This window comes from Pseudomonas syringae group sp. 247E2, assembly GCF_032587795.1.
Taxonomy (GTDB): domain Bacteria; phylum Pseudomonadota; class Gammaproteobacteria; order Pseudomonadales; family Pseudomonadaceae; genus Aquipseudomonas; species Aquipseudomonas amygdali.
Window position 1 is genome coordinate 458,142 of sequence record NZ_JAWHPK010000015.1, and the last position, 84,409, is coordinate 542,550.

The 84,409-nt window shown below is 58.6% G+C and carries 80 protein-coding genes, 3 tRNA genes and 1 pseudogene (1 of these 84 running past the window's edge); 58 read left to right on the top strand and 26 right to left on the bottom strand.

Features of this window, described 5'->3' with window-relative positions; genetic code table 11:
- The 5 genes from RYC18_RS17320 to RYC18_RS17340 all read left to right on the top strand — a co-directional run.
- Window positions 1-109: the 3' end of a DUF4329 domain-containing protein gene (locus tag RYC18_RS17320; RefSeq protein WP_005782785.1), read on the top strand. It extends 1,301 nt beyond the left edge of the window; only the last 109 of its 1,410 coding nucleotides appear in the window; the start codon falls outside the window, past its left edge; it ends in the stop codon at window positions 107-109.
- A gap of 206 nt (window positions 110-315) precedes the next feature.
- Entirely contained in the window at window positions 316-1,089 is a 774-nt protein-coding gene (locus tag RYC18_RS17325) for an FKBP-type peptidyl-prolyl cis-trans isomerase (protein WP_002552635.1), read from the top strand.
- A 365-nt stretch (window positions 1,090-1,454) separates the two neighbouring features.
- A complete protein-coding gene (locus RYC18_RS17330; protein WP_002552636.1) occupies window positions 1,455-1,907 on the top strand; it encodes a YkvA family protein in 453 nt (150 codons plus the stop codon).
- A 100-nt stretch (window positions 1,908-2,007) separates the two neighbouring features.
- Entirely contained in the window at window positions 2,008-2,349 is a 342-nt protein-coding gene (locus RYC18_RS17335) for a helix-turn-helix domain-containing protein (RefSeq protein WP_005782783.1), read from the top strand.
- Entirely contained in the window at window positions 2,346-2,717 is a 372-nt protein-coding gene (locus RYC18_RS17340) for a hypothetical protein (RefSeq protein WP_002552638.1), read from the top strand. Before RYC18_RS17335 ends, RYC18_RS17340 begins: the two co-directional genes overlap by 4 nt.
- A gap of 136 nt (window positions 2,718-2,853) precedes the next feature.
- Here RYC18_RS17340 and RYC18_RS17345 read toward each other — a convergent pair whose 3' ends face one another.
- Window positions 2,854-4,626 carry a bifunctional diguanylate cyclase/phosphodiesterase gene (locus RYC18_RS17345; protein ID WP_029240863.1) on the bottom strand — a complete coding sequence of 591 codons (1,773 nt, stop codon included), beginning with the start codon at window positions 4,624-4,626 and terminating at the stop codon, window positions 2,854-2,856.
- Between the two features lie 117 nt (window positions 4,627-4,743).
- Window positions 4,744-6,825 (bottom strand): carboxy terminal-processing peptidase, encoded by a 2,082-nt coding sequence (locus tag RYC18_RS17350; protein ID WP_004657761.1) that lies wholly within the window; start codon window positions 6,823-6,825, stop codon window positions 4,744-4,746.
- A gap of 138 nt (window positions 6,826-6,963) precedes the next feature.
- Here RYC18_RS17350 and RYC18_RS17355 point away from each other — a divergent pair, with 138 nt between their 5' ends.
- A complete protein-coding gene (locus RYC18_RS17355; protein WP_316886527.1) occupies window positions 6,964-7,926 on the top strand; it encodes an NAD(P)H-quinone oxidoreductase in 963 nt (320 codons plus the stop codon).
- A 19-nt stretch (window positions 7,927-7,945) separates the two neighbouring features.
- Here the strand turns inward: RYC18_RS17355 and RYC18_RS17360 are convergent, their stop codons facing one another.
- From RYC18_RS17360 to RYC18_RS17385, 6 genes are all read right to left on the bottom strand, one after another.
- Window positions 7,946-8,599, bottom strand: a complete 654-nt coding sequence (locus RYC18_RS17360) for an HAD family hydrolase (RefSeq protein ID WP_002552642.1) — start codon at window positions 8,597-8,599, stop codon at window positions 7,946-7,948.
- Window positions 8,600-8,709: 110 nt separating this feature from the next.
- Complete coding sequence (locus RYC18_RS17365; protein WP_002552643.1) at window positions 8,710-9,699, bottom strand: ABC transporter ATP-binding protein; 990 nt, start codon at window positions 9,697-9,699, stop codon at window positions 8,710-8,712.
- 1 nt (window position 9,700) lies between these two features.
- On the bottom strand, window positions 9,701-10,498 hold the full coding sequence (locus RYC18_RS17370) for an ABC transporter permease (RefSeq protein WP_002552644.1): 798 nt from the start codon (window positions 10,496-10,498) through the stop codon (window positions 9,701-9,703).
- On the bottom strand, window positions 10,485-11,327 hold the full coding sequence (locus RYC18_RS17375; RefSeq protein WP_316886528.1) for an ABC transporter permease subunit: 843 nt from the start codon (window positions 11,325-11,327) through the stop codon (window positions 10,485-10,487). The genes RYC18_RS17370 and RYC18_RS17375 overlap by 14 nt, the downstream gene beginning before the upstream one ends.
- Window positions 11,324-12,130 (bottom strand): alkaline phosphatase family protein, encoded by an 807-nt coding sequence (locus RYC18_RS17380; RefSeq protein ID WP_316886529.1) that lies wholly within the window; start codon window positions 12,128-12,130, stop codon window positions 11,324-11,326. Before RYC18_RS17380 ends, RYC18_RS17375 begins: the two co-directional genes overlap by 4 nt.
- A gap of 78 nt (window positions 12,131-12,208) precedes the next feature.
- Entirely contained in the window at window positions 12,209-13,276 is a 1,068-nt protein-coding gene (locus RYC18_RS17385; protein ID WP_057405466.1) for an ABC transporter substrate-binding protein, read from the bottom strand.
- A 354-nt stretch (window positions 13,277-13,630) separates the two neighbouring features.
- Here RYC18_RS17385 and RYC18_RS17390 point away from each other — a divergent pair, with 354 nt between their 5' ends.
- Both RYC18_RS17390 and RYC18_RS17395 read left to right on the top strand, forming a co-directional pair.
- Window positions 13,631-14,353, top strand: a complete 723-nt coding sequence (locus RYC18_RS17390) for a UTRA domain-containing protein (RefSeq protein ID WP_005732905.1) — start codon at window positions 13,631-13,633, stop codon at window positions 14,351-14,353.
- Window positions 14,354-15,157: 804 nt separating this feature from the next.
- Window positions 15,158-17,860 carry a beta strand repeat-containing protein gene (locus tag RYC18_RS17395; RefSeq protein ID WP_410478377.1) on the top strand — a complete coding sequence of 901 codons (2,703 nt, stop codon included), beginning with the start codon at window positions 15,158-15,160 and terminating at the stop codon, window positions 17,858-17,860.
- 252 nt (window positions 17,861-18,112) lie between these two features.
- Here RYC18_RS17395 and RYC18_RS17400 read toward each other — a convergent pair whose 3' ends face one another.
- The 5 genes from RYC18_RS17400 to minC all read right to left on the bottom strand — a co-directional run bounded on the left by RYC18_RS17400 (window position 18,113) and on the right by minC (window position 22,870).
- Window positions 18,113-19,402, bottom strand: a complete 1,290-nt coding sequence (locus RYC18_RS17400; protein WP_002552650.1) for a M18 family aminopeptidase — start codon at window positions 19,400-19,402, stop codon at window positions 18,113-18,115.
- 702 nt (window positions 19,403-20,104) lie between these two features.
- Window positions 20,105-20,740 (bottom strand): RluA family pseudouridine synthase, encoded by a 636-nt coding sequence (locus RYC18_RS17405; RefSeq protein ID WP_316886531.1) that lies wholly within the window; start codon window positions 20,738-20,740, stop codon window positions 20,105-20,107.
- Between the two features lie 90 nt (window positions 20,741-20,830).
- The gene (gene minE, locus RYC18_RS17410; RefSeq protein WP_002552653.1) at window positions 20,831-21,085 is read right to left on the bottom strand and encodes a cell division topological specificity factor MinE; all 255 of its coding nucleotides are present in this window, start codon (window positions 21,083-21,085) and stop codon (window positions 20,831-20,833) included.
- Complete coding sequence (gene minD / locus RYC18_RS17415) at window positions 21,085-21,897, bottom strand: septum site-determining protein MinD (protein ID WP_002552654.1); 813 nt, start codon at window positions 21,895-21,897, stop codon at window positions 21,085-21,087. The genes minE and minD overlap by 1 nt, the downstream gene beginning before the upstream one ends.
- Before the next feature lie 232 nt (window positions 21,898-22,129).
- Window positions 22,130-22,870: a septum site-determining protein MinC gene (gene minC / locus RYC18_RS17420; RefSeq protein ID WP_005743828.1), complete on the bottom strand. Its 741-nt coding sequence runs from the start codon at window positions 22,868-22,870 to the stop codon at window positions 22,130-22,132.
- 120 nt (window positions 22,871-22,990) lie between these two features.
- On the opposite strand from minC, the gene RYC18_RS17425 reads away from it, so the two are divergent.
- Complete coding sequence (locus RYC18_RS17425; protein ID WP_002552656.1) at window positions 22,991-23,923, top strand: lipid A biosynthesis lauroyl acyltransferase; 933 nt, start codon at window positions 22,991-22,993, stop codon at window positions 23,921-23,923.
- Window positions 23,924-23,955: 32 nt separating this feature from the next.
- The gene (locus tag RYC18_RS17430) at window positions 23,956-25,137 is read left to right on the top strand and encodes a patatin-like phospholipase family protein (RefSeq protein ID WP_316886532.1); all 1,182 of its coding nucleotides are present in this window, start codon (window positions 23,956-23,958) and stop codon (window positions 25,135-25,137) included.
- A 41-nt stretch (window positions 25,138-25,178) separates the two neighbouring features.
- Here the strand turns inward: RYC18_RS17430 and RYC18_RS17435 are convergent, their stop codons facing one another.
- The 5 genes from RYC18_RS17435 to RYC18_RS17455 are packed head-to-tail and all read right to left on the bottom strand — an operon-like array spanning window position 25,179 to window position 28,750.
- A complete protein-coding gene (locus RYC18_RS17435; RefSeq protein ID WP_002552658.1) occupies window positions 25,179-25,415 on the bottom strand; it encodes a Rieske (2Fe-2S) protein in 237 nt (78 codons plus the stop codon).
- On the bottom strand, window positions 25,399-26,256 hold the full coding sequence (locus tag RYC18_RS17440; protein ID WP_005782167.1) for an iron-containing redox enzyme family protein: 858 nt from the start codon (window positions 26,254-26,256) through the stop codon (window positions 25,399-25,401). Before RYC18_RS17440 ends, RYC18_RS17435 begins: the two co-directional genes overlap by 17 nt.
- A complete protein-coding gene (locus RYC18_RS17445) occupies window positions 26,256-27,053 on the bottom strand; it encodes a dihydrodipicolinate synthase family protein (protein WP_316886533.1) in 798 nt (265 codons plus the stop codon). The genes RYC18_RS17440 and RYC18_RS17445 overlap by 1 nt, the downstream gene beginning before the upstream one ends.
- Window positions 27,043-27,561, bottom strand: a complete 519-nt coding sequence (locus RYC18_RS17450) for a DUF6190 family protein (RefSeq protein ID WP_316886534.1) — start codon at window positions 27,559-27,561, stop codon at window positions 27,043-27,045. The genes RYC18_RS17445 and RYC18_RS17450 overlap by 11 nt, the downstream gene beginning before the upstream one ends.
- The gene (locus RYC18_RS17455) at window positions 27,554-28,750 is read right to left on the bottom strand and encodes an aminotransferase class I/II-fold pyridoxal phosphate-dependent enzyme (protein WP_316886535.1); all 1,197 of its coding nucleotides are present in this window, start codon (window positions 28,748-28,750) and stop codon (window positions 27,554-27,556) included. Before RYC18_RS17455 ends, RYC18_RS17450 begins: the two co-directional genes overlap by 8 nt.
- A 218-nt stretch (window positions 28,751-28,968) precedes the next feature.
- Between RYC18_RS17455 and RYC18_RS17460 the strand changes: the two genes are divergently transcribed.
- Window positions 28,969-29,649 carry an acyl-homoserine-lactone synthase gene (locus tag RYC18_RS17460; RefSeq protein WP_316886536.1) on the top strand — a complete coding sequence of 227 codons (681 nt, stop codon included), beginning with the start codon at window positions 28,969-28,971 and terminating at the stop codon, window positions 29,647-29,649.
- Window position 29,650: 1 nt separating this feature from the next.
- Here RYC18_RS17460 and RYC18_RS17465 read toward each other — a convergent pair whose 3' ends face one another.
- A complete protein-coding gene (locus tag RYC18_RS17465; RefSeq protein WP_005782179.1) occupies window positions 29,651-30,394 on the bottom strand; it encodes a helix-turn-helix transcriptional regulator in 744 nt (247 codons plus the stop codon).
- Window positions 30,395-30,683: 289 nt separating this feature from the next.
- Between RYC18_RS17465 and RYC18_RS17470 the strand changes: the two genes are divergently transcribed.
- Complete coding sequence (locus tag RYC18_RS17470) at window positions 30,684-31,787, top strand: transketolase-like TK C-terminal-containing protein (RefSeq protein WP_046832647.1); 1,104 nt, start codon at window positions 30,684-30,686, stop codon at window positions 31,785-31,787.
- A 2-nt stretch (window positions 31,788-31,789) separates the two neighbouring features.
- Here RYC18_RS17470 and RYC18_RS17475 read toward each other — a convergent pair whose 3' ends face one another.
- On the bottom strand, window positions 31,790-32,242 hold the full coding sequence (locus RYC18_RS17475) for a MarR family winged helix-turn-helix transcriptional regulator (protein WP_004657820.1): 453 nt from the start codon (window positions 32,240-32,242) through the stop codon (window positions 31,790-31,792).
- A gap of 144 nt (window positions 32,243-32,386) precedes the next feature.
- Here RYC18_RS17475 and aceE point away from each other — a divergent pair, with 144 nt between their 5' ends.
- On the top strand, window positions 32,387-35,056 hold the full coding sequence (gene aceE / locus RYC18_RS17480; protein WP_117140501.1) for a pyruvate dehydrogenase (acetyl-transferring), homodimeric type: 2,670 nt from the start codon (window positions 32,387-32,389) through the stop codon (window positions 35,054-35,056).
- A 109-nt stretch (window positions 35,057-35,165) separates the two neighbouring features.
- Here aceE and RYC18_RS17485 read toward each other — a convergent pair whose 3' ends face one another.
- The 3 genes from RYC18_RS17485 to RYC18_RS17495 form a co-directional block, all read right to left on the bottom strand.
- Window positions 35,166-36,020 (bottom strand): pirin family protein, encoded by an 855-nt coding sequence (locus RYC18_RS17485; RefSeq protein WP_057412458.1) that lies wholly within the window; start codon window positions 36,018-36,020, stop codon window positions 35,166-35,168.
- A gap of 201 nt (window positions 36,021-36,221) precedes the next feature.
- Window positions 36,222-36,632: a PA2817 family protein gene (locus RYC18_RS17490; protein ID WP_004657828.1), complete on the bottom strand. Its 411-nt coding sequence runs from the start codon at window positions 36,630-36,632 to the stop codon at window positions 36,222-36,224.
- A gap of 77 nt (window positions 36,633-36,709) precedes the next feature.
- Window positions 36,710-39,157: an acyl-CoA dehydrogenase gene (locus RYC18_RS17495; protein WP_011168129.1), complete on the bottom strand. Its 2,448-nt coding sequence runs from the start codon at window positions 39,155-39,157 to the stop codon at window positions 36,710-36,712.
- 162 nt (window positions 39,158-39,319) lie between these two features.
- Here RYC18_RS17495 and RYC18_RS17500 point away from each other — a divergent pair, with 162 nt between their 5' ends.
- The 10 genes from RYC18_RS17500 (at window position 39,320) to murB (ending at window position 48,397) form a co-directional block, all read left to right on the top strand.
- Window positions 39,320-39,943: a glutathione S-transferase gene (locus RYC18_RS17500; RefSeq protein WP_004657835.1), complete on the top strand. Its 624-nt coding sequence runs from the start codon at window positions 39,320-39,322 to the stop codon at window positions 39,941-39,943.
- 183 nt (window positions 39,944-40,126) lie between these two features.
- The gene (locus tag RYC18_RS17505; RefSeq protein ID WP_002552672.1) at window positions 40,127-41,059 is read left to right on the top strand and encodes an ABC transporter ATP-binding protein; all 933 of its coding nucleotides are present in this window, start codon (window positions 40,127-40,129) and stop codon (window positions 41,057-41,059) included.
- A complete protein-coding gene (locus RYC18_RS17510) occupies window positions 41,056-41,844 on the top strand; it encodes an ABC transporter permease (RefSeq protein ID WP_002552673.1) in 789 nt (262 codons plus the stop codon). Before RYC18_RS17505 ends, RYC18_RS17510 begins: the two co-directional genes overlap by 4 nt.
- Window positions 41,845-41,980: 136 nt before the next feature.
- Window positions 41,981-44,197 (top strand): DNA internalization-related competence protein ComEC/Rec2, encoded by a 2,217-nt coding sequence (locus RYC18_RS17515; protein WP_316886537.1) that lies wholly within the window; start codon window positions 41,981-41,983, stop codon window positions 44,195-44,197.
- A gap of 81 nt (window positions 44,198-44,278) precedes the next feature.
- Window positions 44,279-44,956: a MotA/TolQ/ExbB proton channel family protein gene (locus RYC18_RS17520; RefSeq protein WP_002552676.1), complete on the top strand. Its 678-nt coding sequence runs from the start codon at window positions 44,279-44,281 to the stop codon at window positions 44,954-44,956.
- The gene (locus RYC18_RS17525) at window positions 44,953-45,384 is read left to right on the top strand and encodes an ExbD/TolR family protein (protein ID WP_002552677.1); all 432 of its coding nucleotides are present in this window, start codon (window positions 44,953-44,955) and stop codon (window positions 45,382-45,384) included. The genes RYC18_RS17520 and RYC18_RS17525 overlap by 4 nt, the downstream gene beginning before the upstream one ends.
- A complete protein-coding gene (gene lpxK, locus RYC18_RS17530; RefSeq protein ID WP_054996255.1) occupies window positions 45,384-46,379 on the top strand; it encodes a tetraacyldisaccharide 4'-kinase in 996 nt (331 codons plus the stop codon). The genes RYC18_RS17525 and lpxK overlap by 1 nt, the downstream gene beginning before the upstream one ends.
- A gap of 17 nt (window positions 46,380-46,396) precedes the next feature.
- A complete protein-coding gene (locus RYC18_RS17535; RefSeq protein WP_002552679.1) occupies window positions 46,397-46,582 on the top strand; it encodes a Trm112 family protein in 186 nt (61 codons plus the stop codon).
- Window positions 46,579-47,343: a 3-deoxy-manno-octulosonate cytidylyltransferase gene (kdsB, locus tag RYC18_RS17540; protein WP_004657844.1), complete on the top strand. Its 765-nt coding sequence runs from the start codon at window positions 46,579-46,581 to the stop codon at window positions 47,341-47,343. Before RYC18_RS17535 ends, kdsB begins: the two co-directional genes overlap by 4 nt.
- A gap of 34 nt (window positions 47,344-47,377) precedes the next feature.
- The gene (gene murB, locus RYC18_RS17545; RefSeq protein WP_316886538.1) at window positions 47,378-48,397 is read left to right on the top strand and encodes a UDP-N-acetylmuramate dehydrogenase; all 1,020 of its coding nucleotides are present in this window, start codon (window positions 47,378-47,380) and stop codon (window positions 48,395-48,397) included.
- 288 nt (window positions 48,398-48,685) lie between these two features.
- Here murB and rne read toward each other — a convergent pair whose 3' ends face one another.
- Window positions 48,686-52,018, bottom strand: a complete 3,333-nt coding sequence (rne, locus tag RYC18_RS17550) for a ribonuclease E (protein WP_162882956.1) — start codon at window positions 52,016-52,018, stop codon at window positions 48,686-48,688.
- A 726-nt stretch (window positions 52,019-52,744) separates the two neighbouring features.
- On the opposite strand from rne, the gene rluC reads away from it, so the two are divergent.
- From rluC to sppA, 3 genes are read left to right on the top strand one after another with little or no spacing between them, the layout of a single operon-like run.
- Window positions 52,745-53,701, top strand: a complete 957-nt coding sequence (gene rluC, locus RYC18_RS17555) for a 23S rRNA pseudouridine(955/2504/2580) synthase RluC (protein ID WP_019741526.1) — start codon at window positions 52,745-52,747, stop codon at window positions 53,699-53,701.
- Entirely contained in the window at window positions 53,691-54,353 is a 663-nt protein-coding gene (locus RYC18_RS17560) for an HAD-IA family hydrolase (protein WP_016981656.1), read from the top strand. The genes rluC and RYC18_RS17560 overlap by 11 nt, the downstream gene beginning before the upstream one ends.
- A 24-nt stretch (window positions 54,354-54,377) precedes the next feature.
- Window positions 54,378-55,376, top strand: coding sequence for a signal peptide peptidase SppA (gene sppA, locus RYC18_RS17565; RefSeq protein WP_005782203.1), 999 nt, complete (start codon window positions 54,378-54,380; stop codon window positions 55,374-55,376).
- Between the two features lie 55 nt (window positions 55,377-55,431).
- On the opposite strand, the gene RYC18_RS17570 is transcribed toward sppA, so the two are convergent.
- Window positions 55,432-56,010, bottom strand: coding sequence for a Maf family protein (locus RYC18_RS17570; RefSeq protein ID WP_316886539.1), 579 nt, complete (start codon window positions 56,008-56,010; stop codon window positions 55,432-55,434).
- Between the two features lie 106 nt (window positions 56,011-56,116).
- Here RYC18_RS17570 and RYC18_RS17575 point away from each other — a divergent pair, with 106 nt between their 5' ends.
- From RYC18_RS17575 to RYC18_RS17730, 32 genes are all read left to right on the top strand, one after another.
- Window positions 56,117-56,644: a YceD family protein gene (locus RYC18_RS17575; RefSeq protein WP_002552687.1), complete on the top strand. Its 528-nt coding sequence runs from the start codon at window positions 56,117-56,119 to the stop codon at window positions 56,642-56,644.
- A gap of 13 nt (window positions 56,645-56,657) precedes the next feature.
- Complete coding sequence (gene rpmF / locus RYC18_RS17580) at window positions 56,658-56,840, top strand: 50S ribosomal protein L32 (protein WP_002552688.1); 183 nt, start codon at window positions 56,658-56,660, stop codon at window positions 56,838-56,840.
- A gap of 4 nt (window positions 56,841-56,844) precedes the next feature.
- The gene (gene plsX, locus RYC18_RS17585; protein ID WP_316886540.1) at window positions 56,845-57,867 is read left to right on the top strand and encodes a phosphate acyltransferase PlsX; all 1,023 of its coding nucleotides are present in this window, start codon (window positions 56,845-56,847) and stop codon (window positions 57,865-57,867) included.
- Window positions 57,868-57,983: 116 nt separating this feature from the next.
- Window positions 57,984-58,922 (top strand): ACP S-malonyltransferase, encoded by a 939-nt coding sequence (gene fabD, locus RYC18_RS17590; RefSeq protein WP_117140494.1) that lies wholly within the window; start codon window positions 57,984-57,986, stop codon window positions 58,920-58,922.
- Window positions 58,923-58,937: 15 nt separating this feature from the next.
- Entirely contained in the window at window positions 58,938-59,681 is a 744-nt protein-coding gene (gene fabG / locus RYC18_RS17595; protein ID WP_003318510.1) for a 3-oxoacyl-ACP reductase FabG, read from the top strand.
- 191 nt (window positions 59,682-59,872) lie between these two features.
- The gene (gene acpP, locus RYC18_RS17600) at window positions 59,873-60,109 is read left to right on the top strand and encodes an acyl carrier protein (protein ID WP_002552692.1); all 237 of its coding nucleotides are present in this window, start codon (window positions 59,873-59,875) and stop codon (window positions 60,107-60,109) included.
- Between the two features lie 128 nt (window positions 60,110-60,237).
- The gene (fabF, locus tag RYC18_RS17605; protein WP_002552693.1) at window positions 60,238-61,482 is read left to right on the top strand and encodes a beta-ketoacyl-ACP synthase II; all 1,245 of its coding nucleotides are present in this window, start codon (window positions 60,238-60,240) and stop codon (window positions 61,480-61,482) included.
- Window positions 61,482-62,297, top strand: coding sequence for an aminodeoxychorismate lyase (gene pabC / locus RYC18_RS17610; protein ID WP_005743854.1), 816 nt, complete (start codon window positions 61,482-61,484; stop codon window positions 62,295-62,297). The genes fabF and pabC overlap by 1 nt, the downstream gene beginning before the upstream one ends.
- Before the next feature lie 3 nt (window positions 62,298-62,300).
- Window positions 62,301-63,434, top strand: a complete 1,134-nt coding sequence (gene mltG / locus RYC18_RS17615) for an endolytic transglycosylase MltG (protein WP_044321235.1) — start codon at window positions 62,301-62,303, stop codon at window positions 63,432-63,434.
- A 22-nt stretch (window positions 63,435-63,456) separates the two neighbouring features.
- Window positions 63,457-64,089 (top strand): dTMP kinase, encoded by a 633-nt coding sequence (gene tmk / locus RYC18_RS17620; protein ID WP_004667786.1) that lies wholly within the window; start codon window positions 63,457-63,459, stop codon window positions 64,087-64,089.
- Entirely contained in the window at window positions 64,082-65,068 is a 987-nt protein-coding gene (locus tag RYC18_RS17625; RefSeq protein ID WP_117140493.1) for a DNA polymerase III subunit delta', read from the top strand. The genes tmk and RYC18_RS17625 overlap by 8 nt, the downstream gene beginning before the upstream one ends.
- 34 nt (window positions 65,069-65,102) lie before the next feature.
- Window positions 65,103-65,459, top strand: coding sequence for a PilZ domain-containing protein (locus tag RYC18_RS17630; RefSeq protein WP_002552698.1), 357 nt, complete (start codon window positions 65,103-65,105; stop codon window positions 65,457-65,459).
- Between the two features lie 14 nt (window positions 65,460-65,473).
- Complete coding sequence (locus RYC18_RS17635) at window positions 65,474-66,259, top strand: TatD family hydrolase (RefSeq protein ID WP_316886541.1); 786 nt, start codon at window positions 65,474-65,476, stop codon at window positions 66,257-66,259.
- Window positions 66,260-66,617: 358 nt separating this feature from the next.
- Window positions 66,618-67,271: a LysE family translocator gene (locus RYC18_RS17640; protein WP_004664328.1), complete on the top strand. Its 654-nt coding sequence runs from the start codon at window positions 66,618-66,620 to the stop codon at window positions 67,269-67,271.
- 155 nt (window positions 67,272-67,426) lie between these two features.
- Window positions 67,427-68,089 (top strand): TetR/AcrR family transcriptional regulator, encoded by a 663-nt coding sequence (locus RYC18_RS17645; RefSeq protein ID WP_004657874.1) that lies wholly within the window; start codon window positions 67,427-67,429, stop codon window positions 68,087-68,089.
- A gap of 123 nt (window positions 68,090-68,212) precedes the next feature.
- Window positions 68,213-68,815, top strand: coding sequence for a DUF4823 domain-containing protein (locus RYC18_RS17650; RefSeq protein ID WP_002552702.1), 603 nt, complete (start codon window positions 68,213-68,215; stop codon window positions 68,813-68,815).
- A gap of 20 nt (window positions 68,816-68,835) precedes the next feature.
- On the top strand, window positions 68,836-69,396 hold the full coding sequence (locus RYC18_RS17655) for a DUF1285 domain-containing protein (protein ID WP_044318126.1): 561 nt from the start codon (window positions 68,836-68,838) through the stop codon (window positions 69,394-69,396).
- An 85-nt stretch (window positions 69,397-69,481) separates the two neighbouring features.
- Window positions 69,482-70,492, top strand: coding sequence for an aspartate-semialdehyde dehydrogenase (locus RYC18_RS17660; protein ID WP_316886542.1), 1,011 nt, complete (start codon window positions 69,482-69,484; stop codon window positions 70,490-70,492).
- A 109-nt stretch (window positions 70,493-70,601) separates the two neighbouring features.
- A complete protein-coding gene (locus tag RYC18_RS17665) occupies window positions 70,602-73,433 on the top strand; it encodes a FimV/HubP family polar landmark protein (RefSeq protein WP_046832645.1) in 2,832 nt (943 codons plus the stop codon).
- A gap of 161 nt (window positions 73,434-73,594) precedes the next feature.
- Window positions 73,595-74,419 (top strand): tRNA pseudouridine(38-40) synthase TruA, encoded by an 825-nt coding sequence (truA, locus tag RYC18_RS17670; protein ID WP_011168144.1) that lies wholly within the window; start codon window positions 73,595-73,597, stop codon window positions 74,417-74,419.
- 61 nt (window positions 74,420-74,480) lie between these two features.
- Window positions 74,481-75,101 carry a phosphoribosylanthranilate isomerase gene (locus RYC18_RS17675; RefSeq protein ID WP_004664334.1) on the top strand — a complete coding sequence of 207 codons (621 nt, stop codon included), beginning with the start codon at window positions 74,481-74,483 and terminating at the stop codon, window positions 75,099-75,101.
- Window positions 75,102-75,350: 249 nt separating this feature from the next.
- Window positions 75,351-76,271, top strand: a complete 921-nt coding sequence (accD, locus tag RYC18_RS17680) for an acetyl-CoA carboxylase, carboxyltransferase subunit beta (protein ID WP_002552709.1) — start codon at window positions 75,351-75,353, stop codon at window positions 76,269-76,271.
- Window positions 76,268-77,572, top strand: a complete 1,305-nt coding sequence (gene folC / locus RYC18_RS17685) for a bifunctional tetrahydrofolate synthase/dihydrofolate synthase (RefSeq protein WP_117140489.1) — start codon at window positions 76,268-76,270, stop codon at window positions 77,570-77,572. Before accD ends, folC begins: the two co-directional genes overlap by 4 nt.
- Window positions 77,556-78,224 (top strand): SPOR domain-containing protein, encoded by a 669-nt coding sequence (locus RYC18_RS17690; protein ID WP_005743864.1) that lies wholly within the window; start codon window positions 77,556-77,558, stop codon window positions 78,222-78,224. The genes folC and RYC18_RS17690 overlap by 17 nt, the downstream gene beginning before the upstream one ends.
- A gap of 118 nt (window positions 78,225-78,342) precedes the next feature.
- Window positions 78,343-78,930, top strand: coding sequence for a CvpA family protein (locus RYC18_RS17695; protein ID WP_002552712.1), 588 nt, complete (start codon window positions 78,343-78,345; stop codon window positions 78,928-78,930).
- A 12-nt stretch (window positions 78,931-78,942) separates the two neighbouring features.
- Window positions 78,943-80,451 (top strand): amidophosphoribosyltransferase, encoded by a 1,509-nt coding sequence (purF, locus tag RYC18_RS17700; RefSeq protein ID WP_004657889.1) that lies wholly within the window; start codon window positions 78,943-78,945, stop codon window positions 80,449-80,451.
- A gap of 21 nt (window positions 80,452-80,472) precedes the next feature.
- Window positions 80,473-81,684, top strand: coding sequence for an O-succinylhomoserine sulfhydrylase (locus RYC18_RS17705; protein ID WP_005743867.1), 1,212 nt, complete (start codon window positions 80,473-80,475; stop codon window positions 81,682-81,684).
- 50 nt (window positions 81,685-81,734) lie between these two features.
- Entirely contained in the window at window positions 81,735-82,499 is a 765-nt protein-coding gene (locus RYC18_RS17710; RefSeq protein WP_161798104.1) for an SDR family oxidoreductase, read from the top strand.
- Between the two features lie 149 nt (window positions 82,500-82,648).
- Window positions 82,649-82,724: transfer RNA gene (locus RYC18_RS17715), tRNA-Val, on the top strand.
- Between the two features lie 66 nt (window positions 82,725-82,790).
- A tRNA-Asp gene (locus tag RYC18_RS17720) sits at window positions 82,791-82,867 on the top strand.
- A 115-nt stretch (window positions 82,868-82,982) separates the two neighbouring features.
- Window positions 82,983-83,059 (top strand) — tRNA-Asp (locus RYC18_RS17725).
- Between the two features lie 233 nt (window positions 83,060-83,292).
- Window positions 83,293-84,111, top strand: coding sequence for a DUF2242 domain-containing protein (locus RYC18_RS17730; protein ID WP_005730413.1), 819 nt, complete (start codon window positions 83,293-83,295; stop codon window positions 84,109-84,111).
- A gap of 158 nt (window positions 84,112-84,269) precedes the next feature.
- Here the strand turns inward: RYC18_RS17730 and RYC18_RS17735 are convergent.
- Window positions 84,270-84,409: pseudogene (locus tag RYC18_RS17735) on the bottom strand (threonine dehydratase); the annotation flags it as partial.

An 84,409-nucleotide genomic window follows, 5' to 3' on the forward strand; every position in this document is an offset into this window, starting at 1 on the left:
GATCAATGTGCAGGACTTTGTTCGCGCAGTGGCACGAGCCGGGCACCTGCGTGTGCTGCAGACCAGTAAGCGCTGGCCTCATGCCGGGGTGGTCAGCCCCGTGTCATGAGCCCTTCACTGCAAACCCGCGTGTTTCCCATGCGAATCACAAACTGAACTGCAACTGAACAATCCAGTGCCGCGCCGGGAAAACCTTTGGATACCTGAACTTATCGGCGTTTTCTCCCTCTCATGCCGGTAGCCATTGATCGCGGCGGCCTGATAAGCTCGCGGCTTTACTCGTTTGCCCTTTTGGCGCATGAACAAGGAATTAGCATGAAACAGCATCGGTTGGCAGCGGCGATTGCCCTGGTCGGTCTGGTACTCGCAGGTTGTGACAAGCAAGCCAGCACCGTAGAGCTGAAAACTCCGGCACAAAAAGCGTCTTATGGCATCGGTCTGAACATGGGCAAAAGCCTGGCTCAGGAAGGTATGGATGATCTGGATTCCAAGGCTGTGGCCCTGGGTATCGAAGACGCAGTCGGCAAGAAAGATCAGAAACTCAAAGACGAAGAGCTGGTTGAAGCCTTCTCGGCCCTGCAGAAGCGCTCCGAGGAGCGTCTGGCCAAGATGAGCGAAGAGGCTTCGGCCGCTGGCAAGAAATTCCTCGAAGAGAACGGCAAAAAGGATGGCGTGGTCACCACTGCTTCCGGCTTGCAGTATCAAATCATCAAGAAAGCGGATGGCGCTCAGCCTAAGCCTACCGATGTTGTGACTGTTCACTACGAAGGCAAACTGATTGACGGCAAGGTCTTCGACAGTTCCGTTGAACGCGGCAGCCCGATTGACCTGCCTGTAGGCGGCGTTATCCCGGGTTGGGTCGAAGGTCTGCAACTGATGCACGTAGGCGAGAAGATCAAACTCTTCATCCCTAGTGATCTGGCGTACGGCGCGCAGAGCCCGAGCCCTGCGATCCCGGCAAATTCGGTACTGGTCTTTGACCTTGAGTTGCTTGGCATCAAAGACCCGGCAGCTGCTCCGACAGCTGGTGCTGATGCTGACGAAGAAGAAGAGGCAGCTCCTGCCGCTTCGGCTCCGGCCAAGAAGTAACGCACTACCTGGCTACAGAAAACGCCCTGTCTCGACAGGGCGTTTTTGTGTCCGGCTTATTTCCCGAACGCTTGGACATTCGGGCAGTCCCACTATCATGGAAGCGCGCAGTAGCATTGTCCGATAGTCCGGCAAGGTAACGGCACTCGCTTGAGCGAGGGGGCGGTTTCACACCTTTGTAGCTTTTTTGTGAGTAAAAAACGCCCGATTTGACTGTGGTCCCCCGATAACGGGGAGTTCAGGCATGAAAAAAGCCACTGTTCACAAGGTTATCCACAATTATTGTGGATAACCTTGTGGTACCGGCCAGGCAGGTTCGCCGGATCTGCTTTTATCGAAAGACATTTTGCTGAACGGGAGTGGGTATGAAAGCACCGTGGAATTTTATTCGTTATCTGCCCGGAGCCCGGCGTCTGCTGGCAGCGGGGCGACTGCCAGGGTTGTTGTTTGCTGTCGCACGCAAGGGCAACAGTGAAGGTAATCGTCTGGGCAAGCTCAAGGACGATCTGCGTTTGCTCCAGGCCTTGTGTCTGGCTTACTGGCGTGGTGAGTACCGAAGCATCAGTCCTAAAGCTATTTTGTCCATTGTCGCGGGCCTGATGTATTTCCTCAGCCCGCTGGACGCTATTCCTGACTGGATTCCAGGCCTGGGGATGTTCGATGACATCGCAGTGCTGGCCTGGGTCACCAAGCACTTGAGCGACGAACTGGATGCTTTTCGTGCGTGGCGCGAGCAGCAACCCCCCGAGAAACTCATCGTGGTCGAGCAGCTGCCCAAGACTCAGGCGCTGCTGGAGAAAGAGCGGGGTAAGGTGTAAGTCTCACTGATTGAACACAAGCCATAGCGTTCCGCTGTTAAGATGCCAGCCTATGAATCAAGCCTGATCAGTGTGCGGTCGTGTAGTACAAGGTGACTCTATGGATCTTCAAGTGATATCCCGTGACGGTGAGCCGGAATATGCAGTGCTGCCCTGGGCTCAGTACCAGGCACTGCTGAAGGCTGCCGGGTTGGTCGGCAAGCCGCGCCAGGAACCGGTTGCATCGACTTCCGGCATCGCTGCCGGTGAGCTTCCAGGGTTCGATGAGTTGCGGGCACTGCGCGAGGCCAAAGGTCTTGAAGTGGCCAGCCTGGCGCGTTCGGTCGGCATCAGTCCGTCTTATCTGGAGTTGATCGAGAATGGTACTCGTCAGCCGGATGCTGCAATAAAGCGCAGCCTGGCATGGGAGCTTGGAGTGCCGGGCTGGCGAGGCGAGTCGTGAGCGTGCGCATCAGCCGTCAGCATTGGGACGGCCTGCTCAATGAGCTCGATCAGGCGCGCCGCCAGCGTCATCTGCTGACCTATCGCGCGTTGGTCGAGCGTTTGCAATTGCCCAGTCCGGCCATGCAGACCCTGACCGCAGCCCTGGAGCATCTGGCCGCCATGGACGCCCGCGCGGAACAGCCTTTGCGCAGCTCGCTGGTTATCAGCCAGGGCGCAAGCCGCTTGCCGCGCCCAGGTTTTTTTGAATGCGCAGAGCGTCTCGGACGCTTCTCTGGCCCGTCAGATGGCGTCGCCGCCGCTTCGTGGCATGCCGCCGAAGTGGTTCGGGTGTTTGAATACAGCTACCCGGAAGTGGAGGTGCAGTAGCGATTCGGCCCCCGAATCTTCAGTGGCTGTATCGACCCCTTCGTGAGTAATGCGGATCGCCGCCCGTTCACTCCCACAACAGCGAACCTGAGGGAGCGAGCTTGCTCGCGAAGTCGCACGTTCAGCTCATTTACCCTCACGCTTGTACCAATAAATCCAGCCGCGTCGAATCGATCACATGAATGCTCGCGCCAGCAACGTCCTTGGCGAAATGTTTGGCTTGTGAGGCCAGGTCGGCCAGCTGGCTGGCATCGACCAGCGTGCAGCTTTCTTCGTGCAGATGCACTACGCCAATCGACAGCGATAACAACGGGAATTCCTGACGCTGCCCCAGTCGGTTGAGGGCGACGAAGCAACCGGCTTCCAGATGCTCCGCGCGGTAGAAACGTCGGCATTGATTCTGGAAATCATCCAGCAGGGTTTTCAGGCGGCGCTCCCAATCCTCAATGCCCAGCACCATCAGAAAATCATCCCCGCCGATGTGTCCGACAAAGTCTCTGCTTGGGTCGATACGGTCGTTCAGACACTGCGCGAGACACAGCAGCACTTCATCGCCACGGGCGTAGCCGTAGATGTCGTTGAAAGGCTTGAAGCTGTCAATGTCCACATAGCAGATCACCGATTCGCGGCCCTGTTGCAGCAGACGCATCAGGCATTGCTGGATCGGAACATTGCCGGGCAGCAGGGTCAGCGGGTTAGCGTAACGTGCCTGCTGGATTTTCATCTCGGTAATCAGCTTCAGAACATCGATGACCCGTCCCAGGCCCAGATAGGTACCGTTGGAGATGATGATGAAATCCTCTTCGATGCGCTGCCGGGCTCGGCTGGTCAACAGTCGGCTGACCTGTTGCAGTGACTGGCTGACTTCCACGGCCAGAAAGTCATCACTCATCAGGCGGCTGATTGGCTTGCGGGCAAACAGTTCGGTACCAAAGGGCTTGAGCAGTGCCTCGGACAATGAATGCCTATGGACGATGCCGCAGGGCCTGGCTTCGTCGTCCAGCACGGCCAGCGAATTGAGATTGGCCTGCCTGCGAAACGCTTCCAGCACCTCAGCTGTGGGCGTGGACTGGCTGACTGATGGTTGCGGGTTGAGCAGGGCAGAAAGGTCTGCCGCGTCTTCGTTCAACGGCGCGCTGGTGGTCTCTGCCTTGGGCAGCATGGCGCGGGTGTCGCGTGGCGGGCGCTCTTGCGGACGGGCAAGAAGATAGCCCTGAACCAGATCCACGCCCATGTCCTTCAGCGCCGCCAGCTCTTCGGGCAATTCGATGCCTTCGGCAATCACGGTCGCTCTGGAAGCCTTGGCCATTTGCAGCATGGAGCCAACGAACTCGCGCTTCACCGCATCCTGGTGAATTCCGTCGATGAAGTGCCGATCGATTTTCACGTAGTCCGGGCGCAGCTCCGACCAGAGTCGCAAGCTCGAATAACCGGCACCCAGATCATCCAGCGCGATGGAGAAGCCCATGTCGCGGTAGTGGTGCAGCGCGTTGTACAGCAGGTCGAAATCATCGGTGGGCATCTGCTCGGTCAGTTCGATGACTACATCCTTGGGCGCGATTTGATAACGGCGCAGCATTTCCAGGGTGCGGCCCGGTGGATGAGACGTTTCGAGCAGCGATTCGGGAGAGACGTTGAGAAACAGCTTGCCCGGCAACTTCTGCTGGCTGAAACGCCGGCAGGCGCTGTCACGGCAACTCAGTTCCAGCTCACTCAGGCGGCCTGCCTGTCGAGCGATGGAAAACAGGTTCAGGGGCGAATGCAACGCGCTGTTGGACGGTCCGCGGGTCAAGGCTTCATAACCCAGAATGCGACGTTCCGATAGCGACACGATGGGCTGGAACAAGCTGTGCAAATCACCACGAGCCAGAATCGAACTCAGTGTGCTCAACTGCTCGGTTAGGGTCATGGTCGTCTCGAAGAGAATAAAAAAGGGCTGAGCGCTTGCGCGTTCAGCCCCGTATTTCACGACAGCTTCATGACTGTTTGATGACGTTGACGCTAAATGGCCATCAATGAGTCTGTCTTATTTTTTCGCCACAGCGGCGCTTAGCCCCAGATAGTCGATCAGAATACGCCCGGTCTCTGCCAGGTAGGCATCGTCCTCGGGTTTGGTTTTCTCGTCTTCCACCGGCAGCGCGTCTTCGTCTTCCTTCTTCAACTCTTTGAGCGGCTCTTCACCCTTGGCCTTGCGGCGGGTGTTTTCCAGCGCGAGCTGCTTGCTTTCGATGGACGCATGCTCGGCACGACGGTCGGCTTCATTGAGGCTGACCGTTTTTTCGTTCATCAGCTTCTTGGCCAGCGCCAGACGGTCTTCAATGAACACGAACTCGGCGTCTTTCGCCGAACGTGCTTCATGACGCGCCTGCAACTGCGCCAGGAACGGCTTGAACGGGTCGATTGCCGGCTTGATCGCCGGTTTGATGCTGTCCCATGGCATGGCCTCGGGCAGCGCGCTCTCGCCGATTTCCTTGGTATCGATCAGCGACGGGTAAGTGATGTCCGGCACTACACCCTGATGCTGGGTGCTCTGACCGGAAACCCGATAGAACTTGGCCAGAGTCAGCTTCAGTTCGCCATGATTGAGCGGCTGAATGGTCTGCACGGTGCCCTTGCCGAAGGTCTGGCCACCAATCACCAGCGCACGGTGATAATCCTGCATCGCGCCAGCGAAAATCTCAGATGCCGAAGCGGACAGGCGGTTGACCAGCAAGGCCATAGGGCCTTTGTAGAACGCGCCTTTGGCTTCGTCTTCCAGCACATCGACCTTGCCGTCGGCGTTACGCACCAGCACGGTCGGGCCCTTGTCGATGAACAGACTGGTCAGCTCGGTCGCTTCCTGCAACGAACCGCCACCATTGTTACGCAGATCCAGTACCACGCCATCGACTTTCTCGGCCTGCAGCTCGGTAAGCAGTTTCTTCACGTCACGGGTGGTGCTCTTGTATTCCGGATCGCCAGCACGGTAGGCCTTGAAGTCCAGATAGAACGCAGGGATGTCGATGACCCCGAGTTTGTAGTCCTTGCCATCCTGTTTGAGGTGCAGGATCGACTTCTTGGCCGCCTGCTCTTCAAGTTTCACCGCTTCACGGGTGATGGCGACAATCTTGCTGGTCTGGTCATTCGGCGCATTGCTGGCCGGGATGATCTCCAGACGGACCACGGAACCTTTCGGACCGCGGATCAGCTTGACGACTTCATCCAGACGCCAGCCGATCACATCGACCATTTCCTTGTCGCCCTGGGCAACGGCCACGATCTTGTCGGCTGGCGCGACCTGCTTGGTTTTGGCCGCAGGGCCTGCCGGGACCAGACGCACGATTTTCACGTTGTCGTTATCGCTCTGCAACACGGCGCCGATGCCTTCCAGCGACAGGCTCATGTTGATGTCGAAGTTTTCCGCGCTGTCAGGCGACAGGTAGTTGGTGTGCGGGTCATAAGACATGGCGAAAGTGTTGATGTAGGCCTGGAAGATATCTTCGGCGCGAGTCTGGTTCAGACGGGCCTGCTGATTCTTGTAACGCTTGGTCAGGGTTTCCTGGATCTTCGCCGGGTCCTTGCCTGCGATCTTCAGGCGCAGGACTTCATCTTTTATGCGCTTGCGCCATAGCTCGTCCAGCTCGGCCGTGTCCTTGGGCCATGCGGCGTCCTTGCGGTCCACCAGCAGGGTTTCCTTGGTATTGAAATCAAGCTTGTCGACGCCCTTGCTCAATTCAGCCAGCGCGAAGTCCAGACGCGCCTTGATGCGGTCCAGGTAGCGCTTGTAGATAGTGAAACCCGGATTCAGGTCACCACTTTTGAGGAAGTCGTCGAACTGGAACTGCCATTTGTCGAATTCGGCAATGTCGCTGGCCATGAAATAGCTGCGCGAGGGGTCCAGTTGCTTGATGTAGCTCTGGTAAATAATCGCTGAACGCTTGTCGTCCAGGGGCGGCTTGCTGTAGTGATGTCGTTTGAGCAGCTCAACCACGTTGAGGCTGGCAATCACTTCGTCGCGGTCCGGCTGAAGATTATCCCAGCTGTTGGCGGCAAAGGTACTGGCTGACATCGGCAAAACGCTAAGGCCGACAAACAGTGCGAGGGCAGTGCTGGGGAATAATTGCTTCATGCTGATTCGACGCGAGGACAATTGATAACGCATATTAGGCCGTCTTTGAGGTCGCCGGTTCCTTCGGACCCGGCCGCATAATGCAAAAGCCCGGGCAAAACAGCCACGGGCTCAGTCTGGACTCACTATGGAGGCACCGTGAAGGCATTGCAAGGCGTTGAAGGACATGTGGAATGGGTCGAGGAGCCGAGTCCGGCCCTTGATGTGGGGCAGGTACGTATCAAAGTGGCTGCGGCAGGTTTGAATCGAGCCGATCTGTTACAGCGCGAGGGCAAGTATCCGCCGCCGCCCGGCGTCACTCAGACACTGGGTCTGGAGTGCTCGGGGGTGATCGCCGAAGTGGGTCCGGGCACGTCCTGGGTGGTCGGAGACCGCGTCTGCGCGCTGTTGGCGGGCGGGGCGATGGCTGAAGAAGTGGTGGTCGACGGGCGACACGTATTACCGGTCCCGGAAGGGCTGTCGCTGCATGAGGCCGCCGCCATCCCTGAGGTGTATGCCACCGCGTGGCTCAATCTGTTTCAGCTGGCAGGCCTCAAGCCGGGTGAAAAGGTGTTGTTGCACGCAGGCGCAAGTGGGGTTGGTTCAGCCGGTATTCAGCTTTGCAAAGCGTTCGGCAACCCGGTCTGGGTCAGTGTCGGTTCGACCGAGCGTCTGGCCTATTGCGTCGAACTGGGAGCACAGGGGGGCGTAGTGCGTAGCGAAAGTCTTGAAGGCCTGAACGATTTTGCACCGTTCAACGTCATTCTCGACCCGGTGGGCGCAAGCTACGCCGAACTTAACGTCAAACTGCTGGCTCTGGACGGTCGCTGGGTGCTGATCGGTATCATGAGCGGGCGCGCGGCGCAGGTGGATCTGGCGCACGTGCTGGGCAAACGTATCCAGTTGATGGGTTCGACCTTGCGCAGTCGCGATGACACATTCAAGGCCGACCTGCTCAGCGACCTGGGCCAGCACGTCTGGCCGCTGTTCACTGAAGGCCGCCTCAAGCCGCAACTGGCGAAATCCTTTGCGATCAAGGATGCCGACGCTGCGTTCGAAGAGCTGGCGACCAACACGGTATCCGGCAAGATCGTGCTGGTCATCGACGAAAGCCTGGTCTGACCCGTCGGTGCCTCTGGACTCAGCTCCAGTCGTGCACCGGCCAGCCTGCTTTCTGCGCGTGTTCCAGTAACACGGCATCGGGGTTGACCACATTGGGGTGGTCAACCTTGAGCAGCAGCGGCAGGTCATTGCGTGAATCCGAGTAGAAGCTCGCCCCCTCAAGGTTTTCCCCTTCGGCGTCCAGCCACTCCATCAGGCGCGTGATCTTGCCTTCCCGATAGGTCAGCACGCCGACCGTGGCACCGCTGTACACGCCATGTTGCACGTCCAGTTCGATACCCAGCACTTCGTCGATCCCGAGGCGTTCTGCGATGGGTTTTACCAAGTGCACACCTGACGCCGAGATCACCAGAATCCGGTCGCCTTTGGCGCGATGCTGAGCAATACATTTGCAGGCGTCGCTGTAGATGATCGGCTCGATGACGTCCTCAACCCACGGGCCGACCAGATGATCGATTTCTTCAGGCGTACGGCCAGCCATGGGTTCAAGGCTGAACGCCATGTAGTCTTCCATTGCCAGCTCGCCTGCGCTGTAGGCGGCCATCAGTTCGTCGTTGCGCTGCATGAACGAGGTTGAGTCGACCCAGCCCAGGCGACCCATCTGCTCGCTCCAGAGCGTGGCACAGTCGCCGCCGATCAGGGTCTCGTCCAGGTCGAAAATTGCCAGGGGCATGTGCGTTTCTCCTAAAAGTCTGTTGAATCAGCTGTCAGCTTCACGCTTGGCGTCTTGATCGGCAAGCGTGTGGCGTTATCCGTGCAGAACAAAATCAGTTCAGGGCACGGTTAGTTCAGAGCACAGAGCGCCGACGGTTCGATGTTCAGTGTTACACGCCTTCCATCCGGGTGCAGGTCGTCGGCGCTGCGGTTCAGTACGTCGACCACCAGTTCCACGCCGCGGGCCTGTATCCGGTAGCGGATGACGTTGCCGAGCAGACTGTGACTGCGTACTTCGCCTTCCAGTTCGCCGGTCAGGCTCAATTGGATCGATTCAGGGCGAATCGCAATGCGGCTGGTGATCGGGCGTTGCATCAGACGTGTGGCGTCTTCGGCTTCCAGCAGGTTGTAGTTGCCGATGAAACCCGCAGCGAACACGTCAACCGGAGCGGTGTAAAGGGTTTCTGCGTCACCACTCTGCACGATCCGGCCTTCGTTCATCAGGAAGATGCGGTCGGACATGGTCAGCGCCTCCTCCTGATCGTGGGTCACGAAGATCGTGGTAAGGCCCAGCTCGCGCTGAATGGCGCGGATCTGCTCACGCAGGTTTTTGCGAATTCGCGCATCCAGTGCCGACAGCGGCTCATCAAGCAACAGCAGGCGTGGGCGAGTGACCAGCGAGCGCGCCAGAGCCACGCGCTGGCATTGCCCGCCGGATAACTGATGCGGATAACGCGTGGCAAAGTCGTGCAGCTCGACCATGCGCAGAATATCGGCAACGCGCTTTTCGCTGTCGGCCGCACTGACTTTCTGAATCCGCAGGCCAAACGCGACGTTTTGCTCGACGGTCATGTTGGGAAACAGCGCGTAGCTCTGGAACACCATGCCGATGTTGCGTTTTTGTGGTGTGAGCGGCACCAGGTCAGTGCCATCAAGCAGGATGCGCCCGCTATTGACTGGCGTAAGCCCGGCAATGCAGCGCAATAACGTGGACTTGCCACAGCCGGACGGGCCGAGCAAGGTGACAAACTCGCCTTTCGTGATACTGCAGTTGATGTCGCTGAACACTGACGTGCTGGCATAGCTTTTCTGCAGGTTTTCAATGCTGACAAAACTCATTTCAGTCTTTGTCCTTGTTCAGTCGATTGGCGGCCCAGGTCAGCACCAGCACGAAGAGGAAATAGGAAATCACCAGCGCGCTGTTGAAGTGACCGCTGCTGTTGCGCATGTTGTTCAGGTAGACCTGCAGGGTTTCATAGCGAGTGCCGACCAGCAGGTTGGCGAACACGAATTCGCCAAACAGGAACGAGAATGACAGCAGCAGCGCGATCATCAGGCCCTTGCGCAGGTTAGGCAGCACGACCATGAACGCTGCTTGCCAGGTACTGGCTCCAAGCAATTGGGCGGCGTCCATCAGGTCCGTCAGGTTGATGGCCTGCAGGTTATTGGTGATGGCGCGGTACATGAAAGGCAGGGCAACAGTGAAATAGCAGCCGATCAGAATCCACGGCGTGCCGACCATGGCCATGGGGCCTGAGCCATAGAGTTGCAGCAAGCCCACCGACGAGACCACGGGCGGCACGGCGAACGGCAGCAGGATCAGGATGTTCATCAGCCCGTCGAGGCGCGGGAAGTAGTAATGCACGACAAACAGCAGCGGCAGAATCAGCACCACCGAGAGTATCAACGCGCCGACGCATACCAGTAGTGACTGGCCGAACGCCGCCAGAAAACGCGGATCGCTCCACAGCGCCACGTACCACTTGAACGTCAGGCCACTGGGCAGAATGGTCGCCGACCAACTGGTGGAAATCGAGTACAGAAAGGTCCCGGCCAGCGGTAATAACAGGATCAGGAACAGCAGGTAAACCACGGTTTTGTGGTAAATGCCCGCAGGCCGTCGTTCAGCGCGCGACATGGTAGCTCCTCTTCAACAGCCATTGATGGACGACTGTGACCAGAGTCATTAGCCCGACCAGAATCATCGCCAGAGCGCTGGCCATGTTCGGGTCCAGGGTGATATCGCCTGCCACCATCGCGGCAATGCGGATCGGGAGCACGTTGAAATTGCCGGTGGTCAGGGCGTACACCGTGGCATACGCGCCCAGCGCGTTGGCCAGGAGAATCACGAACGTACCGAGCAGCGCAGGGGTCAGGACCGGCAGGCCGATATAGCGCCAGAATTGATAACTGCTGGCACCCAATAGCGCCGCCGACTCGTTCCAGTCCTCGCGCACCGCGTCAAATGCCGGGTAGAGCAGCAGCACGCCAAGCGGGATCTGGAAGTAGGTGTAGAGGATGATCAACCCGGTCTTGGAGTACAGGTTGAAGTCATCAATGATCCCGGTTTGCTTGAGGATCAGGGTCAATGCGCCGTTGAAACCCAGCAGAATGATGAACGCGAACGCCAATGGAACGCCGGCAAAGTTGCTGGTCATGTTGGCGAACGAATTGACGAAATCCCGCAGCCGTGAGTCTACCTTGCGCAGCGAATAGGCACCCAGCACGGCGATGATTATGCCGAACAGGCTCGACCAGAAGCTGATCTCCAGGCTGTACTGGATCGCCTGCCGATAGAACTTCGAGCTGAACGCTTTGGTGAAATTTTCCCAGCCCCAACCGGCGTCGCTTTGCAGGCTGTGGATCGCCACCCAGAGCAGCGGCGCAATCTGAAACACAATGAAGAACACGGCAAAGGGCACCAGGCACAACAGCCCCAGCCACTTGCCTCGGGAAAATCGGGTCAATTGAGAATCTCCCGGCAGACCGGTTTGTCGTGATGTACGCCGAGCAGCTCGCAGATGGTGCCGCACAGATCAATCTGGCGCGGTGCAGCGTCGACATTCAGGCTGAACGCATCACCCAGCACGAACAGCGGCACTTCGCGTTCTTCCGGCAGCAGGCCGTTGTGCGAGCGGTCGTTGTTCATGCCGTGGTCGGCGGTCACCAGCACTTGATAGCCTGCGTCCAGCCAGCGTTGCAGGTAGTCAGCCAGAATGATGTCGGCATTGCGTGCGGTGTTGCGGTATTGCGCAGTGTCGAGGCCGTGCTTGTGCCCGGCGTCGTCGATGTTCATGGGGTGAATCAGCAGAAAGTTCGGTGCATGTTTAAGGCGCAGGCTTTCCGCGTCGGCGAACAGGTGCGAGTCCGGGTAGTGATCGGCCCAGTAGAACAGCCCGTGCTGAATGGGTAGTTCCGTTGCCTCGGTATGACGATCGCGTGCCGTGTCGAACGGCGTGCGGTTATACAGCTCGCTGAACCAGTGATAGGCCGCCGCTGCAGTGGTCAGGCCGGCGTCACGAGCGTAGTGAAAGACGCTGCGCTGGTTAGACAGGCGTGAAACGTTGTTATGCACGATGCCGCTGTCGATAGGCGCGACCCCGGTCAATATGCATTCGTACAGGGGGCGGGAGAGGGCGGGTAGCTCGCATTCCAGCTTGTAGAGCGCGGCGCGGCCAGCATCATGCCAGGCTTGAAGATGGCCCATTGCGTGGCGGGCCACGTCGTAGTTGAGGCCATCGAGCACGATCAGGATGACGTTGTGTTTCATGGGCGACTCGCTTTAAAAGAACGGGCGAGTCTGGCTCGCCCGATGTACACGACTTCATCCCTGAGCCGCAGGAGAGAATCAGTTCATCTCGATGATGACCTGCTCGTTCCACTTCTGAGGCAGCGCTTTGGAGGTTTTTTCCCAGGCATCTGCGTCCTTGATCGGCTTGGCATTGAGGTATTGCTCATGCGGCAGCAACTGGGCTTTCACGTCGTCTGGCAGCTTGATGTGTTCAACGCGAATCGGACGCGCATTGCCTTTGGCCAAGTTGATCTGACCGGCATCGCTGAAGGTGTATTCACGCGCCAGTTTGGCGGCGTTCGGGTGCTTGGCGTATTTGTTGATGATGGTGGTGTAGCCGGAAACCACCGAGCCGTCCGACGGGATCAGCACCACGTAGTCATCCGGTTTGGCCATCTTGGCTTTGTAGTTGAGACCGTTGAAGTCCCAGACCACGCCGACTTCGATTTCGCCTTTTTCGATGGTTTGAATGGTCGGGTTGGCCAGTGACAGGCGTTTCTGCTTGGCCAGGTCGGTGAACAGTGCCAGGCCTGGCTCGATGTTGCTTTCGTCGCCTTTCATGGCAATGGCTGCGGCCAGTACGCCATTGGTTGCTTGCGCAGCAGTGCTCACATCGCCAATGGAAACCTTGTATTTGCCGGTTTTCAGGTCGGCCCAGCTTTTCGGTATTTCAGAGCCGTGCAACAGGTTCTTGTTGACGATAAAGGCGATGGTGCCGGTGTAGGCCAGCGCCCAATGGCCGTCCTTGTCCTTGGCCCATTCCGGAATCTGCTCCCAAGTGGTTGGCTTGTAAGGCTGGGTCACGCCTTTGGCAACGGCTATAGGACCGAACGCGGCACCCACGTCGCCGATGTCACCGCTGGCGTTGTCTTTCTCCGCATCGAATTTGGCGATCTCCTGGGCCGAACTCATGTCGGTGTCCATGTGCTTGAGGCCGTATTTGGTTTCCAGGTCTTTCCAGATGCCACCCCAGTTAGCCCAGTCATCCGGCATGCCGAGACTATTGACCGCACCTTCAGCCTTGGCCGCAGCCTCCAGCGTTTTAAGGTCTGTGTCCGCAGCCATGACCAGCGAACTCATTGCCATGGCTGAACCGAGGAGTGATGCCAACAAAAGATGTTTCATTCGGAGCTCCTAGTGCACTTCTTGCAAGAAGTGTTCGTTTCGGATTGTTTGGTCTAGATCAGCAATACCTGAGCCAAGTTAGGCTTTTTGCATGACATTTTCGTGTCGTGTTCAGTGCCAGAAGCTGTTTTTAACGTGGTTCGGCAGTGCCTGGCGCTAAGCGTAGACCATGGGATCGTGCTTGCTTTTCAACGGCTAAAGGCCTTTTTTCGGAGCAGTTGGCATGGATCGTGTTTCGTCATGTCACAGAATGGTCATGTGCCCGGCCTAGGCTTGAAGCAATGGAGTTAATGGCGTCGGTTGCACTGAGGTGTGCCCCGCAATAGAGCTGGTCTAGTCCAGACGGATACCGGAATGCGCGAAGATGTGCCACGGGCGGTAACAACGATTTGCAGTGCTCTGCAGGAGCAGATCGAACATGGCTTGTTGCCGCATGGCAGCAAGCTGCCTGCGGAACGCAAGCTTAGCGAGGTGTTTGCTACCACCCGTATCACGTTGCGTGAGGCCCTCGTGCAACTGGAGGCGCAAGGGCTTATTTACCGTGAAGAGCGTCGCGGCTGGTTCATTTCCCCGCCACGACTGGCGTATGACTTGATTCGGCGCAGCCATTTTCACGCAATGGTCTGCGCGCAGGGAAGAGTGGCTCACACTCAGCTGCTGTCGGCACGTCTGCAACCGGCTTCGGCGATGATCTGCGAAATGCTCGAACTGCCTGCGCTGTCGAGCGTGATCCAGATCTGCCGCGCCCGGCGTATCGATCAGCGGCTGGTGCTCTATGTTGAGCATTACCTGAGGCCGGAATTATTCCCCGGCATCCTCGATCACGACCTGAACGAGTCACTCACCGAGCTTTATGCCCGCTGTTATGACCTGCATTACGGACAAGTACGTTTTGATATGGTCCCCACGGCACTGCATGCCGACGCTGCAGCCGCCTTGAAGGTTTCCCTGGGCAGCCCCGGCCTGCGTATTGCAAGAATAAACTATGACCAGCGTGATCGACTGATTGATTGCGATCTTGAATACTGGCGTCATGATGCTATTCATGTGCGCGCCAATGTGCGTGGCAAGTTGTAGTTGAGTGCGGCTCTTCAAAAACTCCGGGCATGCGGCAAGTTTCAGTAAATTAATATCGGTGTATTCAGCGCTTTGTTAGTTGCGGGTGCCAGCCAGTAAGACGTGACCTTCCTCTTCATTGAAAACCTTGGCTGTGCGGGCCGCTCAGGTCGAGTGCGTGCGCGCAGACGTCCGGCTTATTTAAAAATTTAATGAGAAAATAACTTTAAGCTGCAAAGGGGTGAGCGTAACTTAAAAAGTTTTGAGGTGAAAAAGTTAAGGTTTTTTTATTCCGGTTGTCGAAAATAAATAGTAAAAATCCGTATTGATTAATATTTATTAGTTGGGTGTGATACGTTTTTAGAGCGTCATTGCGCGTGGTCGGTAAGTGGATTGCCTGGCGCAGTTTCGCGTGTGGGATGTGAAGGTTGATATCGTAGCTGGCCGTTAACGTGTGAATTGATGAGTGCGGCTACTTTCATTTAAAGGATCTATGAGGGCGCTGTAATGAATCTTGAAAAAGCGTTGGTATTACGGACATGTGCAAATAACATGGCCGATCACTGCGGTTTGGTGTGGCCTGTCTCAGGGACCGTTGAGTGCAGGCACTGGCAACCGACAAAAGCACATGAAAATGGACTGGCAGGTTTATTGTGGGGTGTTGGAACCAGCGCCTTTTTGAGTGTTCATGCCGATGCGCGATGGGTTGTCTGTGAAGTGGCCGTTGCCGACCTCATTGCGTTGTCCGAGAGCGGAATGGTGAAATTCCAGCGGGCGCAAGTCGTTCATGTCGGTGACAAAAGCAGTGCTGCACATTACCTCTTGATGCACCGGGCCAGTTACTCATCGACAAGTCCCCCTGCGGCTGTCGAGGTTCGTCCGGCCAGTGGCGAGCTTGTTGTCAGTCATGAAGTATTTGACGTGGCATCAGTGAGTGCCGCTGTCGGCGCGGAGGGCAATCTTCCCGCCGTCACCACGCAGACGCTGCAGACAGCGACCTACGGCAGCACGTTGATTGGTGACAGCCACAGCCAGCTTGTCGCGGGTTACGGCAGCACCGAAACGGCGGGAAGCCATAGTGATCTGACCGCTGGGTACGGCAGCACCGGCACGGCAGGCTCCGACAGCTCGCTGACTGCAGGTTATGGCAGTACGCAAACTTCCGGGAGTGACAGCTCGCTCAGGGCTGGTTATGGCAGTACCCAGACTGCACAGGAAGGCAGCAACCTGACCGCCGGATACGGCAGCACCGGTACCGCAGGCGCGGATAGCTCATTGATCGCCGGATATGGCAGCACCCAGACATCAGGAAGTGACAGCGCACTGACGGCAGGCTACGGCAGTACGCAGACTGCACAGGAAGGCAGCAACCTGACCGCCGGATACGGTAGCACCGGCACAGCAGGCTCTGACAGTTCTCTGATTGCCGGTTACGGCAGTACGCAAACGTCAGGAGGGGACAGCGCCCTGACGGCGGGCTACGGTAGTACGCAAACCGCACAGGAAGGCAGCAACCTGACCGCCGGATACGGCAGTACCGGTACCGCAGGTTCCGACAGCTCGTTGATTGCGGGGTATGGCAGTACGCAAACCTCGGGCAGCGGCAGTTCGCTCACTGCAGGTTACGGCAGCACCCAGACTGCCCGTGAAGGCAGCACCCTGACGGCCGGATATGGAAGTACCGGGACAGCCGGTGCCGACAGCTCGCTGATTGCCGGTTACGGCAGCACGCAAACAGCCGGCGCTGACAGTAACCTGACCGCAGGCTATGGAAGCACGGGCACCGCGGGTCATGAGAGCTTCATCATTGCGGGCTATGGAAGTACGCAGACAGCAGGCCGCAAAAGTATTCTGACCGCTGGCTACGGAAGCACTCAGACTGCCAGGGACGGTAGCGACCTGATCGCGGGCTATGGCAGTACTGGAACAGCAGGTTCGGGCAGTTCGCTGATCGCAGGGTATGGCAGCACCCAGACCGCGAGTTACAGAAGCATGCTGACCGCCGGTTATGGGAGTACTCAGACGGCCAGAGAGTACAGTGACCTGGTCGCAGGTTATGGCAGCACTTCAACGGCAGGCTCAAACAGTTCGCTTATCGCCGGATATGGAAGCACCCAAACGGCGAGCTTCAAAAGCATATTGACTGCCGGTTATGGGAGTACCCAGACGGCACAGGAACGCAGTGACCTGGTCACAGGTTACGGAAGCACGTCGACTGCGGGTTACGCAAGCTCCCTGATTGCTGGCTATGGCAGTACGCAGACGGCAGGCTACGAGAGCACGTTGACCGCCGGTTATGGCAGTACGCAAACCGCACAGGACAGCAGCTCGCTGACCACCGGCTACGGAAGTACTTCCACTGCGGGCTATGGAAGTTCGCTGATTGCGGGTTACGGCAGTACGCAGACGGCAGGTTACGAGAGCACATTGACTGCGGGTTATGGCAGTACGCAAACGGCGCAGGAACGCAGTGACCTGGTTACAGGCTACGGAAGCACTTCCACCGCAGGTTATGCAAGTTCGCTGATCGCGGGTTACGGCAGCACGCAGACGGCAGGTTACGAGAGCACGTTGACAGCCGGTTATGGCAGTACGCAAACCGCGCAGGAAAAAAGCTCGCTCACCACCGGCTACGGAAGTACCTCCACCGCCGGCTATGAGAGTTCGCTGATCGCGGGTTACGGCAGTACGCAGACGGCAGGCTATAAAAGTACGCTCACGGCAGGTTATGGCAGTACCCAGACTGCCGAGCATGGAAGTTCATTGACGGCGGGGTATGGCAGTACGGCAACGGCCGGGCAGGACAGCTCATTGATCGCCGGTTATGGCAGTTCCCTGACCAGCGGAATCCGAAGTTTTCTGACGGCAGGCTATGGCAGTACGTTGATCGCCGGACTTCGCAGTGTGTTGATTGCCGGTTATGGCAGCAGTCTCACATCGGGCATTCGCAGCACATTGACTGCGGGCTACGGCAGTAACCAGATTGCAAGTTATGGCAGCTCGTTGATTGCGGGCCATGAAAGTATTCAGGTGGCCGGACACAAAAGCATGCTTATCGCCGGCAAGGGCAGTTCGCAGACCGCAGGTTTTCGCAGCACGCTGATAGCCGGTGCAGGCAGCGTACAGCTGGCAGGTGACCGCAGCAGACTTATCGCCGGTGCAGACAGTAATCAGACGGCGGGGGACCGCAGTAAACTACTGGCCGGTAACAACAGTTACCTCACCGCTGGAGACAGAAGCAAGTTGACCGGCGGGCATGACTGCACGTTGATGGCGGGAGACCAAAGCAGACTGACCGCTGGAAAGAACAGTGTGTTGACAGCAGGCGCTCGCAGCAAACTTATTGGCAGTGAAGGTTCCACGTTATCGGCAGGAGAAGACTCCACGCTTGTTTTCAGGCTCTGGGACGGTAAGCGGTACAGACAACTGGTGGCCAGGACGGGAGAAAACGGCGTTGAAGCCGACATTCCGTATTACGTGAACGACGATGACGATATCGTCAATAAAACCGACGAGGACGATACCTGAGTCACGTAACCGGGTTATTCGTACTGAATCATCGACAGGGTACGTCGGTGCGGTTCGGGACATGATGTCCCTTTATAAACGAATCAACGGTGTACGGCACAAAGGTGCCAGGGGTAAAACCGATAAAACCTGCGTTGTTTTTTATGTGTAAGCCGCGAAACTTTATTTTTTCAATCAGGGTATTCGGCCGGGCGTCAGAACTGTTACGCGGGAGCAGCACGCCGCCCCCACGAGAATCAATCATTGCAGGCGTTATGGCAGCTCGTGGCTGGCATAGAACGCGCTCAATACCTTGACCAGATGCGCCAGATCATGACTGCCAGCCAGTTCGCGAATCGAATGCATGGCGAACGTCGGCAGGCCGATGTCTACCGTGCGGATCCCCAAATGGCTGGCGGTGATTGGCCCGATAGTCGAGCCGCAGGCCATGTCGCTGCGCACCACGAAACTCTGCACCGGTACTTCTTCAGCCATGCACAGATGGCGGAAGAAACCGGCCGTTTCACTGTTGGTGGCGTAACGCTGGTTGCTGTTGACCTTGATCACCGGCCCGGCGTTGAGCTTGGGACCATGATTGGCGTCATGTTTTTCGGCGTAGTTGGGGTGTATGCCGTGGGCGTTGTCGGCCGATATCAACAGCGATTTCTGAATGGTCCGCACGTAGTCTTCGCTGCTCGGCAGCAGGCGCTGGACGATCTGCTCAAGCATTGCGCCGTCTGCGCCACAGGTCGACGACGAACCGACTTCTTCATGATCGGTGCATACCAGTAGAGCGGTTTCGTCACTTTCGCTGTTCAGCAGCGCTTGCATCCCGGCATAACACGACAGCAGGTTGTCCAGACGTGCGCCTGCCAGGAAGTCCCCATTAAGGCCGACAACGGCGGCACTCTGTGTGTCATAGAAACTCAGCTCGTAATCGAGCACCACGTCTGCATTCAGCCCGTGTTCGCGGGCCAGTTGATCAGTCAGAAGCGCACGGAAGTCCGCGCGTTCGTCGCCAGCCACTTGCGCGAGGATTGGCGGCAGTTCGTTTTGCGCATTGATCGCCCAACCTTCATTGGCAGTGCGGTTCAAGTGAATGGCCAGATTGGGAATCACGGCAATCGGCAGCTTGAAGTCGATTAACTGACTTTCAACCTTGCCATCGCGGCGGAAGGTGACGCGACCTGCCAGCGACAGATCACGGTCAAACCACGGTGCCAGCAGCGCGCCGCCGTAGACTTCGACGCCCAGTTGCCAGAAGCCCTGGCGTTGCAGTTCCGGTTGCGGTTTGACCCGCAGGCACGGGCTGTCCGTGTGTGCGCCAACCATGCGAATCCCGCCGGTGAGTGGCGACTGACGGCCCATGCGGAAGGCGACGATAGAGGAGTCATTACGGGTGACGAAGTAACGACCTCCAGTTTCTATTGCCCAGGTATCACGTTCATCCAGCCGCTGAAAACCCGCAGCTTCGAAGTGTTGCACGAGGGTGGCGGTGGCGTGGAACGGGGTGGGAGAAGCCTTCAGAAAATCGATGAGACCGTTGTTCAACTCTGCGCGCATAAATAGCTCCAGACAGCAATGGCACGAGTTTACCCCATTGGCTCAGTCGTTGCCGCTGCCACAGAAACGCTTTTCGACCGTGAAGGAGCCTGACGAAGTTGAGCCGGAAACCGGAGCCACAAGGGCCTTGCTCACTTCGGTCCCTCAAAGTGAGTCGCCGAGGGGGGAAAAGGTAACTTGAGCCGAACGCCAATCCACCTGAAGTCGCAGAACCGCTGTGTGACGCGGAGCGTCACGAACTGCATGCCTGCGCGGAGCGCAGGCACGATAGTCTAAGCTGACGCACAGCGCCGAGAGTAAAAGCGCTTTTCAACCGCGGTGGCACTGACGACGCAGAGTGCGACGTTAGTGACGGCTGAGTCCTGGCGCTGATCCGGGGGTAGCCTGGCAGGACGCCAGGCTAGCCGCACCGGGCCATGGATGGCCCGTTGCGGCGACCCCCGGATCAGTGACAGGGCGAAGGAACCCGACGAAGTCGGGCCGGAAACAGGAGCGGGGGGCTTTGGTTACTTTGGCCCCATCAAAGTAACTCGCCAAGGGGCGAAAAGGTGACTTGAGTCGACCCTAAATCCACCTGAAGTCGCAGAACCGCTGTGTGACGCGGAGCGTCACCAACGGCATTACCACGCGGAGCGTGGGAACGATAGTCAGAGCAGCTGTATGACGCGGAGCATCTGCACGATAGCCAGCGTGTCATTCAGATCAGAAAGGCGCGGGGCACTCGAAGGTCAACCGCTCGCCGGTGCCCGGATGGGTAAAGCTCAACATGCTGGCATGCAGGCACAGGCGCGGGTACGCCGCCAGCGCTTCGGGATGGGCATACAGACCGTCGCCCAACAGCGGATGACCGATCGACAGCATGTGCACCCGCAGTTGGTGCGAGCGGCCGGTAATAGGGGTAAGTTCGACCCGGCAGTAGGTGTCGTGACGTTCGACGACTTTCCAGAATGTCAGCGCGTGTTTGCCACCCTCGTGATCCACCACATGCCGGGGCTTGGTAGGCGGGTCGTAGCGTAGCGGCAGGTCGATACTGCCGCTGTCCAGCGACGGCTGGCCCCAGCACAGTGCGATGTAGGCTTTTTCGGTTTCGCGATCATGAAACTGACGCGACAGCTCGCGGTGCGTGTCGGCATCGCGGGCCAGCAGGATGATGCCCGACGTTTCCCAGTCCAGACGATGGACGATGCGGGCTTCGGGGAAGCCGTTTTCCTGCAGGCGGGTAATCAGGCAATCCTTGTTGTCATCGGCGCGGCCGGGGACGGAAAGCAGCAGGGTAGGCTTATCGATTACCAGAACGGCTGCGTCCTGATAAATGATGCGGATGTTCGACAACGGCATGCAACGGCCTCGAAACGCTAGAAACGCCAACGGCGGTAAGGGCGCAGCTTCCTGAGAAGTGCGCCGATACCGCCGCAAGCGACTGCCTGATCAGCGATCTGGCAGGGTGATATTGAGTTCCAGAATCGAGCAGCTGCCTTGGCTTTCCAACGCAACCTGAACTTGATCGGACTCGATATTGACGTATTTACGGATCACTTCCACCAGCTCTTTCTGCAGTGCAGGAAGGTAGTCCGGAGTACTGCGCTGGCCGCGTTCGTGCGCAACGATGATCTGCAGACGCTCTTTCGCTACCGAGGCCGTGCTTTCTTTTTTGCGGTCACGAAAGAAGTCAAAAATATTCATTAATTACCCCCGAACAGACGTTCAAAGAATCCTTTCTTCTGCACATCCAGGAAGCGATGTTCCCGGTCTTTGCCCAGCAGGCGGTCAACGGCATCGCTGTAGGCCTGGCCAGCATCGCTCTGGTCATCGAGGATGACCGGCACGCCCTGGTTGGAGGCTTTCAGGACAGCCTGGGATTCGGGGATCACGCCGAGCAGGGTAACAGCAAGGATTTCCTTGACGTCTTCCACACCGAGCATTTCGCCCTTGCTGACACGCTCAGGGTTGTAGCGAGTCAGCAGCAGGTGTTCCTTGATCGGGTCTTCGCCGCGTTCGGCACGACGTGATTTGCTGGCCAGCAGGCCCAGCATACGGTCGGAGTCACGCACAGAGGATACTTCGGGGTTGGTCACGACGATCGCTTCATCGGCGAAATACATGGCCAGGTGAGCACCGGTCTCGATACCTGCCGGCGAATCGCAGACGATGTATTCGAACGATTCCTTCAGCTCCATGAGGACTTTTTCAACGCCCTCCTTGGTCAGTGCTTCCTTGTCACGGGTCTGGCTGGCAGCCAGCACGTACAGGCCTTCGATCTTCTTGTCCTTGATCAGCGCCTGTTGCAGGTTGGCTTCGCCATTGACCACGTTGACGAAGTCATACACGACCCGACGCTCGCAACCCATGATCAGGTCGAGGTTACGCAGGCCGACGTCGAAGTCGACGATGACTGTCTTGTGACCACGCAATGCGAGACCGGTACCGATAGCGGCGCTGGTGGTGGTCTTGCCCACACCACCCTTGCCGGATGTAACAACGAGAATCTTGGCCAAGGTGTATCACCCCTAGAGGAAAAGGACATTAAGTCCCTGAAGAGCATCTCCTGGCGCCGCGCCCGTCGAAGCATTGGTGTCAATTCTGGGGTCTGATTCCGGAAAGGTAGCGTTAAGCTATTACTTTCAACTCATATACCCGCTGAAAAGCAGTGCTTGTCAGAACTTCCTGCCGCCTTCACGACGGTTTTGCGACGAATCAGAGATACTTTGAAAATTGCGGCAGTATCCGTTAAAGACGAATGATGTTCAACACATCACCTGACAGGCTGACCTGGACCGGCGAGCCCCATAGAGGGTCCCTGCGCAAGTCCTCGGAAACCTTGTATTGCCCGGCAATCGAAATCAGCTCTGCACTCAACTGCTGACAGAAGATTCGTGCTTTCGTGTCGCCTTTTATTCCCGCCAGTGCCCTGCCGCGCATTGGGCCGTACACATGGATGTTTCCATCGGCCAGAAGTTCCGCACCGGGACTGACCGGCGCAACCACAACCAGATCGCCGCCCTGGGCATAAATCTGCTGACCGCCGCGCACCGGAGCGGTTATCACGCGGGTCGGCTTGATGAGCGGTTCGGGTGGTTTTTCCGGGATCTTTTTCGGCGCTTCGACTTCAACCGGGTCGATTACGCGCTCACGTGCGCCGGACGGCGGCAGCACCGGAAGATCAACGGCAATGGCTGCAGCGATGTCTTCGATGCGGTTGGCACGGATCGCCAGGGTGCGCAGACCGTGCTGGCGACAGATACGCACCAGCCCGGGGAGATCCACCGGGCCTTCGTTCGGCGCGAGTTTGTCCAGAGCCAGGATCAACGGCGTATTGCTGAAGAAGTTGGGGGCTTGTGCCACTTTCGCCGCCAGTTGCCTGTCGAGCGCTTCAAGGTTGGTCCGGGCCAGCTCCATCACAGTGATGGCGAGCATGCTGCCCTTGAGCTGAAATACAGGTTCCGGGTTTTGCGATTCAATCTGGCTCATGGTTGATATACACAACAGCTTGTCGCTAAAAGTGCCGAGACTTATAGCGAGAACGCCCGCGAGCCGCAAGCAGGTAGAACCGTTGTAGAATGCGCGGCCTTTGTTCTGACGGAAGCCCAAATGGATCGCCCACGCTTTAAAGCCAGTTTCCTTCACCCCCGTTTCTGGCCTTTGTGGCTGGGGTTGGGGCTTTTATGGCTGGTTGTCCAGTTGCCGTTTCGCGCCCTGCTGGCCATCGGTCGGGCATTGGGTGCGGTCATGTACCGAGTGGCCACTGATCGAAAAAATATCGCGTCACGCAATCTTGAGCTGTGTTTTCCTCATTTGTCCGCCGCCGAGCGCAAGCGTCTGCTCAAGGAAAACTTCGCCTCCACCGGGATCGCCTTCTTCGAGATGGCCATGAGCTGGTGGTGGTCGAAAAAACGTCTGGCCAGACTTGCTCATATCGAAGGGCTCGAGCACCTGCAGAATGCTCAGGAGAAAGGCGAGGGCGTGATTCTGATGGCGCTGCACTTCACCACGCTGGAGATCGGTGCGGCACTGCTGGGCCAGCAACACACCATCGACGGCATGTACCGCGAACACAAGAGCCCACTGTTCGATTTCGTCCAGCGTCGCGGACGCGAGCGGCACAACCTTGATTCGCTGGCTGTCGAGCGCGATGACGTGCGCGGCATGCTCAAGTTGCTGCGTGCCGGCCGGGCCATCTGGTATGCACCGGATCAGGACTATGGCGCTAAACAGAGCATCTTTGTGCCGCTGTTCGGCATTCAGGCCGCGACCGTGACCGCTACCAGCAAATTTGCGCGTCTGGGCCGTGCTCAAGTGGTGCCGTTCACTCAGCAGCGTCTGGCTGACGGTAGCGGTTACAGGCTGGTGATTCACCCACCGCTGCAGGATTTTCCGGGTGAAAGCGACGAAGCCGATTGCTTGCGTATCAATCAATGGGTAGAAAGTGCTATCACTGAATGCCCGGAACAGTATCTTTGGGCGCATCGGCGCTTCAAGAGTCGACCGGCTGGCGAACCGAAGCTATATAACAAACGTAGATAAAAAGCGTCGTTGACCATCGAGGCCAGTTGTAGATGCCAGATACCGCAGTAGTGACCCAGGCTGTAACCGAAGTCGAGCCCGTGACCGGGCTTATTTTGTCAGGTGGCGGTGCGCGTGCTGCGTATCAGGTTGGCGTACTTGCAGGCATTGCCGACTTGCTGCCGCCCGGTTCTCCCAATCCCTTTCCGGTCATTGTCGGTACGTCAGCCGGGGCAATCAACGCGGTGAAACTGGCCAGCGGCGCGCTGCACTTTCGCATTGCCATTCACCAGTTGACCGAATTCTGGCAGTCGTTCCGCAGCCATCAGGTGCTGCGCAGCGATTGGTCTGGTGTGATTCATCAGGCCAGCCGTTTTTTTGGCCGCAGCCTGATGGGCTTCGGGCGAAATATCCCGGTTGCCTTACTCAACAGCTCGCCTCTGCGTGAACTGCTCAATGAGCGGCTGGACCTGTCCGGGATCGAGGCCGCCATTGATGCCCATCACCTGCGCGCCGTGGCGGTAACAGCTTTTGGCTATGAATCAGGGCAGGCAGTCACGTTCTATCAGGGCCGCGGCACCATCGAGCCCTGGCTGCGTCATCGACGTATCGGCCGTCCGACTCAACTGACCGTGGATCACCTGCTTGCCAGTTCAGCCATTCCCTTGCTGTTCGCCCCCGTAATGCTGGATCAGGAATACTTTGGTGACGGTGCCGTGCGTCAGTCGGCACCGATCAGTCCGGCGCTGCACCTGGGTGCCAATCGTGTTCTGGTCGTAGGCGTGAGTGGCAATCCGCGCGGGCTGAAAACCGAAAGGCCGGCACCGCGTGCGCCAATCGGCATACAGCCAAGTCTGGCGCAGATCAGCGGCCACATGCTCAACAGCACCTTCATCGATAATCTGGAAAGCGATATCGAGTTGCTGGAGCGCTTGAACATGGCCAGCGCGTTGCTGCCTTGCGATCAGATCAAGCAGCCGGGTATGGAGCCGGTGGAAGTGCTGGTGATTTCCCCAAGCCGCCCGCTGGACGAAATCGCTGCCCGGCACCGCCGTGAACTTCCGCCTGCATTGCGCACGTTCCTGCGCGGGCCGGGCGCGACCAAAAGCAGTGGCGCCAGTGTCCTGAGCTATCTGTTGTTCGAATCGGGTTATTGCAGCGAACTGATCGAATTGGGCCGACACGATGCGATTGCCCAAGGTGCGGAATTGAAAAGGTTCCTGCGCCTCACATGACGCCTCCACGGCAGGAGCGAATCCTGCCGTGGGACGCGCTTCTACCTCAGTCGCCGAACCTGCAGGTTGCCACAAGGCGGGCCGCTCAATTGCTCTCCGGTTTCGAGGCTGAACACCGAGAAGTGCAGGGGACAGGTAATGGATCGGCGTTTCTCGTTGACCACTCCATGCTCCAGCCACCCCTCACGATGCGGGCAACTACTCGGTACCAGGTATTGCTCCTGGCCGATATGCACGGTGAACGTGTCGGGACGACGAAACTCAGCAGGCTCGTTCAAGGTTGGCCTCCTTGTTGAAGTGCTTGAGTCGGCGAGCTTTCTCTACGGCCAGGTCGAATGCCAGATTGGTGATCTCGCGCCCCATGCAGATGCCTCGCCAGGCTTTCACCGGGTCCAGATCACCGCTGACGTCCATGGCCTTGAGCAGGCGCTGCCCCTCGATGGCATGGAAAACGTCGATATGAACGTGTTCGGAGTAGTAGGTATGAGCCTGGATCTGCAATCGCTCGCAGAGCTGGGTGTAACACTCGAAAAAGAACGGCACCACGGTCTCGAAGTAGGTAATGACCCCGGCAAACCATGATGGATCATCCGCGCGCATGGCCAGCCAGCAGAACATGTTGGGAAAGGTGAAACCGGCACTGGAGTTGGCCTCCACGTAGAATTGCAGGTCCAGCGGCATGTCCAGTTCGCGCAGCAGGTCCTGATACAGCGTGGTATGCGAGCGCTTGAGGTTTCCCGAGCCAAACTCGTCGATCATCATGCGCAGCATGGGCATTTGCGCGGGCAGGCTGAGCCTGGGCATCAGATGATAGAAAACCTGCGCTTCGGTCAGACCATCCAGCGCAAACTCCTGAACCAGAATCCGAAACTCATCGAGCGTCATGTCGCTGCCGACATAGTGCGCGCTGGGCGGTACTTCGCTGCTCTCCAGTTCGACCAGTTCGGCCAGCATCCTGCGCAGACCAGCAAGATCACCAGGAACATCCGCGGTCATGCTGCGTTCGATGGCGTCGTCGATCCAGCGCTGCTCAAATGTCAGAAGCTCCTGTGGGATAGGCACGAGCTTTTCGATAAGCGCACGATTGGCCAGAAACAGTTGCTTTTGCATGTTTTCCATTAAGCAGCCTCCTCGGTCATAACCCGGTCGCTGTCGATCACGCCACGCGCTTTAAGCTCGCGCTTGACCTGGGCGTACCAGTCGGACGCACTCAGCAGATACCGTTCATTGAGCGTCGCGATTTCCTGACTGAGCGCTGGCTGTTGGCGGTCAGCCGCTTGCCGACAGAGCCGCGGTTCCAGGTTGGCGAGGGACACCACATTGCCGTCGGACTCCAGTTCGCCAGCCAGCTGCATTTCCCAGCCGATAAAGTAGTCGACGCCCTGTTGCCGAATGGCATCCACCTGATCCTGCGAGCGGGACATGGACGGCGAGTCCTTGAGACCAATCACTCTGGGTAACTGCGCGATGGCCTCGAGGGTGGCGAAGGTCTTTTCGTTGCCTGACAGGGCGGCCTCGTTGTACATGAAGATATCCAGATGCGTCGCGTCATGAATGGTCTGGTAATGGTCGATGATCACCTGCTGACTGATACCGGGTGTAAACGGCGAGGTGAACATCACCGCTTGCGCGCCGGCATCCTGAGCCATCAGGGCAAAGTCCAGTACCTCCTGCGTCGAACCGCGCTCAATCCCGGCGATGACCAGCTTGTCGCCTGCGTAGCGTAGGGTCAGCTCCAGCATCTGTAGCCATTGCTGACGCGACAGCCGCCAGCCTTCTCCGGAGGTCAGGCATGGAATGTAGCCGTCGACGTTGGCTGCGAGGCTGCTCAAAAGACGTTCAAGACTGGTTTCGCAGACCTGCGCCTGTTCGTTCAGAGGCGTTACCAGCGGCACCAGAATGGTTTTACCAGACATGTTCAAAGTCCTCGTTGCGGATCACCATGGCACTCGACTGGTCATAGAGACGTTGCAACATCTCCGGGAACGCAGGCTGTCTGACGGGGCTTTCGAACGGCTGCAGGAAAGGCTGCAGGACTTGCAGGCGCAGCAGCTCTGGATCATGGGTATAAAACGGGATTTCCTGCTCCAGTACCTGCGCCGCCAGCAGTTTCTTTTCGACGGGCAGGCCTTTGAGCAGTGTGTCCGTCGCGGCGCGCTGGAGTATGTGTTCGCTACAACCCTGGCGCTGGATGGCCATGTCAGTGTGCAGTACATCCATGAACGGGTAGTACACGTCCTGCAAGGCGCGGCTTTTCTTCCAGATGATGGCGTCGCAAATGCCTATCTGGGCGAAATTCATCTGCACGCTGCTTTCATAGAACCGGGAAAACAAACCCAGGGATTTTTCACGCACGCCGGGATCGGCGTGGTGCATGCCCATGAACACTGTTGCGTCGATCATTGGCAGGTCGAAGTCAGACATGGAAGTTCTCCAGGGCCTTTGCGATGACCTGAACGGCGGCCGCAAATTCTTCCGGTTTGCGTGCCAGCGCCAGACGTATGTAACGCTGGCCTTTTTCGGGCTGGCTCCAGTAGAAATATTTGCCCGGCAGTACGTACACGTCCCATTGCAACAGATAAGCCTGCAACTCATCGGCGTTAATGCCAGTGGGCAGAATCTCGAACCACGCCACGCTGGTGTCGATCATCGGCTCCACATACTGCAAAACCCGGCCTTCAAGACCCGCGCGGGCCATGCGGCGGTTGACGTCCAGCACCGAACGCACTGAGTTGAAGTCATCGTCCTTGCTGTCCTCGATGTAGCGGGTAACCACATTGAGGATGAATGGCGAGACGTTCAAAAGGACGCTGGTGACGATGCTATAGATATCGGCGTTGATGTCCTGGCTGGCCATGAGGGTGGCGCATTTGGTGTCTTGCAGCGGCCAGGTCTTGCCAGTGTCTTCCATGACCAGGTATTGCGTGCCGATATCGTCGAGAATCGCGTAGGCGTCCACGCGTTCCCGACCGGCCGCCTTGAAGAACGAGGCGAAACAGAAATCGAGTATCAGCAGTTTGTTGTAATCGCGGCAGTATCTGGCCACTTCGACGAACGTATCCGGTCCGTCGGCAAACAGGCTGGAACCGGTCGGGTTATTGGGGTCGACCAGAAAGATCGCATCCAGCCCGATGGCCGCTTTCTGCAAGTTTGCGTACACCTCGGTCGATGAGGTGAACAGGCTTTCATCGAGTGCCGACATAGGCACTTCCATGTGTTTCAAGAGATCGTGCAGGTTGTCGAAGCAAGGCTCGATCAACCCGACACTCATGTTCTGTTTGCGCAGGTAGGTCGCGGTGATGTGCATGGCGATGGACGCTGCGTAGACGAGATAGATTTCGTCGTGGCGTTTCAGCGCATGGTGCTGACCATGGAAGGTGAAAAAGGCATGAATGAAGGCCTGCTCACTCTGGTATTGGGTCTGGTTTTGCGCCTGGTACCACAGCTCGGGCAGGCTGGCGACGATAAGGCGCTGGGTATTGCTCTGGTCCTGATGAGTATGCGCATCGGCCAGGTTGAAACGGGTTTTCAGGGCAGAGATTTCGTGTTGGGTAATATCGTCCAGAACTGGAACCGCGTTCAAGGTGTCGATACCGGCATATAGACTGTTCATATCATTATCCCTATGGAGTCATTATTGTTTGGGGGGCAGCCGTCCTGGATATCCAGAGCGCCGAAGCAGATTTCCTTATTTTTGGCTGAAATAACACTGTACCTAAGTGCAAATAACAGAAGGTTATATTTCAAGGTGTTGACCTGTTCTTAGGTACAGTAGATTTACCCTTTGAAATACGCGATGCTTGACACTGGTTGTGCGGAGTGGAGTTTATAATGTCGAGCGGGTTTGAGTTTCAGTTAGCCAGTTACACTACGATGCCCGTTACGTTGCTGGAAACACTGTATTCCATGCGCAAGAAGATTTTTTCAGATCGTCTTGAATGGAAAGTTCGTGTGAGTCACGCATTTGAATTTGATGAATACGACAATGCCGCTACCACTTACCTTGTCGGAAGCTGGAAGGGGGTTCCGCTGGCCGGGCTAAGGCTGATCAACACCTGTGATCCCTACATGCTGGAAGGCCCATTCCGCAGTTTTTTTGACTGCGCTGCGCCCAAAAATGCCGCCATGGCGGAGTCGAGCAGGTTCTTTGTCGACACGGCTCGGGCACGCTCGTTGGGTATTCTGCACGCACCACTGACCGAAATGCTGCTGTTCTCCATGCACAACCATGCTGCGTTGTCCGGTTTGCAATCGATCATCACGGTGGTCAGCAAGGCAATGGCGCGGATCGTGCGCAAGTCCGGATGGGAGCACCATGTGCTGTCGACCGGTGAAGCATCGCCAGGCGAGACAGTGCTGCTGCTGGAGATGCCGGTGACGGCCGACAACCATCAGCGGCTGCTCGGGAATATTGCCCTCAGACAGCCTGTCACGGATGACCTGCTGCGTTGGCCGATAGCGCTTGGCGTATCAGGCTCCGCACCGCAAGCCTGCATGCACAGCGCTGCCTGAATCAGACCATGCCCATGTTGATGGCTTTGTAGACCGCCTGCTTGGCAGTGCGCACTTTGAGCTTGCTGGAGACATTGGACATGTGAAACTTCACAGTGCGTTCCGAGATGGAAAATATTTCAGCGATTTCGCTGTACGACTTGCCCATCGCCACCCATTTCAACACACCTGTTTCGCGGGTGGACAACTTGCACTGGGCGGGCTGCGGAAAGAGTTCATGGGGCGCTCGGGTCTTGATCAAACGGTCATGGAAGCGGATGAGGCTCATCTGGATATCGGCGGCTTTTTCGCGGATTCGCTGATCGAAATCGTTCTGCTGCCGGGCATTGCAAAGACTCAGTGCGGCAAAAAGCCCACTGGCATCGTGCAGGGTGAAAGTGGCCCCCGAGGACAGCTGATATTTGGCTGACCGCTTCAGGAAATCGTCGGTTTCGACGCCCTGAACAGCATTGCGGGCCTCTCTCCAGAAAAATGGCGTAATGCTATGCCAGGCATGTTTGATGATGGGATCAATGAGGTGATAGTTTGAGGCTACATAAGATTTCAGCCAGGAGTCTGGGTAATTGGACAAAATGACGGGTTTGACATTGCGCGTCTTGGGCGTGGAAAAGTAGGCGTAGGTAAAATCGCCAATGTGGTGCAGATCGTTTTCAAAGTCTTCGATCAGTTGACGGAGAGGGGCAGGGGCCCCGTTTATCTTCAACGGTGGGCAGTCAAGTTGGGCTTTCACGGTACGAACCTCCATGTAATACCTTGTTTATTGTTTTGTTCTCGGCCTGGCTGTACTCATTATCCGCATGTGTAATTTAAGTAGTACATGAAAACATGGACTACCTGTGTCTTTTGATTTTGAACACCGGTCAAGGCTGTAAAAAAGTGCGCTCGTCGAAGCATTTGCATACGAGCGCACGCGTGTTTGGGCGTTGGGCCCTGCACTGCGATCACGCACACCGGATGGGATTTTGTTGCGATTGCAATCATATTCTTCGTTCCATTAAGGTGCAAGGACGCTTGTCCGACAGCAAGGAGTAGTGATGAACAGCGCAAATGGCCACCAGTTGGCGCCGCAAACCCGGGTTGCAGCGCTGGCTTGCATGGAAAAGATTCAAGCGGCTGCGGGGCTTGCGCTGCGCGGGTGCTGTTCACCCCTGTTTGCGATGGCCGACATCGTCGAGCGTCTGACCCGAGACCCGTCTACCTCGCGGCGTATATCCGTGGTGCGAGCCAGCAAGCACATGGCCTGCGAACAGGAGGGCGTGCTCGCCAGCGCCTGGCCTTTGCGATTTGCTGCACAGGCCGGCAAGGTCGAATTGCCTCTGATCTACATGATCAGCAGCGAAACCTCGGCCGAACTGAGCGCGCTGGCATCGGAGTCATCCCAACGTGGAATTTTCTGCAACGACATCGAGACGCTGCCATCTCGCTGGCCCAAGGGCGCTCATCCGTGGCTGCCGTTGTGGCTCCTTTCAAACCGCAAGTGTCAGCCTTACGACCCTGCGGATGCCGCGGAGGCGCGGGCGATCACGCTGCACGCCTTGCACAGCCTGTATGTTGAGGGCCGGGCCGGTTTCTATTACATGGCGTTGCATGACGAATCCAATGATCAGGTCAGTGCGTTGAGCGAGACGCAGGCTGCGGCGGCTGTGCAAGGTATGTATCGGGTTGGCGATGCCGTTTCCGGCAATGACGGCCGTCGTGTGCGCCTGCTGGGCGCGGGCCTGGCCCTGCGTTCGGTGCGTCAGGCGGCCAGCCTGCTCAAGGAGCACTGGAATGTCGATTGCGAAATCTGGAGCTGCCCCAGCTATACCCGACTGGCGCGCGATGCCGGCTCGGGCCGACGCTGGAATCGCTTCCATCCCTTGAAGACCCCTCGGTCCTGGCACTTGCGTGATTGCCTCGGCGAAGGGCACGACGCCGTGGTGGCGGTCACCGGTTATCCGCAGGCCGTGGCCGAGCAACTGCGTGAACATGTCCCCGGACGGTTTGTTGCCTTGGGAGCCGATTCCGCTGCGCCGCAAGGTAAGCCTGCAATCAGCCCCGAGTGGATTGTCGTTCAGGCCCTGACCGCGCTTGCGGAGGGCGGGCAACTGAGCTACGAGCCGCTGAAACTCGCCCTGCAACGCTATCGGCTGGTCTGATGTCAGCTTTTACTGCCACTTTGTCGGGCTGCCAGTGCGGCACGCTCCAGCGCATCAGCAAACACGCGGCGCTGTGGGGCGTCGAATTGCGCCAGAAACAGCTCGTCGACCGCCGTTTCGTAGATCTGCCACATCTGTTTGCGCAGTGTCCGGCCCTTGTCGGTGATCGCTGCCACCGCGCCCCGGCCGTCGCTGTCGGATCTGTGACGTTCCACCAGCCCTTCGCTTTCAAGGCGGTCGATGAGGCGGGTCAGGTTGTAGCGTTCGATGGCCATGACATCGGCCAGCTCATGCATGCGGCGCATGCCCTGAGGCCCGCTTTCCACACCCCAGAGCGCGTCATACCAAGCGTATGGGGGCAGCTCGGCCGCCGCCAGACGTCGTTCGATTTCGCGAATAAGACAGCGGTGCGCCCTGACGAATCTGAACCACGTATCCGGTTCGGCTGACGACATGAATCACCTTTGTCTGAAATTCTTGAGGGTTGCAATAGTAACCGAGCACGGGATAAATTCCGGCATGTGATTGCAATTGCAATCAGATTTTTCAAGGCAGACGCCTGTCCGGCGTCCACTGCCGCATCACAGTAGGAGACGACGATGGCACAGCAACCCCGGTTTCTTGACGAGGATCCGCAAGAAACCCGCGAATGGCTCGAATCGATTGAGTCGGTACTCAACAGTGAAGGGCGCCCGCGCGCGCACTACCTGATCGATCAGTTGCTGGACTTCGATGTCGCTCAACACGGCGATTTCTATGGTCGGGTCACGACGCCCTACGTCAACACCATTCCCAGCGACCGTCAGCAGCCTTATCCGGGTGACCTCCAGGTTGAAAAGCGTATCAACGCGTTCATCCGCTGGAACGCCCTGGCGATGGTACTGCGTGCCGGCAAGCATTCCGGTGTGGGCGGCCACATTGCCTCCTATGCGTCTGCCGCCGTGCTCTATGACGTGGGGTTCGATCACTTCTTCCGGGGTCGTACCGAGCAGTTCGCCGGCGATCTGGTCTACATCCAGGGCCATTCTTCGCCGGGCATTTACGGCAGGGCGTACCTGGAAGGTCGCCTGAGCGAAGAGCAACTGGACAACTTCCGTCGTGAAACGGACCGTGATGGCATCTCGTCCTATCCGCACCCGCGCCTGATGCCGGACTTCTGGCAGTTCCCTACTGTTTCAATGGGGCTTGGGCCAATCACGGCGGCGTATCAGGCGCGTTTCATGCGTTACCTGGAAAATCGCGGGCTCAAGGAGCATCAGGGGCGCAAGGTCTGGGCCTTTCTCGGCGATGGCGAAATGGACCAGCCCGAGTCTCAGGCGGCCATTGCGCTGGCCGGGCGCGAAAAGCTCGACAACATCATCTTCGTGGTCAACTGCAACCTGCAGCGTCTCGACGGCCCGGTGCGTGGCAACAGCAAGGTCATTCAGGAATTCGAAAGCCTGTATCGCGCCGCTGGCTGGAACGTAATCAAGGTCATCTGGGGCAGTGGCTGGGATGCTCTGCTGGAGAAGGACAAGAGCGGGCTGCTGCGTCAGCGCATGATGGAGTGCGTGGACGGCGAGTACCAGAACTACAAATCCCAGAACGGCGCCTACGTGCGTGAGCATTTCTTCGGCAAGTACCCGGAGTTGCTGGAGCTGGTCAGCGACATGAGCGACGACGATATCTGGAAGCTCTCGCGGGGCGGGCACGATCCGGAAAAAGTCTACAACGCCTACGCTGCCGCAATGCGTCACAAGGGCGGGCCGACCGTGATTCTGGCCAAGACGGTCAAAGGTTTCGGCATGGGCGAGGCGGGCGAGGGGCAGAACATCAACCACCAGTTGAAGAAACTCGGGGCAGAGGCAATCAAGGCCTTCCGCGACCGTTTCTCTCTGGACATCACCGATGATCAACTGGGCGACATGCCTTATCTGAAACCCGCCGAGGGCAGTACCGAAGCGCTGTACCTCAAGGCCCGCCGGGCTCAGTTGGGCGGTTACATTCCGGCGCGTTTCAGCGACGCGGCCACCTTGCAGGTTCCGCCGCTTTCGGTGCTGGATACCCAGCTGAAAAGCACCGGTGATCGCGGTATATCGACGACCATGGCCTTTGTGCGCATCCTCTCGACGCTGCTCAAGGACCCGAACATCGGCAAGTTGATCGTGCCGATTGTGCCGGACGAGTCGCGAACCTTTGGTATGGAGAACCTGTTCCGCCAGATTGGTATCCATTCCCATGTCGGTCAGTTGTACACGCCACAGGATGCAGGGCAACTGAGCTACTACAAGGAAAGCACCGACGGGCAGATCATGCAGGAAGGGCTGAACGAGTCCGGCGCCATTTCCTCATGGATTGCAGCCAGTACGTCCTACGCCAACCATGGCGTGATGACCGTGCCGTTCTATATCTTCTATTCGATGTTCGGTTTCCAGCGTGTGGGCGATCTGGCCTGGGCGGCGGGTGATGCCCGGGCCAGGGGCTTTCTGCTGGGGGCCACCTCAGGCCGGACCACGCTGATGGGCGAAGGCCTGCAGCATGATGACGGGCACAGCCACGTGATGTCGTCGACGATACCGTGCTGTGTGTCTTACGACCCGACGTTCGCCTTTGAACTGGCGGTGATCATTCAGGACGGCATGCGCCGCATGTTTGCCGAAAATGAGGACATTTATTACTACATCACCTTGCTCAACGAGAACTACCCGCACCCTGATCTGCCTTCGGGCGCCGAAGCCGGCATTATCAAAGGGATGTACCCATTGCAGGCCAGTGCGTCGGTCAACTCCGGCAAACACGTGCAATTGATGGGCTGCGGGTCGATCCTTCTCGAAGTCATTGCGGCCGCCAGATTGCTGGAGGACGACTTTGGTGTGAGCAGTGAAATCTGGAGTGTTACCAGCCTCACCGAGCTGCGCCGTGAAGGCCAGGACGTCGAGCGCTGGAACCTGCTGCACCCTGAGCAGGAGCCGCGCCTGAGCTACGTTGAAAGCTGTCTCGCCGACAGGGAAGGGCCGGTCGTCGTGGCAACGGATTACATGAAGATTTTCGCTGACCAGATCCGTCCATTCGTACCCCTGCGTCGTTTCGTGGCGCTGGGTACGGATGGTTTTGGTCAGTCCGATACCCGTGAATCGCTGCGTCATTTCTTCGAGGTAGACCGTTACTTCGTGGCAGTGGCTGCGCTCAAGGCGCTGGCCGATGACGGCAAGGTCGAGCGTAAAGTCGTTGCTCAGGCCATCGAACGCTACAAGATCGACCCAGGCAAGCAGAACCCTGTGCTGGTCTGAGTCGCGCCCGTCTCTCTGTCACCAAGCCGTGGTCAGGAAACCGTGCACTTCAAGCGAAGTGCACGGTTTTTTGATTACCTGCGTGAGAATATCTGCCGGCTTTAGCCTGTCACGCCGTCAGACGATCTTCCCGGAAATCACGTAACGCCTGGTCAATCTCTTCGCGGGTGTTCATCACGAACGGCCCGTACTGCACGATCGGCTCGCGCAAGGGCTTGCCGGCAATCAACAAGACGCGTGCACCCTTGGTGCTGCTGATCTGCAAATCACCGGTGTCAGACAGGCGCGCAAGATGGCGCTTGCTCACTGGCTGTGCGCTGCCTTCTATTTCGATACTGCCTTCGTAAACGTACAGCAATGCAAGATGCCCGTCGGGCATGCGCGGGCTGATACGACTGCCGGCAGGCATGTCGAAGTCAAAGTACAAGGGCTCGGTATCCGGGCGCTGTACCGCGCCGGCCTGTTGAGCCTGGCCATCGTCGAAATGCCCGGCCAATACCACCACCTGCACACCGGCTTCAGTGGTCAGGCGAGGAACGTTTTCCGGCTGGATGTCCTGATAACTGGCGTCGTTCAGCTTGTTCTTGCCCGGCAGGTTCAGCCATAGCTGAAAACCTCGCATGGTGCCTTCTTCCTGTTCAGGCATTTCGCTGTGAATGATCCCGCGTGCGGCGGTCATCCACTGTACGCCGCCGCCCTGCAGCAGGCCTACATTGCCCATATGGTCTTCGTGACGCATACGGCCTTCAAGCATGTAGGTCACCGTTTCGAAGCCACGGTGCGGATGAGGTGGAAAGCCCGCAATATAGTCATCAGGCACGTCCGACCCGAACTCGTCCAGCATCAGGAATGGATCGAATTGTTCCACGCCCCGTCCGCCGAAAACGCGTGTCAGTTTGACTCCCGCGCCGTCAGAGGCAGGTTGGCCTGCCTGAATCGACAGGACTTTACGAAATTGAGTCATGGAAAGAGAGCACTCCTTATCAGGTGGCCTTTTCAGGCGCAAGGGAGTGTCATGGTATGCCTGTCTATTCGATTAACTGATTCGAATCCCGGAACGGAATGATCGTATTTATCGATGTGTTGCCTGCTGATACGCATTGGCGTGAGTAACAGGCAACCTGCCCGGAACAGACTCCGGGCCAGGCGTTACAACGAGAGGTGATCAGTGTTTGCTGCCCTGTGTCGACATGGCCAGCAGCTGCTTTTCCTGGTTCCAGTCAAATGGTTCATCGTTCTGCTCGGCTTCGTAACGGCGCTCTTCCAGCGCCTGATACAGCTCGATTTCATCATCCGGCATGAAATGCAGGCAGTCACCGGCAAAAAACCACAGCAGGTCGCGAGGCACCAGGTGGGCGATTTGCGGGTAGCGCTGGATGACCTGACACAGGATGTCCTGGCCCAGGTACTGGCTTTCTATCGGGTCCTGTGGCAGTTGCTCGACCAGTTCGTCGAAGCGCTCCATGAACAGCGCGTGGCTTTCTTCCGGAACCTGCTCGGCCTCGCCCAGCGCGACCAGAATGCTGCGCAGGTGTGCCAGCAGGCCAAGTTGGTGATCGAGAGTGGCGTCGGCCATCGGGTAATCCTCAAATGCAAAAACAGGCGCGAGAGTATAAAGCTCTACGCGCCTGCTGTGTGGTGTGACCTTGAACGTCAGCGAATCTTGCCCGCTGCCAGGGTCAGTTCTTCCTTGTCGAAATCATCCACGTCGATCACCTTGCGACGGGCGGCTTCGGCTGTACGCAGTGTCTGTGCCTCTTCTGCCTGCAATACACCGATGCGCAACGCAGCGTCGATGGCATGCTCGCCTGCGGCCGGTTTGATCTGACCACTCTTGAGCGCCGTTTGCAGCTTCTTGTGCAACGGATATGCAGTAGTCAGCAAGTCGATGGCATGTTGCAGCGCGCCGACCGGATCTTCTGCCGATTGCGGGCGATAGCAGCCTGCGAGCAACTCTTCCAGCGTCGGATCGCCCTTGGCGCGGCCCAGCACCTGTGCAACTTCGGCGTCCAGCTTGTCCGAAGGGCCCTTGTGGCGACGACCGAACGGGAACACCACTGCACGCAACAGCCCACCCAGCACACGGTTAGGGAAGTTGCCGAGGATTTCGTCCATGGCACGTTCCGAATGGCCCAGACTTTCTTCCATGGCCCAGCGAAACAGCGGGCTCATGTGATCTGGCGAGCCAAGATCGTGGTAGCGCTTGAGTGCCGCCGAAGCCAGATACATATGACTGAGCACATCCCCCAGACGCGCCGACAGGCGTTCGCGGCGTTTCAACTCGCCGCCCAGCAGCATCATGCTCAAGTCCGCCAACATCGCGAAAGCTGCTGCCTGACGGTTCAACGCGCGGAAGTAGCCTTGGCTCAGGCTGTTGCCCGGTGCTCTTTCAAAATGGCCAAAGCCCAGATTAAGAATCAGGGTGCTGGCGGCGTTGCTCACCGCAAAACCGATGTGCTTGAGCAGGAGCGCGTCAAACTCGAGCAGCGCCTGCTGCTTGTCTTCGCGACCGGCCAAGGCCATTTCCTTGAGCACGAATGGATGGCAGCGAATGGCACCCTGGCCGAAGATCATCAGGTTACGTGAAAGGATATTCGCCCCTTCAACGGTGATGAAAATCGGCGCGCCTTGCCAGTTGCGGCCCAGGTAGTTGTTTGGGCCCATGATGATGCCCTTGCCGCCATGCACATCCATGGCGTGACCGATACATTCGCGGCCACGCTCGGTCAGGTGGTATTTGAGGATCGCGGAGAGCACCGAGGGTTTTTCTCCCAGATCGACCGCATTGGCGGTCAGCATGCGCGCGCTGTCCATCAACCAGGCGTTGCCGCCGATGCGCGCCAGCGCTTCCTGAATACCTTCGAACGCCGACAGCGGCACATTGAATTGCTCGCGTACCTTGGCGTACTGGCCGGTGACCAGGCTGGTGTACTTGGCAGCGCCGGTGCCGACCGCGGGCAGCGAAATCGAACGTCCTACCGACAGGCAGTTCATCAGCATCATCCAGCCTTTGCCGAGCATTGGCTGGCCGCCGATCAGGTAGCTCAGCGGAACAAAGACGTCCTTGCCTGAATTCGGGCCGTTCATGAACGCTGCGCCCAGCGGCAAGTGGCGACGGCCGATTTCAACGCCTGGCGTGTCGGTCGGAATCAATGCCAGGCTGATGCCGAGATCTTCCTCTTCGCCTAGCAGGTGCTCAGGGTCGTAAGCCTTGAAAGCCAGGCCGAGCAGGGTGGCGACCGGGCCAAGGGTGATGTAGCGCTTTTCCCAGGTCAGGCGCAGGCCGATGACTTCCTCGCCTTGCCACTGACCTTTGCAGATGACCCCGGTGTCGGGCATCGCGCCCGCATCGGAACCTGCCAATGGACCCGTCAGCGCGAAGCAGGGGATATCTTCGCCTCGTGCCAGACGTGGCAGATAATGGTTGCGCTGTTCGTCGGTGCCGTAATGCAGTAGCAATTCAGCAGGGCCGAGGGAGTTGGGCACCATCACGGTGGAGGCCAGGTCGCCGCTGCGGGTGGCCAGTTTCATGGCCACCTGAGAGTGGGCGTAGGCCGAGAAGCCCTTGCCACCGAATTCTTTCGGAATGATCAGGGCAAAGAACCCGTGCTCTTTCATGTGCGCCCAGGCTTCAGGCGGCAGATCCATGGCCTGACCGATTTCCCAGTCGCTGACCATCGCGCAGAGTTCTTCGGTCGGCCCGTCGATAAAGGCCTGTTCTTCTTCGGTGAGCTGGACTTTTGGATAGGCCAGCAGCTTGTCCCAGTCCGGGCGACCGCTGAACAGCTCGCCATCCCACCAGACCGTACCGGCGTCAATCGCATCGCGCTCGGTTTCCGACATGGGCGGCAGCACTTTCTGAAACCAGCTGAACATGGGCGCAGTGAAGTGCTTGCGGCGCAGGTCGGGCAGCACAACAGGTACGAACACTGCCAGCCACAGCACCCAGAAAACAGTCAGCAGCCATCCTGGCGCGTGGCTGAAAATGCCCATGGCCAGCAGGTAGACGGCTACCACGCCAAGCGCCGGGAGCGGGGCGGTACGCCGATGGGCCAGCCAGGCAATGCCGACGACCAGCACTACAATCCACAACAACAGCATAGGTATTCCTCCGTGATGACCGCCGCCGTGGCAGCGATCAAGAACTGGTCGCCGGGCAGTGGTGAGGCGACATCGATAGTGACCCCTGGTTGACGAGGAAGTTGCCGCCGCTTCGGGGTAGACTGTGAGCCTTTATTTATCAGCGACTGCGAGGGGAACGCAATGCTCAAGATATGGGGACGGAAGAATTCCAGCAATGTGCGCAAGGCACTCTGGATTGCCGAAGAAGTGGGCGTGCCCTACGAGACGCAGGACGCCGGTGGGGCATTCGGGCTGGTCAATGAAGCAGCTTACCGCGCGAAAAACCCCAATGGCCGGATTCCCATGATTGAAGACGGCGACTTCGTGCTTTGGGAGTCGAACGCGATCGTACGCTATCTGGCCGCCCGCCATGCCCCGGACTCGGACTTATACCCCGCTGACCTTCAGGCTCGCGCCAACGCAGACAAGTGGATGGACTGGACCTCCTCGACCATCGCGGCCCCGTTCAGCCCGGTATTCTGGGGCGTGGTACGCACCCCGCCCGAGAAACAGGACTGGCCGGCCATCGAGCAAGGCATCAAAACCCTGCACAGTCTGCTGCTGGTCGCCGATGAGGCCCTGTCTCGTCAGCCTTACCTGTCCGGCGAAGCTTTTGGCATGGGCGACATTCCCCTGGGGTGCTTCGCTTACGGCTGGTTCGAAATGCCGATTGAACGTCCGCCGCTGCCCCACCTCCAAGCCTGGTATGAACGCCTCAAGACGCGTCCGGCGTATCGCAAGGCCGTCATGAGTCCGCTGACCTGAGCATGCAGTCTGAGCATTTAAAACAGTTGATCGGGCTCATGTTCGGCTCTTGATATTTACTATTAACAGATGTGTCTGTACTTGAATGACCCAGCCGAGCACCATTGCACGCCTGGGTCGTCATGACAGACGTGTGTTCCCGGTCAGCTTCATTCCTTTTTCCTGATGAGTACTCTTTCCGATATGTCTTCCGCTCTGTCCATTCGGCAGCTAACCAAAACCTACGGCAACGGTTTCCAGGCCTTGAGTGGCATTGATCTGGACGTCGCCGAGGGTGATTTCTTCGCTTTGCTTGGCCCTAATGGCGCAGGCAAGTCCACCACCATCGGTATCATCTCGACGCTGGTCAACAAGACCAGCGGAACGGTGAACATCTTCGGTCACGATCTGGATCGCGAGCCCGCTGCGCTCAAGCGTTCCATTGGCGTGGTGCCGCAGGAGTTCAACTTCAACCAATTCGAGAAGACCTTCGACATCGTCGTCACCCAGGCGGGTTACTACGGCATCCCGGCAAAGATCGCCAAGGAGCGCGCCGAGCAGTACCTGACTCAACTGGGCCTGTGGGACAAGCGCGACGTGCCTTCACGGTCGCTGTCAGGCGGCATGAAGCGGCGCTTGATGATCGCCCGTGCGCTGATTCACGAGCCGCGTCTGCTGATCCTCGATGAGCCCACTGCTGGTGTGGACATCGAGTTGCGCCGTTCGATGTGGACGTTCCTGACCGAACTGAATCAAAAAGGCATCACCATCATCCTCACCACGCACTACCTGGAAGAGGCCGAGCAGCTGTGCCGCAACATCGGCATTATCGACCACGGGGTGATCGTGCAGAACACCGGCATGAAGCAATTGCTCAGCACCCTGACTGTCGAAACCTTCGTGCTGGATCTGAAGGCGTCCTGGCAGACCGCGCCGCAGCTGCCCGGTTTCCCTTGTCGTTTGCTCGACAGCCACACCCTGGAAGTTCAGGTCGACAAGAATGTCGGCATCACCGCGCTGTTTAGCCAGCTCGCTTTCCAGAACATCGAAGTCTTGAGCCTGCGCAATAAATCCAATCGCCTTGAGGAGTTGTTTGTGTCCCTGGTGGAAAAAAACCTTGCGAAGGTGGCGCTATGACCGTGCAGAGCGGCGAGTTGCGCCCCAACCTGATTGCCCTGAAGACCATCGTTTACCGCGAGGTCCATCGCTTCATGCGGATCTGGCCGCAGACCCTGCTGCCGCCTGCGATCACCATGGTTCTGTACTTCGTGATCTTCGGTAACCTGATCGGTCGTCAGATCGGCGACATGGGCGGCTTTACCTACATGCAGTACATCGTGCCGGGGCTGATCATGATGTCGGTGATCACCAACTCCTACGGCAACGTGGTATCCAGCTTCTTTGGTGCCAAGTTTCAGCACTCCATCGAAGAACTGATGGTCTCGCCGGTTTCCCCGCACACCATTCTGATCGGTTACACCCTGGGCGGCGTGTTGCGCGGGCTGATGGTGGGTTTCATTGTCACCATGCTGTCGATGTTTTTCACCGACCTGCAAGTGCACCACTTGGGCGTGACCATTCTGGTGGTGGTGTTGACCGCGACGATTTTCTCTCTGCTGGGCTTCATCAACGCAGTGTTTGCACGCAACTTCGATGACATCTCGATCATTCCGACCTTCGTCCTGACCCCGCTGACCTATCTGGGTGGCGTGTTCTACTCGATCAACCTATTGCCGCCGTTCTGGCAGACCGTGTCGCTGGCCAACCCGGTCCTGCATATGGTCAATGCCTTCCGCTACGGCATTCTGGGCGTCTCCGACATCAAGATCAGCATCGCTCTGGCGTTCATGATCGTGGCAACGTTTGTGCTGTACTTCGGCTGCGCACGGTTGCTGGTGAGCGGGCGCGGTATGCGTCAGTAACACATGCTTTGCGACCCGCCAGCCTGGCGGGTCGCCTGTCTGCCGAGACCGGCTGTTCAGGTTTTGCAACACACCATCACTTCCGACATTTCCATATTGCGCTGATCCTTGAAGCTTTCCGCTTCAAGGAATCACCATGCGCACAGGGATGATCGCGCTCGCGTCGGGGCTTGTGGCCTTACGCTTTCTGCCTGCTTTGCCGCCGACCTGGCTGTTGCTGCTGATGCCGATACTGGCGTTCATGCTGCTACCGTTTCGTACCTATCCACTGGCGCTGTTCCTGCTCGGTTTTACCTGGGCGTGTGTTTCTGCGCAGTGGGCGTTGAATGACCGTCTGGTTCATCGTCTGGACGGTCAGACGCTGTGGCTGCAAGGCAAGGTGGTCGGTTTGCCCAGTGTCGCCGAGGGCGTGGTGCGTTTCGAACTGGAGGGGGCAAGGTCGCGCAGGGCGATATTGCCTGCACGCATCCGGGTGGCGTGGTACGGCGGTCCGCAGGTCAACAGCGGTGAGCGCTGGCGCATGGCGGTCAAACTCAAGCGGCCGGCCGGGCTGGTCAATCCTGATGCTTTTGATTACGAAGCCTGGCTGTTGGCGCAGCGCATCGGTGCCACCGGTACGGTGGTGGATGGTCAACTGCTGACACCTGCGCGCGGGGCGTGGCGCGACCTTATTCGTCAGCGCTTGCTGGCGGTCGATGCGCAGGGCAGAGAGGGCGGCTTGGCGGCGCTGGTGCTGGGCGATGGCTCCGGATTGTCGAGCACCGATTGGCAGGTGCTGCAGGACACCGGCACGGTGCATCTGCTGGTGATTTCCGGCCAGCATATCGGTTTGCTGGCCGGGGTGATTTACGCGCTGGTCGCAGGCCTTGCACGCTGGGGGCTGTGGCCACGGGCTTTACCCTGGCTGCCTTGTGCCTGTGCGCTGGCGTTCATCGCTGCGCTGGGTTACGGGCTGCTGGCCGGTTTCGAGGTGCCGGTACGGCGTGCCTGTGTGATGGTCGCGATGGTGCTGCTGTGGCGTTTGCGCTTTCGGCACCTGGGCGTTGTCTGGCCGTTGTTACTGTCATTCAACGCGGTGCTGATTTTCGAGCCGCTGGTGACACTGCAGCCGGGGTTCTGGCTGTCTTTCGCGGCGGTTGGCATTCTGGTGCTGATTTTCAGTGGACGTCTCGGTGCCTGGAATTGGTGGCAAAGCTGGACGCGTGCGCAGTGGCTGATCGCAATTGGCTTGCTGCCTATTCTGCTGGCGCTGAACCTGCCGATCAGCCTCAGCGGTCCGTTTGCCAATTTGCTGGCTGTGCCTTGGGTCAGCTTGATCGTCCTGCCGCCTGCGTTGCTTGGAACACTGCTGCTGCCGGTGCCTGTTGTGGGCGAAGGCTTGCTCTGGCTGGCCGGAGGAGCGCTGGAGTGGCTGTTTATGTTTCTCGGCTGGGTTGCCGCAGTCTTGCCCGCCTGGTTGCCCAGTGCAATGCCGGGCTGGGCGTGGCTGCTTAGTCTGCTCGGGGCCTTCATTTTATTACTGCCCAAAGGCGTGCCGATGCGTCCGCTGGGTTGGCCATTGCTGTTGTTGTGCGTTTTTCCGCCGCTCGACTCAGTGCCTGCAGGCCAGGTAGAAGTATTGCAGCTGGACGTGGGGCAGGGCCTGGCCATTCTCCTGCGCACTCGAAATCACACGCTCTTGTACGACGCAGGTCCACGTTTCGGCGAGTTCGATATCGGTCAGCGTGTGGTCGTGCCCGCCATGCGCAAGGCCGGTGTGCGTCATCTGGACCTGATGTTGATCAGTCACGCCGACTCCGATCATGCCGGGGGCGCAGCGGCGGTTCATCAGGCATTTCCGGTTGACCGTGTACTGGGCGGTGAGCTGGCCAGGCTCGCGCCGCAACTCGACGCGCGGTTGTGTGAGAGCGATGCGCGCTGGGAGTGGGATGGGGTGGTGTTCTCCACCTGGCGCTGGGAGCAGGGCCCTGGTGGCAATCCGGCATCCTGCATGTTGAGTGTCGACGCCGGGGGCGAGCGTCTGCTGCTGACGGGTGATATCGACGTCGACGCGGAACGTGCGGCAATCGCCAGCGGTTTCGACCTTCGTGCCCATTGGTTGCAGTCCCCGCATCACGGCAGCCGGACCTCGTCATCCAAAGTATTTCTTCAGGCCGTCGGAGCGGTTGGCGTGCTGATCTCCCGTGGCCGTAACAACGCCTTCGGCCACCCGCATCCGTTGGTCATGGCGCGTTATCGATGGCTGGGTATGGCCAGTTATGACAGCGCTGAGCTGGGCGCTGTCAGTCTGCGGCTGGGTACGTTCGGCACGCCGCAGGCAGAGCGCGCGCAACGGCGTTTCTGGCGTGACTGAGTGAATGGATATCGATCTCGGCGTTCGGCACTTGGCGACCCTATGATAGAGTGGCGCCAATTTTTCGAGGGAGTGATCACTGTGTGGGAACTGGTCAAATCTGGCGGCTGGATGATGCTGCCGATTATTTTGAGCTCCATCGCCGCTGCCGGCATTATCATCGAGCGTCTGTGGACGCTGCGTGCCAGCCGTATCACGCCGCCGCATCTGCTCGGACAGGTCTGGCAGTGGATTCAGGAAAAGAAGCTCGACGGCGAAAAGCTCAAGCAACTGCGCGCCGACTCGCCTCTGGGTGAAATTCTCGCCGCAGGTCTGGCCAATTCCAGGCACGGTCGCGAGATCATGAAGGAATGCATCGAAGAAGCCGCCGCCCGGGTTATCCATGAACTGGAGCGCTACCTGAGCGCGCTGGGTTCGATTGCCGCCATGGCACCGCTGCTTGGCTTGCTGGGTACGGTGCTGGGCATGATCGATATTTTCGGCTCGTTCAACAGTTCGGGGGCCACGGCCAATGCCGGTGTACTCGCCGGTGGTATCTCCAAGGCGCTGATCTGTACCGCGTCGGGCCTTATCGTGGCTATTCCGGCAATCTTCTTTCATCGCTTTCTGCAAAGTCGCGTCGATGAACTGGTGGTCGGCATGGAGCAGCAGGCCATTCGTCTGGTTGAAGTGGTGCAGGGCGACCGCGATGTCGATCTGATCGACGCCAAAATCGATCTCAAGTCGCTGGCCAGAGCGGGCGGGGGCAAGAAGAAGTGAAATTTCGCCGTCGCAGACCCCGGGAAAACATCGACATCAATCTGGTCTCTCTGATTGATGTGGTGTTCATCCTGCTGCTGTTTTTCATCGTGACGACCACGTTCACCCGTGAAACCCAGTTGCGGGTGGATCTGCCACAGGCGGTCACCGGTACGCCGGAGGTGGACGCCAGCGCTAAGCATCTGGACATCGCCATCAACGCCGACGGGATCTTCTCGCTGAACAACCAACTGTTGCCCAAGAACGATCTGGCAACCCTGATCGAAGCGCTGCAACGCGAGTCGGCGGGCGATACCAGCCTGCCGTTGTCGATCAGTGCCGACGGCAAGACCCCGCACCAATCGGTGATTACGGCCATGGATGCGGCGGGTAAACTGGGTTTCAGCCATTTGCGCATGACCACTGTCGAGGCCACACCGGCTAACTGATGGCATTTACCGACCGTTTGCTTGATGCCTGGTACAAGGGCCACCCTGCGCTGGCGCTTTTGCGTCCGCTCGAAGGCCTTTATCGGCGCGTCGTAGAGGGCAAGCGCGCGCGTTTTCTGGCGGGTGAGGGCACTATCTACCGCGCTCCGGTGCCGGTTATTGTGGTGGGTAATATTACCATCGGCGGCACTGGCAAGACGCCACTGATTCTATGGATGATCGAGCACTGCCGTCGTCGTGGCCTGCGTGTCGGTGTGGTCAGTCGCGGTTATGGTGCCAAGCCTCCCAGCCTGCCGTGGCGCGTCAAAGCCGACCAAAGTGCCAGCGAGGCGGGCGATGAGCCTTTGCTCATCGTCAAACGCAGTGGCGTGCCGCTGATGATCGATCCGGATCGCAGTCGCGCAGTGCAGGCCCTGCTCGCTGCCGAGCCTCTGGATCTGATTCTTTCCGACGATGGCCTGCAACATTATCGTCTGGCCCGCGATCTGGAGCTGGTGCTGATCGATGCCGCCCGCGGGCTGGGCAATCGTCGTTGTCTGCCTGCCGGGCCATTGCGCGAGCCGGTTGAGCGCCTAGGCAGTGTCGACGCTTTGCTTTACAACGGCGCGATGGCTGATCGTGACGATGGCTACGCATTTATGCTCAAACCGTCAGCCCTTATCAATCTGCGCAGTGGCGAACGCCAGCCGGTGGATTATTTCCCGGCCGGGCAGGCGCTGCATGCGGTCGCCGGAATCGGCAATCCTCAACGTTTCTTCAATACCCTCGAAGGATTACACTGGCGGCCGGTGGCTCACGCGTTCGCCGACCATGCGGTCTACAGTGCCCAGGCGCTGACATTCACACCGGCACTGCCCTTGGTCATGACCGAGAAGGATGCGGTGAAATGTCGTGCCTTTGCAGCCGATGACTGGTGGTATCTGGCAGTGGATGCAGTACCGTCCAATGCTTTTGTCGACTGGTTCGATGAGCAACTGCTACGTCTCTCTCCATGATTGCTTCAGGATCTCCTATGGACACCAAACTACTCGATATCCTCGCTTGCCCTGTGTGCAAGGGACCATTGAAGCTCAGCGCCGACAAGACCGAGCTGATCAGCAAAGGGGCAGGCCTTGCCTACCCGGTTCGTGACGGCATCCCGGTGATGCTCGAAAGCGAAGCGCGCACCTTGAGCACCGATGAGCGGCTGGAAAAATGACAGCAGCGTTCACCGTTGTCATTCCTGCGCGTTATGGCTCCAGCCGCTTCCCCGGCAAGCCACTGAAAACCATTGCTGGCAAGCCCATGGTCCAGCTTGTCTGGGAGCAGGCGTGCAAAAGCAGCGCCGAGCGTGTGGTGATTGCCACCGACGATGCGCGCATCGTCGAGGCTTGTCAGGCTTTTGGTGCAGAAGTACTGCTGACCCGCGAGGATCACAATTCCGGCACCGATCGTCTGGCCGAGGTGGCTGCGCAACTGGGGCTGGCTGCTGATGCGATTGTGGTCAATGTGCAAGGCGACGAGCCGATGATCCCGCCTGCGGTGATCGATCAGGTGGCGTCCAACCTGGCGGCTCACCCCGAAGCCGGCATGTCTACGCTGGCCGAGCCTATCGACGATGTGGCCGCGTTGTTCAACCCGAACATCGTCAAGGTCGCAACAGACATCAACGGCCTGGCGCTGACGTTCAGCCGTGCCCCATTGCCTTGGGCGCGTGACGCGCTGGCCGCAAACAGGGACGAGTTGCCCGCTGGCGTGCCTTATCGTCGTCATATCGGTATTTACGCCTATCGTGCGGGCTTTCTTCATGACTTCGTTAGCTGGGGTCCGTGCTGGCTGGAAAACACCGAAAGCCTGGAGCAACTGCGTGCGTTGTGGAATGGCGTGCGAATTCACGTTGCCGACGCGCTTGAAGCGCCACCCGGTGGCGTCGATACGCCTGAAGACCTGGAGCGCGTAAGGCGCTTGCTGGAGGGTTGATGCGCTTCGTCCAGTGGTTCGGGAAGGCGAGAGTATGACCTTGCAGGTGCAGTCCGCGATTTCCCTCAAACCTTTCAACACCTTTGGCGTGGATGTTCAGGCCCGCTTGTTTGCCGAAGCGCATAGCGATGACGATGTTCGCGAGGCGCTGGCGTATTCGGTCGAGCACGATGTACCGCTGCTGGTTATTGGCGGTGGCAGTAACCTGCTGCTCAGCGGTGACGTGCAGTCATTGGTGCTGCGCATGGCCAGTCGCGGCATTCGCATCGTGCATGAGGACTGTCTCGAGTCAATTGTCGAGGCAGAGGCTGGCGAGCCTTGGCATCCGTTCGTGCAGTCCTGTCTGGAGCTGGGGCTGGCGGGGCTGGAAAACCTCAGTCTGATTCCAGGCACAGTTGGGGCGGCACCCATGCAGAACATCGGTGCTTATGGCGTCGAGATCAAGGATGTATTCCATAGCCTGACTGCGCTGGATCGTGAAACGGGTGAATTGCGCGAGTTTTCCCTGGAGGACTGTGCGTTCGGCTACCGCGACAGCGTGTTCAAGCATCAGGTCGCGCGCTGGTTGATCCTGCGGGTACGCTTCAAACTCAGCCGCGTAGCCAATCTGCACCTTGAATATGGTCCGGTTCGTCAGCGTCTCGACGAGTTGGGTATCGATAAACCGACGCCTTTCGATGTCAGTCGGGCTATCTGCGCCATTCGTAGTGAAAAACTGCCTGACCCAGCGGTGCTGGGCAATGCCGGCAGTTTCTTCAAAAACCCGATTATCCCTGCCGAACTGTACGCAACGATCAAACAACAGCACCCAGGCGTCGTCGGCTACCCGCAGGACGATGGCCGGGTGAAGCTGGCGGCCGGATGGCTGATCGAGCAAGCGGGCTGGAAGGGCTATCGTGACGGCGACGCTGGCGTGCATAAGCTCCAGTCGCTGGTACTGGTCAATTACGGGCAGGCCAGTGGCTTGCAGCTATTGAACCTTGCGCGCCGCATCCAAAGCGACATCGTCGAGCGTTTTGGTGTAGAGCTGGAAATGGAGCCGAACCTCTACTGAGGTCTGACTGCCACCCTAATAGTGAAACCGGGCGACGCTTTGCTCGTCCGCGATCTTTGGAAATGTAGGAGCGGACTCGTCCGCGATGGGCTGCGAAGCGGACCCAAAACCGGCCATCTTGTTTGTATCGGGTGCACCGAGGCAGCTGGTTTTGCTGCCGGTTCCCGGCAGTTCGCGGACAAGCGAAGCGTCGCCCGGTCCGCTCCTGCAGTCGATGTATTTCCCTGAGTCACAGACGTAAAAAAGCCCCGCCTGTTTGCACAGGCGGGGCTTTTTCATGGGCCAGAGTTAGACGAGTGGCTTAGGCTCGTTTTCTTTCTCGGCTTCATGTTGCGGTTTGACTGCTGGTTGCTCAGTCGCCGCTTCTTCAGTCTTTTCCTCGATAGCCTGAGAAGGCTGGACCGATTCTGCTTCAGCGGCAACAGGTGCTGCTTCGGCGATGACTGGAGTGCTGGCCGCAGCGGCTTCCTGCTGACGGCGTGCTTCTTCTTCACGCTTGCGACGACGAACTTCACGAGGATCGTTCGGTGCACGGCCGGTGCTGCTGACCGGTGCGACCGGTGTTTCCACGATCACAGGTTGTTGCTCTGCAGGTGCAGGCGCTGCTTCTTCGACGGCCTTGGGCGCGACGTAAGGAGCAGGCTCCTCCTTCACGACAACAGGCTCGGCAGCAGTAGCAGCAGGCGTTGGCAGTTCGGAAGATTCAGTGGCTGGCACTTCTTCATGAGCCGCTGCTTCGACAGGCGCTTGTGGCGCTGGCTCTGGCGTTGGTGTGAACGGCACGACGCGCTCGGCATGCGGCGCTTCGAACAGCTCAGTCTGCGCAGCAATGGCAGGTGCTTCGACCGCAGCAGGCTGAACCTCCACTTCCGGAGCCGGTTTGGCGACTGGCGCATCGTCTGCAACCGGCGCTTCAACAGCAGGCACTTCAACGACCGGTTCTGCTGCTGCCGGAGTTTCTGGAGTGGATGCTTCAATTGCCGGTGCGTCAGCTTCCGGTGCCTTGGCAGTATTGGCTTCGGCAACAGGCGCTTGCTGCGCAGACTCTACGGCTGGAGCGTCTACAGCAGTGCTGTTGGCTCGCTCGGCCTGCTGGTGTGCATCGGCTTCTGCTGTGGCGCTGATCACGCCGCCAGCCGCAGCTGCTGCGGTGAATCCCAGACCAGCCGACAGATCGGTGGCGCTGCTGCCTTGTTCAGCATTTTCTGCCGAGCCGTTTTCTTCGGAACCGTTTTCTTCAGAGCCTTCGATCACGTTGCCATTGGCATCACGTTGACGCTCACGACGGTTGCTGCGACGACGCTGACCGCGGGAGCGGCGGCGAGGGCGGTCGCCTTCGCTACCGTCGTTGCCGTCCTGGTTCTCGTCGTTCACCTGCTCTTCGTTAAGCAGCACTTCCTCTTCGCTCACGGCAGCCGCGGCCTGTTCGGCGCGTGGTTGACGTTCTTCGCGAGGCGCGCGCGGCTGGCGTTCTTCGCGTGGTGCGCGTTCAGGACGTTCTTCACGAGCAAGGTTTACGGCAGGGGCTGCATCCAGAGGCTCGCGCAGTTCGCGGACCGGACGATCTTCGCGTGCTTCACGTGGCTTGCGCTCGCGGGAAGTACGGGCTGGACGCTCTTCACGTGGTGCTGAATCCTCGCGGGCTTCACGCGGTTCGCGAACGGTACGCTCTTCACGAGGTGCACGTTCTTCACGAGGTGCACGCTCCTCACGTGGGGCGCGCTCTTCGCGCGGCGCGCGTTCGGCACGTTCTTCACGGGGGGCGCGTTCTTCACGAGGCTTACGCTCTTCGTCACGACGGTTGTTACGGCCACGGCTCTGTTGGCGACCGTTGCGGCGTTCCTCGTTACGGGCCGGACGCTGTTCGGCAGCAGGTTTTTCAACCACTACCGGAGCGGCAGGCTCTTCCTTGGTCGCGAACAGGCTGACCAGGGATTTCACTAGGCCCTTGAACAGGCTTGGCTCGTGAGCGACCGGTGCAGGCGTTGGGGCAGGCGCAACGGCTTCAACCGGAACCGGCGCATTGGCACGAGCAGGTGCAGTCTTGACGGCTGCTTCCTGGCGAACAAGAGTGCGGGTTGCGGCAGCCAGCGGGGCGATTTCTTCCACTTCGGCTGCAGCCGCGGCGATTTCGTAGCTGGTCTGGCTGTTGTGTGCTTCCGGGCTGTCATCACGCAGACGCTGAACTTCGAAGTGCGGGGTTTCCAGCTGGTCGTTCGGCAGGATGATGATGCGCGCACGGGTGCGCAGTTCGATCTTGGTGATCGAGTTGCGTTTCTCGTTGAGCAGGAACGCAGCGACCGGGATCGGCACCTGAGCGCGCACTTCTGCAGTGCGGTCTTTCAGGGCTTCTTCTTCGATCAGGCGCAGAATGGCCAGAGAAAGCGATTCGACGTCACGGATGATGCCGGTGCCATTGCAACGAGGGCAGACGATGCCGCTGCTTTCGCCCAACGATGGGCGCAGACGCTGGCGGGACATTTCCAGTAGGCCGAAGCGTGAAATGCGACCGATCTGAACGCGGGCGCGGTCGGCTTCCAGGCTTTCGCGGACTTTTTCTTCCACGGCGCGCTGGTTCTTGGCCGGTGTCATGTCGATGAAGTCGATGACGATCAGGCCGCCGATGTCGCGCAGACGCAATTGACGGGCGATTTCCTCAGCCGCTTCAAGGTTGGTCTGCAGGGCGGTTTCTTCGATGTCGCTGCCTTTGGTGGCGCGCGCCGAGTTGATGTCGATGGACACCAGGGCTTCGGTCGGATCGATGACGATGGAGCCGCCGGAAGGCAGTTCGACCACGCGCTGGAAGGCGGTTTCGATCTGGCTTTCGATCTGGAAGCGGTTGAACAGTGGAACGCTGTCTTCGTACAGTTTGATCTTGCTGGCGTACTGCGGCATCACCTGACGGATGAAGGTCAGGGCTTCTTCCTGGGCTTCGACGCTGTCGATCAGGACTTCGCCGATGTCCTGACGCAGGTAGTCACGGATGGCGCGGATAATGACGTTGCTTTCCTGATAGATCAGGAAAGGGGCCGAACGGTCCAGGGACGCTTCCTTGATGGCGGTCCACAGTTGCAGCAGGTAATCGAGGTCCCACTGCATTTCTTCGCTGCTGCGGCCCAGGCCGGCAGTACGAACGATCAGACCCATGTCGGCTGGAGCGATCAGGCCGTTGAGGGCTTCACGCAGTTCGTTGCGCTCTTCGCCTTCGATACGGCGCGAGATGCCGCCGGCGCGAGGGTTGTTCGGCATCAGGACCAGATAACGGCCTGCAAGGCTGATGAAGGTGGTCAGGGCTGCGCCCTTATTGCCACGCTCTTCTTTCTCGACCTGAACGATGACTTCCTGGCCTTCGCTCAGGACGTCCTTGATGTTGACGCGGCCTTCAGGGGCTTTCTTGAAGTACTCTCGGGAGATTTCCTTGAGGGGCAGAAAGCCGTGGCGCTCAGAGCCGAAATCGACAAAGGCAGCCTCAAGGCTGGGTTCGATGCGAGTGATTCGGCCTTTATAGATGTTGGCCTTCTTCTGCTCGCGTGCACCTGACTCGATGTCCAGGTCGTAGAGGCGCTGGCCGTCTACCAGTGCAACACGCAACTCTTCGGGTTGAGTTGCGTTAATCAGCATTCTTTTCATGTAGTACCGTCGGTTTCCGGGCTGCCGGAAGCGGCGTTCGGCACACACGACTTCTCACGGTCGGTGTCAGGGCACGTCAGGAGTGGTTGGACACTCCAGTGTCTAGCGAGGTCCTCGCCCAGAGGGGGCGGAGGGTCGCGACGACGTTTCCTGCTTGCTGTGGTGGCATAAGACACCCTTTTCAGCAAAAGCTTTGTCAGGAGGAGGAATCGACCATCGGTAGCGGACGAGATGAAGCGTCTAGAACAAGCCTTGTGCTACACAGTCCGATGGTTGTGCGTCTCCACCCTACACGTATCCCTGATAATTCGGGTGCTGCCGCGCGCAGAATCCGCAGCGGGTTGGCATTTACCGCGATCTTCGATAGGGAAGGTCGCGCATCATGGCTTGAGGCGTTGTTCCCGAAGCATTCGCTCGTAGCGTCTGAAAGCGACTGCACTTTGTGAACTGGCCATGAACTGTCCGCACCGGCAGCGAGCTGTCTGCTCTGCTGTCAGGCGTGTTTCCGGCCTCATGTCACCTGCGCTCGTTACGTTTTCAGCGTGCTCCGTTGTCACCGAACACTGCGTAGGACGGCCTCCCGTCCTTGTGAATTGCGTTGGTCAGGGCCGGTTGTCAACCGTTGGTCCGCTGTCCGGCCGCTTTTGGCGGCGTTCGCGACTATAGCAGCAATCATTAAGTGCTTCAAATCCATAAAAAATTGTTATCATTTGCGGCATGACGAATATTGCCCCTCCAACCCCCGGCGTCCAGCTGGTTGAGGTTGCCCCGGAACTTGCCGGTCAACGCATCGATAATTTTCTGATCACTTATCTCAAGGGTGTGCCCAAAACCTTGATTTACCGCATTTTGCGCAAAGGCGAAGTGCGTGTGAACAAGGGGCGGATCAAGCCGGAGTATAAGTTGCAGGCAGGCGATATCGTGCGCATTCCTCCTGTGCGCGTGCCTGAGCGCGACGAGCCGGTGCCGGTTGCGCAGGCTCTGCTGCAACGCCTCGAGGCCGCGATTGTCTACGAAGACAAGGCGCTGATCGTGCTCAACAAGCCTGCGGGTATCGCTGTGCATGGCGGCAGCGGCCTGAGTTTCGGGGTAATCGAAGCATTCCGTCAGTTGCGTCCGGATGCCAAGGAGCTTGAGCTTGTGCATCGCCTGGACCGCGATACGTCGGGCCTGCTGATGATTGCCAAGAAACGCAGCATGCTGCGCCACCTGCACGAAGCCTTGCGCGGTGACGGTGTCGACAAGCGCTACATGGCGCTGGTCCGCGGTAACTGGGCAACGGCTCAAAAGCAGGTGCGTGCGCCACTGATGAAAAGCAATCTGCGTTCCGGCGAGCGCATGGTCGAGGTCAATGAAGAGGGCAAGGAGGCCCTGACGATTTTCAAGGTACTGCGTCGTTTCGGTGACTTTGCCACCATGGTCGAAGCCAAGCCGGTGACCGGGCGCACGCACCAGATCCGCGTGCACACGCTGCATGCGGGGCACGCCATTGCAGGCGATACCAAATACGGTGACGAGAATTTCAGTCGCGAGATTCGTGATCTGGGCGGCAAGCGTCTGTTCCTGCACGCCTATATGCTGACAGTACCGATGCCCGATGGCAGCAAACTGAATGTGCAGGCGCCTGTGGACGACATGTGGGCCAAGACAGTGGAGCGTTTGAGTGCGCCGTAATTACGACCTGTTGATTTTCGATTGGGACGGCACGCTGGCCGACTCTGTGGGGCGAATTGTTCTGGCCATGCGTACCGCGGCTATCGAGACTGATCTTGAAGTTCGTGACGATCCGGCGATCAAGGGCATTATCGGTCTGGGTCTGCCCGAGGCGATTCGAACCCTTTATCCGCAGATCAGTGACAATCAGGTGGTCGACTTTCGGCAGCGCTATGCTGACAGCTATATGGCAATGGATAACGTGCCTTCGCCGCTGTTCGAGGGCGTTCTGGAGTCGATGCAAGCGTTTCGCGAGGACGGCTATCGTCTGGCGGTCGCTACCGGCAAGGCGCGCCGTGGGCTGGATCGGGTGCTACAAGCCAATGGCTGGGGCGATTACTTCGATGCCACCCGGGCTGCCGACGAAACCGCCAGCAAGCCGGACCCGCTGATGTTAAACGAGATCATGGCGCATTGTGATGTTGCGCCGCAGCGTTCGTTGATGATCGGCGATGCGTCATTCGATCTGCTGATGGCCCGCAACGCAGGTATGGATTCGGTTGCGGTGGGTTATGGCGCTCAGTCGCTGGAGTCGTTGCGCCAGTTTCAGCCACGATTGGCTATTGAGCATTTTTCCGAGCTGCGCACCTGGTTGAATGGGCGCGGCGTCTAGTTTTAGGGTTGGAGTGATTGGAACATGTCTGACGAATGGAAGGCACCCGTCTCGCAAAGCGCGGACGAGGGCATCAATGGCAAGGAAGAAGCAAAAAGCTGGAAACTTCTGGAAAAGACGCTGCTGGCCAGTGTTCAGGAGCAGCGTCGTGCGCGTCGCTGGGGAATTTTCTTCAAGCTGCTGACGTTCGCGTTTCTGTTTGTCGCAGTGGTCGTTCCGATGCTGGACTTTGAAGGCGGTACATCGCGCCGCTCCAGCCACACAGCGCTGATCGATGTGCAGGGTGTGATTGCCGACAAGGAGTCGGCCAGTGCCGAGAATATCGTCACGGCGCTGCAGAAGGCGTTCGAGGATGAAAAGACCAAGGGCGTTATTCTGCGTATCAACAGTCCGGGCGGCAGTCCTGTGCAGTCGGGCTATGTCTATGACGAAATCCGTCGTCTGCGTGCTGCAAAACCGGATATCAAGGTGTATGCGGTCATTACCGATCTGGGTGCTTCGGGGGCTTATTACATTGCCAGTGCTGCCGACCAGATCTACGCCGACAAGGCCAGTCTGGTGGGGTCGATAGGTGTGACGGCGGCGGGGTTCGGGTTTGTCGGTGCCATGGACAAGCTCGGCGTTGATCGTCGTACCTACACATCGGGCGAGCACAAAGCTTTCCTTGATCCGTTCCAGCCGCAGAAGGCCGATGAGACGCAGTTCTGGCAGGGGGTGCTGGACACAACGCATCGTCAGTTCATCGCCAGCGTCAAGCAGGGTCGTGGCGATCGCCTGAAGGACAAAGATCATCCCGAACTGTTTTCGGGGCTGATCTGGACCGGTGAGCAGGCCGTTGCGCTCGGTCTGGTGGACGGCCTGGGCAGTGCCAGTTATGTCGCGCGGGATGTGATCAAGGAAAAGGATATCGTCGAATATACCGTCGAAGAGTCGCCTTTCGACCGCTTTTCGAAAAAGCTGGGCACCAGTATCGCTGAGCGCATTGCCATGCTGGTCGGCTTCAACGGTCCAAGCCTGCGCTGACGGCTTGATGCAGAAATGAAGAACCCGGCCAATGGTCGGGTTCTTTGTCTGAGCGTCAGGGTACGCTGACCCCTTCCTTTATTAGCATGTCCACAAGGCGTATCAGTGGCAGGCCGATCAGGCTGGTCGCGTCGCTGCCTTCGGTGCTGCGAAACAGGCTAACCCCCAACCCTTCAGCCTTGAAGCTGCCGGCGCAGTCATAAGGTTGCTCTGCATGCAGATAGCGTTCGATGCTGGCTTGATCGAGTTCGCGCATGTGCACGGTAAAGGGTACGCAATCGACCTGATGCTCGCCTTTCGAGCTATTAAGCAGGGCCAGTCCGGTCAGGAAGGTTACGCTGGTGCCACTGGCAGCCGTCAGTTGCTCAAGTGCACGCTCGAAGGTGTGGGGCTTGCCGAGTATCTGTCCGTTCAGGACGGCGACTTGGTCGGAGCCAATGATCAGGTGGGCCGGATATTCGCCCGCCAGCGCCTTGGCTTTCTCTAAGGCAAGGCGCCGAACGAGGTCGTGTGCGGTTTCGTCCGGTCGGTGACTTTCATCAATGTCCGGGGACTTGCAGGTGAATGGCAGGCGCAGGCGAGTGAGCAGTTCGCGCCGGTATGAAGAGCTGGAGGCAAGGAGCAGGGATGGCATGCGGTTCTCCGTAGGCTGAGCGTCGATTCTAAAGAGTGGCCGGAGTGACGAACAGGCCTGAATTTCCTTTGACATGCCAAGGGGGCATCCCTAGAATGCTGCGCCTATGTTGAATGACCCGATTCCATCTCACGTTGACCCGCGCAAATTGTCTGATCGCGGCACTACCCTTCAGGGTGAAGTGCTGCTGGGCGATTTGAAGAGACTCTGCGACCCGCTTGCCGATACTGTCGGTACGGTGCAGGCGAAATTCGTTTTTGAGCGTGACGAACGCCGTTCTGTGGTCATCCACAGTTCGATAGACGTCCCGGTCAAGATGGTTTGCCAGCGTTGTCTTGAGCTGGTGACCCTGCCGATCCACAGCGAATGCAGTTACGCCGTGGTGAAGGAGGGTGCGAATACCCAGTCGTTACCGAAAGGTTATGACGTGCTGGAACTGGGCGAAGATCCTTTGGATCTGCTGGCATTGATCGAGGAGGAGCTATTGCTCGCCTTGCCCATTGTGCCTGCTCATCATCCTGAAGAATGCCAGCAACCGGCGGGTCTCGATGAGCCCGAACCGAGCGTGGACGAGGTAACGCGGTCCAACCCGTTCAGTGTATTGGCGCAGTTAAAGCGTGACCCAAACGTTTAGGAGTTAATCAATTATGGCTGTTCAGCAGAACAAAAAATCCCGCTCTGCCCGTGACATGCGTCGTTCGCACGACGCTCTTGAGGCAAGCACTCTGTCGGTAGAAAAGACCACTGGTGAAATTCACCTGCGTCACCACGTATCGCCAGAAGGCGTATACCGTGGTCGTAAAGTGATCGACAAGGGCGCTGACGAGTAATTTCTTGTCCGCTCCGATCATCGCGATCGACGCAATGGGCGGGGACTTCGGTCCCCGCAACATTGTTCAGGCAAGCCTCGCGTGCCTGACAGCTACGCCCTCGCTTCATCTGGTCCTCGTCGGCCAAGCCTCCCTGATTGAAGAACTCATTGCCCGTCATGGTGCTGTGGATCGCTCGCGCCTGCGTGTCGTAAACGCCAATGAAGCCATTGCAATGGACGAGCGCCCGTCCCAGGCCCTGCGTGGCAAGCCTGACTCGTCCATGCGCGTTGCGCTTGAGCTTGTTGCGAGCGGGCAGGCCCAGGCATGTGTCAGCGCTGGTAATACCGGTGCGCTGATGGCGCTTTCGCGGTTTGTGCTCAAGACCTTGCCCGGTATCGACCGTCCCGCGATGATCGCAGCCATTCCCACCCGGTCTGGCCATTGCCAGTTGCTCGACCTGGGTGCGAACGTCGATTGCAGCGCCGAGGCGCTTTATCAGTTTGCGGTAATGGGGTCTGTTCTTGCCGAGACCCTGGGCGTCGCAAAACCCAGGGTTGCCTTGCTTAACGTGGGCACGGAAGACATCAAGGGCAATCAGCAGGTCAAGCTTGCCGCCGGTCTTCTGCAGGCAGCCCTGGGGCTCAACTACATTGGCTACATCGAAGGCGACGGTTTGTACCGGGGTGAGGCTGACGTTGTGGTGTGTGATGGCTTTGTCGGCAATGTACTGCTCAAGTCGAGCGAAGGTCTGGCGACCATGATTGCCGCCAGAATCGATACACTGTTCAACCGCAATTTGCTAAGCAGGGCTGTCGGAGCATTGGCGTTGCCGTTGCTCAAGCGACTGCAGACTGATCTGGCGCCTGCTCGTAATAATGGCGCGAGCTTGCTCGGGTTGCAGGGGGTTGTGGTGAAAAGCCACGGTTCGGCCAGTGTTTCAGGGTTCCAGAGTGCGATTCAGCGAGCGATCGTTGAATCCCGTGAAAACCTGCCGCAGCGCCTGAAGGGGCGGCTTGAATTGCTTCTCCAGAACGGCGGAGCCTGAAAATGTGACGCATCAGACTGGTCAGTCATCCAACCGATCAGTCATGTAAATTTGAATACCCGCGTTCGGCCTGTCCGGACGCCCATTTTGGCGACAATAATTCAGAGGCTTGTCAAATGTCTGCATCCCTCGCATTCGTCTTTCCGGGTCAAGGATCGCAATCGCTCGGCATGCTCGCCGAGCAAGGCGCGCAACATCCGTTGATTCTCGATACTTTCGAGCAGGCTTCCGAAGCCCTTGGCTATGACCTGTGGGCGTTGACCCAGAGCGGTCCTGTCGAGTTGCTCAATCAGACCGACAAGACCCAGCCTGCCATTCTGACTGCTTCCATAGCCTTGTGGCATGTGTGGCTGGCCGAGGGCGGCGCCGTTCCTGCGTTCGTCGCAGGTCACAGTCTGGGTGAATACAGTGCGCTGGTAGCTGCGCAAAGCCTGAGCCTGGCTGATGCGGTAAAGCTCGTCGAGCGTCGTGGCCAGTTGATGCAGGAAGCGGTGCCGGCCGGTCAAGGCGGCATGGCTGCTATTCTGGGTCTTGATGACGCCGACGTTATCGCTGCCTGTGCCGAAGCAGCGCAGGGCGAAGTTGTCAGTGCGGTGAATTTCAACTCGCCGGGCCAGGTGGTGATCGCCGGTTCCGCCGAGGCCGTCAAGCGCGCCATGGAGCTGTGCAAGGCGCGGGGTGCCAAGCGTGCATTGCCGTTGCCGGTCAGCGTGCCTTCGCACTGCGAACTGATGCGCCCGGCCGCAGAGCGTTTCGCCGAGGCTGTTGAAGCCATTGAATGGCAGGCACCTGAAATAGCATTGGTACAGAACGTCAGCGCCAGCGCGGTCAGTGATCTGGCGACGCTCAAGCGTGACTTGCTGGAACAGTTGTACAAGCCGGTTCGCTGGGTTGAATCCATTCAATGCCTGGCCAACCGTGGTGCTACCCAGCTTGTGGAATGTGGGCCGGGCAAAGTCCTGGCCGGTCTGAACAAGCGTTGCGCCGAAGGCGTGATTACTTACAACCTTGATACCCCGGACGCCTTTGCCGCCGCGCGCGCGGCACTGGCCTGATTAGGAGAAGCCTGTATGAGCCTTCAAGGTAAAGTTGCACTGGTCACCGGTGCGAGTCGCGGTATTGGTCAAGCCATCGCCCTGGAATTGGGGCGCAATGGTGCTGTCGTTGTGGGCACCGCGACCTCTGAGTCCGGCGCCGAGCGTATCAGTGCAACGTTCAAGGAAAACGGCATCGAAGGCTTTGGCCTGATGCTCGATGTCTGCGATGCCGAGTCTGTGAATTCGGTCCTGTCGACCATTCAGGAGCGTGTCGGTGCACCGTTGATTCTGGTCAATAATGCCGGCATCACCCGTGATAATCTGATGATGCGCATGAAAGATGACGAATGGTATGACGTCGTCAACACCAACCTGAACAGCCTTTTCCGTCTTTCCAAGGGTGTTTTGCGCGGCATGACCAAAGCGCGTTGGGGCCGTATTATCAGCATTGGTTCGGTTGTGGGTGCCATGGGCAACGCCGGTCAAGTAAACTATGCTTCCGCGAAGGCCGGGCTGGAAGGTTTCAGCAGGGCTCTGGCCCGTGAAGTGGGCTCGCGGGCAGTAACCGTTAATTCGGTTGCGCCCGGTTTCATCGACACCGATATGACGCGTGAGCTGCCTGAGGCTCAGCGTGAGTCACTGATTACCCAGATACCCCTGGGCCGTCTGGGGCAGGCTGAAGAGATTGCGCATGTAGTCGCTTTTCTTGCCTCCGAAGGCGCAGGGTACGTTACCGGGGCCACAATCCCTGTTAACGGCGGCATGTACATGAGCTAATGTGACCATCTGTTTCAAAAAAATGTCATACGAGCTGTCTAAAATCCGTTATAAAGCTGCAATCTATGCATGGGCAAAGGTACGGTTGGGCATAAGGGGAGAGCGTTAAGCTTGAAATTCGCAAAACCTCTTCTATACACTTACCCACTGGCCAGATGCCTGAACATTTCCACTAGGAGTTAAAACTAGGTATGAGCACCATCGAAGAGCGCGTCAAGAAAATCGTTGCAGAGCAACTTGGCGTCAAATCAGAAGAGGTTGTCAACACTGCTTCTTTCGTTGAAGACCTGGGCGCTGACTCCCTGGACACTGTCGAGCTGGTAATGGCTCTGGAAGAGGAATTCGAGACCGAAATCCCTGACGAAGAAGCGGAAAAGATCACTACCGTTCAAGCAGCAATCGACTACGTCACTAGCCATCAGGCTTAAGATTTGTAATCGCTGACTGCTGTCACGGGAAAACCGCACTGCTTTAACCGGCGTGCGGTTTTTTCTTTAGAAAACGCTGTGATTGTTCGTAAATGATTGTTCCGTAAACAAGAGAGAAGGAGAGTCCTGTGTCGCGTAGACGCGTCGTGGTCACCGGGATGGGCATGCTTTCGCCACTGGGCAATGACGTGCCCAGCAGTTGGCAGGGCATTCTGGCGGGCCGCAGTGGCATTGGCCTTATCGAGCACACGGACTTGTCGGCCTTCACCACCCGTTTCGGCGGTTCGGTCAAGGGTTTCAACGTCGAAGAATACCTCGCGCCCAAAGAAGCGCGCCGGCTCGATCTCTTCATTCAGTATGGTCTCGCGGCCAGCTTTCAGGCGGTGCGTAATGCAGGCCTCGAAGTCACTGATGCAAACCGTGAACGCATCGGCGTCGCGATGGGTTCGGGTATCGGTGGTCTGACCAATATCGAAAACAGCAGTCGTCTGCTGCACGAGCAAGGGCCAGGACGGATTTCTCCGTTTTTCGTGCCGGGCTCGATCATCAACATGATTTCCGGTTTCCTGTCTATCCATCTGGGTGCACAGGGGCCTAATTACTCCATCGCCACGGCTTGCACCACGGCGACCCACTGCATCGGCATGGCGGCTCGCAACATCGCCTATGACGAAGCGGACGTGATGATTGCCGGTGGCGCTGAAATGGCTGCCTGTGGCCTGGGGCTGGGTGGTTTCGGTGCCGCGCGTGCGCTGTCGACCCGCAACGACGACCCGACCCGTGCCAGTCGTCCCTGGGACAAAGGCCGTGATGGTTTCGTCCTGTCCGACGGTGCAGGTGCGATGGTGCTTGAAGAACTTGAGCACGCCAAGGCGCGTGGTGCGACCATCTACGCTGAACTGGTCGGGTTCGGCATGAGCGGCGATGCCTATCACATGACCTCGCCACCTGATGACGGTGCCGGTGCTGCACGCTGCATCGTCAATGCGTTGCGTGACGCCAAGGTCAATGCCGATCAGGTGCAGTACATCAACGCACACGGTACGTCGACGCCTGCTGGCGATCTGGCCGAGGCTTCTGCGATCAAGTCGGTATTTGGCGATCATGCCTACAAGCTGGCTGTCAGTTCGACCAAGTCGATGACCGGCCACCTGCTGGGCGCTGCTGGTGCTGTCGAGGCGATCTTCAGCGTGCTGGCGATGGTTGATCAGGTGGCTCCGCCGACCATCAACCTGGATGAGCCAAGCGAAGGCTGCGATCTGGATTTCGTGCCTCACGAAGCGCGCCGCATGCCGATCGACGTCGTTCTGTCGAACTCCTTCGGCTTCGGTGGCACCAACGGCTCGCTGGTGTTCCGTCGGTTCGCCGAGTAATGCCCGCCTGGGTCGATGGCTGCCCCGCAGACGCCTTGTCCCTCAAGGACCGGGGTCTGGCCTACGGCGATGGACTGTTTGAAACCATCGTCGTCAAGGCCGGGCAGCCATTGCTCCTGGAGCGCCATCTGCAGCGTCTCGAAAACGGATGCGCGCGCTTGTCGATCGCAACCGATCATGCGCTTATCCGTGCAGAAATGACCCGCTTCGCTGCAGAGCTTGGCGATGGGGTCATGAAGCTGATCCTTACCCGCGGCGACAGCCAGCGCGGTTACGCTCCAGCCCCCAATGCCCAATCGCGTCGAATCCTGCAGGGCGGCCCTGCGCCAGCCTATCCGGGTGTGCATGCCGAGCAGGGCGTGCGCCTGTTTGCCTGCCAGACGCGTCTGGCGGAACAGCCGCTTCTGGCTGGACTCAAGCACCTGAATCGCCTGGAACAGGTGCTGGCCCGCTCGGAATGGAGCGATAGCGAGCATGCCGAAGGCTTGATGCGCGATACCTCCGGGCGATTGATCGAGGGTGTCTACAGCAATCTGTTTCTGGTCAGCCAGGGCCGCCTGCTGACTGCCGATCTGAGCCGCTGCGGGGTAGCGGGGGTGATGCGTGCCGAGTTGCTGGATCAGGCACGAAACCTGGGACTGGTTGTCGATATCCGTGATTTGCACCTGTCCGACCTTGAATCGGCGGACGAAGTGTTTCTATGCAATAGCGTCTACGGCGTCTGGCCGGTTCGCGGCTTTACAGTCTTGAGCTGGCCGGTCGGGCCGCTCACCCGTAAACTGCAAGGTATTGCTCGCACCCTTCTGGATATCTGATTTGTGATCCGAAAAATATTGGTGTTGCTGGAAACAGCTGTCGTTCTGGCAGGCCTTCTGCTCGGCTTTGCGTTCTGGCAGCAACATCAGGCGCTGAACCAGCCGCTCGAAGTCGCTCAGGAGCAACTGCTGGATGTCCCGGCCGGCTCAACGCCGACCGGTGTGCTTAATCGACTGCAGGCCGATGGCGTGATCAAGGACGCCTTCTGGTTGCGCCTCTACTGGCGTTTCAACCTCTCCGGACAGGCACTGCACAGCGGCGAATACCGCATGGTGCCGGGCATGAACGTCAAGGGGCTGTTCGACGTCTGGAAGCGCAAGGAGGTTGTGCAATACAGCCTGACGCTGGTCGAGGGCTGGAATTTCCGTCAGGTGCGGGCTGCGCTGGCCAAACAGGCCAAGCTCGATCAGACGCTGGCTGGCTTGTCCGACGGCGAGCTGATGGCAAAAATCGGCCATCCCGATGTATTCCCTGAAGGACGTTTCTTTCCTGACACCTATCGCTATGTGCGCGGCATGACCGATGCCGAATTGCTCAGGCAGGCTTACAGTCGTCTGGAAGAAGTGCTGGATGAAGAATGGAACGCCAGGTCGTCTGAGGCTCCGTATTCCAATCCTTATCAGGCCCTGATCATGGCGTCGCTGGTCGAGAAGGAAACCGGTGTGCCTCAGGAGCGCGGCCAGATTGCGGGTGTATTCGTGCGTCGCTTGAAGCTGGGCATGCAGTTGCAGACTGATCCGACCGTGATCTATGGCATGGGCGAGCGCTACAACGGCAAGTTGACCCGGGCCAATCTCAAGGAACCCACGCCGTACAATACCTACGTGATAGCCGGTATGCCGCCGACACCGATTTCACTGGTGGGGCGCGAGGCGATTCATGCCGCGCTCAACCCGGTAGCGGGCAGCAGCCTGTATTTCGTGGCCAAGGGGGACGGCAGCCATGTGTTCTCGGACGATCTGGATGCCCATAACTCAGCGGTGCGTGACTATCAGCTCAAGCGCCGCGCAGATTATCGCTCCAGCCCGGCACCTGCTGCGCCTGCTGCACCGGCACCATCAACTGATTCTCCCTCTTCAGAGCCCGAGCCTGCGACTGCAACGGATGCCCCGCAGCCCGAGCCGAATGCGCAATGATGGAAACAATTAAGGATTACCTGTGACTGGCTTGTTTATCACCCTTGAAGGTCCGGAAGGTGCTGGCAAAAGTACCAATCGCGAATACTTGGCGGCACAGCTGCGCGCGCAGGGCGTTCAGGTATTGCTGACCCGCGAGCCGGGCGGCACTCCGCTGGCCGAGCGTATTCGCGAACTGCTGCTGGCTCCCAGTGATGAAGCCATGAGTGCCGACACCGAACTGCTGCTGGTGTTTGCCGCGCGCGCACAACACCTGGCCGAGGTCATTCGCCCGGCTCTGGCCCGTGGCGAGGTGGTGCTTTGTGATCGGTTTACCGATGCAACCTACGCTTATCAAGGTGGTGGCCGCGGCCTGTCTCAGCAGCGTATTGCTGTGTTGGAAGAGTTTGTTCAAGGCGATCTGCGGCCTGATCTGACGCTGGTATTTGACCTGCCGGTGGAAATCGGTCTGTCACGTGCCGCAGCACGTGGCCGACTCGATCGCTTCGAGCAGGAAGGCCGGGCTTTCTTCGACGCGGTGCGCTCGACTTATCTGCAGCGGGCGAAGGCTGATCCTGCGCGGTATCGTCTGGTGGACGCGGCCCAGCCGCTGGCCGACGTTCAGGCTTCCCTTGATACATTGCTGCCGCAGTTGCTGGAGCTGCGACGTGGCTGAAGCCTACCCCTGGCAGGCATCACTCTGGCAGCAGATGGCCGGTCGTGCTCAACACGCTCATGCCTATCTGCTGCACGGTCCGGCCGGTATCGGCAAGCGGGCACTGGCCGAGCGCCTGATGGCCAGCCTGCTGTGCAAGGCTCCCGAAGCGCTTGAGGCCTGCGGGCATTGCAAATCCTGCCTGCTGCTGGCGGCTGGCAGTCATCCGGACAACTATGTGCTGGAGCCGGAAGAAGCAGACAAGCCGATCAAGGTTGATCAGGTCCGTGACCTGGTGAGCTTTGTGGTGCAGACCGCCCAGATGGGCGGTCGCAAGGTGGTGCTCGTCGAGCCGGTGGAAGCGATGAACATCAACGCTGCCAATGCCTTGTTGAAGAGTCTTGAGGAGCCGTCGGGCAATACCGTTCTATTGCTGGTCAGCCATCAGCCGAGCCGCTTGCTGCCAACGGTCAAAAGTCGCTGTGTGCAGCAGGCCTGCCCATTGCCCAGTGAACAGATGAGTCTGGACTGGCTGGGCAATGCCCTGCCTGATTGCACGCAGGAAGAACGGTTCGAATTGCTGACGCTGGCAGCGGGTTCGCCGCTGGCTGCCGTGGCACTTTACACGCAAGGCGTTCGCGAACAACGCGCGCTGGTGGTGGATGGCGTCAAGAAGCTGCTCAAGCAACAGCAATCGGCTACCCAACTGGCCGAAGGCTGGAAGGACATCCCGTTGTTATTGTTGTTCGACTGGTTCTGTGACTGGTCGCACCTGATCCTGCGCTATCAGATGACGCAGGACGAGGAAGGCCTTGGTCTGAGCGACATGCGCAAGGTCGTTCAATACCTGGCGCAGAAGTCTTCTCGCGCAAAAGTGCTGGAGATTCAGGACTGGATTCTGGCACAGAGGCAAAAAGTCATGTCCAAGGCCAATCTAAACCGGGTCTTGCTGCTTGAAGCATTACTGGTGCAGTGGGCAGGCCTGCCAGGACAGGCGTAGACTCTGCGTTACCCGGAACCGTTGAGGTGTTGTCATGAGTCTGCCGCTGAACACAGGTCCACGTAATGGCATTCTGTCCTTGACCATCAAGGACAAATCCGTGCTTTACGCTGCCTACATGCCATTCATCAGAAACGGCGGCCTGTTCATCCCCACCAGCAAAAGCTACAAGCTGGGTGACGAAGTGTTCATGCTGCTCAATCTGATGGACGAACCGGAGAAGGTTCCGGTGGCTGGCCGCGTCGCCTGGATCACGCCAAAAGGTGCGCAGGGCAACCGGACTGCCGGTGTCGGCGTGCAATTCAATGATGGCGACAATACCGCGCGCAATCTGATCGAAACTCATCTGGTCGGTGCTCTGAAGTCCGATCGTCCAACCCATACGATGTAGTTGTGTTTTAACCCATGCTTGTAGATTCCCATTGTCACCTCGATCGCCTTGACCTTGCCCAGCACAATGGCTCGCTGGATGCAGCCCTGGAAGCCGCCCGGGGCAGGGGGATCGGGCATTTTCTCTGTATCGGTGTCAGCGCCGACAATGCAGGCGCGGTCAAGGCGCTCGCCGAGCGCTACGCCGATGTCGACTGCTCGGTAGGCATTCATCCGCTGGACGTGAAGCCCGGTGAGATGCCGCCTCTGGACTGGTTGCTCAAGGAGCTGGATCACCCGCGAGTGGTGGCGATAGGTGAAACCGGTCTGGACTATCACTACGAACCCGAAGCTGCCGAGCTGCAGCAGGCTTCTTTTCGGTTGCACCTGGAGGCAGCCAGTGTCACTGGCAAGCCGGTGGTCATCCATACCCGTGGCGCGCGCGCCGATACATTGAGCCTTCTGCGTGATGCGGCACTGCCTCAGGCGGGCGTTCTGCATTGCTTCACCGAAGACTGGGAGATGGCCAGGGCGGCGCTGGATATGGGTTACTACATCTCGCTGTCCGGCATCGTGACCTTTCGCAACGCCGACGCCCTGCGGGATGTCGCAAGGCAAGTCCCCGCTGACCGGCTGCTGGTCGAGACCGATTCCCCGTACCTTGCGCCTATCCCTTATCGGGGCAAACCGAATCTGCCGCAGTACGTACGCGAAGTTGCCGAGTTTCTTGCGATGCTACGGGGCGAGTCCTACGAGCATTTCGCCGAGCAGACCACCGCTAACTTCGCTCGCCTGTTCCCGCTGGCGCATGTTCAACGCTGAGTGGCGTACACGTTGACTGACGGCAAATCGCGGGCAAAAAAAACCCGGATTCTGGGGGGGTGAAGCCGGGTTAAGACCATTAGGAGTAAAACAAAGGCACGCTAGTCCTTAGGCACCTTTACTGGCGAGTCATTTGGGGAATGATGACCCGTCAGTGGCTTAAGTATTGCCCAGCATGGCGTACCGTCCAGTGCCTTGTGATCGTTTTTTAAACAGTTTTGGAATACTAAAGCGATTCTTGAGTCCTTGATGAGCACTTTTTGCCGGACGGGATACAAGGCCATCGCATCAAATTTGCCCGTGTACGCCAGCAGGTCAGGCATGCCGAGGTTTTTCAGTGCCTGGTCGGAGTGTTCGAGTGGAGTTTTCCAACGGTTTTCTACTGAGTCTGTCGTTATGCCTGGATATTGGCCTGGCAAACATAGCCATGATAACGCTGTCCATGCAGCGCGGCTTTTCCAAGGGGCTGTGGCTTGGGTTGGGAACCTGCGTCGGCGATCTGGCCTATGCGGTCCTGGCCATGCTCGGCATGGCGGTGCTGCTGCAATATGAAGCCGTACGCTACGTGCTCTGGCTCGGCGGTACGGCGGTGTTGGCCTGGTTCTGCTTCAGGATGGTCATGAGTGCCACCGCGGTCAGTGCCGGCCTCGATAATCAGGATGTTCAATCGGAAAAATCCAGCCTGGCGTTGTTCCTGCGCGGAATTTTTCTGGCGATGTCATCACCCAGCGCCATTCTCTGGTTTGCTGCAGTCGGCGGTGCGCTGATTGCTCGACAGGGTTCTGATCTTGCCAGTGCCTCGACCTTTCTTGCCGGGTTCGTTGCGGCGGGTGTGGTCTGGTCGATCTCGCTGTGTGCACTGGCACATCAGGGTGGGCGTTTCATGGGGGAGCGGATGTTGCGCTGGTCCTACATTGCCTCGGCGCTGATCTTTGCCTATTTCACGTTGTATGTAGTGATCACGGGTTACCTGGAGTTTGTCGCTGCATCCCCTGTACTGCCTGCGTCGTAGCATGCCGTCGTGTGTCCGGTTTTCGAAGTGAACGCCAAAATGCGAATTTTTCACCGGTTTCGTTCATAAAGGTCGACAAGTAAGGATGATCCGTGCAATTTAGCGCCGATTGGGCATAATACCCGGCTTCGATTTCGATCCTGACAGACCTCTCTATGCAGAAAGAACCTCGTAAGGTCCGTGAATTTCGCCGCCGTGAGCAGGAAATTCTCGACACCGCGCTAAAGCTGTTCCTGGAGCAGGGCGAAGACAGCGTCACCGTCGAGATGATCGCGGACGCCGTCGGCATTGGCAAAGGCACCATCTACAAGCACTTCAAGTCCAAGGCAGAAATCTACCTGCGCCTGATGCTCGACTATGAGCGGGACCTGAACGAGCTGCTGCACTCCGCTGATGTCGACAAGGACAAGGAGGCGCTCTCACGTGCCTACTTCGAATTCCGTATGCGTGATCCTCAGCGCTATCGTCTGTTCGACCGCCTGGAGGAAAAAGTGGTCAAGGGCAATCAGGTGCCCGAGCTGGTCGAAGAGCTGCACAAGATCCGCGCCTCCAACTTCGAACACCTGACCCTGCTGATCAAAGGCCGCATCACCGAAGGCAAGCTCGAAGATGTCCCGCCTTACTATCACTACTGTGCCGCCTGGGCGCTGGTGCATGGCGCCGTTGCGCTGTACCACTCGCCGTTCTGGAGCAATGTGCTGGAAGATCAGGAAGGCTTCTTCCACTTCCTTATGGACATCGGCGTGCGTATGGGCAACAAGCGCAAGCGCGATGCCGACGTCATCGCCGAGCCCAAACCTGACCCTGCTACGGAATAACGCCCCGGCCCGGTCTTGAGCATCTGCTTCAAGGCTTTGGTGCCTGCTGTGCCAGAGATGGCGCGGAAGCTGCATCCGACGACCATTCGCCGGTTTTCCGTCACCGGTATTTGGGAGGGGATGATGCGTAGCCTGGTTATGCTGCTCGCGCTTTTGGCGTTGAGTGGCTGCATGAAAGTCAGTGACATGGGCGAGGGGGTTCGCGAGCAATTCAGCGATGCGGGTCTGCTCGATCACAGCGACACTCGCCGTACTGCCAACTGGCGTGTGCAGCCCGACTCGTTCATTTACATCGCGCAAGGTGCCTTCGTGCCACCAGGCAATGCCTATCCGCGGCCCAATGTGGTGGCTGAAGAGGCCTTCAAGGGGTTCATCGAGTACTTCCCGATGGTCCGCCGTGCCCGTGGGCCAATGGGCCTGGATGAGGCCATGATCGAGGCGCGCAGTGCAGGCGCACATTATTTGCTCTACACCCGTTTTGCCAAGGCCGATGATCGCATCGGCACCGGCGATCAGTGGGCCGATCAGGAAGCCGTGGACCGTCTGGGTGTCGACAGCGGTGTCATTCAACTGATGCTGATCGAAACCAGCACCCGTTACCTTATCGACAGCGCGCGCATTCGCAGCCGTGGCGGATTGCTGACGCTTTACGACAAAAGCCCCGAAGATTTGCTGGGTCCGCCTCTTGAGGACTACGCTCGTACCTTATTGGGCGTCGAACGTTAAGCCAGCGTCAGGAGAGTGGAGTGACCGATTCAAACAAGGCGGGTGATCTGTTTGCGCAGATCCCCAAAACCAAGGGGTTGCCGCCTGTTCATTTGTGGAATCCGGATTTCTGTGGCGATATCGACATGCGTATCGCCCGAGACGGGACATGGTATTACCTGGGCACGCCGATCGGCCGCAAACCAATGGTCAGGTTGTTCTCGACGATCATGCGTCGCGACGGCGATGAATATTTTCTGATTACCCCTGTCGAGAAAGTTGGCATCAAGGTCGATGACGCGCCTTTTGTCGCCGTAACCCTTGAGGTGCTGGGAGAGGGTGAGGGTCAGGTGCTGCGCTTCCTGACCAATGTCGAGGATCAGACTGAAGCGGGGCCGGAGCACCCTTTGCGGGTTGTGACAAACCCTGATACTCAGGAGCCAGCGCCGTATATCCATGTGCGGAGCAATCTTGAGGCGCTGATTCACCGCAATGTCTTTTATCAACTGGTCGAGCTGGCGGTCTCCCGCGAGATCAACGGGCAGCGCTGGCTGGGTGTCTGGAGTCACGGCGTGTTTTTCCCGGTGGGTCTTGAACCTTGAAAAACACGGCTATTTGCCGGCTTGAATTGCCTGTCGCCAGTGCGACAGTTAAAGTGCCGCTCCCTGATTTCCCTGAGGTTTTTGCATGAGCCAGTCCTTTGATATCGCCGTAATCGGCGCAACCGGTACTGTCGGCGAAACCGTTGTCCAGGTGCTGGAGGAGCGCAACTTCCCGGTCGGCAATCTGCACCTGCTGGCAAGTATCGAGTCTGCTGGTCACTCGGTGCCGTTTCGGGGCAAGAATGTACGCGTACGGGAAGTCGATGAGTTCGACTTCAGCAAGGTGCGCCTGGCATTCTTCGCCGCTGGCCCGGCGGTAAGCCGCAGTTACGCCGAAAAGGCCGTGGCGGCGGGGTGCTCGGTCGTCGACTTGTCCGGTGCATTTCCCGCCGTGCAGGCACCTAATATCGTGCCGGAAATAAATGCTACGCTTTTGCACAGCGGCGCGACCGCCTCGCTGGTGGCCAGCCCGAGCGCCTCTGCCACTGCGGTCGCACTGGCTTTGGCGCCGTTGCGCGGGTTGATCGATATCCAGTCGGTGACAGTAACGGCCTGTCTGGCGGTCTCCGCACTCGGGCGCGAAGGCGTCAGTGAGCTGGCGCGTCAGACTACCGAGCTATTGAATGTCCGCCCGCTGGAAACCCGCTTTTTTGATCGTCAGATGGCGTTCAACGTACTGGCCCAGGTGGGGACGCCTGACGAGTCGGGGCATTTGCCGCTGGAAAGGCGTCTGGTCGATGAATTACGCGAACTGCTGACGCTGCCATTGCTCAAAGTGTCTGCTACCTGCATTCAAGTGCCGGTGTTCTTTGGCGACAGCTTTACCGTAACGCTGCGCACCGCAGGTTCGGTCGATGTTGCGGCGATCAATGCGGCACTCGAGTCTGCCGCCGGAATCGAACTGGTCGAGGAGGGGGATTACCCTACGCCGGTGGGTGATGCCGTAGGGCAGGACGTGGTTTATGTGGGGCGCGTTCGGGCGGGAATCGACGATCCCGAGCAGCTGAATCTGTGGCTGACGTCAGATAATGTGCGAAAAGGCGCTGCGCTCAATGCTGTGCAGGTTGGCGAATTGTTGATAAAAGACTATGTGTAAAAGATACTTGGCAACAATTTGAATAATTGTTTTAGCGGCGATACGCCTTACACCCAAATGCAGGACTACCTCCCCGGATCTCGGGGAATCTTTAAACAAGGGATGGGCTATGGTTCAGGTTCGTAAACTGGTATTAGCAATCGCTGCGGCTTCAGCGCTGTCATCGGGTATGGCGCAGGCGCTGGGGCTCGGGGAATTGTCGGTCAAGTCGACCCTGAATCAGCCCTTGGTAGCGGAAATCGAGTTGACTGAGGCGCAGGGGCTTAACGCAACGCAAGTTGTGCCGAGCCTGGCGACCACTGCTGACTTCGCTCAGGCGGGCGTTACCCGTCAGGCATTTCTCAACGATCTCACTTTTACCCCGGTTATCAACGCCAGCGGTAAAAGTGTCCTGCGCATTACTTCCAGCAAGCCGGTGCGCGAGCCTTACGTGAAGTTCCTGGTTCAGGTGCTCTGGCCAAATGGCCGGTTGCTGCGTGAATACAGTCTTCTGCTCGATCCGCCGAAGTTTTCTCCAGAGGCCGCCGCTGCGGCCGCCGCCCCGGCACCAGCTGCTGCTCCTGCCGCACCCGCGCAACTGGCGACAGTCGCGCCGTCGACAGAGGCTGCGGCACCCGAGGCTCCAGCACCTGCCGCCAGTGCGCCGGTATTGCCGCCGCCAGCCGCGGACAAACAGGCACAATATGTCACCGCCAATAACGATACCTTGTGGGAAATTGCCGCGAAGGTACGTACTGGCGGCACTGTCCAGCAAACCATGCTGGCCATTCAGGCGTTGAACCCGGAAGCGTTCATCGGCGGCAACATCAACCGCTTGAAGAAGGGGCAGGTGCTGCGCCTTCCGACTCCGCAGCAAACCACCGCGTTGCCACAACCGCAGGCAGTTGCAGAAGTTTCCCGGCAGTACAGCGCCTGGCGTGAAGGCCGTCGCCTGCCTGCCGGCACGCGCCAGGTCGATGCCACCCGCCGTGATCGCGCTGGCGCTGCTCCTTCAAAGGTCGATACCTCCGACAACCTGAGCCTGGTTTCGGCAAGCGGCAAGCCTGCGGCAAAAGGTGCAGCGGGTGACAGTGATCTTGGCAACAAGCTGGCGGTGGCTCAGGAAGCTCTGGACACCACGCGCCGTGACAATGCCGAGCTGAAAAGCCGCATGAACGACCTGCAAAGCCAGCTCGACAAGCTACAGCGACTGATTGAGCTGAAAAACGGTCAGTTGGCCAAAATGCAGGCCGCCGGTGCAGCTGTGCCTCCGGCTGCTGCCACCCCGGAAGCCACCACGCCTGCCAATGCGGCAGTGCCTGCTTCGCTGGTCGATGCCAATGGAGCTCCGGTCAAACCGGCTGGGGAGATTGCTCCTGAGGATGCATTGCCGGCAGGTGCCGCCGAGGTTGCGACTCCTGCAGCCGACCAGCCGCTGGCTGTGGAGCCGGTGGCTGCAGCCGAAGATGAAGACGTGCTGCAGAAAATCCTCAACAACCCGGTACTGCTTGGCCTGATCGGCGGTGCAGTATTGTTGATTCTGGCCTTGTTGCTGTTGTTCCTGGCGCGTCGTCGCGCTGCGAAGGCCGAAGCCGAGAAGCACAAGCGTATGGCGCGTGCTCTGGCTGAGGAGTCGGATTTTGTTTCAGACATGGACATGAATGCACCGCCAGCCAGCTTCGATGGCCTGGACGTGCCACCACCGAACGTTCGCATGGGGGCTGCTGGTGCCGCCGCTGCCACCGCCGCTCGCGAACGTCCTGCCGATCCGCTGCTTCAGGCCGAGATCCATATTGCTTACGGGCGCATGAATCAGGCTGTCGAACTGCTTGAAGAAGCCGTGAAGGAAGATCCGAAGCGCGATGATATTCGCCTCAAGCTGATGGAAATCTACGCCGAGCAGGGTAATAACAAAGCTTACGCCGCCCACGAACGCAAACTGGTGGCAGCGGGAAAGCGTGAAGCTGAGGTCGAGCAGCAGGAAGAACTTAACTCGACCCTGAAGCCGGTAGCGCCTGTTGCTGCGCCAGCGGTTTCTGAATCTGCTACTGCGTCGGCTGCTCCGGCAGTGGCCGCGGCGGCAGCAGCTGCCAGTGCTGCTGCGCTGGTTGCAGAGCTTGACGCCAAGTATGTTGAAGAGCTGTTGGCCGATGATTCGGCAGAGCAAGAGGTTGAACCTGAGCCTGAAGTCGCTGTAACAGCAGATCCCGAGCCCGCACCTGAAGTGGTTACGCCGCTGGCCGCTGAACCTGCTGAAGAAGCGGACCCGTTCGATCACGATTTTGACTTGAGCCTGGATGAATTCGAAGAAGCGCCCACGCCTGAAGTCACCACTGTGAACGAGCTTGACGACCTGATGCTGGATGAGCCGAAGGTGCAGGCAGCAGCGGATGACGAGGAGCTGAGCTTCGAGTCGATCATGCAGCAACAGGAAGAGGCCCGTGCGGCGACTACGCCGGAAGACCTTGCCGACTTCGATCTGGACCTGTCCGAAGAAGATCCGGCGCTCAAGAACGAGGATGACTTCCTGCTCGGCCTTGGCAATGATCCACTTGATCTGGGTGAAACGCAGTCTGTGCCGCCTGTCAGTGATGACCTTGAGCTTCCGGAAGACTTTGATCTGTCGCTGGCGGACGAGATTGAAACCGATCAGGCCAGCCAGGCATTCGCGACCGAAATCGACGACGTCAATGCCGAGCTGGACCGCCTTTCACAGAATCTCGAGCATCCGCCGCTCGATGAACCAAGGTTCACGGCCGAAGATGCTGCGGCACTGGAAGACGAGCCGGACTTCGACTTCATGGCCGGCACTGACGAAGCCGCGACCAAGCTTGATCTGGCGCGCGCCTATATCGACATGGGCGATGCAGACGGTGCCCGGGATATTCTTGACGAAGTGGTCACCGAGGGCGATGACGGACAGAAAAGCGAAGCGCGGGAGATGCTTTCGCGGCTGGCCTGATCCCCCTAAGGCAACAACCTGCAAACGGCCGCTTATGCGGCCGTTTGCATTTCAATTGTCCGGCTTGGTAGCGTGTTTTTCTTGCGGCCGTATAATGACCGACTTTTTGCGAACCGACAGGCTGTACCACTTTGGCGAACATAGACAACCCGGCAGCCGAAATGGCTGCCGAGGGTTTTTCCCGAATCGCGCTGGGCGTTGAATACAAGGGCTCGCGCTATTGCGGCTGGCAACGTCAGGCATCCGGTGTGCTGACCGTGCAGGAAACTCTTGAAGACGCTTTGTCAAAAGTGGCTGCATCACCGGTATCACTGATGTGTGCCGGCCGCACAGATGCTGGCGTGCATGCCTGCGGGCAGGTGGTGCATTTCGATACGCAGGCCGAGCGCACCATGAAGGCCTGGGTCATGGGCGCAAATATCAATCTGCCCCATGACGTCAGCGTAACCTGGGCCCGGGTCATGCCCGCTACGTTTCATGCCCGCTTCAAGGCCATTGCCCGTCGTTATCGCTATGTGATCTACAACGATCAGATTCGCCCGGCGCACCTGAATCAGGAAATTACCTGGAATCATCGCCCACTGGATGTAGAGCGGATGGCACTGGCAGCCGAGTATCTGGTCGGTACTCACGACTTCAGCGCTTTCCGCGCCGGCCAGTGTCAGGCCAAGTCGCCAGTCAAGCAGTTGCACCACCTGCGCGTGACGCGTCACGGCAAGATGATCGTGATCGACGTGCGCGCCAATGCCTTCCTGCACCATATGGTGCGCAACATCGCCGGTGTTTTGATGACCATCGGCACTGGCGAACGTCCGGTCGAATGGGCGCGAGACGTGCTGGAAAGCCGGGTTCGGCGTACCGGTGGTGTGACGGCCCATCCTTATGGTCTGTACCTTGTTCAGGTCGAGTACCGTGATGAATTTCCGCTGCCCGAGCGTTTTGTAGGTCCGCATTTTCTTACGGGCTTTGCAGAACTGGACGGCTGACGACCCGAGCAGCATTTGCTAACATCCGGGACTTTCCGAAAGGTCTGAGGTTGCTCACTATATGTCAGCCGTTCGCAGCAAGATCTGCGGGATTACCCGCATAGAGGATGCTCTGGCTGCAGCCGAGGCAGGAGCCGATGCAATTGGCCTGGTGTTCTACCCGAAAAGTCCGCGTGCAGTAACAGTGCTGCAGGCTCGCGCTATCATTGCCGCGTTGCCGCCGTTCATTACCACCGTCGGCCTGTTCGTCAACGCCAGCCGCTGCGAACTCAACGAGACGCTGGATGCGGTTGCGCTGGACATGCTGCAGTTTCATGGCGATGAAACACCGGATGAATGCGATGGTTATCATCGCCCCTACATCAAGGCTTTGCGGGTCAAGGCGGGTGATGACATCGCTCAGGTTTGCCGTACCTATCGCAATGCGCGAGGCGTGCTGCTCGACACCTATGTAGAGGGTGTTCCTGGCGGCACCGGAGAAACCTTCGATTGGGCGCTGATTCCGGACGATCTGGATAAACCGGTCATTCTGGCGGGCGGGCTGACGTCGGCGAATGTGGCGCAGGCCATTGCCCAGGTTCGGCCCTACGCCGTGGATGTCAGCGGCGGTGTCGAAAAGAGCAAGGGCATCAAGGATCGGGAAAAGATCCTTGCGTTCATGAGTGCAGTGCATGGCACCTGATGTGACGGTTGCCGGTCGGCCGCCGTCCATAAGCCTGTCCCTGCCACAAGGCATGCGGGTCGAATCAAGTAAGCGGTGGTGCCAGAGTGCAACGCCGTCGTTGTAAAAAATCGGGGTGAGGGATGTGCAGGTCTGGCTTGGGTCGATCGCTATCCTTCATCATCGTCCATACACGAATTTATCCGAGGGCATGCGACTGGCGCGTGATCGCCAGCCGTTCGAGCCACACCGGTACTGGAGATATAAAGCATGAGCAACTGGTTGGTAGACAAACTGATCCCATCGATCATGCGTTCCGAGGTCAAAAAGAGCTCGGTTCCCGAAGGCCTCTGGCACAAATGCCCGTCCTGCGAGGCGGTTCTGTATCGCCCGGAGCTGGAAAAGACCCTGGACGTCTGCCCCAAGTGCAACCACCACATGCGTATCGGTGCGCGCGCACGCCTGAACATTTTTCTGGATGTTGAAGGCCGCGAAGAGCTGGGTGCCGATCTTGAGCCGGTCGACCGTCTGAAATTTCGTGACGGCAAGAAATACAAGGACCGCCTGACCGCTGCGCAGAAGCAGACCGGTGAAATGGATGCGCTGATTTCCATGAGCGGCACCCTGCTGGGCATGCCGGTGGTGGCGTCAGCATTCGAGTTCTCGTTCATGGGCGGTTCTATGGGCGCCATCGTCGGCGAGCGTTTCGTGCGCGCCGCCAACTACGCCCTGGAAAATCGTTGCCCGATGATCTGCTTCGCCGCTTCCGGCGGTGCGCGCATGCAGGAAGCACTGATCTCGCTGATGCAGATGGCCAAGACATCGGCCGTTCTGGCACGTCTTCGCGAAGAAGGCCTGCCCTTTATCTCGGTGTTGACCGACCCGGTCTACGGCGGCGTTTCCGCCAGTCTGGCCATGCTGGGCGATGTCATCGTTGCCGAGCCCAAGGCGCTGATCGGTTTCGCCGGTCCTCGCGTGATCGAGCAAACCGTTCGCGAGAAGCTGCCAGAGGGCTTCCAGCGTAGCGAGTTCCTGCTGGATCATGGTGCTATCGACATGATCATCTCGCGTAGCGAGCTTCGTCCGCGTCTGGGTAACCTGCTGGCGCAGATGATGAACCTGCCGACGCCTCGTTTTGTAGCGCCGGTCATCGAGCCTATCGTCGTTCCACCGGCACCGGCCACGATATGACCTCTACATCCCTGAGCGACTGGCTCGCTTACCTGGAGCAACTGCATCCATCCGCCATCGACATGGGGCTGGATCGTTCTCGGCGGGTAGCGCAGCAGTTGGGGCTGACGCGTCCGGCTCCCAGGGTGATTACGGTAACGGGCACCAACGGCAAGGGGTCAACCTGTGCCTTTGTCGCTGCCTTGTTGCAGGCTCAGGGCTTGAAAGTCGGTGTCTACAGCTCCCCACATTTGATTCGCTATAACGAGCGGGTGAAAGTGCAGGGTGTCGAGGCAACCGACCTGGAGTTATGCGATGCGTTCGCGGCGGTTGAAGCGGCGCGTGGTGATGTAACCCTGACTTATTTCGAAATGGGCACGCTGGCGGCATTCTGGCTGTTCGAACAGGCCCGGCTGGATGCGGTCGTTCTGGAGGTCGGTCTGGGTGGTCGCCTGGATGCGGTAAATCTTGTTGATGCGGATTTCGCGCTGGTCACCAGTATCGGTGTTGATCACGCCGAGTATCTGGGTAACACCCGTGAGTCGGTCGCCTTCGAAAAGGCCGGAATCTTTCGTGCCGGTTGCCCAGCGTTGTGCGGCGATCCGGAACCACCCGAGCCGCTGCTGGCCAAGGCTCGTGAGTTGGGTTGCCCGCTGCTGATGCGTGGTCGTGATTTCGATCTCTCGATAGGCAAGGACAGTTGGGACTGGCGTGGTGTTGCTCACGGCGAACAGGTCGAACTGCGCGGTCTGCCACTGCTGGACCTGCCTATGCAGAACGCAGCGTTGGCACTTCAGGCGTTTGCCTTGCTGGGGTACCCGCTGCAAACGGATGCAGTAGGGCAGGTTCTGGCGCAGACCCGGCTCGCCGGTCGTCTTGATCGCAGAACTGTCAGCTGGCAAGGCAAGCGGCTCAATCTGCTTTTCGATGTGGGTCACAACCCCCATGCGGCGCAATTTCTGGAGCAATGCCTTGCGCGCCAGCCGGTTGTCGGCAAGCGTCGCGCCGTATTTGGCCTGTTGAACGACAAGGACCTCGAGGGTGTGGTCGCGCATCTGGTGTCGGTCATCGATGAGTGGGCCGTTGCGCCGCTTCCTACCTCGCGCAGCCGACCGGCAGAAGAGTTGCATTCGGCCTTGCAGAACCTTGGCGCCTGCGTGACGTCCTATCAGAGTGTTGCGTTGGCGCTGGAAGCTCAGTGCGCGCACGCCACGCCCGATGACGAGATTCTGCTGTTCGGATCATTTTACTGTGTTGCCGAGGCCCTGGAATGGGTGGCCCGGTACACCGATGAGGACGCTGCAAATGGCTTTGCTGGATAACGTATTCAAGCAGCGCATGGTTGGAGCACTGGTGCTGATCGCTGTGGCGGTCATCTTCTTGCCCATGCTCTTCACGCGGGAAGATGAAACGCGTCAGGTGCAGGTCGATGCACCGTCCGCGCCCCAGGCACCTGCGGCTTCGCAGATCCGGGTCGACCCGGTGCCTGTTCCGGAGCCTCAGGCCCTGCCTCAGGAGCCTGTTCCCAGCGACGATGACATGAGCAGCAGCCAGCCGCCTTCCATGCCGATCGCACCTGCCCCAACCACACCGGCCACACCTCCGGTTGCCAGCGCCCCGGCCCCGAAGCCTGCTGCCAAGCCGGCACTTGCGCCTGCTCCGGCCCCGGCAGCCCCGGCAGCCCCTGCGGCACCCGCCAAGCCAGCAGCACCTGCTGGCGTCGATGCCAACGGGCTGTCGATCAGCTGGTCGGTTCAACTGGCAAGCATGTCCAACCGTGCCAACGCCGACAACCTGCAAAAGACTCTGCGAACTCAAGGCTACAATGCTTACATTCGCACTGCCGATGGCGTTAATCGGGTATTTGTCGGCCCGCTTATCGAGCGTGCCGAAGCTGATCGTCTGCGCGATCAGCTCGACAAACAGCAAAAGCTCAAAGGTATTGTGGTGCGCTTTCAGCCTGAGCGGGGCTGACCGTTCGGCACCTCGTGCCCTTGCGTTAAAGGAAAATGCCTCGCGCCGGTAATCGCTGCTTACCGGCAGGCGGGCGCTCTGCTAAAATGCGCCGCCTTATCCGTCTGCAGGCTGCAACGTGCCATTTACTCCGGTTGACTGGGCAATTCTGGGAATTGTCGCCATCTCCGCCCTGATCAGTCTGAAGCGCGGCTTCGTAAAAGAAGCACTGTCGTTGACGACGTGGATCATTGCAGGCGTTGTGGCCTGGATGTTTGGCGCGGGGCTGTCGCAGTATCTGGTCAATTACATAGAAACACCTTCGGCCCGCGTGATTGCGAGCTGCACCATTCTTTTTGTCGCCACCTTGCTGGTAGGCGCCATGGTCAACTTTCTGATAGGCGAGCTGATTCGCGTCACCGGGCTTTCCGGGACCGATCGTTTTCTCGGCATGGTCTTCGGCGCAGCGCGCGGAGGCCTGCTTGTCGTTGTAGCGGTAGGGCTGTTGAGCCTGGGGCCGGTGCAGCAGGATCAATGGTGGCAGCAGTCCAGGCTGGTGCCGCAATTTCTCATGGTCGCTGACTGGTCGAAAAACCTGATTCTAGGGATGTCCAGCAAGTGGCTCGCCAGCGGCATCAGCGTACCCGCTGATCTGCCGTTCAAGGAACAGATCCTGCCGTCTACAATGCCGCAGGATGTGCTCGGTAAATCCAGTTCCACTAAGTAGGGGTTGTGTCGCATGTGTGGCATCGTCGGTATCGTCGGCAAGTCGAACGTCAATCAGGCGCTGTATGACGCGCTTACCGTCCTCCAGCACCGCGGCCAGGACGCTGCCGGTATCGTAACCAGCCACGATGGCCGGTTATTCCTGCGCAAGGACAACGGATTGGTGCGTGATGTGTTTCATCAACGCCATATGCAGCGCTTGGTCGGGCATATGGGCATCGGTCATGTGCGCTATCCAACGGCGGGCAGCTCGACGTCTGCAGAGGCCCAGCCGTTCTACGTCAACTCGCCTTATGGCATCACGTTGGCGCACAACGGCAACCTCACCAACGTCGAACAACTGGCCAAGGAGATTTACGAATCCGACCTGCGCCATGTGAACACCAATTCCGATTCGGAAGTGCTGCTCAACGTTTTCGCCCATGAGCTGGCCGTGCGTGGCAAGTTGCAGCCGACCGAAGAGGATATCTTCGCCGCAGTGACCGACGTGCATAATCGCTGCCGTGGCGGCTATGCGGTCGTGGCAATGATCACCGGCTACGGCATTGTCGGCTTCCGTGACCCGGACGCCATTCGTCCTATCGTGTTTGGCCAACGTCATACCGACGAAGGCGTCGAATACATGATCGCGTCGGAAAGCGTGTCGCTGGACGTGCTCGGCTTTACCCTGATTCGCGACCTGGCACCGGGCGAAGCGGTCTACATCACTGAAGACGGCAAGCTGCATACCCGTCAGTGTGCGGCCAACCCCAAATATGCACCGTGCATCTTCGAACACGTTTATCTGGCACGTCCTGACTCGATCATCGACGGCATTTCGGTCTACAAGGCGCGTTTGCGCATGGGCGAGAAGCTGGCCGACAAGATCCTGCGCGAGCGTCCGGATCACGATATCGATGTGGTCATCCCGATTCCGGACACCAGCCGTACCGCTGCGCTGGAGCTGGCCAATCATCTGGGCGTCAAGTTCCGCGAAGGTTTCGTCAAGAACCGCTACATCGGCCGGACCTTCATCATGCCGGGCCAGGCAGCACGCAAGAAATCCGTGCGTCAGAAGCTCAACGCAATCGAGCTGGAGTTCCGCGGCAAGAACGTGATGCTGGTGGATGACTCCATCGTGCGCGGCACGACCTGCAAGCAGATCATCCAGATGGCCCGTGAAGCCGGTGCCAAGAATGTCTACTTCTGTTCGGCGGCCCCGGCCGTGCGCTACCCCAACGTCTACGGCATCGACATGCCGAGTGCTCACGAGCTGATCGCCCACAACCGTTCCACTCAGGACGTTGCCGACCTTATCGGTGCCGACTGGCTGGTTTATCAGGATCTGAATGACCTGATCGAAGCGGTCAGTGGCAGCAAGAAGATCAAGATCGACAACTTCGACTGCTCGGTTTTCGATGGCAAGTACGTGACCGGTGACATCGACGAGCATTATCTGAACAGGATCGAGAGCGCGCGTAACGACGCCTCCAAGATCAAGACTCAGGCCGTGAGCGCGATCATCGATCTGTACAACAACTAAATTGGACAAGGAGTGGGCGGCATGACTCAGGAATGGGATGCAGGTCGGCTGGACAGCGACCTTGAAGGTGTGGGTTTCGATACCCTTGCCGTACGTGCCGGGCAACACCGCACCCCGGAAGGTGAGCATGGCGATCCCATGTTCTTCACCTCCAGCTATGTCTTTCGCACGGCTGCCGATGCGGCCGCGCGTTTTGCTGGCGAGGTGCCCGGCAACGTCTACTCGCGTTATACCAACCCGACCGTGCGCTCTTTTGAAGAGCGCATCGCCGCGCTGGAAGGCGCCGAACAGGCCGTTGCTACGGCCACCGGCATGGCGGCGACCCTGGCGGTCGTGATGAGCCTGTGCAGTGCCGGGGATCATGTGCTGGTGTCGCGCAGCGTCTTTGGCTCGACCATCAGCCTGTTCGACAAGTACTTCAAACGCTTTGGCATTGAGGTGGATTACGTTCCGCTTGCAGAGCTGAGCGGCTGGGACGCGGCGATCAAGCCCAACACCAAAATGCTGTTTGTCGAGTCGCCGTCCAATCCATTGGCCGAGCTGGTGGATATCGCTGCACTGGCTGAAATCGCTCACGCCAAAGGTACGATGCTGATCGTCGACAACTGTTTCTGCACGCCGGCCTTGCAGCAGCCGCTGTTGCTGGGTGCTGATATTGTCGTGCATTCGGCTACCAAGTTCATCGACGGCCAGGGTCGTTGCATGGGCGGTGTGGTTGCCGGCCGCAGCGAGCAGATGAAAGAAGTGGTCGGCTTCCTGCGTACTGCCGGGCCTACGCTCAGCCCGTTCAATGCGTGGATCTTCCTCAAGGGTCTCGAAACCCTGAACCTGCGCATGCGCGCTCACTGTGCCAATGCCCAGGCACTGGCACAGTGGCTCGAGCAGCAGGATGGCATCGAAAAAGTCCATTACGCGGGGCTGAAGAGCCACCCGCAGCACGAGTTGGCCCAGCGTCAGCAAAAGGGTTTCGGTGCGGTGGTGAGCTTCGAGGTCAAGGGTGGCAAGGACGGCGCATGGCGCTTCATTGATGCCACGCGACTGATTTCGATCACCGCCAACCTGGGCGACAGCAAAACCACGATCACTCACCCGAGCACCACCTCTCACGGCCGTCTGGCACCTCAGGAACGTGAGGCCGCAGGTATTCGCGACAGCCTGATTCGGGTTGCAGTGGGGCTGGAAGACGTGGCTGATCTGCAGGCTGACCTGGCCCGTGGTCTGGCGGCGTTGTGAGTAGCGAGGCCAGCAAACCGGCCAGTGGCAAGCCGGGTGAGGCGTGGGCGTTGAAATTTTCCAGCGTCCACAATGGTCGTGTCGCCCTGGTGACCGGTGCCGCTCGTGGGATCGGGCTCGGCATTGCAGCGTGGCTGATTGCCGAAGGCTGGCAAGTCGTGTTGACCGATCTGGATCGTGCGCGTGGTTCGAAAGTGGCGGGTGCGCTGGGTGAAAATGCCCTGTTCATTGCCATGGACGTTGCCAGTGAAGAGCAGGTCGCAGCGGGCGTGGCCGAGGTGCTTCGGCAGTTCGGTCGTCTCGATGCGCTGGTGTGCAACGCAGCGATCGCCGACCCTCACAACACTACGCTGGAAAGCCTTGAGCTGTCGCACTGGAATCGGGTACTGGCTGTCAATCTTGGTGGCCCGATGCTGCTCGCCAAGCATTGCGCGCCTTACCTGCGTGCGCACTGTGGCAGCATCGTCAACCTTACCTCTACTCGATCCCGCCAGTCCGAGGCCGATACCGAAGCTTATGCGGCCAGCAAGGGCGGCCTGATGGCGCTGACGCACGCGCTGGCAATCAGTCTGGGGCCGGAGATACGTGTAAACGCCGTCAGTCCCGGCTGGATTGATGCGCGCGACCCCTCGTTGCGCAAGGCCGAGCCGTTGTCCGAGACCGATCACGCCCAGCATCCTGCCGGCAGGGTAGGGACGGTAGAAGATGTGGCCGCGATGGTTGCGTGGTTGTTGTCCAGAAACGCCGGTTTTGTGACCGGGCAGGAATTTGTGGTCGACGGCGGCATGACGCGCAAGATGGTCTACGCCGAATAGTTTCGTGCAGTCTGCCAACATTGACTCTTTGTTGTGCTTTTGATGTGTGGTAGCGGTTTTGCGATTGAGCCTGTTTTTTAAAAAACTTCAATCAGGCTATTGACTTAGGTTCGTTAGGTGCGTAAATTTCGCGGCCTCAACGAAGCAAAGGGTGATTAGCTCAGCTGGGAGAGCAGCTGCCTTACAAGCAGCGGGTCGGCGGTTCGATCCCGTCATCACCCACCATTGTTGAGTTTGAAAGCTGAAGTACGAGGGCTTTCAAAGTATCAAAAGGACGCAAGTCCACAATGCGCAGCGGTAGTTCAGTCGGTTAGAATACCGGCCTGTCACGCCGGGGGTCGCGGGTTCGAGTCCCGTCCGCTGCGCCATATTTGTACAGATCGGGTTCGCCGGGTCTGCGATTGAAAAACCCAAGGGTCTTTCAGTCATGAGTACAGGAAGCAAACTACCGAAGGTTTGTTTCAAACAGGTTTACAGCGATACGCAGCGGTAGTTCAGTCGGTTAGAATACCGGCCTGTCACGCCGGGGGTCGCGGGTTCGAGTCCCGTCCGCTGCGCCATACACCGCTTCAAGGCCCTTGAACTCCTTGAAGCAAACACGAAAGCGACCCTCGGGTCGCTTTTTTGTTGTCTGCGTTTTGTCCGTAGGCGAGTAGGGTGGTTGGCCTGAACACGTGTTGTATCCAAATCCTTTTGATCTGTACGTTGATCCAGCGTCGGCCTTGTTGCAGACTTACCGCCATTTCCCAGTTCGCAGTCTTGCTGGCAGTCTTTTCCTTCCTCAGGATTTTCGATGTTTAAGCTACTGAACGTTCGTACCGCATTCTGGATCTCTGCCGTGTTGATGGCAGCTGGTTGTTCATCGCCGAAGCAGGCGGTTTATGACCACGAACATTTCGATGACGCCGGGACCTTCTCCCGTAGTTATCCCGCCACCGACCTGGCTTATTGCGAAGCGGGGCGGCGTGCCTTGTTGAGCCAGGGCTATATCATCACCAGCAGTGACCCGAAGATGATTGCCGGTCGCAAGAGCTTTCAACAGACCGGCGATGCGCATATTGAAATCAGCTTCAATCTGGTGTGCGCCGCTGATGCGAAGGATGGCAGTTCGACCATGTTCGCAAACGCTCTGCAGGATCGCTATGCGCTGAAGAAGACCAACAACTCGGCCAGCCTCGGGGTTGGAGTGCTGGGCTCTGTCTCGATGCCGATAGGCTCCACTGACGACTCGATGGTCAAGGTGGCCAGTGAAACCGTGTCATCGGCGAAGTTCTACGAGCGCTTTTTCGGTCTGGTGGAAAACTTCCTGCCACCGGAAGTGAAAAAGGCTGCGCATATTGTCGAGAAGCCCAAAGCAGATCTGGGTGTTCCTGATGTAGCCCCTGCCGCAGCCGAGCCGGCCAAGGCGGCCGAACCCGCCAAACTGGCTCCAGCAGCAACGGAGTCGCCCGCCAAAGCCGAACCCGCTGCCGAATCAGCCACGCCGCCCGCGGCAAGCGAACCACTGCCAGCGCCAGCCGAGCCTGCATCGTTCAAGGCGGAAACGGTCGACACACCGGCAGCCGAGCCAACAGACAGTACCAAGCCAACCGAGGCTGAGCCCGCTCAATAACGGCTGTCGTGATCATGCACGGCGGACGCAGAGCGTCCAGAACTGCATGCCCACGCAGAGCGTGGGGACGATAATCAAGGTGTCCAGAGAACCTCTATCGTGCCCATGCTCCGCGTGGGCATGCCGGTCCGCATGAGGAACGAGAGGTATCCACGTCCTCAGCCCAGAAACAACCGATACGCCGGGTTCTCGCTCTCGTCCCAATACGGGTAACCAATCTCGTCCAGCGATGCGCCCACCAGGTGCCGCTCTTCCTCCGGCACCACCAGCCCGGCAACCACCCGGCCGTCAGCAGCGC

What these genes read in the sequence shown, in the direction of transcription:
- RYC18_RS17325 (WP_002552635.1), top strand. Translation starts at nt 316, where the DNA reads ATGAAACAGCATCGGTTGGCAGCGGCGATTGCCCTGGTCGGTCTGGTA.
- RYC18_RS17330 (WP_002552636.1), top strand. Translation starts at nt 1,455, where the DNA reads ATGAAAGCACCGTGGAATTTTATTCGTTATCTGCCCGGAGCCCGGCGT.
- RYC18_RS17335 (WP_005782783.1), top strand. Translation starts at nt 2,008, where the DNA reads ATGGATCTTCAAGTGATATCCCGTGACGGTGAGCCGGAATATGCAGTG.
- RYC18_RS17345 (WP_029240863.1), bottom strand. Translation starts at nt 4,626, where the DNA reads ATGACCCTAACCGAGCAGTTGAGCACACTGAGTTCGATTCTGGCTCGT.
- RYC18_RS17350 (WP_004657761.1), bottom strand. Translation starts at nt 6,825, where the DNA reads ATGAAGCAATTATTCCCCAGCACTGCCCTCGCACTGTTTGTCGGCCTT.
- RYC18_RS17360 (WP_002552642.1), bottom strand. Translation starts at nt 8,599, where the DNA reads ATGCCCCTGGCAATTTTCGACCTGGACGAGACCCTGATCGGCGGCGAC.
- RYC18_RS17365 (WP_002552643.1), bottom strand. Translation starts at nt 9,699, where the DNA reads ATGAGTTTTGTCAGCATTGAAAACCTGCAGAAAAGCTATGCCAGCACG.
- RYC18_RS17370 (WP_002552644.1), bottom strand. Translation starts at nt 10,498, where the DNA reads ATGTCGCGCGCTGAACGACGGCCTGCGGGCATTTACCACAAAACCGTG.
- RYC18_RS17380 (WP_316886529.1), bottom strand. Translation starts at nt 12,130, where the DNA reads ATGAAACACAACGTCATCCTGATCGTGCTCGATGGCCTCAACTACGAC.
- RYC18_RS17385 (WP_057405466.1), bottom strand. Translation starts at nt 13,276, where the DNA reads ATGAAACATCTTTTGTTGGCATCACTCCTCGGTTCAGCCATGGCAATG.
- RYC18_RS17390 (WP_005732905.1), top strand. Translation starts at nt 13,631, where the DNA reads ATGCGCGAAGATGTGCCACGGGCGGTAACAACGATTTGCAGTGCTCTG.
- RYC18_RS17395 (WP_410478377.1), top strand. Translation starts at nt 15,158, where the DNA reads ATGCACCGGGCCAGTTACTCATCGACAAGTCCCCCTGCGGCTGTCGAG.
- RYC18_RS17400 (WP_002552650.1), bottom strand. Translation starts at nt 19,402, where the DNA reads ATGCGCGCAGAGTTGAACAACGGTCTCATCGATTTTCTGAAGGCTTCT.
- RYC18_RS17405 (WP_316886531.1), bottom strand. Translation starts at nt 20,740, where the DNA reads ATGCCGTTGTCGAACATCCGCATCATTTATCAGGACGCAGCCGTTCTG.
- minE (WP_002552653.1), bottom strand. Translation starts at nt 21,085, where the DNA reads ATGAATATTTTTGACTTCTTTCGTGACCGCAAAAAAGAAAGCACGGCC.
- minC (WP_005743828.1), bottom strand. Translation starts at nt 22,870, where the DNA reads ATGAGCCAGATTGAATCGCAAAACCCGGAACCTGTATTTCAGCTCAAG.
- RYC18_RS17425 (WP_002552656.1), top strand. Translation starts at nt 22,991, where the DNA reads ATGGATCGCCCACGCTTTAAAGCCAGTTTCCTTCACCCCCGTTTCTGG.
- RYC18_RS17430 (WP_316886532.1), top strand. Translation starts at nt 23,956, where the DNA reads ATGCCAGATACCGCAGTAGTGACCCAGGCTGTAACCGAAGTCGAGCCC.
- RYC18_RS17440 (WP_005782167.1), bottom strand. Translation starts at nt 26,256, where the DNA reads ATGGAAAACATGCAAAAGCAACTGTTTCTGGCCAATCGTGCGCTTATC.
- RYC18_RS17445 (WP_316886533.1), bottom strand. Translation starts at nt 27,053, where the DNA reads ATGTCTGGTAAAACCATTCTGGTGCCGCTGGTAACGCCTCTGAACGAA.
- RYC18_RS17450 (WP_316886534.1), bottom strand. Translation starts at nt 27,561, where the DNA reads ATGTCTGACTTCGACCTGCCAATGATCGACGCAACAGTGTTCATGGGC.
- RYC18_RS17455 (WP_316886535.1), bottom strand. Translation starts at nt 28,750, where the DNA reads ATGAACAGTCTATATGCCGGTATCGACACCTTGAACGCGGTTCCAGTT.
- RYC18_RS17460 (WP_316886536.1), top strand. Translation starts at nt 28,969, where the DNA reads ATGTCGAGCGGGTTTGAGTTTCAGTTAGCCAGTTACACTACGATGCCC.
- RYC18_RS17465 (WP_005782179.1), bottom strand. Translation starts at nt 30,394, where the DNA reads ATGGAGGTTCGTACCGTGAAAGCCCAACTTGACTGCCCACCGTTGAAG.
- RYC18_RS17470 (WP_046832647.1), top strand. Translation starts at nt 30,684, where the DNA reads ATGAACAGCGCAAATGGCCACCAGTTGGCGCCGCAAACCCGGGTTGCA.
- RYC18_RS17475 (WP_004657820.1), bottom strand. Translation starts at nt 32,242, where the DNA reads ATGTCGTCAGCCGAACCGGATACGTGGTTCAGATTCGTCAGGGCGCAC.
- aceE (WP_117140501.1), top strand. Translation starts at nt 32,387, where the DNA reads ATGGCACAGCAACCCCGGTTTCTTGACGAGGATCCGCAAGAAACCCGC.
- RYC18_RS17485 (WP_057412458.1), bottom strand. Translation starts at nt 36,020, where the DNA reads ATGACTCAATTTCGTAAAGTCCTGTCGATTCAGGCAGGCCAACCTGCC.
- RYC18_RS17490 (WP_004657828.1), bottom strand. Translation starts at nt 36,632, where the DNA reads ATGGCCGACGCCACTCTCGATCACCAACTTGGCCTGCTGGCACACCTG.
- RYC18_RS17495 (WP_011168129.1), bottom strand. Translation starts at nt 39,157, where the DNA reads ATGCTGTTGTTGTGGATTGTAGTGCTGGTCGTCGGCATTGCCTGGCTG.
- RYC18_RS17500 (WP_004657835.1), top strand. Translation starts at nt 39,320, where the DNA reads ATGCTCAAGATATGGGGACGGAAGAATTCCAGCAATGTGCGCAAGGCA.
- RYC18_RS17505 (WP_002552672.1), top strand. Translation starts at nt 40,127, where the DNA reads ATGTCTTCCGCTCTGTCCATTCGGCAGCTAACCAAAACCTACGGCAAC.
- RYC18_RS17510 (WP_002552673.1), top strand. Translation starts at nt 41,056, where the DNA reads ATGACCGTGCAGAGCGGCGAGTTGCGCCCCAACCTGATTGCCCTGAAG.
- RYC18_RS17515 (WP_316886537.1), top strand. Translation starts at nt 41,981, where the DNA reads ATGCGCACAGGGATGATCGCGCTCGCGTCGGGGCTTGTGGCCTTACGC.
- lpxK (WP_054996255.1), top strand. Translation starts at nt 45,384, where the DNA reads ATGGCATTTACCGACCGTTTGCTTGATGCCTGGTACAAGGGCCACCCT.
- RYC18_RS17535 (WP_002552679.1), top strand. Translation starts at nt 46,397, where the DNA reads ATGGACACCAAACTACTCGATATCCTCGCTTGCCCTGTGTGCAAGGGA.
- kdsB (WP_004657844.1), top strand. Translation starts at nt 46,579, where the DNA reads ATGACAGCAGCGTTCACCGTTGTCATTCCTGCGCGTTATGGCTCCAGC.
- murB (WP_316886538.1), top strand. Translation starts at nt 47,378, where the DNA reads ATGACCTTGCAGGTGCAGTCCGCGATTTCCCTCAAACCTTTCAACACC.
- rne (WP_162882956.1), bottom strand. Translation starts at nt 52,018, where the DNA reads ATGCTGATTAACGCAACTCAACCCGAAGAGTTGCGTGTTGCACTGGTA.
- rluC (WP_019741526.1), top strand. Translation starts at nt 52,745, where the DNA reads ATGACGAATATTGCCCCTCCAACCCCCGGCGTCCAGCTGGTTGAGGTT.
- sppA (WP_005782203.1), top strand. Translation starts at nt 54,378, where the DNA reads ATGTCTGACGAATGGAAGGCACCCGTCTCGCAAAGCGCGGACGAGGGC.
- RYC18_RS17570 (WP_316886539.1), bottom strand. Translation starts at nt 56,010, where the DNA reads ATGCCATCCCTGCTCCTTGCCTCCAGCTCTTCATACCGGCGCGAACTG.
- RYC18_RS17575 (WP_002552687.1), top strand. Translation starts at nt 56,117, where the DNA reads ATGTTGAATGACCCGATTCCATCTCACGTTGACCCGCGCAAATTGTCT.
- rpmF (WP_002552688.1), top strand. Translation starts at nt 56,658, where the DNA reads ATGGCTGTTCAGCAGAACAAAAAATCCCGCTCTGCCCGTGACATGCGT.
- fabD (WP_117140494.1), top strand. Translation starts at nt 57,984, where the DNA reads ATGTCTGCATCCCTCGCATTCGTCTTTCCGGGTCAAGGATCGCAATCG.
- fabG (WP_003318510.1), top strand. Translation starts at nt 58,938, where the DNA reads ATGAGCCTTCAAGGTAAAGTTGCACTGGTCACCGGTGCGAGTCGCGGT.
- acpP (WP_002552692.1), top strand. Translation starts at nt 59,873, where the DNA reads ATGAGCACCATCGAAGAGCGCGTCAAGAAAATCGTTGCAGAGCAACTT.
- pabC (WP_005743854.1), top strand. Translation starts at nt 61,482, where the DNA reads ATGCCCGCCTGGGTCGATGGCTGCCCCGCAGACGCCTTGTCCCTCAAG.
- RYC18_RS17630 (WP_002552698.1), top strand. Translation starts at nt 65,103, where the DNA reads ATGAGTCTGCCGCTGAACACAGGTCCACGTAATGGCATTCTGTCCTTG.
- RYC18_RS17635 (WP_316886541.1), top strand. Translation starts at nt 65,474, where the DNA reads ATGCTTGTAGATTCCCATTGTCACCTCGATCGCCTTGACCTTGCCCAG.
- RYC18_RS17645 (WP_004657874.1), top strand. Translation starts at nt 67,427, where the DNA reads ATGCAGAAAGAACCTCGTAAGGTCCGTGAATTTCGCCGCCGTGAGCAG.
- RYC18_RS17650 (WP_002552702.1), top strand. Translation starts at nt 68,213, where the DNA reads ATGCGTAGCCTGGTTATGCTGCTCGCGCTTTTGGCGTTGAGTGGCTGC.
- RYC18_RS17660 (WP_316886542.1), top strand. Translation starts at nt 69,482, where the DNA reads ATGAGCCAGTCCTTTGATATCGCCGTAATCGGCGCAACCGGTACTGTC.
- RYC18_RS17665 (WP_046832645.1), top strand. Translation starts at nt 70,602, where the DNA reads ATGGTTCAGGTTCGTAAACTGGTATTAGCAATCGCTGCGGCTTCAGCG.
- truA (WP_011168144.1), top strand. Translation starts at nt 73,595, where the DNA reads ATGGCTGCCGAGGGTTTTTCCCGAATCGCGCTGGGCGTTGAATACAAG.
- RYC18_RS17675 (WP_004664334.1), top strand. Translation starts at nt 74,481, where the DNA reads ATGTCAGCCGTTCGCAGCAAGATCTGCGGGATTACCCGCATAGAGGAT.
- accD (WP_002552709.1), top strand. Translation starts at nt 75,351, where the DNA reads ATGAGCAACTGGTTGGTAGACAAACTGATCCCATCGATCATGCGTTCC.
- folC (WP_117140489.1), top strand. Translation starts at nt 76,268, where the DNA reads ATGACCTCTACATCCCTGAGCGACTGGCTCGCTTACCTGGAGCAACTG.
- RYC18_RS17690 (WP_005743864.1), top strand. Translation starts at nt 77,556, where the DNA reads ATGGCTTTGCTGGATAACGTATTCAAGCAGCGCATGGTTGGAGCACTG.
- purF (WP_004657889.1), top strand. Translation starts at nt 78,943, where the DNA reads ATGTGTGGCATCGTCGGTATCGTCGGCAAGTCGAACGTCAATCAGGCG.
- RYC18_RS17705 (WP_005743867.1), top strand. Translation starts at nt 80,473, where the DNA reads ATGACTCAGGAATGGGATGCAGGTCGGCTGGACAGCGACCTTGAAGGT.
- RYC18_RS17730 (WP_005730413.1), top strand. Translation starts at nt 83,293, where the DNA reads ATGTTTAAGCTACTGAACGTTCGTACCGCATTCTGGATCTCTGCCGTG.